This window comes from Helicobacter pullorum NCTC 12824 (assembly GCF_017979475.1).
GTDB lineage: Bacteria > Campylobacterota > Campylobacteria > Campylobacterales > Helicobacteraceae > Helicobacter_D > Helicobacter_D pullorum.
The window spans coordinates 1-115,343 of record NZ_JAERIT010000001.1 but is presented as its reverse complement, the minus strand read 5'-3'; the positions used below and the strand labels follow the sequence as shown (position 1 = coordinate 115,343).

121 protein-coding genes and 1 tRNA gene are annotated in these 115,343 nt (G+C 34.4%); 71 read left to right on the top strand and 51 right to left on the bottom strand.

Annotation, left to right across the window (positions count from 1 at the left end):
* Positions 1-146: 146 nt before the first annotated feature.
* From JJQ98_RS00605 to JJQ98_RS00585, 5 genes are all read right to left on the bottom strand, one after another.
* On the bottom strand, positions 147-1,307 hold the full coding sequence (locus JJQ98_RS00605) for an alpha/beta hydrolase (protein ID WP_247596633.1): 1,161 nt from the start codon (positions 1,305-1,307) through the stop codon (positions 147-149).
* A gap of 70 nt (positions 1,308-1,377) precedes the next feature.
* A complete protein-coding gene (locus JJQ98_RS00600) occupies positions 1,378-2,061 on the bottom strand; it encodes a flavodoxin (protein ID WP_151104980.1) in 684 nt (227 codons plus the stop codon).
* 291 nt (positions 2,062-2,352) lie between these two features.
* Positions 2,353-2,763, bottom strand: coding sequence for a cyclophilin-like fold protein (locus tag JJQ98_RS00595; protein WP_247596642.1), 411 nt, complete (start codon positions 2,761-2,763; stop codon positions 2,353-2,355).
* 5 nt (positions 2,764-2,768) lie between these two features.
* Entirely contained in the window at positions 2,769-3,938 is a 1,170-nt protein-coding gene (locus JJQ98_RS00590; protein ID WP_345719216.1) for an aldo/keto reductase, read from the bottom strand.
* Positions 3,939-4,335: 397 nt separating this feature from the next.
* Positions 4,336-5,082, bottom strand: coding sequence for a carboxymuconolactone decarboxylase family protein (locus JJQ98_RS00585; protein WP_065827336.1), 747 nt, complete (start codon positions 5,080-5,082; stop codon positions 4,336-4,338).
* 747 nt (positions 5,083-5,829) lie between these two features.
* Between JJQ98_RS00585 and JJQ98_RS08780 the strand changes: the two genes are divergently transcribed.
* The 7 genes from JJQ98_RS08780 (at position 5,830) to JJQ98_RS00550 (ending at position 11,202) form a co-directional block, all read left to right on the top strand.
* A complete protein-coding gene (locus tag JJQ98_RS08780) occupies positions 5,830-6,867 on the top strand; it encodes an alcohol dehydrogenase catalytic domain-containing protein (protein ID WP_151105023.1) in 1,038 nt (345 codons plus the stop codon).
* Between the two features lie 435 nt (positions 6,868-7,302).
* Positions 7,303-8,340 (top strand): aldo/keto reductase, encoded by a 1,038-nt coding sequence (locus JJQ98_RS00575; RefSeq protein ID WP_425591577.1) that lies wholly within the window; start codon positions 7,303-7,305, stop codon positions 8,338-8,340.
* Between the two features lie 556 nt (positions 8,341-8,896).
* Entirely contained in the window at positions 8,897-9,112 is a 216-nt protein-coding gene (locus JJQ98_RS00570; RefSeq protein WP_005021618.1) for a hypothetical protein, read from the top strand.
* Between the two features lie 21 nt (positions 9,113-9,133).
* Positions 9,134-9,406, top strand: a complete 273-nt coding sequence (locus JJQ98_RS00565; RefSeq protein ID WP_151104978.1) for a type II toxin-antitoxin system YafQ family toxin — start codon at positions 9,134-9,136, stop codon at positions 9,404-9,406.
* Positions 9,407-9,461: 55 nt separating this feature from the next.
* Entirely contained in the window at positions 9,462-9,650 is a 189-nt protein-coding gene (locus JJQ98_RS00560) for a hypothetical protein (RefSeq protein WP_151104977.1), read from the top strand.
* Positions 9,647-10,027, top strand: a complete 381-nt coding sequence (locus tag JJQ98_RS00555; RefSeq protein ID WP_134043985.1) for a type II toxin-antitoxin system death-on-curing family toxin — start codon at positions 9,647-9,649, stop codon at positions 10,025-10,027. The genes JJQ98_RS00560 and JJQ98_RS00555 overlap by 4 nt, the downstream gene beginning before the upstream one ends.
* A 113-nt stretch (positions 10,028-10,140) precedes the next feature.
* On the top strand, positions 10,141-11,202 hold the full coding sequence (locus JJQ98_RS00550; protein ID WP_151104976.1) for an aminoglycoside 6-adenylyltransferase: 1,062 nt from the start codon (positions 10,141-10,143) through the stop codon (positions 11,200-11,202).
* A 6-nt stretch (positions 11,203-11,208) separates the two neighbouring features.
* On the opposite strand, the gene JJQ98_RS00545 is transcribed toward JJQ98_RS00550, so the two are convergent.
* Positions 11,209-11,967, bottom strand: a complete 759-nt coding sequence (locus tag JJQ98_RS00545; RefSeq protein WP_151104975.1) for a tRNA (5-methylaminomethyl-2-thiouridine)(34)-methyltransferase MnmD — start codon at positions 11,965-11,967, stop codon at positions 11,209-11,211.
* A gap of 87 nt (positions 11,968-12,054) precedes the next feature.
* On the opposite strand from JJQ98_RS00545, the gene accD reads away from it, so the two are divergent.
* From accD to JJQ98_RS00525, 4 genes are read left to right on the top strand one after another with little or no spacing between them, the layout of a single operon-like run.
* A complete protein-coding gene (accD, locus tag JJQ98_RS00540) occupies positions 12,055-12,918 on the top strand; it encodes an acetyl-CoA carboxylase, carboxyltransferase subunit beta (protein WP_054195207.1) in 864 nt (287 codons plus the stop codon).
* Positions 12,911-13,375, top strand: coding sequence for a 23S rRNA (pseudouridine(1915)-N(3))-methyltransferase RlmH (locus JJQ98_RS00535; protein WP_151104974.1), 465 nt, complete (start codon positions 12,911-12,913; stop codon positions 13,373-13,375). The genes accD and JJQ98_RS00535 overlap by 8 nt, the downstream gene beginning before the upstream one ends.
* Before the next feature lie 11 nt (positions 13,376-13,386).
* Positions 13,387-13,746: an RNA polymerase-binding protein DksA gene (dksA, locus tag JJQ98_RS00530; protein WP_005021642.1), complete on the top strand. Its 360-nt coding sequence runs from the start codon at positions 13,387-13,389 to the stop codon at positions 13,744-13,746.
* Complete coding sequence (locus JJQ98_RS00525; RefSeq protein ID WP_151104973.1) at positions 13,743-14,765, top strand: hypothetical protein; 1,023 nt, start codon at positions 13,743-13,745, stop codon at positions 14,763-14,765. Before dksA ends, JJQ98_RS00525 begins: the two co-directional genes overlap by 4 nt.
* 14 nt (positions 14,766-14,779) lie before the next feature.
* On the opposite strand, the gene JJQ98_RS00520 is transcribed toward JJQ98_RS00525, so the two are convergent.
* Positions 14,780-14,856: transfer RNA gene (locus JJQ98_RS00520), tRNA-Arg, on the bottom strand.
* A gap of 55 nt (positions 14,857-14,911) precedes the next feature.
* On the opposite strand from JJQ98_RS00520, the gene JJQ98_RS00515 reads away from it, so the two are divergent.
* Positions 14,912-15,754: a metal ABC transporter solute-binding protein, Zn/Mn family gene (locus tag JJQ98_RS00515; protein WP_151104972.1), complete on the top strand. Its 843-nt coding sequence runs from the start codon at positions 14,912-14,914 to the stop codon at positions 15,752-15,754.
* A gap of 54 nt (positions 15,755-15,808) precedes the next feature.
* Here the strand turns inward: JJQ98_RS00515 and JJQ98_RS00510 are convergent, their stop codons facing one another.
* From JJQ98_RS00510 to folD, 6 genes are read right to left on the bottom strand one after another with little or no spacing between them, the layout of a single operon-like run.
* Entirely contained in the window at positions 15,809-16,363 is a 555-nt protein-coding gene (locus tag JJQ98_RS00510; RefSeq protein WP_005021649.1) for an adenine phosphoribosyltransferase, read from the bottom strand.
* A 14-nt stretch (positions 16,364-16,377) separates the two neighbouring features.
* Positions 16,378-16,716, bottom strand: coding sequence for a hypothetical protein (locus JJQ98_RS00505; protein WP_005021651.1), 339 nt, complete (start codon positions 16,714-16,716; stop codon positions 16,378-16,380).
* A 10-nt stretch (positions 16,717-16,726) separates the two neighbouring features.
* A complete protein-coding gene (gene rpiB / locus JJQ98_RS00500) occupies positions 16,727-17,152 on the bottom strand; it encodes a ribose 5-phosphate isomerase B (RefSeq protein ID WP_005021654.1) in 426 nt (141 codons plus the stop codon).
* Between the two features lie 9 nt (positions 17,153-17,161).
* Entirely contained in the window at positions 17,162-17,848 is a 687-nt protein-coding gene (locus JJQ98_RS00495) for a site-2 protease family protein (protein WP_065826734.1), read from the bottom strand.
* A complete protein-coding gene (lepB, locus tag JJQ98_RS00490) occupies positions 17,848-18,639 on the bottom strand; it encodes a signal peptidase I (RefSeq protein ID WP_005021659.1) in 792 nt (263 codons plus the stop codon). The genes JJQ98_RS00495 and lepB overlap by 1 nt, the downstream gene beginning before the upstream one ends.
* Positions 18,636-19,496: a bifunctional methylenetetrahydrofolate dehydrogenase/methenyltetrahydrofolate cyclohydrolase FolD gene (gene folD / locus JJQ98_RS00485; protein WP_054195212.1), complete on the bottom strand. Its 861-nt coding sequence runs from the start codon at positions 19,494-19,496 to the stop codon at positions 18,636-18,638. Before folD ends, lepB begins: the two co-directional genes overlap by 4 nt.
* Positions 19,497-19,589: 93 nt before the next feature.
* Here folD and JJQ98_RS00480 point away from each other — a divergent pair, with 93 nt between their 5' ends.
* The 3 genes from JJQ98_RS00480 (at position 19,590) to JJQ98_RS00470 (ending at position 21,824) form a co-directional block, all read left to right on the top strand.
* Positions 19,590-19,940: a c-type cytochrome gene (locus tag JJQ98_RS00480; RefSeq protein WP_005021665.1), complete on the top strand. Its 351-nt coding sequence runs from the start codon at positions 19,590-19,592 to the stop codon at positions 19,938-19,940.
* A complete protein-coding gene (locus tag JJQ98_RS00475; RefSeq protein WP_151104971.1) occupies positions 19,940-20,578 on the top strand; it encodes an LOG family protein in 639 nt (212 codons plus the stop codon). The genes JJQ98_RS00480 and JJQ98_RS00475 overlap by 1 nt, the downstream gene beginning before the upstream one ends.
* Positions 20,579-20,657: 79 nt before the next feature.
* Positions 20,658-21,824 (top strand): replication-associated recombination protein A, encoded by a 1,167-nt coding sequence (locus JJQ98_RS00470; protein ID WP_054195213.1) that lies wholly within the window; start codon positions 20,658-20,660, stop codon positions 21,822-21,824.
* Between the two features lie 38 nt (positions 21,825-21,862).
* Here the strand turns inward: JJQ98_RS00470 and JJQ98_RS00465 are convergent, their stop codons facing one another.
* Positions 21,863-22,147, bottom strand: coding sequence for an NADH-quinone oxidoreductase subunit I (locus tag JJQ98_RS00465; RefSeq protein ID WP_005021668.1), 285 nt, complete (start codon positions 22,145-22,147; stop codon positions 21,863-21,865).
* A 200-nt stretch (positions 22,148-22,347) separates the two neighbouring features.
* Between JJQ98_RS00465 and JJQ98_RS00460 the strand changes: the two genes are divergently transcribed.
* Together JJQ98_RS00460 and JJQ98_RS00455 are read left to right on the top strand one after the other, a co-directional pair.
* Positions 22,348-23,274, top strand: a complete 927-nt coding sequence (locus tag JJQ98_RS00460; RefSeq protein ID WP_151104970.1) for a radical SAM protein — start codon at positions 22,348-22,350, stop codon at positions 23,272-23,274.
* Positions 23,271-24,548, top strand: a complete 1,278-nt coding sequence (locus JJQ98_RS00455; RefSeq protein WP_151104969.1) for a beta-1,4-N-acetylgalactosaminyltransferase — start codon at positions 23,271-23,273, stop codon at positions 24,546-24,548. Before JJQ98_RS00460 ends, JJQ98_RS00455 begins: the two co-directional genes overlap by 4 nt.
* Positions 24,549-24,655: 107 nt before the next feature.
* Here the strand turns inward: JJQ98_RS00455 and murJ are convergent, their stop codons facing one another.
* The gene (murJ, locus tag JJQ98_RS00450; RefSeq protein ID WP_151104968.1) at positions 24,656-26,065 is read right to left on the bottom strand and encodes a murein biosynthesis integral membrane protein MurJ; all 1,410 of its coding nucleotides are present in this window, start codon (positions 26,063-26,065) and stop codon (positions 24,656-24,658) included.
* Positions 26,066-26,146: 81 nt separating this feature from the next.
* On the opposite strand from murJ, the gene JJQ98_RS00445 reads away from it, so the two are divergent.
* From JJQ98_RS00445 to JJQ98_RS00425, 5 genes are all read left to right on the top strand, one after another.
* Positions 26,147-27,937 carry a FapA family protein gene (locus JJQ98_RS00445; protein WP_060662897.1) on the top strand — a complete coding sequence of 597 codons (1,791 nt, stop codon included), beginning with the start codon at positions 26,147-26,149 and terminating at the stop codon, positions 27,935-27,937.
* A 10-nt stretch (positions 27,938-27,947) separates the two neighbouring features.
* Positions 27,948-28,526 (top strand): Holliday junction branch migration protein RuvA, encoded by a 579-nt coding sequence (gene ruvA / locus JJQ98_RS00440; protein WP_005021680.1) that lies wholly within the window; start codon positions 27,948-27,950, stop codon positions 28,524-28,526.
* Complete coding sequence (rimO, locus tag JJQ98_RS00435) at positions 28,527-29,858, top strand: 30S ribosomal protein S12 methylthiotransferase RimO (protein WP_151104967.1); 1,332 nt, start codon at positions 28,527-28,529, stop codon at positions 29,856-29,858.
* Positions 29,859-29,860: 2 nt separating this feature from the next.
* The gene (gene tilS / locus JJQ98_RS00430; RefSeq protein WP_151104966.1) at positions 29,861-30,850 is read left to right on the top strand and encodes a tRNA lysidine(34) synthetase TilS; all 990 of its coding nucleotides are present in this window, start codon (positions 29,861-29,863) and stop codon (positions 30,848-30,850) included.
* Positions 30,851-30,925: 75 nt separating this feature from the next.
* Positions 30,926-31,165, top strand: coding sequence for a DUF2443 domain-containing protein (locus tag JJQ98_RS00425; RefSeq protein WP_005021683.1), 240 nt, complete (start codon positions 30,926-30,928; stop codon positions 31,163-31,165).
* A 1-nt stretch (position 31,166) separates the two neighbouring features.
* On the opposite strand, the gene bcp is transcribed toward JJQ98_RS00425, so the two are convergent.
* The 14 genes from bcp to JJQ98_RS00355 form a co-directional block, all read right to left on the bottom strand.
* On the bottom strand, positions 31,167-31,637 hold the full coding sequence (gene bcp, locus JJQ98_RS00420) for a thioredoxin-dependent thiol peroxidase (RefSeq protein ID WP_005021684.1): 471 nt from the start codon (positions 31,635-31,637) through the stop codon (positions 31,167-31,169).
* 38 nt (positions 31,638-31,675) lie between these two features.
* The gene (locus tag JJQ98_RS00415) at positions 31,676-32,002 is read right to left on the bottom strand and encodes a dihydroneopterin aldolase (protein WP_065837876.1); all 327 of its coding nucleotides are present in this window, start codon (positions 32,000-32,002) and stop codon (positions 31,676-31,678) included.
* Positions 32,003-32,005: 3 nt separating this feature from the next.
* Positions 32,006-32,557, bottom strand: a complete 552-nt coding sequence (locus tag JJQ98_RS00410; RefSeq protein ID WP_151104965.1) for a hypothetical protein — start codon at positions 32,555-32,557, stop codon at positions 32,006-32,008.
* Positions 32,558-32,566: 9 nt separating this feature from the next.
* Positions 32,567-33,364, bottom strand: a complete 798-nt coding sequence (locus JJQ98_RS00405) for an MlaD family protein (protein ID WP_054195224.1) — start codon at positions 33,362-33,364, stop codon at positions 32,567-32,569.
* A gap of 10 nt (positions 33,365-33,374) precedes the next feature.
* A complete protein-coding gene (locus JJQ98_RS00400) occupies positions 33,375-34,115 on the bottom strand; it encodes an ABC transporter ATP-binding protein (RefSeq protein ID WP_210670761.1) in 741 nt (246 codons plus the stop codon).
* Positions 34,116-35,231, bottom strand: coding sequence for an MlaE family ABC transporter permease (locus JJQ98_RS00395; protein ID WP_151104964.1), 1,116 nt, complete (start codon positions 35,229-35,231; stop codon positions 34,116-34,118).
* 1 nt (position 35,232) lies between these two features.
* Positions 35,233-35,961, bottom strand: a complete 729-nt coding sequence (locus JJQ98_RS00390) for a thioredoxin domain-containing protein (RefSeq protein WP_005021692.1) — start codon at positions 35,959-35,961, stop codon at positions 35,233-35,235.
* A gap of 84 nt (positions 35,962-36,045) precedes the next feature.
* Positions 36,046-37,245, bottom strand: coding sequence for a type II secretion system F family protein (locus JJQ98_RS00385; RefSeq protein ID WP_151104963.1), 1,200 nt, complete (start codon positions 37,243-37,245; stop codon positions 36,046-36,048).
* Positions 37,245-38,768, bottom strand: a complete 1,524-nt coding sequence (locus JJQ98_RS00380) for a GspE/PulE family protein (RefSeq protein ID WP_210670760.1) — start codon at positions 38,766-38,768, stop codon at positions 37,245-37,247. The genes JJQ98_RS00385 and JJQ98_RS00380 overlap by 1 nt, the downstream gene beginning before the upstream one ends.
* The gene (locus JJQ98_RS00375) at positions 38,765-39,364 is read right to left on the bottom strand and encodes an SH3 domain-containing protein (RefSeq protein ID WP_151104962.1); all 600 of its coding nucleotides are present in this window, start codon (positions 39,362-39,364) and stop codon (positions 38,765-38,767) included. Before JJQ98_RS00375 ends, JJQ98_RS00380 begins: the two co-directional genes overlap by 4 nt.
* Complete coding sequence (gene mshL, locus JJQ98_RS00370; RefSeq protein ID WP_247596630.1) at positions 39,365-40,861, bottom strand: pilus (MSHA type) biogenesis protein MshL; 1,497 nt, start codon at positions 40,859-40,861, stop codon at positions 39,365-39,367.
* Between the two features lie 8 nt (positions 40,862-40,869).
* Positions 40,870-41,124 carry a hypothetical protein gene (locus JJQ98_RS00365; protein ID WP_005021705.1) on the bottom strand — a complete coding sequence of 85 codons (255 nt, stop codon included), beginning with the start codon at positions 41,122-41,124 and terminating at the stop codon, positions 40,870-40,872.
* Positions 41,121-41,672: a hypothetical protein gene (locus JJQ98_RS00360; RefSeq protein WP_151104960.1), complete on the bottom strand. Its 552-nt coding sequence runs from the start codon at positions 41,670-41,672 to the stop codon at positions 41,121-41,123. The genes JJQ98_RS00365 and JJQ98_RS00360 overlap by 4 nt, the downstream gene beginning before the upstream one ends.
* Entirely contained in the window at positions 41,669-42,742 is a 1,074-nt protein-coding gene (locus tag JJQ98_RS00355) for a hypothetical protein (protein WP_151104959.1), read from the bottom strand. Before JJQ98_RS00355 ends, JJQ98_RS00360 begins: the two co-directional genes overlap by 4 nt.
* Before the next feature lie 96 nt (positions 42,743-42,838).
* Between JJQ98_RS00355 and JJQ98_RS00350 the strand changes: the two genes are divergently transcribed.
* From JJQ98_RS00350 to JJQ98_RS00240, 23 genes are all read left to right on the top strand, one after another.
* Positions 42,839-43,075, top strand: a complete 237-nt coding sequence (locus JJQ98_RS00350; protein WP_151104958.1) for a type II secretion system protein — start codon at positions 42,839-42,841, stop codon at positions 43,073-43,075.
* Complete coding sequence (locus JJQ98_RS00345; RefSeq protein ID WP_151104957.1) at positions 43,072-43,878, top strand: type II secretion system protein; 807 nt, start codon at positions 43,072-43,074, stop codon at positions 43,876-43,878. Before JJQ98_RS00350 ends, JJQ98_RS00345 begins: the two co-directional genes overlap by 4 nt.
* The gene (locus JJQ98_RS00340) at positions 43,875-44,255 is read left to right on the top strand and encodes a hypothetical protein (protein ID WP_065827510.1); all 381 of its coding nucleotides are present in this window, start codon (positions 43,875-43,877) and stop codon (positions 44,253-44,255) included. Before JJQ98_RS00345 ends, JJQ98_RS00340 begins: the two co-directional genes overlap by 4 nt.
* A gap of 41 nt (positions 44,256-44,296) precedes the next feature.
* A complete protein-coding gene (locus JJQ98_RS00335; protein WP_151104956.1) occupies positions 44,297-45,556 on the top strand; it encodes an SLC5/6 family protein in 1,260 nt (419 codons plus the stop codon).
* Between the two features lie 2 nt (positions 45,557-45,558).
* A complete protein-coding gene (locus JJQ98_RS00330) occupies positions 45,559-46,920 on the top strand; it encodes an L-serine ammonia-lyase (protein ID WP_115057221.1) in 1,362 nt (453 codons plus the stop codon).
* A gap of 8 nt (positions 46,921-46,928) precedes the next feature.
* Entirely contained in the window at positions 46,929-47,537 is a 609-nt protein-coding gene (gene bioD / locus JJQ98_RS00325) for a dethiobiotin synthase (RefSeq protein ID WP_151104955.1), read from the top strand.
* Positions 47,538-47,615: 78 nt separating this feature from the next.
* Positions 47,616-48,167: a DUF507 family protein gene (locus JJQ98_RS00320; protein WP_054195235.1), complete on the top strand. Its 552-nt coding sequence runs from the start codon at positions 47,616-47,618 to the stop codon at positions 48,165-48,167.
* Entirely contained in the window at positions 48,167-49,309 is a 1,143-nt protein-coding gene (gene carA, locus JJQ98_RS00315; protein ID WP_134044029.1) for a glutamine-hydrolyzing carbamoyl-phosphate synthase small subunit, read from the top strand. Before JJQ98_RS00320 ends, carA begins: the two co-directional genes overlap by 1 nt.
* 8 nt (positions 49,310-49,317) lie before the next feature.
* On the top strand, positions 49,318-50,499 hold the full coding sequence (locus tag JJQ98_RS00310) for an aminotransferase class I/II-fold pyridoxal phosphate-dependent enzyme (protein ID WP_151104954.1): 1,182 nt from the start codon (positions 49,318-49,320) through the stop codon (positions 50,497-50,499).
* Positions 50,477-51,127 (top strand): pimeloyl-ACP methyl esterase BioG family protein, encoded by a 651-nt coding sequence (locus JJQ98_RS00305; RefSeq protein WP_104719572.1) that lies wholly within the window; start codon positions 50,477-50,479, stop codon positions 51,125-51,127. Before JJQ98_RS00310 ends, JJQ98_RS00305 begins: the two co-directional genes overlap by 23 nt.
* Entirely contained in the window at positions 51,114-51,845 is a 732-nt protein-coding gene (locus JJQ98_RS00300) for a methyltransferase domain-containing protein (protein ID WP_054197999.1), read from the top strand. The genes JJQ98_RS00305 and JJQ98_RS00300 overlap by 14 nt, the downstream gene beginning before the upstream one ends.
* 40 nt (positions 51,846-51,885) lie before the next feature.
* Positions 51,886-52,614, top strand: a complete 729-nt coding sequence (locus JJQ98_RS00295) for an EI24 domain-containing protein (protein WP_054198000.1) — start codon at positions 51,886-51,888, stop codon at positions 52,612-52,614.
* 3 nt (positions 52,615-52,617) lie between these two features.
* Complete coding sequence (locus JJQ98_RS00290; RefSeq protein ID WP_060662917.1) at positions 52,618-54,075, top strand: replicative DNA helicase; 1,458 nt, start codon at positions 52,618-52,620, stop codon at positions 54,073-54,075.
* A 264-nt stretch (positions 54,076-54,339) separates the two neighbouring features.
* Positions 54,340-55,524, top strand: coding sequence for a hypothetical protein (locus JJQ98_RS00285; RefSeq protein ID WP_151104953.1), 1,185 nt, complete (start codon positions 54,340-54,342; stop codon positions 55,522-55,524).
* 338 nt (positions 55,525-55,862) lie between these two features.
* Positions 55,863-58,052 (top strand): NADP-dependent isocitrate dehydrogenase, encoded by a 2,190-nt coding sequence (locus JJQ98_RS00280; protein WP_151104952.1) that lies wholly within the window; start codon positions 55,863-55,865, stop codon positions 58,050-58,052.
* 170 nt (positions 58,053-58,222) lie between these two features.
* On the top strand, positions 58,223-59,515 hold the full coding sequence (gene dnaA / locus JJQ98_RS00275) for a chromosomal replication initiator protein DnaA (RefSeq protein ID WP_151104951.1): 1,293 nt from the start codon (positions 58,223-58,225) through the stop codon (positions 59,513-59,515).
* A 173-nt stretch (positions 59,516-59,688) separates the two neighbouring features.
* Complete coding sequence (gene dnaN / locus JJQ98_RS00270; protein WP_005021734.1) at positions 59,689-60,756, top strand: DNA polymerase III subunit beta; 1,068 nt, start codon at positions 59,689-59,691, stop codon at positions 60,754-60,756.
* Positions 60,757-60,785: 29 nt separating this feature from the next.
* The gene (gene gyrB / locus JJQ98_RS00265) at positions 60,786-63,104 is read left to right on the top strand and encodes a DNA topoisomerase (ATP-hydrolyzing) subunit B (RefSeq protein WP_054195243.1); all 2,319 of its coding nucleotides are present in this window, start codon (positions 60,786-60,788) and stop codon (positions 63,102-63,104) included.
* Positions 63,105-63,112: 8 nt separating this feature from the next.
* Positions 63,113-63,760 carry a glycerol-3-phosphate 1-O-acyltransferase PlsY gene (gene plsY, locus JJQ98_RS00260; protein WP_005021737.1) on the top strand — a complete coding sequence of 216 codons (648 nt, stop codon included), beginning with the start codon at positions 63,113-63,115 and terminating at the stop codon, positions 63,758-63,760.
* 499 nt (positions 63,761-64,259) lie between these two features.
* The gene (locus tag JJQ98_RS00255; RefSeq protein WP_151104950.1) at positions 64,260-68,285 is read left to right on the top strand and encodes a filamentous hemagglutinin N-terminal domain-containing protein; all 4,026 of its coding nucleotides are present in this window, start codon (positions 64,260-64,262) and stop codon (positions 68,283-68,285) included.
* Positions 68,286-68,976: 691 nt separating this feature from the next.
* Positions 68,977-71,562: a hypothetical protein gene (locus JJQ98_RS00250; RefSeq protein WP_247596629.1), complete on the top strand. Its 2,586-nt coding sequence runs from the start codon at positions 68,977-68,979 to the stop codon at positions 71,560-71,562.
* Positions 71,563-71,628: 66 nt separating this feature from the next.
* Positions 71,629-71,967: a c-type cytochrome gene (locus tag JJQ98_RS00245; RefSeq protein ID WP_005021744.1), complete on the top strand. Its 339-nt coding sequence runs from the start codon at positions 71,629-71,631 to the stop codon at positions 71,965-71,967.
* Between the two features lie 51 nt (positions 71,968-72,018).
* Complete coding sequence (locus JJQ98_RS00240; RefSeq protein WP_151104949.1) at positions 72,019-73,824, top strand: ShlB/FhaC/HecB family hemolysin secretion/activation protein; 1,806 nt, start codon at positions 72,019-72,021, stop codon at positions 73,822-73,824.
* Between the two features lie 200 nt (positions 73,825-74,024).
* On the opposite strand, the gene JJQ98_RS00235 is transcribed toward JJQ98_RS00240, so the two are convergent.
* From JJQ98_RS00235 to JJQ98_RS00220, 4 genes are all read right to left on the bottom strand, one after another.
* Positions 74,025-75,083, bottom strand: coding sequence for an epoxyqueuosine reductase QueH (locus JJQ98_RS00235; RefSeq protein WP_345719220.1), 1,059 nt, complete (start codon positions 75,081-75,083; stop codon positions 74,025-74,027).
* A 180-nt stretch (positions 75,084-75,263) separates the two neighbouring features.
* Positions 75,264-76,304: a dual-specificity RNA methyltransferase RlmN gene (gene rlmN, locus JJQ98_RS00230; RefSeq protein ID WP_005021748.1), complete on the bottom strand. Its 1,041-nt coding sequence runs from the start codon at positions 76,302-76,304 to the stop codon at positions 75,264-75,266.
* Positions 76,297-76,839, bottom strand: coding sequence for a nucleoside phosphorylase-I family protein (locus JJQ98_RS00225; RefSeq protein ID WP_054194854.1), 543 nt, complete (start codon positions 76,837-76,839; stop codon positions 76,297-76,299). Before JJQ98_RS00225 ends, rlmN begins: the two co-directional genes overlap by 8 nt.
* A 9-nt stretch (positions 76,840-76,848) precedes the next feature.
* Positions 76,849-77,100 carry an RNA-binding S4 domain-containing protein gene (locus JJQ98_RS00220; RefSeq protein WP_005021750.1) on the bottom strand — a complete coding sequence of 84 codons (252 nt, stop codon included), beginning with the start codon at positions 77,098-77,100 and terminating at the stop codon, positions 76,849-76,851.
* Positions 77,101-77,221: 121 nt separating this feature from the next.
* Between JJQ98_RS00220 and JJQ98_RS00215 the strand changes: the two genes are divergently transcribed.
* The 8 genes from JJQ98_RS00215 to queF all read left to right on the top strand — a co-directional run bounded on the left by JJQ98_RS00215 (position 77,222) and on the right by queF (position 84,416).
* Entirely contained in the window at positions 77,222-78,445 is a 1,224-nt protein-coding gene (locus JJQ98_RS00215; RefSeq protein ID WP_060661392.1) for an argininosuccinate synthase, read from the top strand.
* 64 nt (positions 78,446-78,509) lie between these two features.
* The gene (gene ruvC / locus JJQ98_RS00210) at positions 78,510-78,986 is read left to right on the top strand and encodes a crossover junction endodeoxyribonuclease RuvC (RefSeq protein WP_054194856.1); all 477 of its coding nucleotides are present in this window, start codon (positions 78,510-78,512) and stop codon (positions 78,984-78,986) included.
* 15 nt (positions 78,987-79,001) lie between these two features.
* Positions 79,002-79,634 (top strand): FAD-dependent thymidylate synthase, encoded by a 633-nt coding sequence (gene thyX / locus JJQ98_RS00205; RefSeq protein ID WP_005021755.1) that lies wholly within the window; start codon positions 79,002-79,004, stop codon positions 79,632-79,634.
* The gene (locus JJQ98_RS00200) at positions 79,634-80,281 is read left to right on the top strand and encodes a thiol:disulfide interchange protein DsbA/DsbL (RefSeq protein WP_151104947.1); all 648 of its coding nucleotides are present in this window, start codon (positions 79,634-79,636) and stop codon (positions 80,279-80,281) included. The genes thyX and JJQ98_RS00200 overlap by 1 nt, the downstream gene beginning before the upstream one ends.
* Positions 80,282-80,412: 131 nt before the next feature.
* Positions 80,413-80,814: a DUF5666 domain-containing protein gene (locus tag JJQ98_RS00195; protein WP_040499760.1), complete on the top strand. Its 402-nt coding sequence runs from the start codon at positions 80,413-80,415 to the stop codon at positions 80,812-80,814.
* Between the two features lie 74 nt (positions 80,815-80,888).
* The gene (locus tag JJQ98_RS00190; RefSeq protein ID WP_115056546.1) at positions 80,889-82,181 is read left to right on the top strand and encodes an adenosylmethionine--8-amino-7-oxononanoate transaminase; all 1,293 of its coding nucleotides are present in this window, start codon (positions 80,889-80,891) and stop codon (positions 82,179-82,181) included.
* Between the two features lie 110 nt (positions 82,182-82,291).
* Positions 82,292-83,503 carry a sodium/glutamate symporter gene (gltS, locus tag JJQ98_RS00185; protein ID WP_172594070.1) on the top strand — a complete coding sequence of 404 codons (1,212 nt, stop codon included), beginning with the start codon at positions 82,292-82,294 and terminating at the stop codon, positions 83,501-83,503.
* 445 nt (positions 83,504-83,948) lie between these two features.
* Entirely contained in the window at positions 83,949-84,416 is a 468-nt protein-coding gene (gene queF, locus JJQ98_RS00180; RefSeq protein ID WP_054198014.1) for a preQ(1) synthase, read from the top strand.
* A gap of 2 nt (positions 84,417-84,418) precedes the next feature.
* On the opposite strand, the gene JJQ98_RS00175 is transcribed toward queF, so the two are convergent.
* The 3 genes from JJQ98_RS00175 to JJQ98_RS00165 form a co-directional block, all read right to left on the bottom strand.
* A complete protein-coding gene (locus JJQ98_RS00175) occupies positions 84,419-84,778 on the bottom strand; it encodes a YraN family protein (protein WP_151105018.1) in 360 nt (119 codons plus the stop codon).
* 1 nt (position 84,779) lies between these two features.
* Positions 84,780-86,057: a homoserine dehydrogenase gene (locus JJQ98_RS00170; protein WP_054194861.1), complete on the bottom strand. Its 1,278-nt coding sequence runs from the start codon at positions 86,055-86,057 to the stop codon at positions 84,780-84,782.
* A 78-nt stretch (positions 86,058-86,135) separates the two neighbouring features.
* Positions 86,136-86,459: a hypothetical protein gene (locus JJQ98_RS00165; protein ID WP_060661397.1), complete on the bottom strand. Its 324-nt coding sequence runs from the start codon at positions 86,457-86,459 to the stop codon at positions 86,136-86,138.
* Positions 86,460-86,616: 157 nt separating this feature from the next.
* Between JJQ98_RS00165 and JJQ98_RS00160 the strand changes: the two genes are divergently transcribed.
* Genes JJQ98_RS00160 through JJQ98_RS00145 form a run of 4 tightly spaced genes read left to right on the top strand, consistent with a single transcriptional unit; the run spans position 86,617 to position 89,745 of the window.
* On the top strand, positions 86,617-87,468 hold the full coding sequence (locus JJQ98_RS00160) for an ATP phosphoribosyltransferase regulatory subunit (protein WP_244907942.1): 852 nt from the start codon (positions 86,617-86,619) through the stop codon (positions 87,466-87,468).
* The gene (locus JJQ98_RS00155) at positions 87,465-88,715 is read left to right on the top strand and encodes an adenylosuccinate synthase (RefSeq protein WP_065826602.1); all 1,251 of its coding nucleotides are present in this window, start codon (positions 87,465-87,467) and stop codon (positions 88,713-88,715) included. The genes JJQ98_RS00160 and JJQ98_RS00155 overlap by 4 nt, the downstream gene beginning before the upstream one ends.
* On the top strand, positions 88,712-89,137 hold the full coding sequence (locus JJQ98_RS00150) for a flagellar export protein FliJ (protein WP_005021770.1): 426 nt from the start codon (positions 88,712-88,714) through the stop codon (positions 89,135-89,137). Before JJQ98_RS00155 ends, JJQ98_RS00150 begins: the two co-directional genes overlap by 4 nt.
* Entirely contained in the window at positions 89,137-89,745 is a 609-nt protein-coding gene (locus JJQ98_RS00145) for a MotE family protein (protein WP_151104946.1), read from the top strand. Before JJQ98_RS00150 ends, JJQ98_RS00145 begins: the two co-directional genes overlap by 1 nt.
* Positions 89,746-89,830: 85 nt before the next feature.
* Here JJQ98_RS00145 and JJQ98_RS00140 read toward each other — a convergent pair whose 3' ends face one another.
* Entirely contained in the window at positions 89,831-90,694 is an 864-nt protein-coding gene (locus JJQ98_RS00140) for a hypothetical protein (protein ID WP_247596640.1), read from the bottom strand.
* Positions 90,695-90,833: 139 nt separating this feature from the next.
* Between JJQ98_RS00140 and JJQ98_RS00135 the strand changes: the two genes are divergently transcribed.
* Positions 90,834-91,034: a bacteriocin gene (locus JJQ98_RS00135; protein ID WP_151104944.1), complete on the top strand. Its 201-nt coding sequence runs from the start codon at positions 90,834-90,836 to the stop codon at positions 91,032-91,034.
* 378 nt (positions 91,035-91,412) lie between these two features.
* Positions 91,413-92,381 (top strand): hypothetical protein, encoded by a 969-nt coding sequence (locus JJQ98_RS00130; RefSeq protein WP_054198019.1) that lies wholly within the window; start codon positions 91,413-91,415, stop codon positions 92,379-92,381.
* Positions 92,382-92,449: 68 nt separating this feature from the next.
* Here JJQ98_RS00130 and JJQ98_RS00125 read toward each other — a convergent pair whose 3' ends face one another.
* The 3 genes from JJQ98_RS00125 to JJQ98_RS00115 all read right to left on the bottom strand — a co-directional run bounded on the left by JJQ98_RS00125 (position 92,450) and on the right by JJQ98_RS00115 (position 94,797).
* Positions 92,450-93,019: a C39 family peptidase gene (locus JJQ98_RS00125; RefSeq protein WP_151104943.1), complete on the bottom strand. Its 570-nt coding sequence runs from the start codon at positions 93,017-93,019 to the stop codon at positions 92,450-92,452.
* Complete coding sequence (locus tag JJQ98_RS00120; RefSeq protein ID WP_115057226.1) at positions 93,019-94,224, bottom strand: hypothetical protein; 1,206 nt, start codon at positions 94,222-94,224, stop codon at positions 93,019-93,021. The genes JJQ98_RS00125 and JJQ98_RS00120 overlap by 1 nt, the downstream gene beginning before the upstream one ends.
* A gap of 63 nt (positions 94,225-94,287) precedes the next feature.
* Complete coding sequence (locus tag JJQ98_RS00115) at positions 94,288-94,797, bottom strand: hypothetical protein (RefSeq protein ID WP_060661402.1); 510 nt, start codon at positions 94,795-94,797, stop codon at positions 94,288-94,290.
* A gap of 181 nt (positions 94,798-94,978) precedes the next feature.
* Between JJQ98_RS00115 and JJQ98_RS08870 the strand changes: the two genes are divergently transcribed.
* Positions 94,979-95,455 (top strand): FkbM family methyltransferase, encoded by a 477-nt coding sequence (locus JJQ98_RS08870; RefSeq protein WP_281728916.1) that lies wholly within the window; start codon positions 94,979-94,981, stop codon positions 95,453-95,455.
* The gene (locus JJQ98_RS00110; RefSeq protein ID WP_077246999.1) at positions 95,398-95,784 is read left to right on the top strand and encodes an FkbM family methyltransferase; all 387 of its coding nucleotides are present in this window, start codon (positions 95,398-95,400) and stop codon (positions 95,782-95,784) included. Before JJQ98_RS08870 ends, JJQ98_RS00110 begins: the two co-directional genes overlap by 58 nt.
* Positions 95,785-95,806: 22 nt before the next feature.
* On the opposite strand, the gene JJQ98_RS00105 is transcribed toward JJQ98_RS00110, so the two are convergent.
* The 5 genes from JJQ98_RS00105 to JJQ98_RS00085 all read right to left on the bottom strand — a co-directional run bounded on the left by JJQ98_RS00105 (position 95,807) and on the right by JJQ98_RS00085 (position 99,586).
* A complete protein-coding gene (locus JJQ98_RS00105; RefSeq protein ID WP_005021776.1) occupies positions 95,807-96,121 on the bottom strand; it encodes a DMT family transporter in 315 nt (104 codons plus the stop codon).
* Entirely contained in the window at positions 96,118-96,549 is a 432-nt protein-coding gene (locus JJQ98_RS00100) for a DMT family transporter (RefSeq protein ID WP_005021777.1), read from the bottom strand. Before JJQ98_RS00100 ends, JJQ98_RS00105 begins: the two co-directional genes overlap by 4 nt.
* A gap of 257 nt (positions 96,550-96,806) precedes the next feature.
* Positions 96,807-97,034, bottom strand: coding sequence for a DUF2798 domain-containing protein (locus JJQ98_RS00095; RefSeq protein ID WP_005021778.1), 228 nt, complete (start codon positions 97,032-97,034; stop codon positions 96,807-96,809).
* Positions 97,035-97,294: 260 nt separating this feature from the next.
* Positions 97,295-99,235: a heavy metal translocating P-type ATPase gene (locus JJQ98_RS00090; RefSeq protein WP_151104942.1), complete on the bottom strand. Its 1,941-nt coding sequence runs from the start codon at positions 99,233-99,235 to the stop codon at positions 97,295-97,297.
* Between the two features lie 9 nt (positions 99,236-99,244).
* On the bottom strand, positions 99,245-99,586 hold the full coding sequence (locus JJQ98_RS00085; protein WP_065827031.1) for an ArsR/SmtB family transcription factor: 342 nt from the start codon (positions 99,584-99,586) through the stop codon (positions 99,245-99,247).
* Between the two features lie 167 nt (positions 99,587-99,753).
* Between JJQ98_RS00085 and JJQ98_RS00080 the strand changes: the two genes are divergently transcribed.
* Both JJQ98_RS00080 and JJQ98_RS00075 read left to right on the top strand, forming a co-directional pair.
* A complete protein-coding gene (locus JJQ98_RS00080; protein WP_054198024.1) occupies positions 99,754-100,668 on the top strand; it encodes a DUF2860 family protein in 915 nt (304 codons plus the stop codon).
* 9 nt (positions 100,669-100,677) lie between these two features.
* Positions 100,678-101,466, top strand: coding sequence for a HesA/MoeB/ThiF family protein (locus JJQ98_RS00075; protein ID WP_151104941.1), 789 nt, complete (start codon positions 100,678-100,680; stop codon positions 101,464-101,466).
* Between the two features lie 368 nt (positions 101,467-101,834).
* Here the strand turns inward: JJQ98_RS00075 and JJQ98_RS00070 are convergent, their stop codons facing one another.
* The 6 genes from JJQ98_RS00070 to rfaD all read right to left on the bottom strand — a co-directional run bounded on the left by JJQ98_RS00070 (position 101,835) and on the right by rfaD (position 108,516).
* Positions 101,835-104,051: a TonB-dependent receptor gene (locus JJQ98_RS00070; RefSeq protein WP_247596627.1), complete on the bottom strand. Its 2,217-nt coding sequence runs from the start codon at positions 104,049-104,051 to the stop codon at positions 101,835-101,837.
* Between the two features lie 84 nt (positions 104,052-104,135).
* Entirely contained in the window at positions 104,136-104,891 is a 756-nt protein-coding gene (locus JJQ98_RS00065; RefSeq protein ID WP_054198026.1) for a HugZ family heme oxygenase, read from the bottom strand.
* 94 nt (positions 104,892-104,985) lie between these two features.
* Positions 104,986-105,432, bottom strand: a complete 447-nt coding sequence (locus JJQ98_RS00060) for a hypothetical protein (protein WP_151104940.1) — start codon at positions 105,430-105,432, stop codon at positions 104,986-104,988.
* A gap of 1 nt (position 105,433) precedes the next feature.
* The gene (gene gmhA, locus JJQ98_RS00055; protein WP_054195270.1) at positions 105,434-105,991 is read right to left on the bottom strand and encodes a D-sedoheptulose 7-phosphate isomerase; all 558 of its coding nucleotides are present in this window, start codon (positions 105,989-105,991) and stop codon (positions 105,434-105,436) included.
* 2 nt (positions 105,992-105,993) lie between these two features.
* Positions 105,994-107,514, bottom strand: coding sequence for a D-glycero-beta-D-manno-heptose-7-phosphate kinase (gene rfaE1 / locus JJQ98_RS00050; protein WP_151104939.1), 1,521 nt, complete (start codon positions 107,512-107,514; stop codon positions 105,994-105,996).
* Entirely contained in the window at positions 107,515-108,516 is a 1,002-nt protein-coding gene (gene rfaD, locus JJQ98_RS00045; protein ID WP_054195272.1) for an ADP-glyceromanno-heptose 6-epimerase, read from the bottom strand. It abuts the gene before it with no gap.
* 139 nt (positions 108,517-108,655) lie between these two features.
* On the opposite strand from rfaD, the gene JJQ98_RS00040 reads away from it, so the two are divergent.
* The 8 genes from JJQ98_RS00040 to JJQ98_RS00005 all read left to right on the top strand — a co-directional run bounded on the left by JJQ98_RS00040 (position 108,656) and on the right by JJQ98_RS00005 (position 115,156).
* Positions 108,656-109,480, top strand: a complete 825-nt coding sequence (locus JJQ98_RS00040) for an HDOD domain-containing protein (protein ID WP_151104938.1) — start codon at positions 108,656-108,658, stop codon at positions 109,478-109,480.
* 1 nt (position 109,481) lies between these two features.
* Positions 109,482-111,632 (top strand): VacB/RNase II family 3'-5' exoribonuclease, encoded by a 2,151-nt coding sequence (locus JJQ98_RS00035; RefSeq protein ID WP_151104937.1) that lies wholly within the window; start codon positions 109,482-109,484, stop codon positions 111,630-111,632.
* Positions 111,625-112,629 carry a DNA polymerase III subunit delta gene (locus tag JJQ98_RS00030; protein ID WP_040499850.1) on the top strand — a complete coding sequence of 335 codons (1,005 nt, stop codon included), beginning with the start codon at positions 111,625-111,627 and terminating at the stop codon, positions 112,627-112,629. Before JJQ98_RS00035 ends, JJQ98_RS00030 begins: the two co-directional genes overlap by 8 nt.
* 80 nt (positions 112,630-112,709) lie before the next feature.
* On the top strand, positions 112,710-113,147 hold the full coding sequence (gene rpsF / locus JJQ98_RS00025; RefSeq protein WP_005021794.1) for a 30S ribosomal protein S6: 438 nt from the start codon (positions 112,710-112,712) through the stop codon (positions 113,145-113,147).
* A gap of 14 nt (positions 113,148-113,161) precedes the next feature.
* On the top strand, positions 113,162-113,653 hold the full coding sequence (locus tag JJQ98_RS00020) for a single-stranded DNA-binding protein (protein WP_054195276.1): 492 nt from the start codon (positions 113,162-113,164) through the stop codon (positions 113,651-113,653).
* Between the two features lie 10 nt (positions 113,654-113,663).
* Positions 113,664-113,921 carry a 30S ribosomal protein S18 gene (gene rpsR / locus JJQ98_RS00015; RefSeq protein ID WP_005021798.1) on the top strand — a complete coding sequence of 86 codons (258 nt, stop codon included), beginning with the start codon at positions 113,664-113,666 and terminating at the stop codon, positions 113,919-113,921.
* A gap of 129 nt (positions 113,922-114,050) precedes the next feature.
* On the top strand, positions 114,051-114,599 hold the full coding sequence (locus JJQ98_RS00010; protein WP_040499768.1) for a queuosine precursor transporter: 549 nt from the start codon (positions 114,051-114,053) through the stop codon (positions 114,597-114,599).
* A complete protein-coding gene (locus tag JJQ98_RS00005; RefSeq protein ID WP_065837645.1) occupies positions 114,596-115,156 on the top strand; it encodes a D-glycero-alpha-D-manno-heptose-1,7-bisphosphate 7-phosphatase in 561 nt (186 codons plus the stop codon). Before JJQ98_RS00010 ends, JJQ98_RS00005 begins: the two co-directional genes overlap by 4 nt.
* Positions 115,157-115,343: the final 187 nt, after the last annotated feature.

Sequence of the window (115,343 nt, the reverse complement as noted above, 5' to 3'; positions counted from 1 at the left end):
AGCGTCTGGAGAATGAATGATAGAATCTCAAGGCGTTTTAAAATTTTATTATATAACAAAAAGGTTAATTTAATATTAACCAAAACCATACGCCATTAGCCCGGTTTTTGGGCTATGGATTTGGGCATTAAATATTTTATATCCCATTACACATACTGCTTATAAAACTCCTCTAATTTGCCTAGTGCCTGTGCCACCACGTTTGGCTTAAAATATGTCTGTATGTGCGTAGAATCTTGCAACCTAAAAAGCTCCTTTGTATCTGTGCCACTTGCTCTGTTATACGCCTGCTCACTCATATACGCTGTATCTGCCTTATCGCCCACCATTAGCAAAAGTGGCTTATTTATAAGCTCGATTTGATTGAGTGCATCAAAGCTCATAAGCTCCAAAAGTGAGGCTGTGGTGTAAGCAAAGCTAGAGTTTGGGTGTGCGTGTGTGTCGCCATAATAGATTGCGCCCTCGCGGTATAAATCCGTGTCAATCTTGACTAGCTCTGGCTGGCTTAATTTCACAGGGGCAGCTCCAGTGTAGAGTATCTCTCCTAAAGCCTGCTTTGCTCTTGCCTTTGAGGCTTCCTCTAAGCGAGCTTGTATGCTTGAAATTTGAGAATCCAAAAAGCCATTGCGTCTTACTAGTCCGCTATTAAACATACTAAGCGTGGCGATTGCTTTTAGACGTTTGTCTGTTTGTGCGGCTTTAAGCGTGTAACCCCCACCGCCACAAATCCCTAAAATCCCTAGGCGATTGTTATCCACGCCCTTAAAAGTAGAGATAAAATCTATAGCCGCGTATATATCCTCTATGCGATTAGTTGGGGTATCGACATTTCGGGGGCTTCCCTCGCTTGCCCCTTGATAGAGCGCATCAAAGGCTAGTGTTACATAGCCTATTTGTGCGAGATTTTGTGCATACAACCCTGCCACTTGCTCTTTGACCCCTCCATTTGGGTGAGCTACCACGATAGCAGGATACTTGCCACTAGATGTAAAGTTTGGTGGTAGATAGACATTTGCCACTGCCTTAAGCCCTCGTGTGTCATAGGATACTTGCTTAAGATTCACCTTGCCTTTTTCGTTTTTGCTTATGGCGTTTTCATACACTAAGCCAAAGGGATTTCTAGCTACATTACGTGCGGCTTCTTGGCTTTTATTGACTGCATTAGTAATTTTTGGCTTGTGTGTTGCGTGTAGGCTTTCTTGATTTTGATCTTTAGCAAAAGCACTAGGTATAGAGCCAAGCACCAAAGCTGTACTTGCTAACTTCATAGAATCTCCTAAAAACTTTCTGCGATTTTGTTTTTTCATAGCTGTTCTCCTTAAATCAATTTACAAAAAAGATTCTAAAACCTAACACCTAGTGTTTGTCAAGTAAATTTTATAATTTTAAAGATTTCAACCAAGTAGATATTTTTGAATTATCTTGCAAGTTGCTAAAAGCTAGAGGAATGCCTTGTTGATTTTTATAATCTAATAGACTTTGATTGTAGGATTTTAAATCCCTTTTGTCTTTTTCTTTATAAGGGAATGTGAAACTTAGAGGGGAGTTTAAAGCTGTTTTGCTGATGTTTTCAATTTCTCTTAATGCACCATTTATGCTGTATCCTGCATTTGTAATCAAAGGTATTAAGATTTTATTTTCTAATTTTGTTTGACTTATAAATGTGCGTATGGGAGTGCTTAGAGACATTCCCCAAAGCGGTGAGGCAATGAAAATATGGGTGTATTTAGAGAGATTAGGCGGATTTTGAAGAGATATGAGCGTGTGCGATTCTCTCTCTTTTGCTGCGGTTTTTACCATTTCATCATAATTTTCTGGATAGTTTTGTATGGTTTCTAATCTAAAAAGGTCTGCTTTTAAAATATAAGCAAGATAGGAAGTTAAAATATGTGTGTTGAGGGTTCTTGAATAATAAACAATAGCCATTTTTGAATTTGTTTGACTCTTGGGAATAGAAAGCTTGGTTGCCCCAAATAACTTATCTGTGAAATTGATAGCTGATGCAAATATCGCCATTTTCACACTATTTTGTAAAAATTTTCTTCTGTTTAGGTTTAGCATTATTTTCCTTGCATTTTAAGTTTTATGATATTTTAAAACCTAACACCTAGTGTTTGTCAAGATAAAACATTCATTCATCAAATATTGATGATAAATACTGCATAAAGCTTGTTGCACAATCCCATTTATCTGTATGAAAATGTCATAATATCCCTTTTATATCTCGCATACTTTTTAGCTCACTTTTGTTTTGTAGATTCTATTTTTGTATCAGCAAGAGAATCCCAAATGTAAGCTTATGCAGTATGGCTTTAAAGCATATTTGGGATTCTCATCTAGCATTCACAAGCTTTACTTGCTTAGTACTACCTTGAAATTTTTTTTCTGACTTTTTAGAATCTCTAGGCTTTTAGAATCTAAAACCTTGCCAAGATAAACTAGCCCATTATAAGGAGGTTGTTTGGCATAAAAAATCCCTATATTGCCCCAAGGAGAAAAATAAAACAAATCTCCGATTTGTGGATCATAACCCGCTGTGTTTTTGACACTTAGAGGTTTTGGCAGATGAGCTATTTTTTCTTTGCCCACATAATCGCTAAATTCTAAGCTCAAAGGCAGCTGTGCCACAAACTCCCTTGAAGCCGCATTATCCTCTAGTTCTACCCTCACATATTTGCCCTCAAACTCTAGTTGTATGTGCATTGTCTGTGCCATTACCACACTCCCCAAAAATAGTATCAAGTATGCAATTTTTGCTTTCATCACTCTCAAAGCCCCACGCTTTTTGCTTGGTCTGAACCTATCGGGTATCGTTCCCCTACGATTTTTATCTCTTTTATTTTTACATCTATTTCTTGTAATTCTTGCTTAGAAAAGCTAATCTTTAAAGCCCCTAGATTTTGCTTTAAGTGTGCTAATTTAGTCGTCTCTGGGATAGGCATTATAAAGGGCTTTTGTGCTAGTAGCCACGCTAGAGCGATTTGTGCGGTTGTGGCTTCTTTGCCATCTACAACTTTGCTTTTTGCTATGTCTTTTACAAGCTTGATAAATGCTTGATTTGCCTTTAAAGCCTCAGGTGTGAAACGCGGGAAAGACGCCCTCATATCAAGTGTGGGGTGAAATCTCGTGTTTTCATTCATAAGCCCACCCAAAAATCCTCTCTCTAATGGAGAATACGCAGTAAAGCCGATGCCAAGCTCCTCACAAGTTTGCAGCACGTCATTACTCTCAACCTCTCTCATCATCATAGAATAATGACTTTGAATCGAAGTGATAGGGCAGATTCTATGGGCTTTTGCTATCGTCTTTGCCCCCGCTTCACTAAGCCCATAATGGCGGATTTTACCCATTTTTATAAGCTCACTCATCGTATCTGCCACTTCCTCAATAGGCGTGTCAGTATCCACTCTGTGCTGGGTATAGAGGTCGATATATTCGCTCCCAAGTCTTTTCAAACTCGCATCAACTGCCCTAAAAATAGACTTTTTGCTTGAATCTTGCTGCTGTTTATTAAAGGGATAATATAGCCCAAACTTCGTGCCAATCACGACTTTATCGCGTCTATCGCCAAAAGCCTTGCCAAGCAAAATCTCATTAGTATGTGGTCCATAGATTTCTGCGGTATCAAAGTATCGCACACCAAGTTCATAAGCCTCATGCAGTAGCTTTATCATAGCCTTTTCTTCCGGTGGCACGCCATGATTTGCACTCATGCCCATACACCCTAAGCCCAAGGCTGAAACCCTAAGTGTGGCAGAATCTTTGCCCAAGATTCTAAAAGGTAGTTGTGTAGTATTCATATTTTCTCCTTTTGTTTGTGATTTGATAGAATCTGCTAAGAGCATATTTGCTCCCAAACCTGCCAAAGCCACGCTACTAGCAACTTTTGCACCTAATTTTAAAAAATCCCTTCTATTTTGAAATTCGTTGTTTTGCATAGTTTGCCCCTTAAGGATTTTAGGATTCTTAGAGAATCTCAAATCTTAGAATCTAAATTTGGTTTAGAATCTATATCAAAATTAATGACTTTAGATTCTCAAATAAAAGTATAAAGAATGAGAGCTAGTCTAAGTCAAGGGGTAAATTAGAAAATTATACAAGTTTGCAAAGATATGAAAAAATAAGCCAAATAAAGCACTTTGCTCATCTTTCATGCCCTCTAGGTAGATTCTAAAACTATATGATAATCTCATCCCAACAACACTAACTCCAAGCCTTCATCGCTACCTTTTGCCCTAAAATATCACAAAAGATGCTTTTAACATAATGTGCAAATAAGCCTTAGCAAAATCTTGCCTTTAGGTTAAATTCCATAGCATAAGCCTCTGTGAATATCTACTTTGCTATCTCATCTATCGCGCTTAGGGCATTGAGACTTCTAGGATAGCCGATGTAGGGCACTAGAGCTGTAATCACTGCAGTGAGTTTAGCCCTATCATTGCCATTACGCAAATTCCCTGCGATATGCGCTCTTAGCTGCGGTTCTGCTCCACCCATAGAAGCGATATACACGAAGGTTATAAGCTCTCTAAACTGCAGCTCTAACCCTGTGCGTGTGTAATAATCCCCAAAGCAATTTGCACTTAAAAAATCGCGTATATGCCTTTGGTCGCTTGGGGCGGCAGCATTGGATTTATCTATCCCCTCACCAAAGAGCACCCTTTGTGTTTCTAAACCCTTTTGTTTGCGATTTTCCCTATTTGTCGTGCCTTGAGATTCTAAAGGTAGCTTGATACCTCTTTGCTTAAAAATTGTGTTGGTGAGGCTTAAAATCTCAGCTATTTTACCCATTCCCACATAGGGCGTGGCTTGATACACCACTTCTTTGATAGCAATAGGGCTTATCCCTAGTTTCAAAGCTGCATTAAGCATTGTCCCAAACTCCTCTTTTGCTGGGATTGCCACCAAAGAAGCAAGGATAATCAAAAGTCTTTCATGCTCTTGCAAGGGCGATTTCTCCCATACCTCATCAAAGGCGAAATTTGCGTAATTTGTGAAAAACTCTAAATCCTCTTGTGGTAGTTTGCTTGTGCCAAAAAGTCTCTCTAAATTTGCCTTAGCAGTTGGTGTTAAATCATTCATTGTTGTCTCCTTGATAGGTGAAATAGTGTTTATGGTAGCCTCTAAAGCATACAAATCATCAAATGCAACAAAAGCAAGGGAAGCTCCAGCAAGTTTTAATGAATTTCCCAAAAACTCTCGCCGATTTTTTGCCATTGTGCCTCCTTAAAAAGAATTCAATAGAATCTAAACAACACATACATTGTGCTTATTATGCGACGTGGTTAAAGCGTTTATACTTTAAAGATTCTATACAATGCAATTATAAAAGATGAGAGTTAGTCTAAGTCAAGAGTTTTTTTACAAATGCAAACATAAATTTAGAATCTATGCCTAGCTAACTTGAAAAAGTAGGAAAAATTTTTAATAATCAAAATATTTTTCTGACTTTTAATTATTTAGAAAAGACAAAATAAATTTTTCAAGCTATTTATGAAGTAGAAAAATATTGCCATGTAGAGCCAAATGAACAGGGCTGGATGATAAGACAGAAAAATTTGGAAAAATTTTGCATTTACCCCTTGACTTAGACTAACTCTCATCTTTTATAATTGCATTTTGTCAGCTTAAATCTCTCATATCAAAGCATAAGATGGATTAAGATATTTTCTAAAAGGAGCATATATGCAACAAAGACGAGCGTTTTTAAAAACAGGTGCAAAAGTCGCTGGTGGAGTGGCTTTGGCAAGTATGGGGATTAGCACACTTTTTGCGGATTCTAAGAATTCTCATAGAGTAAATGCTGGACAAGACACGCAGGGTGCAACACTGCTAGGAGATTCTAAGATACCTTTTAAAAACGGAGAGAGAATCCCCGCACGCGGCTATGCAGCCTTTGGCAAAGAATGGAAGTTTAAGCCCTATACTTTCACTCGCCACCCATTAGGGCAAGAAGATGTGCTTATTGAGATTATGTATGCTGGAATCTGCCATAGCGACTTGCACGCTGTGAGTGGCGATCATGGGAGTCCAATCTATCCTATGGTGCCCGGTCATGAGATTATGGGCAAAGTCGTGGCAGTGGGAAGCAAGGTGCGTAAGTTTAAGGTTGGCGATTATGCCGGAGTGGGCTCTATCTTGCAACAACACCTCATCACCAATCTCTTAGAAAGCCGAAAATTCAATGTGCTTGATAGAGATTCAAAGGGCTATTATGACTTAGAAAAAGCACTCATCAAAAGCCCTGATGCACAAAGTGATGAGATTTACAAACTAGGCAATGTGCTAGGAAGCGATTATTTTTTGCTCTTTGGCATACAAGGAATTGCAGGTCAAACCAAAAAAAGCAATCTCACCAACAAAGAAATCCACCAAGTCGAAATTGTCGTGGATTATCGCGTGATTTTGTTTGCCACTAGGCAAATCAAATATTCCAACACCCTAACTATGTCCCTAAATCTCAAAGACGACAACCTAAGCACCAACCAAGAAGCCCTAAAACAAGTAGCACAAAAGATTTCTGATGATATTTTAAACGCTATTTATCCTCTAAAAGTTGCCAATATCGCCAATAATGAAGCAGTATTTTCTCAAACTCTAAAAGTTGGTGATGTCTATGAATGCTTTGCCTTGGGCGAGGCGATTAAGGATTCTTACACCAAAGAAACCACCGGAAGAATCGAAACCAAAGTAGGTGAAGCAACCATCACAAGAACAAACCCTAAAATGTCCTATGGAAGCATTACGCAAGGTAGCGTTCAAAAAGGCAATCTATGCCGCCCTTTAGGAAGTTCCAATGGTGGGGGTGAAGGCAGAGATGCAAACTACTCAATTAACCCAAGCGGTGGAGTAAATCTAGGCTTTTAAGCCAAGCTCCGCCTTGTTAGAAATGTATAAACCAATTTTATAAACCTGCAAAATCTAAAATATTTTGACTGCCACAATGTCTCAAAGATAGCCCTTAATGCACTAAGATAGCAACTCCTCATAAGCCCAACCACCCTCTACAAAACCCCAAACAAGCTCCAAAATATCTTTTTCACCTAAACTCCTTACTTTGCATTCCACTCATTGTACAAAAAGATTCTAAAGCCTCATTAAGAGTTAGCCTTGATTTGTGCTAATGTATTTTAGAATCTAAAAGCCACACATACCTTGCCACACATTTTTTGAGATTAAAACTTTCATAGATTTTAGCTCATAATTTTCCTTTTTTTCTTGACAGACACTAGGTGTCAGGTTTTAGAATCTTACTTTAGAATCTTGCTAAGGCAAGATTATCAAAAAGCTTAAGGAGGCACAATGCGCGATAAAAACAAACAGCCCTTGCAATCCTGCGATTCTCCCCAGAGAGCCTCAAGGCGAGATTTTCTTAAAGAAAGTTCTAAAATGCTGGGTGCGGGGCTAGCCTTTAGCACATTAGGTGCTATAAATCCGATATTTGCGGCTACACAAGCCAAAAAACAAAATCCAAACAAAAAAGGAAACAATATGCAAACAATCACTTTAAATAATGGCGTGAAAATGCCAATTTTAGGCTATGGCGTGTATCAAATCGATAAAAAAGAATGCCAACGATGCGTGGAAGATGCGCTAAGTGTAGGGTATAGGAGTATTGATACTGCGGCTAGTTATTTCAACGAAGAAGCCGTAGGTGCTGCGATAAAGGCAAGTGGTATAAAACGCGAAGAGCTGTTTATCACTACAAAGCTTTGGATTACTAGTGCGAGTGAATCTAAGGCAAAAAGGGCGTTTGAGACTTCGCTTAAAAAGCTAGGGCTAGAGTATCTTGACCTCTATCTTATCCACCAGCCATTTAATGATGTCTATGGTGCGTGGCGGGCGATGAGCGCGCTCTATAAAGATAAACTTATACGAGCCATTGGGGTAAGCAATTTCTATCCTGATAGATTGGTGGATTTTTGCTTGAATAACGAGATAAAACCCGCTCTCAATCAAGTAGAATGCAGCCCAATGCATGCACAATTTGAGGCACAAAAGATAATGCAAGAATACAATGTCGCTATGCAGTCTTGGGCGCCTTTTGGCGAGGGCAGAAATAATATGTTTGGCAATCCAATCATCGCTACCATTGGCAAAAAACACAATAAAAGCGTGGCACAGGTGATTTTAAGGTGGCTAATACAGCGAAATATCATAGTCATTCCAAAGACCACGAGAAAAGAGCGTATGATAGAAAATTTTAGTGTCTTTGACTTTGAGTTAGATTCTAAAGATATGCAGACTATGGCGAGCCTTGATGATGCAAAAAGCCTCTTTTTTGACCACAGAGATCCTAAAATGGTGAAATGGCTTAGTGAGTATAAGGCGGATATTTAGCGATTATCAAGAGCAAAAAGCATTCTAAAGGAAAGCTCCCTTTAGAATCGCCCTAAAACATCTAAAGCAAAGCCTATATAATAAAATTTCACATTGCATAATAAAGCTTCACAATATCCCAATGTATTGCCTCCCAAGCCATAACTTCTAAAGCTTGACCAAATTTTACCAACAATTCCTTTATAGCAATCATCACAAGCAAAGAGCTTTAAGTAAGCAAATACCTTTTATACTCCTCAATTTGTAACATCACTCTTATTCTCTGTATAATCAACATCAAAGATACAAAGGCTCTCTAAGTCCAAATACCTAAGTCGCGATACAAAAGCACAGCCACCACAACTAAGCCCTCTACACTCCACAACAAACTTGCTATAATGCTAGGGTTAAAATCCATGGAATCTAAAAAGCAATCTTAAATCCTATAATGCGATGGGTTAGCTTAGATTCTGTGCTTTTGAGAAACTAGAATCTATGAGTATGGATTCTTGCTAGAGTAGAATGACTTCAATAAATCTGCTATAATGATAGGATATAAAGCTGTAAGGAGCAAACTATGACTATCACATTAAGAAATGTAGATTTTGAGACTTTGCAAGTGATTGAGAGTTTAAAGGGCTTAAAAAAAGATTTAGAGATAGAGAAAATCCCAAATGATGAGACCCTAGAGGCGATGAAGGAATGTGAGGAGATTTTAGAGAATATAAGAAAGGGCAAAAGAGTGCCATATAATTCTTATCAAGAAGCAAAAGAAGCCCTACTTAAAGACTAATTGGAGACTAAGGGCATAACGATGTATAAGATTGATTTCTCTAAAAGATTCAAAAAAGAGTATAAAAGAGCGATACGGCAGGGCAAACAAGATAAGATAGATTCTCTAATAGAAAAACTAGCAAATGATGAAGCCCTAGAGCCAAAACACAAAGACCACGCATTACAAGGTGAATACACAGGATATAGAGAATGCCACATAGAGCCAGAGTTGCTACTTATCTATAAAAAGCAAGAGGATATATTGGTGCTAGTGTGCTTTAGACTAGGCAGTCATAGTGAGTTGTTTGGTTAAGAGCAAATCAAAGATATGTGTTTAATGGCATAAATTTTAAGAAAAGGAGCAAACCATGACTGTAGTGCTTAAAAATGCGGATTACACTACTTTGGAAGCTATCAAAAATTTGCAAAAAATGCAAAAGAATTTAGAGATAGAAATACAAGAGGACAAAGACTTTGAATTTATACGACAAAAAATGCGACAAAAGTTAGACTTACCACGAAATAAAGCCGTATTTGAAAGGCTAAAAGATAAATGAAATATCTAAGCCTAGATGAGGCTATTATTTTACACAATGATATTATGGAGGCGATGAATGGGCTACAAGGCTACAACAAAAGCCAAATTAGCTACCTAGAATCTGCCCTCACACATATACAAAATGATGAGTTTTATCCTAGCTTTTTGGATAAGCTTACGCACCTAATCTTTTCTTGTGTGAAATTCCACCCCTTTTTAGATGGCAACAAACGCACTGCTATTTATATTGCCGATGCCTTTATAGAGCTAAATCACCCAGAGATTTTAAGAGAAGATTTGTATGAAAAGTTAGAAGATGTCGTGGTAGATGTGGCAAGTGGCAAGATAGATAAAGAAAATTTAAAAAAGATATTAATCGAAATATTAGGCTTATAAATGCAAAAAATCATAAAACTTGATGTGTATAATGAGAAAAACGAGTATATGGGAGAAAAGAGAATCTAGCCAAAAATAGAGCCTAGAATCTATGAGTATGGATTCTTGCTAGAGTGATCAATCCACCCAAGCAAGTCAAATCTGCTATAATGCCAACACATAAGCGATGCACCAAGCAAAACAATAATAACAGACAAAAGGACTGCGTAATGGCGGATTTGGTTATAGATTCCATTTTGGCATTTGCTTCTTTACGCAAGGATATACAACTCGTTACCCTAGAGGGCTCAAGGGCTAATGTCAATGCCAAAAAGGATAGATTCCAAGATTATGATATAAGCTTTTTTATGGAGGATATTTCATCTCTGCGTCAAGATACTTCGTGGCTTGGGCATTTTGGCAAGATTTTGATGATGCAAATGCCAGAATCTATGGAACTATTTCCACCGGATTTAAAAGAAGGGTGGGAGAGCTATCTTGTGCTGTATGAAAATGGGGTAAAGATTGATTTTACGCTGATACCGCTAAGTGATATGGAATATTATTTCACACACGAGAAACTTACACAAGTTTTGCTAGATAAAAATGATGTAGTGTCAAAGACTATGGGGCGTGAGATTGTCCCAAGTGATGAGGATTTTTGGCTCAAACCCCTCACACAAAGAAGTTTTGATGATTGCCTAAATGAGTTTTATCATCTCAAAGGCTATGTGCTAAGGGCATATCTAAGAGATGAGGCTATGAGTATGAATGCTTATATAGATTCTATGCGGGAGGCATTGTTAATTTTGCTGTGCTGGGAGAGGGCATTAGAGGCTTTGAGGGGTGGAGATTCTAAAAGGGCGTTGTTAGCACCCACAAAGCCTAGCAAAGACAAGGATTTAGATTGTGATGAGAGGACGCAAGAGCTAAAGATTCACACCAAGAGATTTCAGCATAACTTTAGCTTTGGAAAGCACTGCAAATACCTCCCTGACTTTCTTTCTAAGGGGACTTATAAGACTTTGTTAAAGACTTATAAACTAGGCGATATTACACAAAGCTATAAAGCTTTGAAAGCTTTGCAAAGGCTTTGTGATGAGACAGCTAGCAAAATAGCTAAACACACGGGCTTTGTGATTCCAAACTACAAAAAAGCTATCCATACATACTACAAAGCCCTAAAAAAGCTATAAGCAAATCTAATCCTCATCATACAATCCTACAAGATTTTTGTTTGTTGCTATTTTGTGAGATATATCCACTTTCAAAACCTCAAGAATATTGCTTGATTCCAAACAAGGAATCTCTTGGGTTTTTGTCAAAACAATAGAATCTCTTGTGTTTGCTTGTTTGAGAGTATAGCTTTTAAATCCAGCCAAAAACGCACTATAAAGCATTGAAGAATTTTGACTATAAGTAGTAATAATGCAATCCTTTGAAGTGAGCAAAAAAAGCGTTTTAAAATATTCATAAGTCCATAATAGCTTATTTTTGTTGGGGCTAAAGGCATCTTGAAAAACTATATCAAAAACCATTTGCTTCTTTTGAAAACCCTTCAATATCTCCCTTGCATCTCCCAAATGCAAAAAAACTTTAAAATCGCCCTTTTGATAAAAATGCTTTTGTGTTAATTCTGATAATATCTCTGTATCTAGCTCTTTAGGGTAAGAATATTGTAACAAAGTTTGAATCAAATTTCTATCCATTTCAGGAGAATGAATCTCTAAAGCTTTAATTCCATTTTGATAAGCATAGTTAATCGCACAAAGCGTGTTGTATCCAAGCCCAAAACAAATATCAAGAATCTTGAGATTGCGCTTATTTTTGTGGAAATAGAAACTTGGCAAAATATGTTTGTGCAAAGTTTCTTGCAATGCCCCATCTTGCGTAGAATGATAATGCTCTTGGAAAACCTGACTAAAAAGAGTGAAACTTTTATCGCTAGTTTGAATATTCATTTTGACAATCTTTAGTATAAATTAACACATTATTTTATACAATTCCATTATTTTTTTGCAAATTGTTGCACTTTATAAGGATTGATAGTGGGATTTGTAGATTTTTTTAAAACTTTCAAAAAAGACAATCAAGAAAGAGCGACCCCAAAAGAAGCTCCTAGTCATTGGATAAAATGCCCTAGCTGCAATGCCTTGATGTATTACAAAGAAGTCATTGCACAATACCACACATGCCCAAAATGCAATTTCCATATGCGTATTGGGCTAAAAGATAGAATCTCTCTAATCTGCGATGAAGGCAGCTTTGTAGAATTTGACAAAGAACTAGCCCCCACAGATCCTTTGAATTTTGTGGATAAAAAAAGCTACAAAAAACGCATTGAAGAATACGAGAAAAAATGCGGACGCCCAAGCTCCATTGTCAGCGGAGAATGCACAATCAATGGCATTTCTGCACAAATTGTCTTATTTGATTTTAACTTCATGGGAGGTTCTTTGGCTTCTGTGGAGGGAGAAAAAATTACAAGAGCTATCCATAGGGCTATTGCCAACAAACAAGGGCTTATTATCGTCAGTGCAAGCGGAGGAGCTAGAATGCAAGAATCCACCTATTCGCTAATGCAAATGGCAAAAACCTCTGCTGCACTCAATGCACTTAGCAATGCCAAATTGCCCTTTATCTCTATTTTAAGCGATCCAACAATGGGAGGCGTTAGTGCTTCATTTGCGTTTCTTGGAGATATTATTATGGCAGAACCGGGTGCAATGATTGGATTTGCCGGAGCTAGAGTTATCAAACAAACTATTGGTGCAGATTTGCCACAAGGATTCCAAACAGCAGAATTTTTGCTTGAACATGGCTTGATTGATATGATTGTCCAAAGAAAAGAAATGAAAGAAAAAATCGCACAAATCTTGGAATATTTCAAAGCAGAATCCATCAATGGTTAAAATTATGGTGTATTACATTGCCAAAAACAAAGATATGAGCGATACTCTATGTGAAGAATTCAAAGCCTTAAGCCTTGGATTTGGTGTCAAACTTGATTTTATTAATCTTTTTTCAAAGTCAATCAAAGAGGGGCAAAAACAAGATTCACAAGAAGCCCAAAAATCTTATACCAAAGAATTTTTAAAGGTTTTCAAAAATCAACAATGCAAAATCGCTCTCTCCCCTAATGGAAAAAGTATCGATTCTTTTGCGTTTTCTAAGCTCTTAGAAAATAAAGGAGAAATCGCCTTTTTTATCGGGGGTGCTTATGGATTAGAAGAATCTTTTATCCAAAAATGCCATTATTCGCTTTCACTCTCAAATTTAACCTTTAGCCATAAAGTAGCTAAAGTTGTCGTAAGTGAGCAAATTTATAGGGCTTTTTGCCTCATCAACAATCACCCCTATCACAAATAATGGAGGACTTTGTGCAACAAACAGAAATAGAAGCTTTAAAAAAAATCTTAGAAACCAAAAAAAAGGCGATATTAGATAACAATTTTGACCACCAAAAAAGCATGGAAAATCTACGCGGAATCTCTTTGGACGAAGCCGATGAAGCAGCAATGAGCATGAAAAACACCCTTGATGGACTAATCTTTGAACATCATCATAAAGAGCTAGAATACATAGAAAGGGCATTAGAAAAAATTGAAAATGGAGAATATGGGATTTGCGAAATGTGCGATGAACCAATTAGTATTCAAAGACTAAAAGCAAAACCTCATGCGAGATTCTGTATTATATGCAGAGAAATAGTTGAAAAAGATTTAAAGGGTAGAAAATGAAATTTAAATATTATCTTGGAGCTTTATTTGTTTTTATTGTGTTGCTTGGATTGTATGTTTATAGCCTAAGTGGCTTTAGCTATACTTATCATATTCCTTTTACGCCACAAACCATTACATTGCCTATAGCTATATGGTTTATTATCCCTGTAATTATGTTTTTTGTTATTGTGATTTTCTTAGAAGTGGGCGGTGCTTATCGTATGTGGTATAAACGAACTAAATACAAAAATGACTACAAACTTCTTCTTACGCAAATTGAAAATCAGCTTTTATGCAAAGAAGTTCCCTATAAAGAGCCTTCTATGAATCGCTACAAAAAACTCTCCATTTTGCTAAGCAATCTAACCTTTGATATCAAAGAAGGCACTCCAATTAAAAGCGGTGAAGTGAGATTAGATGAGATGATAGAAACACTAGGAAATCTAAAAAGGGGCGAATATGTCAATCTCAAGAAATTTAATCCGGGTGAAAAATGCCCCTTTTTGAAATTGAATATTTTAAATGAGATTCACAATGATAAAAAATTTGCCGCAGAAGTGCTAAAAAAGCAAAATTACGATGAAGAATATAAACAAGAGGCTTTCAAAAAGCTTTTAGAAGCTGGCGATTTAAAAGATATTAAACGCTTTGTTGGCGAAATAAAATTCAACAAAGATTTGGCTAATAAAGTGCTTGGAATGTGTTATGCACAAAAAATGGATTTTAGCGATGAAGAAGTGGCAAAATTATGTGCAGAGGTTGGCTACAACAAAGAAGATTATCTTGCTTTAGCACAAAAAACAAAAGAATGCTATGAGCCTTCTAGTTGGGTAAGATTATTTGAATCTTTAGCCAACAAAGATGAAAATGCAGAATTAGCCTATTTTTATGTATTATTAGAACTTGAAATGATTGATGAAGCCAAAGAAAGATTAAACTCACACCCGCAAAATGAACTTCTAAAAATACGCGCTTATTTAGATTTAAAAAATTTGGGGAAAAACTATCCATTAGAACTTTTTTTGCTAGATAAATAAGAAAGGTTGTGAAGTGGTACGCCCAGAGGGAGTCGAACCCCCAACCCTCAGATCCGAAGTCTGATGCTCTATCCAATTGAGCTATGGACGCAAAAAAGAGATAGAATCATATCTTAATTAATTTTAATAAATACTAAAGGCACATTATGAAAAAACTTTTAATTTTATTTTTACTTACTCTTCAAAGTCTAGTTTCAAAACCCATCTTAGCCGTCAGCATTCCCATGCAAGAAGAATTTATACAAAAGATTGCTGGTATGGAATATGAAATTATCTCTCTTGTGGAAAAAGGGGTGAATCCTCATGATTTTGAGCCAAAATTTTCGAGTATCAAGAAAGTCAATGAGGCGATTGCATACTTTTCAATAGGAATAGAATTTGAAGATTCTTGGCTAAAGAGATTTAAACAGCAAAATCCGCAAATGCAAATTTTCCCTTCTAATGCTGGGATTGATTTTATCAATTTTGCTCAAAATACGCATCATCATGAGAATCATAGCCACGACAATGGAGATAAGCACATTTGGCTCTCTACCTCTAATGCCAAACAAATCGCTACTAATCTTTACAAAGCCCTCTCCACTCTTAACCCCCAAAAAGACTATTCTAAAGCCTATGAAGCACTTATAATAGAAATAAAAAATACCGACAAAATCATCAAAGAAAATCTAAAAAACCTACCCAAAGGACAAAAATTCGTCGTCTTTCACCCTATGCTTGGATATTTCGCAAAAGATTATAATTTAGAAGAAATTTCTATTGAAGTAGAAGGCAAAAGCCCCAAAATGAAAGAAATGATGAAAGTAATCAACACCATAAAAAAAGAAAATCTTAAAATTATTTTTGCTCAACCAGAATTTTCTACCAAAGCCGCTGAATTCATCGCACAAGAATCAGGGGCTAAACTTGGCTATTTTTCGCCTCTACAAACTCCTTGGGCAGAGAATCTTATAGATTTTTCCAAAACCCTAAAAGCTATGCAAGAGTGAAGATTTAAACAATCTCACTCTACTAAAATTAATCGACTTTAGAATCAATCTTTCTTATATTTCCAAAACCGAATAAACCGGGGTAATTTTCTTCAATTCTTCAGCCCCCTTTAGCTCTTGTAGATTGATAATAAAACAAGATTCTACGCACTCTGCACCAGCTTTTTTGATAAGATTTGCCGCTGCATAAGCTGTCCCCCCTGTGGCGATTAAATCATCAATCAATAAAACTTTTGGGGCATGTTCCAAAGAATGATTTTTAAACGCATCAATATGGATTTCAATCTCGCTAAACCCATACTCCAAAGAATATTTTTCAGAAATCGTTGTATAGGGGAGTTTTCCTTTTTTGCGAATAGGCACAAACCCAATCCCCAAAGAATACGCCAACGCCGCCCCAAAGATAAATCCGCGACTTTCAATTCCAGCCACATAATCCAAATGATAATCCCTATACCGCCTACTTAAAGAATCCATAAGAAAACTATAAGCCTCTTTATTGTTAAGAAGCGTGGTGATATCTCTAAATACGATTCCGGGTTGTGGAAAGTCCTTTATCTCTCGGATAGAATCCAAAAGCATATTTTTTTCTTGTTGTGTTAGCTCCATATCCTTCCTTTATTTTAGAGTAAAGCTTCTATTTTTTGCTCTAAATCTTTGATTTTACTTTTGTATTTTTCAGTTTCCACGCGATATTGCGAGTTTCTTTGCTTTAAAGTTTTGACTTCATTCCTCAATGCCGTAATTTCATCAGTTAAAATATCAATATTTCCCAAAGCCCTTTGGAGCTGCAATTGATGTTTTCGTATAAGAATCTCTGCCTCTTGTAGAGTTAGCTTCATCACTGCACTATTTTTCTCTTCCTTTTGCGCAACACTTTTATAAAAAAAAGTTTTCACTATCATAAATAAAACAAACAAAATAAATGCTGTCAAAAACAACCATTGTGCAAATTGAGCCATAAATCTATCCTTATTGTAACTTTTCTACTCTAATAGCGTGCCTTCCACCTTCAAACTTCCCTGAAATAAAACTTTGCAAAATTATTTCTGCCATTCCAATGCCAATCACCCTAGCCCCAAGACAAAGCACATTGGCATCATTGTGCGCCCTTGCCATCATTGCTCCATAAGGCTCATTACAAAGTGCAGCTCGAATCCCTTTATGGCGATTAGCAGCAATACTCATTCCAATCCCGCTTCCACAAACCAAAACTCCCAAGCTCCCCTCTTCTTTCAAAACTTCACCACAAAGCAAATTAGCAAAATCAGGATAATCCACGCGATTATTATCATAAGGTCCCAAATTAACCACTTGATGCCCCATTGACTTCAAAATCTCTGCCACACTCTCTTTAAGCTCAAAACCCGCATGATCACTTGCAACAAAAATTTTCATTATATCCTCCTATGATAAAAGCCATTGCAAAACAAAATCCACAGGTGCTGATAAAATAACCGAAAGCGGGGTGCTCAAAATCAAAATCAAAACCACCATTCCAACTACCGGATGAATTTTGTTGAATGCCCTTGCAAAAAAATCATTTTTAAACATCAATCCCAAATATGCCAAAGCATTTGAACCATCTAAAGGCGGTATGGGCAAAAGATTAAAAATTGCCAAAATTACATTATAAATTATAAGCTGCAAAAAGAAAAAAATAACTAAAATAAATAAAAATTGTGGATTTTCAAAGTATCCAAAAACACCGCTTAAGATTCCCCCATTTAATCCATAAAGCAACAAACTTGCCAAGATTGCCAATACCAAGTTATAACCAATCCCAGCCAAAGATACCAAAAAAGCTGCGAAATATCCACCATTATAAATCACTCTATCCATTCTTACAGGCACGGGTTTAGCCCAACCAAACAAGAAAGGTGCATTTGCCAAAAACAAAGTAGCAGGGACAAGAATAGAACCAATCAAATCAATATGGACAATAGGATTTAAACTAAGCCTTCCAGAATCCTTTGCTGTGCTATCTCCATAACGATAAGCGACATACCCATGCATAATTTCATGCCCAATAATAGCAATAAGAAGTGCTACTACCATTAATGGGATTTTATACGCCAAAGACAATTCAGACATTACAACTTCTCTCTCATTTTATCCTCTAAAGATTCAATGCTCTTACCCATTCTCTCCCAGCGAATATTAAAATCATCATCCCAGCTAAAATAAACAAACCAAGGCTTACCAATCACATATCTATAATGCACACTTCCCCAGAATCTTGAATCACTTGAATTGTTGCGATTATCCCCCATCATAAAAAATTCATCTTCAGCAATTTTGGCATAAAATGCCAATTCCCCATTTTCTAAATACACAGGCTTCATAGCAATATTAGGAGTATTTTGCAAAAGCACAAAAGAATCAATATCACTCTTTTGATAATGAACTCCGGGATGCTTTGTCGCATAAGGATCATAAATAAAGGTTTTGCCTCCAAACTGCAATGTTTTGGTAGGATTTTGGCTATATGGATTTTCTTCTTTGAAATGCACCCAAAGCCCCTCTTTGGTATAAAGCACTTCATCGCCACCTATGGCAACATTGCGTTTGACAAAATGGATTTTGGGCTCTAGCGGATAGCGAAATACCACAATATCGCCTCTCTTTGGTCGCTCGCCCTCAATTAAATGCCCATTATTATTAAAATCTGGCAAAACCTTAAATTCAATCCAAGGAATAGTGGGTGTAGGGATTCCATAGGCATATTTTTTGACAAATAAATTATCCCCAATCAACATTGTATTTAACATACTTCCACTGGGAATCACAAAAGCTTGTGCAATAAAAAAAATAATAGCCAAAACAATAATAATTGTGCCAACCCAACTATTGATAAAATTATAAATTTTACTTAAAATCTTCATTCTTTTCCTTGTATTTCTGCCCTTAATTTTGCCGCTTTAATAGTGTTTTGCAATAACGATGCAATTGTCATGGGACCTACTCCACCAGGAACAGGAGTGATATAGCTACAAAGAGGGGCAACATTTTCATAATCTACATCCCCTACGATTCTGCCATTATCTAGGCGAGTAATTCCAATATCCACAACCACCGCACCTTCTTTTACCATATCTTTGGTAATGAGATTTGGTTTGCCCACACCTACACACAAAATATCTGCCTTTTTGGTATGCTCTATAAGGTTTTGGGTGTAAATATGGCAAAGCGTAATGGTGGCATTTTCGTTTAAAAATAACGCTCCAAGTGGTTTGCCAACAATATTGCTTGCACCCACAATCACGACATTTTTACCTTTGATTGGAATTTGATAATGCTTTAAAAGCGTGATTACACCCATAGGCGTTGCAGGGATAAACCCCTCAAGATTGCAAAAGATTCTTCCCATATTAAAAGGATGAAAACCATCAACATCTTTCTTTGGAGAGATAGCCTCCAACACAGAAGTTGCATCAATATGTTTTGGTAGAGGGAGTTGCACCAAAATACCATCGATATTTGGATTTTGATTAAGCATCAAAATAGTTTGCAAAAGCGCATCTTGCGTGATACTCTCTGGCATTTCGTGCGTGGTAGAATAAATCCCCGTTTGACTGCATGCCTTAGCTTTCATATTAACATAGCTTTGTGAAGCAGGATCGTTTCCCACCAAAATAACTGCCAACCCCGGAGTAATTTTTCGTTGGTTTAGCATTTGAACTTCTTGCTTAATTTGCTCTTGAATCTCTAAAGCTAATGACTTTCCATCTAAAATCTGCATTAATGCCCTTTAAAAAGTTATTGTGATATTATAATAAAAAAAGTTTTTTTAATACTTTAAACTCTAGTTGTTTTTAAGCGAGGTTAATTAAGATTGCACAGAGTTATTTTAATTTGCATTATATTCATCAATCTCTATGGTGAAGACAGCTTTATCACGCCTATTGAATATGGGCAAATGCTTTATGAAAACCCTAGGGGAATTGGTTGTGTAAATTGCCATGGAGAAAGAGGGGAAGGAAAACTTATTGCAGATTATTCTCACAAACAAAAAGAAAAAAGATTAAAAGGTCCTCAAATCAATAATCTATCTTTCAAAAAGTTTCTTCAAGCCCTACAAGAACCCACAAAAGTAATGCCAAAATATTATCTCACACAAAGCGAGATTCAAGCAATCTATAAATACCTAGAATCCAAAAATACAAAAAACCATAAGGAACCCTAATGAAAAAAATCCTAAAAGATTACGAAGAAATTACCGAGAGCTTCAAAATCTTAAACCAATACCAAAATGTTGTAACTATCTTTGGGGGCGCACGAATCTCAAAAGAAAATAAAAATTATAAAAAAATCCAAAAACTAGCCTATGAACTCGCAAAAGAAGGATATTCTATTATGACGGGCGGAGGACCGGGAATTATGGAAGCTGCTAATTTTGGAGCATTCAAAGCCAAAAGCAAAAACCCAAACATTGTCTCTATTGGATTAAATATCCAACTCCCCCACGAACAAGAAATGAATCCCTATGTAGAAATTCCACTAAAATTTCAAAACTTTTTTAGTCGTAAATTAGTTTTCAATCACAATTCTACGGCTTTTATTGTTGCAATAGGGGGATTTGGGACGCTTGATGAGTTAAGTGAAGTTTTGGTGCAAATTGCCACAGGAAAGCACAAAAAGATTCCTATTATTTTATATGGAAAAGAATATTGGAGAGGCTTTATTAAGTGGCTAAAAAAACAAATGCTAAAAGAAAATCTCATCACCAAACAAGAATTAGCCCTGCTAAGTCTTGCAGATTCTCCAAAAGAAGTTTTAAAGATTCTAAAAAATGGGATTCCCAACCCCATACATCATAAATAAAACCATAAAAGCTGCAAACAATGCCAAAATAATAGGAGCAAATCGTGCCATATCAAATCCCTCACAGCAAAGAAAGTAAATGAAAGATTTAGCATACAATAAAAGACCTAAAAATTTCCAACAATTCATTGGACAAAAGCACATTTTTGGAGAAAATGCCCCTTTTATGCAACTTCTAAAAAGCGGAAAAATTCCTCATAGTTTTTTCTTTGGACCCCCTGGAAGTGGCAAAACAACCGCAGCAACTTTGATTGCTAATGAGCTTGGATACCCTTTTTATAATCTTAATGCCACAAGCTTTAAAAGTGAGGATTTACGCAATATTTTAAAAAACCACCAAAACACACTCCAAAAACCTTTGATTTTTATTGATGAAGTGCATCGCCTAAACAAAGCACAACAAGAATTATTGCTACCCATTATGGAAAATCATCAAGCCTTGATTTTGGGAGCTTCGACAGAAAATCCCTTTTTTGCACTCACTAATGCAATTCGCTCACGCTCTTTTGTTTTTGAATTTCACTTACTAAAACAAGAAGAATTAGCAGAAATCTTAAAAGAATATGATTTAAAAGATGAAATTAGAGAATTTCTCATTAGCACTAGCGGGGGAGATGCAAGGGCAATGCTAAACCTCTTAGATTGTGCATTAAGTAGCAACAAGCCTTTAAGCATTGAACTTCTTAAAAACTTCCGCACCCATTCACTCAATAGTGGCACAAATGATTCTAATACACACTATAATCTTATTTCTGCGATGATTAAAAGCATACGAGGAAGTGATGAAAATGCGGCTATTTATTATCTTGCAAGATTAATTGAAGGCGGCGAGAATCCAGAATTTATTGCAAGACGATTAGTGATTTTGGCTAGCGAAGATATAGGCAATGCAAATCCAAATGCTTTGAATCTTGCCACCTCCACTATGCAAAGCGTTGCTAAAATCGGCTATCCAGAAGCTAGAATCATTTTAAGCCAGTGCGTTATTTACCTAAGTGCTTCACCCAAATCAAACACTTCCTATGAAGCCATCAATGCTGCTTTAGATTACATAAAAGCCCACCCCAATGAGCCTATCCCAAAACATATTCAACAATTCCACAAAGACTATCTATATCCCCACGATTTTGGAGGTTGGGTAGAACAAAGCTATTTACCCAAAAAATTAGAATTTGTTAAATGGCTTCCTAAGGGATTTGAAAAAACATTAAAAGAATGGTTAGATAAAATCAAGAAGAAAATATAAGCTTGAAAATCAAATTTGGCACTAGCCAAAAAGGCTAGTTACTCAACAACTGGAGTGTGAGCAGATCTTTTATCTTCTCCAATATCTTCTCTATGTGGTTGAGAGCCTACAACCTCATCCCACACGATACAGCCATCAGTTGGACAGGCAGAAGCACAGGCAGGTTCATCATTATGTCCTACGCATTCTACGCATTTATTGTTATAAACAAAGTAGCAACCATCATTGTTTGGATTATCATCATCATCTACAATTGCTTCAACTGGACATTCATCAATGCAAGCACCACAGGCGATGCAAATATCAGTAATTTTAACAGACATATTTATCTCCTTAAAATTGAATTAAACTTTAGAGTATATAGAAAACCTGCTAAAACTAATCTTTAAAAATCATTTTTTACGCAATTTTTAGCAAAGCCAACGAAAAAATAGAAAAATTTTGCCCAATTTTGCAGCATTAAAATGTGCTATAATCCCAAAACTTTTAGGATTTTCAAAATGAAACTTTAAGAGAGTAATCAATGGATATTATTTTTGGACCGGTACAATCAAGAAGGTTTGGCGAATCTCTAGGGATAGACTTATCCCCCAAAACCAAACAATGCAATTATGATTGCTTGTATTGTGAATTAAAAGGCAAGAAAGCACAAGATTCTATGCAAGAGATTTTAGAGGTTGAAGAGATTTTAGAGGCAATCAAAAAAGGGCTAAAACAATTTAAAAATATCCAATCTCTCACAATTACCGCCAATGGAGAACCCACCCTTTATCCTTATTTATACGAATTGATGTTGCGTTTAGAGGACATTAAAGGCGGAGTGCAAACTTTGCTTCTAACCAATGGCTCACTTTTGTGGGATTTAAGTGTTTCTAGGGCTTGTTTGCTTTTTGATAAGGTAAAATTTTCATTGGATGCTATTTCACCAGAAGTGTTTAAAAAAATCGATAGACCCACAAAAAATATTTCTTTGGAGCAAATTTTGCAAGGAATCTACCAATTTAGTGCGGACTTTAGCGGGGAACTTTATGCAGAAATTCTTTTTGTCAAAAATATCAATGATAGCCTAGATGAAATAAAAAAAATGGCAAGATTCTTAGCGCCTATGAGGCTAAAAAGGCTAGATATTAGCAGCATTGACAGACCCCCTGCTTATAAGGTTTCCCCAATCCCTCAAGAGCAATTAGAAATCTTTGCAAGAATTTTTAGAGACTTTAAAATCCCAACCTTTCTACCAACAAGAACCCCAAACACAAAAAAAGAAAATTTAAATCTAAGTCAAGATGAAATCCTAAAAACCCTCGCCTTGCGTCCTATGAGCAAAGAAGACATAGAAAGCCTTTGGAATAAAGAAAGCATAAATAGGCTAGAGATTCTGCACCAAGAAAAAAAAGTAAGTATAAACAATGTAAATGGAATAAATTTTTTTATCACAAAAGGAAATTTATGAGATTACTTTTAGACTGGAATATTTTATTAGGCATCTCAAGGCGATTTACTGCTCATCTTTGGGTGCAAATTACAAAAGACAAACAAAAACGCAAGAAAATAAGAAATTTTATAGAAAGACGCACTCTAATTTTCAATGCAGGCGATTCAGATAAAAAGATTCCCAAACAGACAATAGAAAAAATTAACCATTTTGATAATGACGATTTTTTGGCTTTAAATTTCTTAAACAACAAAGATAAACACAAAACATTAACAAAAACAACAAAAATATCTAGCAATTCTCAAATTTCCAAAAAATATTTCATTCATTCTAATCAATTAGAAAATCTCTACAATCTCTTGCAACAAAACATTGATATGCAGGAGGAGAGAAAGGGGAGGAGGCATTATGGCTTCTTTGATTTTGATTCAAATTCTAAAAATCCAAAATCCCCTTTAAATCCATGGGCTTATGTGCGTGTAAAAAATGAAGCAAAAACACTAAGGGCAAGTTTAGATTCTATTCTCCCAGCAATCCAGCGAGGGGTCATTGGATATAATGATTGTGATGATGGAAGTGAAGAGATTATTTTAGAATTTTGCAAACAATACCCTAGCTTTATCCCCGTCAAATACCCTTACAAAGTCATTATAGAAAATCCCACAAAAGAAGAAAACAAACTTTATAGCTATTATAACTATATATTAAACTTTATCCCCAAAAATGAATGGTTTATTAAAATTGATGTGGATCATATCTATGATGCCAAAAGGCTTTATAAGAGTTTTTATTTGCCAAGAAACAAATGGGATATGGTAGATTATCCAAGAATCAACCTACAAGTCAAAAATGCCGACATTCTAATAGCAAAAAATGGTAAAAATGGGTATCTACTAGACATTGGAGATCAAAAGCTGTGTTGCAATATTGCTTGTGGATTCGTCGAGAGAGTTGGCAAAAAACGCTTTTACACTCCTCCAACCAAGGAAGACATAAAATTGCTCCCCAATTATCGAAGTTATGAAGCCTTTATTATGGGTTTTTTCAAAAGAAATAATAAAATACTAGACAGATTCCTTTTTATTGAATTTTGCAGAAGGCATTTCAAAGCAGAACTAACAAACTACCATTTTCCTTTTATCAAACAAAGCAGGTGCCATTTAAGCTTCAAAGAATACCTAACCATAAAAGACTATCAAAACTCACAAGATTCAAACATTGGCACAAGAATTGATAAAAAAATGCTACTTGAAGATAGAATCTTGGAACTTTATACAAGATTTAACCTCTAAACTGCAATGTTTTACCTCTAAAAATAATTTTAAGCAACCATTAAAATCAAAAATGATGATATCTTTTACCATCCATTTCAAATTACCATTATTGCCAGCAAAGTCTCCTAAAGCGCAAACACATATTGCTTAAACAGCCAAATCAACGCAGATTCTAAAGCCAAAAAAACAAAGGTATAGAAAATCCACCTAGGTTGGTTTAAAATCTGCAAAAATCTCTTCCATCCAAAGTAATGCAAGGTTAGAAAAAATACAAAAAACCCGCTAATACTCCCAGCCAAAGCCAATCCCACCGCACCCAAAAACTGCATTAAAACCAAAGAAAAAATCGTCCCAACCCCCAAAGAAAAGGCTGTAATTTTTGCCGCCAAAGCCTGTTTATTTTGCGAATAAAGCCACAAAGAAAAAATACGCGATAGCCCAAAGGGCAAAAGCCCTATCATATATGCACTAAATACCGCTGCTGTCTGCAAAGTATCTTCACGCCCAAACTGCCCCCGCTCAAACAAAAGCCAAATAATCTCTTTTTGCAACAAAATTCCACCAATCACGCACGCCCCAAGCAAAACACACAAAAGCCAAAAAGAACGCACAAGCTCCCTTAAAGCCTTTTGCTCTTGCTTTTCTTTGAGATATTTTGCCACTAATGGAAAAAGCGCTGTGGAGGTTGCGATTGCAAAAATCGCCAAAGGAAGTTGAAAAATACGATTTGCATAATACAAATAAGAAATCGCCCCACTTGCCAAAAATGACGCCAAAAGCGTATCAATAAAAGAAGCTAGTTGTGCGCTAGAACTCCCAATCATAGCTGGGAAAAACTGCTTGCCAAAGGACTTTACGCTCGCATTTACCAAATCTTTTTTTGCTCTTATTTCTTTAAAGCCCACACAAAGCAATTTAAAAAAACCCAATCTCCACATCGGATAAAAATGCAACAAAATTTGTGCCACCCCACCGGCTAAAACACCATAACTAAGCAACAAAACACTCTCATAAGCATCGCTATTTTGTGCCAAAAGCAAAGCAACAATCATCGCAAGATTCAAAAGTGCGGGGGAATACGCCCATGCAGTGAAATTCCGCCTATATTGCAACATCGCTCCAAAAAAAGTTACAATAAAAACCAGCAATAAATACCAAAAATTAATCGCCACCAAAGGTGCTGCAAGTGCGATATTTTCATCACTAAACCCATAGGCTAGTATCTTTGTAACTTCAATTTGAAAAATCCATACAAGCAAAGACAAAATCACTAAGATTCCGCAAAATATTAATAAAATCTTTAATGCAAACCCGCCTTTAAACCTTGCTTGAAAAAAGCTCGGCAAAAAGGATTGATTAAAAGCACCCTCCCCAAAGATTCTACGAAAAAGATTAGGCAGCTTAAAAGCAACAAAAAAAATATCGCTATAAACCCCAGCACCAAGAGTTGTAGCTGTGAGTAAATCTCTAATAAACCCCAAGATTCTTGAAGTCAAAATCCCACTACTATTAGTCAAAAAAGCTTTCAAAAACATTAATCTAATCTCTTTGTAATATTTTTCTTATTGTGAATTTGATAAAATCAAAAAATATTTTTGCATAAAAGATTTTAGAATATGGTAAAAAAAGATTCTCAAACCTCATTTCGCCCCTATTATGTCAATGAATGTGAAGATATTAAATTCACTATCAAGCAAATTGCTTCTCAGTTCAACAAAGATCCAGATACCCTAGACTTTATACTCCAAGCCATTACAACTTACAAAAAAAATCTTCATGATTACGCTCCAGAACCACTCAAAGAAAATGAAGTCAATGAGTTTTTAGAAAATCTCAACAACCTTTTAGAGCCAAGCCTTACAATCACACAATACTATTCTATCCTAATTGTAGAAAAAGAAAAAAATGAAAACAAATTTCACTTTATCTCCAACAAATCCTTTAGCGAAGCATATCTTATATTGCGTGCGGGATTTGTTTTCAACCAAGAAGAGTTTGAGAATCTCTACCTACAAATCCGCAAAATCAAAGCATGGAACAAAATCTTATTCATCAATGAAAAAGCAGAAAAGCTCGCATTAAAAGAATTTTTGCAATCTCTAAAGTATCCCCTAAAGCAAGAAGTGCGATATCTTTTGTGCCAAAGTTTCAATTTCATTCCCCCAGCTGAATCACATTTGGAATTCAAAAAAGAAATCACAGGACAATTTCAAACCATACTCAAAGATGAAGTTATCTGCATCTTTCACAAAGCCCTAAAGGGCAAACCCGGAAGAAATATCCGCGGGCAATACATTATCCCAGAAGACCCCAAAAGCCTCAATCAACCCTGCTTATTAAAATTTGATACTACCAGCATTCAAACCAAAGATTACCCCACAAAAGTAGAATATCTCGCCGCTATTGGCGGAATCTTAAAATACAAAGAAGACATATTATCCATTGAAGACACATTAGAAACCAAAGAAGTGAGCCTAAAAACTACCGGTTCCCTTATAGGCGAAATCGAAAGTGGCACAGAAATCAATATCACAGAAGCGGATTCTCTCAAAGAAGCTTTGGGGCAAGGAATGGAGATTCAAGCCTCCAAAGTCAATATCCAAGGCAATGTTGGTGCCAACGCACAAATACACGCCAAAGAAGTCTATATCGGTGGTTTCACACACCAAGATTCCAAAATCTTTGCCACCGATGCAGAAATCCAAACCCACAAAGGCTATCTCAAAGCACAAAACATCAAAATACACACCCTAGAAGCCGGGATTATCGAAGGCAAAAGAGTCGAAGTAGAAAAAATGTATGGAGGCAAAATCTATGCAGAAGAGATTTTTATTCAACACCTACATTCCAATGCCTTCTTATACGCCACAAAACAAATTCAAGTTATCACAATGCAAAAGGGAGAAAATCGATTTTATATCGCTGCAAACTATAGTCTTGACACCAAAGAACTCTACAACACCCTATTGCACAAAAAAAATACCTCCATTAAAGAAGCTATCCAGCTCACCAAAGAATTAAAAGTGGAAAGCCTAGAGCTCAAAAAACTCAAAAATACAGCCGATGAAATGCGTCAGATTCTAATCCAATACAAAAAAACCAAAACAACACCGCCAAGCTATTTATTATCCAAATTTGAAGAATATCACGCACGCGTAGTAGCCCTAAAAGAAAAACGACAAAAAATCAATGCTTTAAGTGCCGCATTCAAGGAAGCTAGAGATGCTCTAAATCAACTAGATTCTAATACAAAAAATGGGATAATTGAAGTCCAAAGCGGTTGGATAGGCTACAATGAAATCCATTATATTTTTCATTCCCCCCAAAAAGAATTTATGCTAATCCCAAGAGCTGGGGAACCCTCCAAAGCCATTTTTCAAAATGGACAAATTCATCTCATCTTATAGGAGTATATCCATGATTATTGCACTGCAAGGGGAAATATTTTTCAAAGAACCTACAAGAATTGCCATTAAATGTGCTGGAGTGATTTATGAAGTTTTCATTTCTTTGCAAACAAGCAATCAAATCACACAAACAAAAGGTGAGAATCTCACGCTACTAACAACACATATTATCCGAGAAGATGCACAAATTTTATTTGGCTTTTTAGAAAACAACGAAAAAAAACTTTTTGATACACTTATCAAAATTAATGGCGTAGGACCCAAAGTTGCAATGGCAATTCTCTCCACTTACACACCCCAAACTTTTGCAAAAGTTGTCGAAAGCAACGATATCAAATCCATGCAAAGAGTCCCGGGGATTGGTCCAAAAAGTGCAGGCAGAATCTTAGTAGAACTCTCAGGCTGGTCGCTAGAGCTTAGCCAAACCAACCAAACAATCAAAGAAGATTCTACACTTCATCAAGTAGTTTTAGCCTTAGAATCTTTAGGCTACAAAAATGACATTATCCAAAAAGCCATTAAAGGCTTAGAAAAAGATGAGGTAGGGCAAATGGTAAAAGCCGCATTAAAAAAAATACAAGGTTTATAAATGAGCAAAAAATTACATTTAATTTCTCTTGGTTGCACAAAAAATCTCGTAGATAGCGAGGTAATGCTTGGAAAATTAAGCGAATATGAAAATACACAAGAAATCAAAGAAGCCGATGTAGTAATAGTCAATACTTGCGGATTTATTGAAGCTGCAAAAACAGAAAGTATTCAAACTATCCTAGAAGCACTGAATAATAAAAAAGAAAATGCCATTTTGGTGGCAAGTGGCTGTTTGAGTGAGCGTTATGCAAAAGAACTCAAAGAAGAGATTCCAGAAATTGATATCATTACAGGGGTTGGGGATTATGACAAAATTGACTTAATGATAGAAAAACGCAAAAAGGGCGAGAAAATCCTATCTAATGCTAATGGAGTGTTTTTGGCAAATGAAAACGACAAACGCATTATTAGTGGCTCAAAAATCCATGCTTATATCAAGCTCTCTGAAGGTTGCAATCAAAAATGTAGCTTTTGTGCTATCCCTAGCTTCAAAGGCAAATTGCACTCAAGGACACTAGAATCCACGCTCAAAGAAGTGCAAAATCTCGCACAAAAAGGCTTTAGCGATTTTACTTTCATTTCCCAAGATTCTAGCTCTTATCTACGAGATTTGGGCATAAAAGATGGGCTTGTTGATTTGGTTAAAGGCATAGATAAATTAGCAAAAGAAGGTATAGGCATCAAAAGCGCAAGGATTTTATATCTCTATCCTGCTACTACCTCCAAAAAGCTTATCCAAACCATCATTGATTCGCCAATTTTTCACAACTATTTTGATATGCCCTTGCAACACATCTCACAAAAAGTCTTAAAACAAATGGGCAGAGGCGGGGAATTTAAAGAATTGCTAGAAACGATGAGGCAAGCCCCAAATAGCTTTGTGCGGACAAGTTTCATCATCGGGCATCCAGGTGAGGAAGAATCTGATTTTGTTGAACTTTGTGAATTTGTAGAAAAATTCCACTTTGATAGAATTAATTTCTTTGCCTACTCCAAAGAAGAAGGCACCAAAAGTGCAAAAATGGAGCAAATCCCAAACAAAACTATTAATGCTAGGCTAAAAAAAATCAACCAAATCTTCCAAAAACAATACCGACAAAGCCTAAAGAATCTCAAAAACAAAGAATTACTTTGCATTGTTGAGGGCAACTCTAGCGAACATGAGTTTTTTTATGCAGCACGCGACATACGATTTGCACCACAAATTGATGGCGAGATTCTCATTAATGATAAAACCATTGATGAACCTATCCAAAATGGCTATTACAAAGTGAAAATTACAGAAATTTTAGGGGAAGATATAATAGGCTGCATAGTCAAAAAAGGCTAGAAATGAGATTGCCACTAGAATTTTTAGATGAATTAAAAAACGCCAAGAATCTTTTGGCATTTTCTAGTGGAACAGATTCTACGGCACTTTATTTTTTATTAAAAGAATATGAAATTTCTTTTGATATAGCCATTGTTGATTATGGCACAAGAAAGCAATCTAAACTAGAAGTCTCAAGGGCAAAAAGTCTTTGTTTTTGGGATAATAAAAAATGCTATACACTCACCACAAAGCCCATTACCAAAAATTTTGAAGCAGAGGCAAGGAAGATTCGCTATGATTTTTTCTACACACTAACCCTCCAAGAATCATACCAAAACCTCATCTTAGCTCATCAGCTCAATGATAATTTTGAATGGTTTTTGATGCAGTTTTGCAAAGGCTCTAGTATAGAAAATATGCAGATTCCCAAAAAAAGTCTCTTTTGGGAAGAAAGCCAAAGAAAATGCCATATCCTTCGCCCAATGATTTCTATTTCAAAAAATCAAATCAAATCCTATTTGCAAAAAAGAAATATTTTTTATTTTGAAGATTCTAGCAATCTTGATATTGCATTTACTAGAAATTATTTTAGGCAAAATTTCGCAAATCCATTAATAGAAAATTTCACAAAAGGCATTCACTTCAGCTTAGAAAATCTAGCCAAACAAATGCCCTTAGATAATTTAAAAGATTTGGGAGGATATTTTATTTTTAAATCCAGCCCACTTGATTTATACAAAATTGATAAAGCCACCAAAAAACTAGGCTATTGTCTAAGTCAAGCACAAAAAAAGGAATGCCAACTAAAACTCACACAAGATTGTTTTTCTATTGTCTTTGGAGGAAAAATAGCACTAGAAAAATCCCAAAACAACCTCTTTATTTTCCCCTACACTTCTTGCACACTCACCAAAACACAAAAGGAACTCTTCAGAAAGCATAAAATCCCAAAAAAATTCCGCTTTTTTATGGCAAAAAACTCCCTTGCACTCTCCATTATCCCACAATAAATTAGCTCTATAAAAGATTCCATAAACCAAAAAATGCTAAAATAATCCTAATTAATCCAAAGATTGAGGTAAGCAATGTTTGAACGAATCGACTCTATTTTGCAAAACATCGAAGAAGCACAAGCAGAAATTAAACTACTATTAGGAATGGCGAAAATTTCATTTGTAGATTATATTATGATAAAACGCGGCTCACAAGATATGCCAGAAGAATTAGGAGCTTGGAATCTCCAACAAATCGACAATGAAGTCTCCAAACTCAAAGAAGCCATAGATAGCCTTAATAAAATCAAAAAAGAAGTGCTAACTTGGTAAGTTAGCCTTGCAATTCTTGCAATTTCTCTTTGATGGCATCAATATGCCCTTTAACCTTAACATTTTTCCACAAAAAGGCAATTTTGCCTTGAGGATCAATCACAAAAGTAGAACGAATCACACCCTCATATTCTTTGCCATAAAGCTTTTTTAGCCCCCAAGCACCATAAGCTTTAAGTGCCTTTTTGTCTGTATCGCTAAGAAGCGTAAAATTCAAAGATTCTTTATCAATGAAGCTTTGATGAGTTTTCACACTATCTGGACTTACCCCCAAAACTACCGCATTAAGCCCTGATAAATTTGCTAAATTATCACGAAAATCACAAGCCTCTTGAGTGCAACCGGGCGTTTTATCTTTGGGGTAGAAATATAAAACTACCCAACTTCCCCTAAAATCCTGCAAAGAAATCTCGGCATTATCCTGATTTGGCAAACTAAAATTTGGTGCTTTATCTCCAATTTGCAATTCCATCTTATATCCTTGTTAAGTTTTTTATGATTCTAGCAAATTTATTGACTAATCTCCAATGCCACTTGACAATCCCCAAAAATCTCCAACTTTGTAACTTTAAGTCTATACTTTTTAATTTGCGGAAAATTCTTTGGAATCTCTTTGGCAAAAAATTCTAATGCCTCTTCTAACAATCCAAATTCTCGCATAAATGCTCCGCTCAAAAACTCCCTTAAATCCCTATAATCCAAAAATTCATCTTCATTATTTTTAAAATAAACAAATTCTCCATCAATCCGTATTTTCTGCCGCTTCTCTCTCTCAAAAGGCAAAATCCCAATCACCACTTCAAGCAATAAATTCTCTAAAAAAATCTTATACCACATAAACTACTTTATCCTTGTAAAAACCTTAGAAATCCCCTCCAACACACTCTCATTCATAGCCCTAATAATCTCCTCAAACCCACCTTTTGACACCTCTTTAGTCTCCAAAATCCAAAATTGCTCTATTTGCTCTCCTTTAGTTTGCTCCAACAATGCCTCAAATACCGCGGAATTCAAATTTTCATCATAATGCAAATCCAAAATATAAAGCCTCAAAGTATCAGTCAAAAATTGCTTATCTTTTGCCAACACTATACAATTTTCTCTTGCTACTTTCAACACCAACACATCAAGCAAATTTGGCAAATTATCTATCCAGCGATTTTTGGCAAAATATTCAACCTTATTTGGCTCTTTGATATAGGCGATTTTTGAAGTATCAATCTTAGCTTCAGCCTCTATTCCAAGCCACCCATATAGCCCCGTTTTATTACATTTTGCTTCTTTGTGTTCCATCTCAAATTGATAATGATTAATAGGTGCTATCTCTTTGCCCACACAACCACTTAACAATACGCCCATAATCACGCTTATTAACCACATTATTGCTTTCATTTTTATCCTTTATTCGCGAGGTCCTAATTTAACCTTTGTGCTATCAAACAAAAAGCCGCTTGGAGAGTCCCTAAAATCATCTAAAATACCATTGCCCTTTTGCAATATATGCTGCAAAGCTTTAGAATTTTGCTGCAACTCAAAAAGCAATGGCGTTAGAATAAGCCTCAAATTATAATCTCCTGCTTTTAAACTTTGCTCAAAACTATCCCTGACCTTACCGATTTGAAAAATCTCCCCTCTAGCTTCTTTTAGCAATCCATAAAATTCTCCAGAAGACTTAGAAAAATTATCTAATCCCATCTCTATATTATTAAGATTCTGCTCACTAAGAAGCCTATTAAATCTCTCTAGGCTTACTTCCAATTGCCCCATTACTTTTTCAGCTTTCGTCCCCACTTGCTCTATCCAATTTTCCTTGAATCCCAAAATAGCTTTTTGTGAATCTCCAAAGGGAGCACCCTCTCCTTGTATCAAAGCAAAAAATCCTCCTCCCGTTATCCCTTGCCTCTCTACAACCACCTTGCTCCCTTCATTTAATACAATTTCCTTTTTAACCCATATGATAATCTCTACTTTATCCCCGCTTAATTCATATTGTTTGACAAATCCCACAGGCAAGCCAAGATACTTTACTGGCGTTTCTATCCTAATGCCCGCTGGAAGTTCTTTATTATAAATATAATATTCTCTATATTCGCTAAGATTTCTATCATATTTGCCCATCCACAAAATAAATCCCGCCAAAGCAAACAAAACTATCACGAAAAAACTTCCTAATAAAACATAATTTAATCGTGCTTCCATTCCCCTCTCCTTAAATCTGATACAAAAATAAATCCAAAGAATCTGTGATTTGACTTAACTCCTCCAAACTCCCTTGAAAAAATATTTGCCTATCTCTTAAAACAATCATTCTATCAACCACTCCCTTTACGCTATCCATATCATGCGTTACCATTACTATGCTAATTCCAAGCAAGTCTCTAAGCTCTTTAATTAATTCATCAAAATGCCTTGCGCCTTTTGGATCTAAACCGCTTGTTGGCTCATCTAAAAACAATATCTTTGGACTAAGGCACAATGCTCTAGCCAAACCCACTCGCTTTACCATTCCGCCACTTAACTCACTAGGATAGAGCTTTGCAACCTTAGAATCTAGCCCCACTCTTGTTAGCCAAAAATAAGCGATATTTTCACTTTCATTAGAATTAAAATTCGAATACTCTCTTAAGGGCAAAAGCAAATTATCCAAAACATTTAAAGAACTAAACAAAGCCCCAAACTGAAAAAGGACGCCAAATTTTAATTTCATCTCCAAAATTTCTTGAAAATCTAAACGCCAAATATCTTTACCCAAGATTCTAACTTCGCCCTCTAAAGGCTTTTTTAAAAAAATCATTGTATTTAAAAGCGTGCTTTTCCCACTTCCACTTCCCCCAAGAATCGCAAAAATATCGCCCTTATGCACCTCAAAGCTAATCTGATTGTGGATAATATTTCCCCCATAACCTGTAATGAGATTTTTTACTTCTATAATATTTTGGATATTTTGCATTTACCAACCCATTTCTGTAAAAATCACCGAACAAACCGCATCAAATGCAATAACAAAAAAAATCGATTCTACGACACTTTTAGTTGTATGCACACCAATGCTTCTAGTATCTTTTGCCACGCTAAATCCATGAAAACAGCCAATAAAAGAAATAATCAGCCCAAAAAATGGTGCTTTTGCTATTCCCACCCAAAAATGCCTCATATCTACCATTTGCAAAAATCTCTCCAAAAACTGCTCTGTGCTTATATCTAATTGAATTTGACACACAAACATAGAGCCCACAAGCCCAAATAAATCGGCAATAAAAACAACAAGAGGCAAAACACAACAAAGTGCCAACATTCTAGGCACAACCAAAAATGTCATCGGATTAAACCCCATAACACGCATTGCATCAATCTCTTGAGTAGCACGCATCATTCCAATCTCCGCACTAAAGGCTGATGCACTTCTCCCTGCAATAATAATTGCAGTAATAATCGGCGCCATTTCACGCAAAGTTAGCATAGAACTCATCTCTACAATCAAAATACTTGCCCCAAATTGCCTAAGCTGGATTGAACCCTGATAGGCAATGACAATCCCAATCAAAAAGCACGCCAAAGCCACAATACCAACGGCTTTAATAAGAGATTCTTGAATAAAATAAAAAGTAGCTTTTAATCGAATGCTTTTGAAATTAATAAAGCTCGCTAAAAAGGTATAAAGAATCTCCCCCAAAAACCCCAAGGACAAAATCAAAGTTTTAATGTTATTTTTAATAATTATAAAACTATCTGAATGGATTTTAATAATATTTTGCGTTAGATTCGTGCTAGATGGAATTTCTTTGGTGCTAAGTATTTTGAAAATTTTTTGGCTTTTAGGATTTTGTTGCAATTGATTTTCAAGGATTCTTTGCTGACTTTCTAATTCCGTTACAAACTCCAACAAAACCCCACCACCGCAAAAATCCAAATCAAAATGCTCTCCCAATACAATATTAATCTTAACATTTGTTAATTTAATGGCTTTTAGCTGGGACAAAATGGATTTTGAGATTCTATAATCCCAAATTCCATCAAGCCTAAGAGTGGCGTTTTCCTTTTTTGTCAATACAAGTGAAGCGTTCATTTTATTCTTCAAAAATAAATGGGACTCCCTTGATTACACCGGTTTGAAAAATTTTATCTGTATTTTTGGTAATTTGTGAATAATCTGTTTTTAACTGCCCTGCATCAAGAGTAATGTCTCTATAATATTTTTCAAGAACTTTAATTTTCCCCTTCGTATCCCCTGCATCAAGTTTGGCAACTTCATTCATGATTAATTGTGCTTTAATAAACGCTTCTTTTTGGTGAATGGGCGCAAAAATAAGCTTGAGATTTGCCTCTTTTAGCTCTGCATCAACATTCTTTAAATGCTCTCTACAATAAGGACAATCCGGATCTGTTACCACTATTTTGGTAGGAAGATTCTTACCATCTCCCTTTAGATAGACAAAATCGCTCTCCAAAAACCCATCAAAAAGCTGACTTAAAACCTTAGAATCTTTTTGCTCTTTTTCTTTTTGTGCCTTCTCTAAGGCATCTCTCATCATTTGCGTATCTACATTGCTCAATTTTAAAACATTACTAAGCCCGATAAAATACTCTCCATCTTTACTCACAATTACAGGAAAAATATCTCCCCCTTGTGTTTTTCCAATCACAAAAAACATCGAAGGAAAGCTAACCAACTCTTTTTTGAACTCTACTTCTACCTCAACATCTGCGATATTTTTAATACTTTTTTTAAAATTATCTTCCAAACCTGCATTGACAAAAGTCAAGCTACAAGCCAAAATAGCGATTATTTTTTTCATTACAATCCTTAGAATATAAATTTACCTTAGAAATGAAATATTTTATAATATTCTTGATAAAAAACCAAATAATTTCTTTATCATTCACTGCTTAATATGCATAGGCAATTCCCAAAGAGGCAAAAATATCCCCAATGCCAACCACAAAACAAGCACCCCCAATACAAGTATCATTGCTGGCTCCATCATAGAAAGCAAATTTTCACTTTTGCTTTGCAATTCCTCTTGATGAAGAGACAAAATCACCTCCAAAGCTTCCAAAAATCCCTCTTGATCTTTGGCTCCATGCAAAAGCTGCAAACTCAAAGAATCCCAAACTCCACTCCCCTCAAAACTATCGGCTATCAACATTCCTCTTGCAATGCCTGTATAAATCCCTTGCAATTTTTGATTCAAATAAACATTTGTTACAGATTTAATAGCAATCTCCAAAACTTCTTTTAATTCCAAATTATTCTTATAAAGCCAATAAAATCCTAATAAAAATTGCGAAGTTTGATAAAAATAAAACACTTTCCCCAAAAAAGGTATTTGCAGCAAGAAAAAAGAAAATTTTGTTTTAAAAGCCAAACTTTTATTATACAAATTAACGCACAAAACCAAAAATACCACCACAGCCACCAAAATAAAAAATCCATAATCCAACACCACACTTCGCATAAAAAGCAAACTTTTACTCGCCAAAGGCAAATTAGTATCAAACCCCAAAAACAAACTTTCAAATTGCGGCAAAACAAAAAGAGTAATCCCCAAAAACACTGCCACCATTACCAAAGAAACAAAAAGAGGATACAGCAATATTTTTTTAAGAATCTTATGATTTTTTTGCGTATTTTTAAGCTCTATGATGATAAATTCTACCACCTCAATTAACCTGCCACTTTTTTGCCCCACACTAATCATTGCACAAATAAAGTCAGAAAAACCCGCTTCTTTAAAGCACAATGAAAGCTCTTTACCCTTATAAAGTGCTTGACAAGTTTTTGAAAACTGCTTTTGGAGCATTTTATTTTTGGTATGCCGCTGGATACTCTCTAGATTCTCCCTCAATGCCAAATTTGCCTTTAAGCCCATTTTAAACTGATAAAACGCACTCAAAACCTCACTAATTTTTGGTTTTTGAAAAATCATTATTTTTTCTAACCAATCCTCTTTGGGCTCAATACTCAAAACAAATATTTTTTGATTACGCAAATTGATTTCAAGCTCTTTTTGGCTTTTGGCATTAAATTTCTGATGATAAATTTTCCCTTGTTTTTTAAACTTTACCCAAAAAGTCGCCATTATTTTACTACCCTATACACCTCTTTTAAATCTGTAATTCCGCATTCTGCTTTATTGAAAGCCTTTTTTATCAAAGTGAAATTTGGGTTTACCTGCTCTAGCCTTGAGAGCATTTGTGTTTTTTCTATTTTTTTGAAAATAAAATCCTCCAAATCCTGATTCATCACAAGAATCTCCGCAATAGCTTCCCTTGTATTATAGCCCGTATAATTGCATGCTTCACAGCCCCTAGACACATAACCTTCATTTTGCTTTTCTCTGCAATAAATGCATAGTTTTCTCAATAACCTTTGGGCGATGATTCCACTCAATGATTGTGCGATAAAATAAGGCTCAAGCCCCATATCCAAAAGCCTCACAATGGTATCTAGCGAATCATTTGTATGCAATGTAGCAAACACCAAATGCCCTGTAAATGCTGCTTGAATAGCAATTTGCAATGTTTCTTTATCCCTCACTTCGCCTAGAATAATCACATCTGGATCTTGCCTCAAAACATTCCTCAAAGCCCCAGCAAAGCTAATTTTATCACTCATTGCCACTTGGGAAATATGCTTCAAACGATATTCCACCGGATCTTCTAGCGTAATAATTTTTAGATTTCTCTCTTTTAAGATATTTAAAATACCATACATTGTGGTGCTTTTTCCGCTGCCTGTTGGACCTGTGATAAACACCAAACCATAGGGCAAATTAAATAGCTCAACAATGCTCTCTAGCTCACTAGATGAGAACCCCAAATGCTCCAAAGGAATAAGAGTTTTTTGCTTATCTAAGATTCTAAGCACGATAGATTCTCCTTCTATTAGGGGAAGTGTAGAAACACGAAAATCAAAGATTCTTTGCTCTCCTCCTCTTATTTCCAACCCCAAAGAAAATCTCCCATCTTGTGGGATTTTCGTCTCTGTAATGTTTAGATGCGATAAAAGCTTAATGCAAGAGCTAAGCGGATTTAAAAGCCAATCTTCCAAACACAAATATTCCACCAAAACCCCATCTATGCGGAAGCGGATTCTCAAACTTTCAAAATCCTTTTCAAAATGCACATCACTTGCCCCTTTATACACAGCCTCTTGCAAAACAAGCTTCACTAGCTCCAAAATACTTGAATGCTCTCCCTTAGAATCTTTAGTTATCTCATAGGGAATTTGCTCCAAAATCTCCTTAAGCCTCTCTTGCCCTTTAAGCCACAAAATCGCCTCTTTGAAATCTTCTTTTGCTATCAATCCAAACTCTATCAAAAAATCCCTAAACAACATTCTTAATGTATCTTGATGGGTTTTATCCAAGGGATTCTTCAAGGCTATAGCAAGCTTATTTTCCTTGTTTTCAACCACAATTGCCCCAAAATGCAACATTTGCTCCACGCTCAACAAAAGTGCAGTTTCTTTGTGAATATCTCTTAATTTAAACAAAGGCACTTTGAGTTTATTTGCCGCTTCTTCAAAAAACTCTTTTTGTTCTGCAAGGCTAATAGAATCCAGCTTGAATTCTCCATTAAAATAATCATAGATTTGCTTCAAATCTTATCTCCTTGCATTTTTTCTAGCAAATTAAATAAATTTTCATCATATTGTGTTTGCAAAAATTTCTCTAAAATGCTAATGGCTTCTTGCTTCTTGCCCTCTAAATACAAGCTTTTTGTGAAAATTTCCCAACTCTCCGGATTCTTAGGATTCTCATAATTAGCCCTCAAAGCTAAATTTTTAGCCGCTCTGTAATCTGAATTAGCAAAATATTCTCTTGCTTCTTTTAATGAATCTTTATTCTCTTCTTTAAGATGACTTCTAAGCACTATTTTTTTATTTTCAAAAGCTAATTTTTCTTGAATTTTAGGATGAGGAATCGGATTAGAAGATAAATAATCCATTGCCACCCAGCCCCTTGATATTTGCAAAAACCCATTTTGCACGCCCCCATACTCACAAATTTTAGTATTCTTTTGCAAAACACCCCAAATAGCAGATTCTAAGCTAGGCTTTTCTCGGATATTAAGCGTCTTAGCACTCACATACCAACAAGCCTTAGGGGGAGTTTCTTTTGTTTTTGGCATCCCCAAAAATCCAACCCCAATCAAAAATCCCCCAACAACAATAAACAACATTGCAATCCTCAACATTTATTCTCCTTGCATTAGCTGATAGCCCAAAGATTTCAAACTAAGATTTTCTTGTATCTCTTGAGAAATGATTTTTGGCTCAATAATAAAAACAATCTCCTCTGTTCTTTCTATATCTTGCGAATAAGAAAAAAGAGGCTTAATAAGCGGAATACTTCCCAAAACCGGAATCTTATTTTCTATTGAAGAAATATTTTTAGAAATCAAGCCACCCAAAACAATTTTTTGATTGTTTTTTACACTCACAATTGAAGAAAGTTGATTAGTGGTTAAGTTTGGGGGAGATTCAAAAGCAGTGGCTGGAATCTCTGTGCGATTCTCTTTGGTTTTGGTGATTGAAGGATTGATTTTTAGCATAATTTCATCGCCAAAAATTACCGGAGTAATATCCAACAAAACTCCCGCAAAAATACTTGGATATTCATTATCTGTATTAGTTAGCGTAGTTTGTGCGTTTGTATTTTGATAAATCGAGCTTTTTTGATAACGCAAAATATCTCCCACACTAATCATTGCAGGTTGATTGTTGAGCGTCAGCACTTTGGGATTTGAGATTGATTCAACCTTACCATAAGTTTTTAAAAACTCTATAATACGATTAAGACTTAGTCCTTGTGAAAAAATATTAATCCCGTATTGCAAGGCATTTGAACCATTTTGACCGACAATATTTATCCCACTCACATTACCAACCTCTCCACCTCCTCCAAAACTCGCCCCTTCGCTAAAAGCAGGAATCATAATATTTTGTATATTGTATAACCCATCCCAATTAATCCCCGTAGTATCAGAGTGCGTGTGCGTAATACTTAGGATATGCACATCAATAAGCACTTGCTGTTGAAGTCTTTGATGGAGTTTTTGGATATAAGCTTCCACCCTCTCCAAACCCTCCTTATCCCCTCTAACACTCACCAAACCCGCCCCCTTATTAATCACCACATAAGATTCTTGAGAATCTTCTTGCACTCCTAATATTCCCAAAATTTCAAGCTTAATTGTCTCCCAAAAATTAAACCCATCTTCACTTGTAATATTAATCCCTGATTTGCTCGGTGTCTGTGAGGAATTTTCGCTCCCCACATAAGCATAATTTGGAAACTTTGAAAAATTATCCTCATTATTAATAGACACAGAAGTATTGCTGCTACCTTGTCGATTAGTGCTAACATAATTGATTTTAAAAACTTTTGTGTCTTTTGTTTTGAGCGTCAAAATATGATTTGCATAAGAATAATGCAAGTTGGCTTGGCTAAAAAGCAAATCAAAAACAAACTCCAAATCTTTTTGTTTAAAATTAACCATAGTTAAGTTTTTATCCAAATGTTCTTTTACCTCATCATCTCCATAAACAACGCTAAAAGAGCAAGTGTTGGCAAACTCGCTTAACACCTCATAAATCTTAACTTCAAAATCCTGCAAAGTCAAATCAAAAACACGATTTTCACAAGCAAAAGAAACACCCACACACAAAATCCACCCATATATTATTCGCATAAAAATTCTCAAAAAAATCTCCTAGTTTTTTCCAAACAAATCGTTTTGATTTCTTGGTTTTCATTTTCTAAAATTACACATTTCTCTTGGATTTGCATTACTTTAAATCCCTCTATTTCATCTCCCAAAATCAACCATTTTCCATTAATTTTTGCCCTATCTTGCATCACTCCAAAAAGCCTCATTTCACTCTCTTCATAGAAAAAAGGATCATATCCAAACACAAACCCCGCCAAAATCAACAAACCTCCAATCTTTTTCATTGCAAAATCCCATAAAGTGCCTCAAGATTCATAAAAAACTCCAAATTCTTCTTTTTGGGATAAATTGAAGCACCCTTAATATCCAGCATTTGCAAATTTTCTAATTCTTCCAAAAACAAAAAGGCTTCTTTGAAATTTCCCTCCCCATACAACAAAAACCCCTCGCCTTCTTGCTGGATTACAAAAGTGTTCAAAAAATACTTTTTCCCCAAATAGTTTAGTGCCAAAAAGTGATTAAAATTGCCTTGCAATCTCTCTTTTTGCTTTTCTTGTAGCACAATAGAATCTTCCAATTTTTGAATTTCGCTCTTTAGCTCTTTATCTCCATAAACTTTTGGGATAGGGGGCTGCTCTTGCAAAGATAAAAGTTGTCGTTCTAAATCCAATTTAGTTTGCTTTATAGTCAAAAAATAATTCCAAGCTCTATCATAAATTAACATAAATGTTAAGGTAAAAAAACACAAAAAAGCAAGCACAAAAATCAAAATCATCTCTCTTTTGCTTTTGGTTTCCAAAAAAGATTCAATTTTCTTTAGAATTTCTTTCACACCGCAATCCTTACAAAATAAAAAGAATCGATTGCTTGAATAACCTCTAATTTCCCCAATTTTTCTTGCTCTAAGATTCTCAAAAATTCCGCACTCCCCTCACCAACTAGCAAAAATTCAAAAATATTTTTATTTGCGTGAAAATAGGCGATTTTTACATCTTGAATCTGCAAATACGAACTAATCTGCTCAAAAAACGATGATATTCTAGGACTAGTGGGCAAAAATCGCTGCAAGAATGCTTCATTTTGTGCAAAAACTTCTTGTAGTTTTTGATGCTTCTGCTCCAAAGCCAAAATTTCTTTTTGAAGGGCAGAATAGTTTTGCACTTGCAATTGTTGAGTGTCTTTTTGTTTTTTGATTTGTTCTTGTAGATTCTTGCAATTTTCGCCCTCCCACAAAGCCCAAGCAAACAGCAACAAAGGATAAAATACTCCACAAATTCCTCCAACTGCCATAAACGACAAAAGCTTGCCCACTCTTTGTTTTCTAAGAGGAATTTCCTTTTGTATGGGATTAAAATTAAATTGTTCCTCCAAAGTCAAACTTTCCCAACTTTGCTCTAAAATCTCTATTTTAGAAGAATATTTTTGAAATTCTTTCTCATTGCTCTTATCAAGAGACCAAAAATAAAAAGTCGCATTAGGGTAATTTTGGCTAAATTCCATCATTCTAGCCATTGCATCTTCCAAAGCATTAAACTGCTGCAAATAAATCATCTTATCTTTAAAATAACCAACAAGCATAAACTCCGTGCCACAAAATGTATTTTCTACAATAAAAAATTGATACTCTTTGTTGGCATTTAACATTTGCGAAGTAAAAAATACAGGGTGGGTTAAAAAATCTTCAGAATCTTGAGTGTAGCCTTGCAATGCTTCTTTGTTTAGCAACAAACAATAAAAATTATTTTGGATTTCAAAATATCTTAAAAAATATTCACAATCCATTTTAAGATTGAGAATCTTGCAAATTTTCTCTTCTAAAAAATCCTCCAAATTCTCCCTATCACATTCTTTGGCAGGCAAAAAATAAAAAACTATCTCTTTCCCAGAAAAAAATCTAATCACCCCTCCCCTTTCATTGATTTTATTCCAAATTTTTATAATAATACTACTTAAAAAAGTTTAAAATTATTTAACTATTTTAAAATATCAGAGGACATTATGCCCACAAAAAAAGCCTTTAGCCTAATAGAAATTATCATTTTTATTGCTGTTTTAAGCATTCTTATGACTACGCTTCTACAAAGTGTTGCATTAAATTTATCCGCAGATAATCATCAATCCCAAGAATTGATATTACAAAAAGTTACTATTTGCGACAAAATCAACTCTCAATGTGTCTATTTTTCAAATATTCAAGAAATTTTATATCCTTATGAAGTTAATGCTACACAATGAAACAAGCTTTTAGTCTAATAGAAATCACAATTGTGCTTGGAATATTAGGAATTATCGGAGTAATTAGCGGTTTTTCTTTGCTTAAAATCTACCAACATCACACCCCTATACAAGAGAATATAAAACACCAACTGCAAACCCAAAATGCCCTTTTGCAAGTCAAAAAGATTCTACAAAACTCTATACAACCAAGCCTAATGCTTGACACTCAAGAATCCCTTAGTAGCTCTCCATTAAACCTCAAAAACAAAACATTGATTTTTTATCCCAAAATCCGAGAAAAAATCTCTATTGGAAGCTACTCAATACCTTGTTTGCATGGATTTTTTGACCCTAAAACACTCCAAATTAATGCCCATCTTTCTTTAGAGTTTTTAACCATTCACAGAGATTCTACTGCCTCATTAAACCAAAAATGCACTTCCTATACCCATTCTCTTGAAGCACTTTTTATGTTACAAAATTTCACAGCCCCAAAAGATTTCTACTCCCAAGAATACAAAGCCAAAATTCTACATCTAAATGCCACCTCTATGCAAAGCACCATCCCTATCTTTTTGCAAACACATAAAAATGCCAACCTTTCTTTATTGCCCAAAATATATTTTCTCTCCCAACCCTCTATGCTTCATTTTAATGATTCTCTTTCTTTGGTAACAAAAGACAAAACCTATCTCTTAGCCAAAAATCTTGATTCCTTTTATCTCTCTCAAAATGATTTAGGCATTATCCTAAAACTCTGCACAAATCACCAAAACCAAAAAATCTGCATAGAAGATTTCATCGCAAAAGAAACTTTATGAGAGCTTTTGTGTTATTGCCTTTGATACTTTTTGTTATCCTTGGTGCAATGGTTTTATGGATTTCCCTAAAGCAAGAATCCCTCACTCAAGAAATCTCCACCCAACACACTCACACCAAATGGCTTTCTTTGTATATGGTTTCTTTTAAAGAAGCATTAAAAGATGAGATTGCCAATAAAAACTTAGAATCTCAAGGCTTTCAAACCTTTTCTATGACCATAGATAACCACTTTCATTATACTGCCATTATCAAAAAATTCGATTCTAGCTTGACAAAAAATAATCTTTATTTTGTTGATATTTTTGGAATCTATCAAGATGATTTTCAAACCTTTTCTCTACAAAAAGATTTTATTTTAGTTTTAGATGATTTTTAATAAAGTTATTTGCTTTAAATTAACTTTGATAAGGTGTTTTTATGAAATGGACGAAATTTGACACGCGTTGGATGCTTTCACTTTTTGGAACAGCAGTTGGAGCAGGGATTTTGTTTTTGCCCATTAGAGCAGGGACGGGGGGATTTTGGCCTGTTGTTGTAATGACAATTTTAATTTTCCCTATGGTGTGGCTTTCTCACAGAGCCTTAAGCCGCTTTGTCAATGAATCCCAAAGCGTTGAACACGACATTACTCACGCAGCTGAAGAGTATTGGGGTAGAAATACAAGCTTTTTTATTACCATTTTGTATTTCTTTGCAATCTATCCAATTTGTCTAGCCTATGGTGTTGGCATTACTAACACTTTTGCAAGCTTTTTTATCAACCAACTGCAACTAACTAGCCTTTATGATTCACAAACTATGCAGCTTTATCCAAGTGTTAGAGCGATTTTGGCTTTTGTTTTGGTAAGTTCGATGATGTCTATTATGCTTCTCAAAGAAGAAACTATTACCAAAGCCTGTAACATTTTAGTTTATCCACTTTGTTTAGTGCTTTTTGCTTTTTCTTTTTATCTCATTCCACATTGGAAGCTAGAAATTATCCAAACTGCACCGAGTGCAAAAGATTTCATTGAAGTTGTTTGGCTAACTTTGCCTGTGCTTGTTTTTTCTTTTAATCACTCTCCAGCAATTTCTACTTTTACTTTAAGTGTGCGTAGAGAATATGGGGAAGCCTCTAGCCAAAAGGCAAATCAAATTCTTTTTAGAACCGCTGTTATGCTTTTAATTTTTGTTATGTTTTTTGTTTTTTCTTGTATTTTATGCCTAGATTCTACGGATTTCCAAGCAGCTAGAGAGGCTAATATACCTATTCTTTCTTATTTTGCCAACAAACTAAATGTCCCATTTATCGCTTATGGTGCGCCACTGGTTGCTTTTTTGGCTATTGTTACTTCTTTCTTTGGGCATTATTTTGGTGCTTATGAGGGCTTAAATGGAATTTTACGCAAAGCCATTAAAATGTCTGGCAACGAAAACCCAAATATCAAAGGCATTAAAATCTTTAGCACAATCTTTATGTATGTTACAATCATTGTTGTAGCCTATTTAAATCCTAGCATTTTGGGCTTTATTGAAGATTTAGGCGGTCCTATTATTGCAATGATTTTGTTTATTATGCCAATGATAGCTATTTGGGGAGTGAGTAAGCTCAAAAAATACAAAAATCCCGCATTAGATATTTTTGTCATTATCACAGGGATTCTTACAATCACAAGCGTAGTTTATAAACTCTTATAATTATGAGCAATCTTAGTATTTTCAAAATCGGTGTTGGACCTTCATCCTCTCACACTCTAGGTCCAATCATCGCTGCTAACACTTTTTGTAAGCTATTAGAAAACAAGAATCTACTTGAAAAAACACACCAAATAAACTGCACACTCTTTGGTTCTTTAAGCCTTACAGGCAAAGGGCATTTAAGCGACAAGGCTTTGCTTTGGGGGTTAAGCGGTATAACCCCCAAAGAAATCACTGCTTCTGTGCAAGAAAAAATACTCAAAGGCGTTTTTGAAAATAAAACCCTAAATCTCTTTGGCAAAAAAGAAATTTCTTTTGTCTATGAAAAAAACATTCATTTTTGCAATGATTTCTTACCACTTCATGAAAATGCGATGGAATTTTGTGCTTATGGAGATGACAAAAAACTCTTGCTCCAAGAGAGATATTATTCCATAGGTGGTGGATTTATAAAAGATCAAATGCAAATGCAACAAGATAATGCCACACAAGCCACAAACCAACCACTGCAAATCAATAATGCAAAAGAACTCATACAAGCCGCCAAAAAACACAAAAAAAATCTCTCGGGAATCTCTTTGCTTTATGAAAAGCAGTTTCACTCTCTAAAAGAAATTAAATCCTATTGTTTGGAAATTTGGGAAGTTATGCAAGATTCTTACCACCAAGGTTGTCACCCAAAAAATCTTACCCTCCCAGGACCCCTTAACCTCCACAGGCGCGCAAAAGGACTTTATGAAAGAATCCACCCCACCACAGACCCATTTGGAATCTTAGATTATATTAGTCTTTATGCTATTGCCATTGCAGAAGAAAATGCAGGGGGAGGCAAGGTAGTAACAGCACCGACAAATGGGGCTTGTGCAGTAATTCCTAGCGTAATGCTTTATCTAAAAAATCATAGTGTTGGCTTCAATGATTCTTTGGCAATAGATTTTTTGCTTGCTGCAATGATGATAGGCTCTCTTTATAAAAAAAATGCAAGCATTAGCGGAGCTGAAGCAGGTTGTCAAGCCGAAATTGGCTCGGCTAGCTCTATGGCAGCAGCTGCTATGGTAACCATACTTGGAGGCAATATAGAACAAGCTTGCAATGCCGCAGAAATTGCTATGGAACACCACTTAGGACTAACTTGCGATCCTGCTTTTGGATTAGTGCAAATTCCTTGTATAGAGCGAAATGCTTTTGGAGCCATTAAGGCAATTAGTGCTGCTAGAATGGCAATGACCCGCAAAAGTCGCCCGGTAGTTAGCCTTGATAATGTTATTGCAACCATGTATCAAACAGGTAAAGATATGAATGCAAAATACAGAGAAACCGCTCTTGGTGGGCTTGCAAAAACACTAAGCAAGAGTGTGTGCTAAGGAAACAAATGCAAATTTTCATTTGTGGAAGTCATACCGATGTTGGAAAAACCTCAGTAAGTGCAGCATTGTGCTATGCTTATGGATTTGAATATTTTAAACTCATTCAAGCAGGAATCCCAACAGATAGCCAAAAGATTCAAGAACTTAGCCCAAAAACCAAAATCCATCCTCAAGGAATTTTGCTCAAAACTCCAGCAAGCCCACATATTGGCATGCAAAGAGAAAATATCAAATACAATGGCTTAGAAATCCCTTTGCCTCACTCTAATCATCTTTTAATAGAAAGTGCAGGCGGGCTTTTTACTCCTTTGGATTCTAAAATGTGCATGATTGATTATTTGGAAAAATATCGTTTGCCTACATTGTTGGTAGGTAGCTACTATCTTGGTGGAATCAATCACATTTTGCTAAGTATTGAGGCACTCAAACAAAGAAATATAGAAATTTTAGGGCTCATTATATCCAAAGAACAAAATCCGCAAATGGACGATTTTATCCAAAACTACACCCAAATCAAAATAGCCCATTTCCATACTTATACGAAGGATTTTCAAATTCAAGCCCAAAACTTAAAACAAGAACTAGAAGAAAATCAAATTTTAATTTCAAAATAACATTCCTCATAAATTTACAAGCAATATTTTAAGAGATAAAACGCTAAAATAGCAAAAAAATTATTTAAGGTTATAACAATGAAGCTTAGACTCCCACATGCACCTTATATCGGTAACAAAATAGCACTTGATCTATCAAACTGCGGATTTGTCAATGTCTTACACGGAATTGAGCCTATTAGCAAAATTGCACAAAAATTTATTGAAGAAGATATCAAAGAAGAAATGCGAATTGAAGAAAAAGCAAGAGAAATTTTAGAAGAAAATTTAGATGAAATCGAGTTTATGCAAGCTGATGAACACCAACTTTTTTGGAAAATCAAACATAAACTTGCCGAGAATCAAAACTTTATTTTAAATTGGGAAGATCGTTATAATAATCTTGCACATAAAATCCTAGATGAACTCTATGATGAAGATTTGATTGAATTTTCAACTTCTGAAACACGCGTCAAGAATATTATATTCAAAGCCATTGATAGCTATACAAAAATTTATAATGAAATTGAAGAAATTGTGAATGAAAAAATTAGCAATTACAAACGCAAAATTATTTTTGGCTCTGAAGAATACGACTTGATTTTTGATAGACTTTATCAAGAAGAACTAAAAAAGAAAGGATTCTTATAATGGAGACTTTAGAAAATGCTTGGATTTATTTAGAAAATGGAATGTTTTTTGAGGCTAAAAGTTTTGGAGCAAGCAAAACATCTGTTGGCGAACTTGTTTTTAATACTTCAATGACAGGCTATCAAGAAATCACGACAGACCCTAGCTATGCAGGGCAATTTATCTGTTTTACAATGCCAGAAATCGGGATTGTAGGGACAAACCCACAAGATATGGAAAGCAAAGGCGTTTTTGCAAAGGGTATTTTATGCCACCATTATAATTCTTTTTATTCTAATTTTAGAGCCGATGAAAGCTTAAGCAGTTTTCTCAAAAAGCATGATGTAATGGGGCTTTGTGAAATAGATACAAGAGGCATCACACAAACCCTAAGAAAACAAGGGGCGATGATGATGGTTGCCTCCACAGAAATTTCTGACAAAGAAGAACTAAAAAAGATTTTAGAATCTTCCCCTAGAATCGAAGAAATCAATTATATCCAAGAAGTAAGCACCAAAGAATCCTATCCACACAATGAAGGAAGATTTGACTTCTCTACAATGGACTTTTCACGCCCCAAAACCGACCAAACAATCCTAGCCATTGACTTTGGTATCAAAAAAAGCATCTTAAGAGAGCTAGTTAATGCCGGTTTTAATGTAAAAGTAATTCCACATAATTTTGACGCTAAAGCCTTGATTGCACAATACCAAAACAAAGAGTTTGATGGAATCTTTTTGTCCAATGGTCCCGGAGATCCCCAAGTTTTGACAAAAGAAATCGCAGAAATCAAAAAACTCATTGAAGCAAAAATACCACTTTTTGCAATCTGCCTAGGACATCAATTGTTATCCCTAGCGCAAGGTTATCCGACCTACAAACTCAAATTTGGACACCATGGTGGCAATCACCCTGTAAAAAACCTATTCACCCAACAAATTGAAATCACCGCTCAAAATCACAACTATTCAATTCCAGAATCCATTCAAGAAATTGCAGAAGTTACCCATAGGAATCTTTTTGATGGAACTATCGAGGGAGTGAGATACAAAAATGCCCTTATTTGCTCACTTCAACATCACCCAGAAGCTGGACCCGGACCGCTAGAATCCACCGCACTTTTCAAGGAATTTGCACAACTTTTGCAAACTTCAAAAGCCTAGGGGACTTTTTGAAAAATCCCCTCCAAACAATTTTGCAAGAACTCAAAGATTCTTCAAATTTTCGCACACTTTTTGCCCAAAAACACCAAGATTTAGAAATCCAAAAAAATGGAAAATGGCTTTTTAATCTTGCTAGTAATGATTATTTAAATCTTGCTAGCAACCAAGAATTTATTCATGAATTTTTAGATTCTGAACTTTTCAAAAAAAATTGCTTTTTTAGTAGCTCTTCCTCGCGAAGTTTAAGCGGAAATTTTGAAATTTATGAGGCTTTTGAAAGCCATTTGGAATCCATTTATCACAAAAAAGCTCTACTTTTTAATAGTGGTTATCACGCAAATGTTGGGATTTTGAATGCTCTCTCTAGGCTTAAGAATGTCTTATTTTTGGCTGATAGAAGTATTCATGCAAGCCATATTGATGGACTAAAATCCTTTAGCAAAATATCTTTAAAACGCTTTTTGCATAATGATATGCAAGATTTAGAGAAAATTTTAGAAAAAAATGCCAACAATTTTGAATTGATTTTTATTTTAAGTGAAGGGCTTTTTAGCATGGAGGGAGATTTTGCGAAAATAGAATCTCTCATTGCCCTAAAAAATCGCTTTAAAAATGTTTATCTTTATATCGATGAAGCCCATAGTATAGGTAGTTTTGGGGAAAATGGTTTAGGAATTTGTTATCCCTATTTGAAGGACATTGATTTTATTATTCTCACCTTTGGCAAGGCTCTAGCCTCTATGGGTGCTTGTATGCTATGCAATCAAGATTTCAAAGATTATTTTATCAACTTCGCAAGAAGTCTTATTTATTCCACTGCATTACCGCCTGTTAATATAGCTATGAGCTATTTTGCTTTTTTGCATTTGCCAAAACTTCATCAAGAAAGAAAAAACCTTGCCAAACTTAGTTTTGACTTCAAAAGCTCTTTACAAGAAGCTACAAACTATGAAATTATGGGGGATTACAATATCTTAAGCCTTGTCCTAAAAGAAAATCAAAAAGCGGTATTTTTCCAAAAAGAATTAGAAAAAAGAGGGTTTTTTGCTCCCGCCATAAAACCGCCAACAATTCCAAATAATCGTGCTTGCTTGAGGTTTTCACTCACACAAAAAATGCCCTTTAGCAAACTCCAATCACTCCATCACATTTTAAAAGAAATTGATAATGAATATATATCAAGAGCTTAATAATAATAAAAATATTTTATTAATTTTTGGAGGTTTTGCATCTCATCCTACGCATTTCAAAAACTTTATCCCCAAAAATTATGACTGGATTTTGGTTTTTAACTACCAACATTTGAAATTTGAAATATTAAACAATCTACTCCCATCCCTCCAAGATAAAACATTTCATCTTTTTGCTTTTTCTATGGGAGTTTGGGCGGCAAATTTATTTTTAAATTCTACACAATGCCCTTTAAAATTCGCTTCAAAAACTGCTATAAATGGCACAGAATATGGGATTGATGAAACCTATGGAATCCACCCAAAGCTTTTTGCTCTAACCCAAAAAAGATTCAATTTAGAATCCTTTAAAAACAATCTTTTTGGAGAACACCTACCCAAAACGCAAAATTTTACCTTTTTAGAAGAATCTTTGCTAAAAAAAGAATTACAATTTTTCTTAGATCATAGGAAAATCATTGAAAATCAATTCCCGTGGGATAGGGTTATTATTTCTCTCAAAGATGAGGTATTTTTCACAGAGATTCAAGAAAACTTTTGGCACTACAAAGGCTATCAAAACCAGATTTTTAAAATTCAAGCTCCGCATTTTGTCTTTTTTGATTGGGAATTTTATGCTAAAATCTAAGCTCCAAAAAACCTTTTTAAAAGCCCAAAATACCTATACTTCAGCCGCTATAATTCAAGAAAAAATGCAAAATACTCTGCTTGAAATTTTAATGAAACACAAACAAAAAATCCATTTTCAAAATATTTTAGAACTTGGTTGTGGCAATGGTAGCTTCTCAAAAAAAATTTGCAACCTTTTGACATTCGAACATTTTTTGGCATTAGATATTGTAGATTTTTCCAAAGAATTTGTGGGAGAAAAAATTCAATTTTTGCAATTTGATATGGAAAATATAAAAATGATAAAAAATTTTTATCAAAATTTACCATTTGATTTTATCGCCTCTAATGCTGCATTGCAATGGTGCAATCAAAACATTCTTCTTCCCAAACTCTCTTCACTTGCTTGCAAAAATGCGTATTTACTCTTAGGTATTTTTGGCACAAAGAATCTCTTTGAAATCAAAAAGTTTCTAGGCGTTGGCTTAGAATATTTGGATATCCATCAATATTATGATATTTTGAAAAAAGATTGGGATATTTTAGAATGCTTTAGCACTTTAGAAACTCTGCATTTTCACACACCAATTGAAGTATTTAGACATCTAAAAAACACGGGTGTAAATGTTTATGGAGATTCTTTTATTCTTACAAAAAAGCGACTTTTAGCCTATCAAGAATATTTCAACAATCAACTAACTTATGAGCCTATTTATCTTTTAGCACAAAAAAGGTAGAATCTATCAAACAATATCAACTATAAATTTGAGGCAAAAAATGGGAAATATAATTATCCAAACCAAACAACATTTGCAAAATGCAAAAAATGATTTTTTCACGCCTTTTATGCTAAAACTTGCTATTTTGCCTTTGGTGATTTCTTTGCTTTTTTGGGCAATTATCTTTTATTTTTTTGGTGATAATTTATTCTTAGAATTATATGATTTTATCCGCCCAGATTTAGCCATTGAAACTTCTTGGTTATCTTGGATTCAAAGCATATTAGATTTTATCATCAAAGCCACTCTTTTTATCGTGCTTTTTGTTAGTTTTTTGGTATTAAGTCTTCTTAGCAATCTTATCATTTGTTCATTTTTGACTCCATTAGTGGTGAATTTCATCCATAAGCGGCATTACCAAAATATCCAAATTGCACCTGATACTAGCTTATTTTCTTCAATCTTGTCGCTTGTATGGATTTATTTGGTATATGGATTTTTCTTGCTTATTTTAATTCCTTTTTATTTTATTCCTTTTGTGGGGACGCTTTTTGTCTTACTTCCAAACTATTGGCTATTTTCAAAAACACTCTCTCAAGATGTCGGAGAAAATATTTTCAAAAAAACAGAATTTAAAACCATAAAAAAAACCTACAAAACTTCTATAAGAAGCTTAATTTTGCCACTTTATGGATTAAGCCTCATTCCTTTTCTAAATTTTTTCATTCCCTTTTTTGCTCTTGCGGCTTTAACACATTTATTTTTTACTATCAAACAAGGAGACTAATCTATGGAAGTGCAAATTGAAAGAGCTGTTTTAAGTTCTATTTTTTTTGACCCCGAACAACTTGATAATGTAGCAGAGATTCTTAGCCCAGAGGATTTTTTATACACTCCAAATCAAAATATTTTTGCTGCTATGCTTGAATTACGAAAACTAGATATGCCCATTGATGAAGAATTTATCCTCAAAAAATCCACCAAATCTCGCCCTATCTCACAAGAAGAAATTTTAAATATTCTAGCAACTAATCCCATTAGCGACCTTAATTCTTATATCAATGAAATCAAAGAAGATTCTACCAAACGCAAATTGCATTCTTTGGCAATGAAAATCAATGAAGCAAGCAATGAAGCAGACCACCCCGTTAAAGATATAATAGACTATCTCCAAAGCGAGCTTTATAAGATTACAAATGTGCATGAAAATAGAGAATTTAAAGATTCCAAAGAAGTTACAATCTCTACTTTAAAATATATTGAAGAAATGAAACAAAAAGGAAACTCCGTCCTTATTGGCGTGGATACTGGCTTTCATTCTCTCAATGAAAAAACCACCGGTTTTGGCAAAGGTGATTTAATCATCGTAGCAGCTCGTCCAGCAATGGGAAAAACTACACTTGTTTTAAATATGGCACAAAAGGCACTTGACACAGGAAGAGGAGTGGCGTTTTTTAGCCTTGAAATGCCAGCAGAACAATTGATGTTAAGAATGCTTTCTGCCAAAACTTCTATCGCCTTGCAACACCTAAGAGTAGGGAATTTGCAAGATGATGAATGGCAAAGACTAACTCACGCTGCTGATGTTATGTCAAATGCACCGCTTTTTATTGATGATAATAGTTTATTAACCATTCATCAATTTCGCACAAAAATGCGTAAAATCAAATCCAAACACCCAGAAATCGGACTTGCAGTAATTGATTATTTGCAGCTTATGAGCAGTGCTGATGGCAAAAAAGATAGACATCAAGAAGTAAGTGAAATAAGTCGCGGATTAAAAATGATTGCAAGAGAACTTGAGATTCCTATCATTGCTTTATCACAACTCAACCGAAGTCTTGAATCAAGAAGTGATAGACGCCCTATGCTTTCAGATTTACGAGAATCTGGCTCCATAGAACAAGATGCGGATATTATTCTTTTTGTTTATCGCGATGCGGTTTATAAACAAAAAGATGAAAAAGAAAAAGAAGAAGCCGCAAAAAAAGAAGGCAAAGAATACAAATCAAACTTCACTCCCAAAAATGAAGAAGAGGCAGAAATTATCATTGGCAAACAAAGAAATGGTCCAACAGGAATGGTAAAACTTACTTTCCATAAACATTGCACGCGTTTTGTAGATAGCACAGATTCTAGAAACACATTAGAAATTATCTATGAATCCGCAGCACAAAACACGCAAACGCAATTTACACCGCCCCCTAATGACAAAGATAATATGAATATAGAAGCTCCAATTATTTAACTTTAGGATAGAGACGCAAAAATGGCTAAATTATCTACAAGCCTTAGATGACTATCCAAACGCCATTTTAAGCCTTGTTTGAAAAACTTCCTATCCTTGCAACATAGATTGTTTATTTTGCACTTATTATCCAAATTTGCAAGATTATGCGTTTTGATGAAATAAATGGCATTTTAGGGATTATAATCAATATTTTGCAAATAATGGAACACCTTTTGCTTACTTTTTCTTAATTTTTTTATCATTTTTAGAAAAGGTAGGCAAATGGCTAGTATATCTAATACCTACAACAATTATATGGGAGCTTACACAAGCCTATATAGTAATTCTAATAAAACTTCTAATACTCAAGATAGCCTTTCACCTTTACAAGATAATACAGAACAAACAAATTTAAGCGATAGTGAGATTTTAGACAAGATAAGTAATCAAACACATTTTTATCAAGAGAGCTGGAGGGACTCTAGAAATATAGTTATAGTTCGTGGATTATGTGATGTTGAAACATTGCGTTTAAGTGCAGGAACTTTCTACGATGAGGACAAAGGCTTTATTAGCAAGATTGACACTAAACTACAAGAAAAAGCTACTAAAAACATTACTCTACAAGAAGTAGAGGAAGCACAAGAATTTCTAAATAAGCAAATGGATAATGTTATGCTAGAGCTTTACAAAAAGAATCCTGAGCTTATGGAAAGCACTATGAAAAGAAGCTATGATTTTTACGCTAATGATGGCTTAAAAGATAATTATAAACCTAGTGAGGAAATAGCTAATCTACAATTTGATAGAAAAATATCTAATTTATTATTGGAATATGGCATAAGAACAGAAGCTCAAGAATTGGATAAAAGATTTGAAAATTTTTTAGTAGAGATAAAGAGAGATGTTCAAAATGGGAATGCGGATGAAATTACCTCTTCAACTTTAGCTATGGGAGTTGGCACATATAGAAGAGAAAAAATGCTAATGAGTGGTTATTCTTTTTTTTCTCAAGTTACAGATATGCTCTCTCCTGCACAACAAGAAAAGATTGCAGATGCAATCTCTAGTGTATTATCTTTTTATTCTCGCTCTAACTCAATAGATATTAATGGCACTAAAGTATCTTGGGAAACACAAGGGGAAGATGTTTATAGTATTTATGGCTATGGCTCTGATATTACTATGGGAGTAGCTTGTATCGATGTAAAAATAGAATATAATACCTCTAATGATGATTTTTTACTTCCTTTGAATGCTAAAAATTATAACTTTGATACTACCCAAAGTATTTTTGATATACTCAACCAAAAAGAAAAATTAGAAAAGGAAAATCAAGACTTGAAAAACAAACAAGCAATAGAAGCATATAGTTATGGCAATGGATATTCTAGCACTTTAACTTCTAAAACTTCTAAAGAAATAGATAGTTTCATTAATCAAATGATCAAGGAAGCAAAAGCATAATGCAAAAAATGCTTTTATTGCGCATTTTTTTGCTTGTTTTTATAACAAATTTTGCTTTTGCTTTTAGTGTTAAATCTCTACAAGAACTCCACAATCAAAATGTTATAAGGCAGCAATGAGCATTTATTGCTATTTTTGGATTGCTAGAATCTCATTTGTTCTTGATAGAATCTTGGGGTTAATTCCATAGCAAATTTTAAGACAAACAAAAAAGAATCTTCATTCAATGCAACAGAATTTCACGCTTCTTAAAAAGTAAAAAGATTCTTATCTAAAATTATTCTATTCTATGAAATTCTTTGCTATACTCTAGCAAAACTTCTTACAAAAGGATTCTTATGAAAATTACCTACACACTTACCGATGAATCTCCAGCACTAGCAACTTATTCGTTTTTGCCTATTGTCAAAGCATTCTTAAAAAAAGCAAATATTGAAGTTGAAACTTCAGATATTTCACTTGCTGCTAGAATCTTGGCACAATTCCCAGAAAATGGCTACAAAGATGAACTAACCTTGCTTGGTAATTTAGTAGAAATGCCTGATGCAAACCTCATCAAAACCCCTAATATTTCTGCTTCTATACCTCAACTAAAAGCAGCGATTAAAGAATTGCAGCAAAAAGGTTTTAAAATCCCTGATTTTCCTGATGAACCGCAAAATGATGAACAAAAAACGATTAAAGAAAAATATCAAAAAGTGCTTGGCTCTGCTGTAAATCCTGTTTTGCGTCAAGGAAATTCTGATAGACGCTGCACAAAAGCCGTAAAAGAATATGCCAAAAAAAATCCTTACAAAGTAATTCCTTTTGATAAAAACTCAAAAAGTCGAGTTTCTTATATGCAAAAGGGAGATTTCTTTGATAATGAAAAAGCAATTTTAATCCAAAATCCAACCACTGCAAAAATTGAATTTATCGATAACAATGGCAAAAGTATCGTATTAAAAGAAGGATTAAAATTAGAAAAAAATGAAATTTTAGATGCAACTTTTATGAGTGTGGCGGATTTAAGTGCGTTTTATGATGAACAAATCCAAGTTTGCAAAAAAGAAAATATTTTACTTTCTTTGCATTTAAAAGCCACAATGATGAAAGTAAGCGATCCAATCATCTTTGGCTATGCCCTAAAAGCTTATTTCAAAGAACTATTCAAAGAATTTAGCGAAGAATTTACAAAACTCGGAATCAATCCAAATAATGGAATTTCTGAACTTCTTAGCAAAATAGAGCATTCTCCCAAAAAGGTAGAGATTCTAGCAAAATATAATGAAATTTTAGCCAATAATGCTCCACTTTCTATGGTAAATTCTGACAAAGGGATTACAAATCTTCATATACCTAGTGATGTAATTGTCGATGCTTCAATGCCTGCGATGCTCAAAAATGGTGCGAAGCTTTGGGATAAAGAGGGCAAAGAATGCGATACTAATGCACTCATTCCAGATAAAACCTATGCAACCATTTATGAAGCTGTAATTGAAGATTTACACCAAAATGGCACACTTGATCCTAGAAGTTTGGGAAGTGTTTCTAATGTAGGTTTAATGGCTAAAAAAGCACAAGAATATGGCTCACATGACAAGACTTTTGTCGCTCCAGATGAAGGGGTTTTTAGAATCATTGATGAAAAAGGAAATACTCTTTTAGAACATAAAGTGCAAAAAGGTGATATTTATAGAGCAAATCAAGCAAAATATGATGCGGTGATTAATTGGATTGATTTAGGCATACAAAGAGCTGAAATTAGCGGAGATGAAGCGATTTTTTGGCTAGATTCTAAACGCCCTAGCAATAAAATTATGATAGATTTAGTGCAAACTAGACTAAAAGAAAAAGGCAAAGATATCAAGATTCTAGCTCCAAAAGAAGCTTGTTTAGAATCTCTAAAACTTATCCGTGCAGGGAAAAATTGCATTTCTATTACAGGCAATGTTTTACGCGATTATCTTACAGATTTATTCCCGATTTTAGAACTTGGAACTAGTGCAAAAATGCTTTCTGTTGTGCCTATGCTAAATGGTGGAGCGATGTTTGAAACAGGGGCTGGTGGAAGTGCGCCAAAACAAGTTGAACAACTTGTAGAAGAGAACCATTTGCGTTGGGATAGTTTGGGAGAATTCCTAGCACTACAAGCAAGTTTAGAATTTTTTGCACAAAAAATGAATAATACTCAAGCACAGATTCTAGCAAATTGCCTTGATGAAGCGATTGCACAATGGTTGGATAATAACAAAGCACCTTCAAGAAAAGTCAAAGAAGATGACAACCGCACAAGCCATTTTTATCTAGCAATGTATTTTGCCAAAGCACTAGCTATGCAAGATAAAGATACAAATTTACGAGATTTCTTTAAACCTATTGCAGAAGAATTAGAAAATAAACAAGACATTATAAGAGCAGAATACATTAACACTCAAGGCAACAAAGTAGATTTGGGTGGTTATTATAAATTTGATGATTTTAAATGCAATGCTATTATGCGTCCAAGCACAACATTCAATGCAATTTTAGATAAAATCTCTCAATAATTTACTCAAATAAAAAAGGATTAGAATATCAATCCTTTTTTATCACACCTGATGATAAAAATACAGATTATTAAATTTTTAGCAACTCTTAGATAAAATCTAAAAACAAAAGTTTTTCACATAATATTCACAGAATGTGAATAACTAAATTTATAAATATTGAGGTTATTTTGCACCCTATTTTATTGCAACTTAAAAAAGAAATTACACCTTTTGAATTTGATAATTATATCAATCAGCTTCATTTTAATGAAAAATATTCACGCGATGATAGAATTATTTTTAATGCTCCAAATACAATTATTGCTAGCTGGATAAAAACCAAATACGCTAGCAAAATTGCACAACTTTTTGAAATACAAAATGGCTTTAAACCCGAAATTATTATTGAAGTTTTTAACCCCAACAAAAAAAAAGACAACAAACACAATACAAAAAAAATTCAAAATGCTACAAATCTCAATCCTTCTTTGACTTTTAATTCTTTTATTGTAGGAAATTCTAATAGTTTTGCTTTCAATGTTGCAAAAGCAGTGGCACAAAATCAAAGCACAATCTATAATCCTCTAATGATTTATGGAAATACCGGGCTTGGCAAAACACATTTGCTAAATGCCATTGGGAATGCTAATGTCAATGTTGGAAAATCTGTAATTTACACAACAAGCGAACAATTTTTAAATGATTATTTACTCCATATTCGCAACAACACTATGGATAGATTCCGTGAAAAATATCGTGCTTGTGATTATTTGCTTATTGATGATATACAATTTTTGAGTGGCAAGAATCAAATTCAAGAAGAATTTTTTCACACCTTCAATGAACTCAAAAAAAATAATAAACAAATTGTTTTGACTTCTGATAGACCTCCAAAAAATATGGATGGTTTGGAAGAAAGATTAAAAACTCGTTTCACTTCAGGACTTCTAGCAGATATACAACCTCCAGAATTAGAAACCAAAATCAATATTATTAATGCTAAATGTGAATTAGATGGGATTCATTTGACGCCCCAAGTTATTGACTTTATTGCTGCAAATATCAATGATAATATCCGAGAGATTGAAGGGGTTTTGGTAAAACTTAACTTCTCAATTAATGTCACTAATGTCCAAGAAGTAACTATTGACTTTGTAAGAGATATTCTCAAAGAATATATCAAAGAAACAAAAGAAAACATTGATATGGACGAAATCATTGAAATAGTTTCTAAATATTATAATATCAAACCATCAGATATTCGTAGCAAAAGTCGCTCTAAAAATATCGTAACTGCTAGAAAAATCGTTATTTACCTAGCTCGCACTCTCACGCCAAATTCTATGCCTTCTTTGGCAAATTACTTTGGAATGAAAGATCATAGCACAGTAAGCAAAGCAATGAAAAGTATTCAAGAAGAAATCAACAAAAATCCAAACTTCAAAACAATTATTGAAGAACTAAAAAATAAAATCAAGTAACCATAATTTGAAACTTTTAAACAAACTTTTGCTAAAATAGTGAAATTATGTGAAAAACAAATAACAAAAAATTCACACAAAAAACAACCAAAATTTAGGAATTCTTAGTAGTTATTCAACTTTTCAACCTCTCTACTAATACTTCTAAATTTTAAAATAAAAGGAGCTTTACTATGAACATTACCTTACAAAACAGCGTTTTAGACAATATATTCACTGCTTTACAACCTTTCTTGGACAAAAAAGATTCTAGTCAAATCACTTCTCATATTTATTTAGAAACACGAGATAATCAACTAATTTGCAAAGCAACTGATTTTGAAATGGGGTTATGCAGTATGACAGATTCTCTTACTATCAATGAACAAGGAATCGCAACTGTCAATGGAAAACAAATCCTAGATATTATCAAAAGATTAAAAGAAGGTGAGGTTAATCTCTATACTAACAACGAAAATTTACACATTAAACAAAACAAAAGCTCCTTTAAATTACCAATGTTTAATGCACAAGAATTCCCAACTTTCCCAGAATATGAAACCTTACCCAAATTAGAAATCAATTCCTTAGAGCTCATTTCTTCAATGAAAAAAATATTCCCTGTTATTGATATTAACAATCAAAAAAGAGAGCTTAATGGAGCTTTGTTAGATATCAAAGAATATTCTTATAATTTTGTTGCAACAGATACTAAACGCTTAGCAATGGTAAAATTCGATAATGCTTCAGGAAATAATTTAGCATTAATTTTCCCCAAAAAAGCTATCACAGAAATCCAAAGATTGTTTTTTGATAATATTGAATTATTTTATAACGAAAGAAATATCATCATCAAATCACAAAATTATATTTTCTTTTCTCATCTTATTAATGGTAAATTCCCAGATTATGAGAAAATCTTGCCAAAAGAGATTCAAACAGAATTAGTCCTCCAAAAATCTAGTATCATTGAAGGAATCAAAGTAATCAATTCTGTAACTAATGATGTGAAATTAACCTTTAGACCTAATGAAATTCTTTTTGAATCTTTAAGTCAAGACAATTCAGAAGCACAAACTCAAATTGAAATCAATTTACCTATCACAGAAGAAATTGAAATCGGTATCAATTCTCGCCATGTATTAGACTTTTTAAGTCAAATTGATTCAGTAGAATTTATTTGGGGATTAAATGGCAAAAATGCACCTTTTGTCCTAAAAAATGGAAACTTTTCAACCGTAGTTATGCCAATTATTCTTTAAAATATCTGTAATTTTAGCTAAGGAAATGAATGGAAAATAAACAATATTCAGGTAGTAGTATTAAAGTATTAAAGGGTTTAGAGGCTGTTAGAAAAAGACCGGGAATGTATATTGGGGATACCAATATTAATGGATTGCATCATCTTATTTATGAAGTTGTAGATAATTCTATTGATGAGGCAATGGCAGGGTATTGTAATGAAATTTCTATCACTCTAACCAAAGAAGGAAGTGCGATTATCAAAGATAATGGACGCGGAATCCCAGTGGATATTCACCCTACTGAAAATATTCCTGCTGCAACAGTGGTTTTAACAGTGCTTCATGCAGGTGGGAAGTTTGACCAAGATTCTTATAAAGTTTCTGGTGGTTTGCATGGAGTTGGAGTTTCTGTTGTTAATGCTCTTTCAAAATCTTTGCAAATGACTATTTACAAAAATGGACAGATTTATCGCCAAAATTTTGCACAAGGGATTCCACAAGATGAATTAACAATCATTGGTGAATGCAAAGAAAACGGAACAACTATTGAATTTATTCCTGATGGAACAATTTTTGAAGTTACAGAATTCCAAAGAGAAATCTTAGCCAAACGCTTCAAAGAATTAGCCTATCTTAACAAACAAATTACAATCCATTTTAAAGATGAACGAGATAATTTCGAGGAAACTTATCATTTTGAAGGAGGTTTAAATCAATTTGTAAGTGATTTAAATAAAAAGCCTCTTATTTCTACAATTATTAGTTTTGAAGGGCTAGAAAATGATGTAGAAATGCAAATTGCTTTAGCTTATAATGATGGCTTTGATGAAAAAGTTTTGAGTTTTGTTAATAATATTCGAACCATAGATGGTGGAACTCACGAATCAGGTTTTAGAATGGGTTTAACCCGCGTAATTACAAATTATATTGAAGCTAATGCAAATGCAAGGGAAAAAGATTCTAAAATCACAGGTGAAGATATCCGAGAGGGATTAGTAGCGATTGTTTCTGTCAAAGTCGTAGATCCTCAATTTGAAGGGCAAACAAAAGGAAAATTAGGAAGTTCTTTCGTGCGTCCAATCGTGCAAAAACTTACCTTTGAGAAACTCACAAAATTCTTTGAAGAAAATCCAAATGAAGCAAAAGCGATTATGCAAAAAGCACTTTTGGCAGCAAGAGGAAGGGAAGCAGCCAAAAAAGCAAGGGAACTCACACGCAAAAAAGAAACTTTTAGTGTAGGAACGCTGCCTGGGAAACTTGCTGATTGCCAAAGCAAAGATCCTAGCATTTCAGAGATTTATTTGGTAGAGGGAGATTCTGCGGGAGGTAGTGCAAAGCAAGGGCGAGATAGGGTTTATCAAGCAATCTTGCCTTTAAGAGGGAAAATTTTGAATGTTGAAAAAAGTCGCCTTGATAAGATTTTAAAAAGTGAAGAAATTAAAAATCTTATTACTGCTCTTGGTTGTGGGATTGGGGAAGATTTTGATATTAGTAAAATTCGCTATAACAAAATCATTATTATGACCGATGCTGATGTCGATGGTAGCCATATTCAAACTCTTTTGATGACATTTTTCTTCCGTTATTTACGAGGCATTATTGAATCAGGTTATTTGTATATTGCACAACCACCTTTGTATCGTTTCAAAAAAGGCAAAAAAGAAATTTATCTCAAAGATGAGAAAGCTTTGAGTGAATATTTAATCGAAAATGGCATTGAAAATTTTGAATTTCAAGGGATTGGGACAAAGGATTTAATAGAATTTTTCAAAATTGTAGCTCATTATCGCTCTACACTTAATGAATTAGAAAAACGATTCCAGCTCATTGAAATTGTGCGGCATTTTATTGAAAATCCAGATTTGATTGGTATGAAAAATCAAGAATTGTATGAACAAATCAAACAAAAAATCCAAAGTTTGAATTTTAATATCCTAAATGAAATGTTAGATGAGCAAAGGATTCATCTCTATGTGCAAACAGATTCAGGATTGGTAGATATTAAAATTGATGATGAATTATTTACTCATCCGCTTTTTGAAGAAGCACATTTTGTTTATGGCAAATTAAAAGAACGCAATTTAGAGTTTTTGCAGGGCAATGATCCAGTAGAAATGCTAGAAAAAATAGAAGAAAGCAGCAAAAAAGGCGCGGATATCCAAAGGTATAAAGGTTTGGGAGAAATGAATCCAGAGCAACTTTGGGAAACTACGATGACTCCAGAAAATCGCCGTTTGATTCGTGTAGAAATCAAAGATGTGGAAGAAGCAAGCGATGTCTTTTCACTCTTTATGGGAGATGAGGTTGAGCCAAGACGCGAATATATCCAAGCTCATGCAAAAGATGTAAAACATTTAGATGTATAGGGAAATAAATGGTTTTATTATCAGGAATTATTGATTTTTTTACAAGTATTAATGGGATTTTCTATCTTATTGCTTATTTAGTAGGTGGGATTCCTTTTGGGCTTATTTATGCTAAAGTTTTTGGTGGAGTTAATATCCGTGAAGTAGGAAGTGGTAGTATTGGAGCGACAAATGTTTTGCGTTCTTTAAAAGAAATTAATCCAAAACTTGCAAAAAAACTTGCGATTTTAACGATTATTAGTGATGCGTTAAAGGGAATCATTGTTATTTTAGCTGCAAAGTTTTTTGGTCTTACTTATGAAGCACAATGGATGATTGCATTTTTGGCAGTGGTTGGACATTGTTTTAGCCCATTTTTGAAGTTTGAAGGGGGCAAAGGTGTTGCTACAAGTGTAGGGGCAATTGGTGTATTTTTACCCATAGAAGCTATTTTGGGATTAGTGGTTTGGTTTTTGGTAGGGAAGTTTTTGAAAATCTCATCTTTAGCTTCTTTGTTTGGAGTTTTGTTTGGGGTGATTATGAGTTTTGTTTTGCATCCAGATATTCCACATATACATAGCCATGCTCCACTTGTCTTAGTAGCGGTGATTATTTTTTATAAGCATATTCCAAATATTATACGGCTATTCCAAAATAAAGAACAAAAAGTTCTTTAACTTTTGTTTTTTATTAGGAATTATTTTAATTTACCTACGATTTTTCTTTTTATTTTTTCCAAAATTAATTTAAAATATATTATAATGTTCTCAATTTGTAAGATGATTTTACAAATAATTTTTCAAAAAGGACCCAAAATGTCAAACAATCCTAATTCTGTTGTAGTATGGGGGGGGGGGGGCAAATCAGCCTTTAATTAACTCTTTAAATACTCTCAATACTCTTAAAAACTCAAACTCTAAAGAACTTGCAAAGAATCTAAATAAGATTCAATCTTCTAATCTTTCTAAAGAATCTAATTCTAAGATTCAAGATTCAATTAAATTAGAATCAATCAAAGATTCTAATTCTATTCAATCCAAACAATCTAAAACAACAATCACTAAAATAGGAATCTCTATTGTAGCTAGTATTGTTTTATCTCAATCCTTAGTAGCTTTACCTAGTGGAGGTAAATTCACTCATGGTAGTGGAAGTATTAAAGTTAATGGTAAAGAAATGAATATCACAGGGAATAATACAAACCATATTATTGCTTGGGGTGGTGGATTTAATATTAATAAAGGAGAAAGTGTTAATTTTAATACAAGCCATAAACAACAAGCTTCTTTTTTAAATCTTGATTATTCTAACAAGGCTTCACAAATATTAGGTAATCTTAATGGCAATGGCAATAATATCTATTTAGTTAATCCAAGTGGTGTATTAATAGGACAAAATGCAAATATTAATGCAAATAAATTCATTGCTTCTACTTCTGCTTTAAGTGAATTAGAATTAAATCAATTTAAAGCAAATGGAACAACCAATGGAGCTTCTTTCTCCCCTGTGTATAAACCTAATAAAGGCAATGTAGTGAATCTAGGGCATATAAAGGCAAATGAGGGAATTACACTAATTGGTAACACCGTGGATATAAGAGGAGGAAAGCTAGAGAATAAGGGAGGAAATTCAAATACGAGCATAGATAATTCTATTCAAATAACTGGAGATAAAGTTTATATTGATATGTCTGCTATTGATTCTGGTGGAAAAGATATTTATGCTACTGCCTTTAAAGAAGGTTATATTCAAATGCAAATGAATAAATATTATGAGAATGGTTATAACTTCATAAGCGATAGTGGAAAACTCCAAACCAATGGAAAGATATTCAAAAAGGCCATTACTATAGGTAATATGGGAAATTCTAAAGCTAATGTAGAAGAATGGTTTTATTTTGCAAACGCTCTGAATACAGGAGTATTTGACCCAAATGGTGGTAATCCTAATTTTGATTTTGGTGGTGGTTATGATGAGTTTAGGCTTGTAGGGGATATTGATTTTAGTGATGTGAAAAATTATGCAAATCATACTATTGTAAATAGTCAAGGTAAAACATTGATTGGAAGTATGATAGTGGGTGGTGAACATTTTATTAATGGCAAAAATATAGCGACTCAATTATGGGCAAATTTTGATGGCAATGGACACACTCTAAGCAATGTTACAATGAAAACAGATTCTACAAATAGGGGTTATACTGGTATTTTTGGATGGGTAAATAGTGGGTATTTTGGAAATTTCAATGTTAATGGGGTTACAATTGATACTGAAGGAAGTGTTGGTGGAGTTATAGCTCATGTAGAGAATCAAACTTCAATTTCAGATATTGTTGTTTCTGATATGAATATAAATGCTGTTAATAATGGAATTGACAGAGTTGCTGGATTTGTCGCTTCAGATGGTGGAGGTGCCACATATAATAATATATCTTTGGATAAGGTAACAATAAAAGCTAATGGTGGTCATTATTATATTGGTGGTTTTGCTACTAATATTTCTAGTGCCAAAAGCTTTAATAATATATCCATAAAAGATATTAAAATAGATGTTATTAATACAAGTTCCTATTCAAGCATGGAAATAGGTGGTTTTGGAAATATTAAAGGCGGCGGAGGAACGTTTTCTAATATTATTTTGGAAGGATATATAGATATTGCTGTTAAAAGATCTAATTCGTCTGGAGGCAATGACTATATTAAGATTGGAGGTTTTGCTGGAATTGTTGGAGGTAGTTATCAAAAAAATCTAACATTAGACAAAATAGATTTAAAAAACTCCAATATAACAATAATGGTTTCAGGTAGCACTGGAGATATTGCAGTGGGTGGATTTGTAGGACATATTGGTTCTAGCTCAAGTTCGGGAAATATTTCAAATATTGCTTTAGGGAATATTGAATCGATAAAAATTGCAAATGAAAATGGGACCAGCTATGCCGGCGGTTTTGTTGGGTTTATCAATGGCTCTCAAAAAGGAAGTATTGATATTTCAAATATTGTTTTAGAAGATATTGGAGAAATAAAAATTACAGGTGGAAATGCAAAAAATGCTAATTATGCAGGTGGATTTGTAGGACATATTGGCGTGCAAACAAACAATCAAAATTTAGGTTCAGTAAAAATCTCTAATGTTGTTGTAAAAAATATTGGAATAATAGAAACTGCCATAAGTGGAAACACATCAACTTTATCTTCAATGAATAATGTTTATGCTGGCGGTTTTGCTGGGTATATCAATGGCACAAATGGAAGTATTGATGTTTCAAATATTGTTTTAGAGGATATTGTAAAAATAGCATCTAGTAGTTTTGATAAAGACCCAATGTATTCTCTTGAAGTTATGGCAGGAGGATTTGCAGGATATATTAATAATGGGACTTTCTCCAATATTACTTTAAGCAATATTGGAGAAGTGGTTGTTGATGCGAGTATAAAGAATGGTAACCAAGTTGGGCATGGAACGAATAGAATTTTTGCTGGTGGATTTGTTGGGGGGATAGAAAATAGTACGATTGATAGTGTAGTTTTAAATGATATAAGCAAAATAAGTACCAATGGAGTAAATAATGTGCGGATGAATGTTACTCAGCATTTAAATGATATTGCTTCAGGAGGTTTTGCTGGGAGCATAAATAAAAGCAATATTGGTAATGTGGTTTTAAATAATATAAAAGAAGTAGTCTCTACTGGAAAGAAAGAAAGCAATGCTTATATTAATGCTTATAGTGGCGGATTTGTAGGGGATAGTGCAGATAGTACCTTTAATAACATTTACCTCTACTTTAATCCTGATGCAACTATTATTGCAAATGGAACTAATCTAGCAAATGTATCAGTAGGCAAATTCTACGGAAACATTAATAACGGTATAGCCTTTAACAATGTCCATATTTACTACAATGCCAATCCTGATTCAAGCTTGGCTAATCCCATAAAAGATGCAGATAGTAGTAATAGTGCTTTCTACAATCAAACTATTAATCCAACTACTCCAGAAACCAATAAAATCAACCTTTATACTTACACTGATTCCACTCAAGGCATTAAAGACTTCCAAACAGCCTTAGAACAACAAAACAATTTAGGCGGTGCTTTTGAATCTAATAATATCAAATACACTCAAGACTCTAGTGGAAATTATTATTACTATTTCACTAACACCACAGGGGCAAATGTAACCCCTCCCTCTATTATTCCACCTTCAATAGATACAGACCCAAGTCTTCCAAACATTGATTTGGGTAATGTTGTCTTAGAGGGCAGTGATTTTAGTGTTTCAATCTTGCAAGAGATTATCAATGATATTTTAAATGGAAAATATGGCATAAACATTGATAATAGAGAAGTGCTAAGCAATTTAGCAGAATCTCTTAATAATGCAAACACTCTCCAAGATTATTTTAATGCAATAAATAGCTATCTTATATCTTCTTCTTTGGATGAATCTACAAAAGAATCTATTAGACAATCAATGGATTTCTTAGTTGCCTTTTATGGAGAAAATGGATTAGGGAATAAATTTAAAGGGGATACAAATTATAAAGATTTTTATGATAAATCTTTTTATATCTCTACTTCTCTTAAAGATTTAGGTAATTTTATTAGTGGAGATTTAAATGGTAGATTGGATTCTATGATTAAAAATATCCAAATCCTAGAATCTCTAAAACAAAGAATTAAAGCAGCTCAAAAATATTATCAAGAAGCATTAGAAGCTAAATTGCCTTATGAGACCTTAGAGGGTATTTATAATGGAATGGTAAAAACTATTAATGAATCTTATATTCAAGCTCTTGGTGTTTTAGAAACACTAAAGGGAGAGGATAGAGATTATCTTACTCGTCTTTATAAAGAATATTCTATTAAAGAGGATAGTGGCTTTGATGATATTAGAGGAACTTTTAGCTTTAGTGGGAATGATATTCTCTCAAAAATAGATAGCATTATTTTAGAAGACAAACCAGCTCTTACTCCACCAACAAAAGAAGAAGTGGGAGATGACCCAACAAAAGAGAATAATCCAGATGTTCCAAATAATTTACAAAAAATAGCAGACTTAGCCTCTAAAGAAGCAATACTAATCCTCCCAGCACAAGAAAAACAAGAAGCCATTGTAGAAGATGGAAAAGAAAGAGGTAGATTATGTATTGTAAGTGATAATGCTAAGACAAATAATCCTTGTATGGCGATTACTTATTAATTAATTAATTAATCCTATTAGCTTAGGTTAATCCTAAGCTAAATAGATACTAATAATAAAAATATTGAAGAGATTTTAAAAAGATTCAAAATAAACAATGCAATAAAAACTTCTTTTTATTCTTGTTTGATTATTTTATAAACTCTAATACAAAATAAACATTTAAACTTTGAATCTTTTTAGAATCTTAAAAGAGATTCAATACTTTTAAATAATTGAATGATATTTCTAAGATTAAATTGAATTGTATTTTAAGATTCTAAAGTATTAAGATATAGGAGGTGGAGAGAGGCTACAAGATAAATATATTTTTCAAGTGTGTAAAGTAGATATTGCAAATATAGTATATTATGAATATTATATATCTTTATAAAAGGATATTATAATAAAAGAAATTATCACTATTTTGCAATATCATAATAAGTTTAATTAGTGTATTAGATATTTTTAAGATAAATAGCTAAATTATTTAATTTCTTTAAATACGATATATTAAAGAAAATATTTAATATTATCTATATTATTAAAGATAAATAAAGTAAATAGTAGTATTAGTTATATATATTTTAAGTTAAATTAAAATATATAAATTAAAGATAAATATATTAATCAAATAAAGTATATTTTTAATTTATTTTTAATATATTTTGAATTATGATTTACTATTTACAAATTTGATAATCAAGGAGGAATGATGAGAGGCTATCCTTTGTCAAAAAATGGGATTTTGGGGATATTTGTTTGTGTAAGTCTGACAACAAGCAATGTTTTGTTTGCAGCTGAACAAGCAAATAAAATCGGGGCAAAAAGCTATCAAACTCCCAAAAATGTCTTTTTGGATTCGCAAGTGTGGGATTCTAAAGAGAGTATTTTCAAAAAAGTTAATGGCAAAAATTATTATGGAATATTTCAAAAAGGGGCTGTAGATGGGGTAAGTTTGGAATTTTATAATCCTAAAAATCCAAACTCTTCTAATCAAGAACGAGCAATGCAGATTCTCACTCCTAATATCTCTCAAAAAGAAATTATTTCCATACAAGGCACCCATGCCGCAGTTTCATCTAATAGGGAATTGCATCCTATCTATGTTGTGCCATTTTTGGTAGCTGGGTATTCTTCTATGGGAAGTGCTACTAATAATAAATTAGTGCTTAAAGAAGGGGAGTTGAGTTCTGTAAATTTTATTAAGCCAAGTGTGATTAAAAATAACAATAAACCCCCAAAAAAGAAAAAAGAGGATAATTTTAATTATCTCATCACAGCAGCAATTGCCAACAAAGGAAATGCAAACTTTAATATTGTAGAGCTAAGAGAGGGAAGTTATATCAATATGGGAGTTGATGATACTTATAGTTTGCAATTAAATGGCGCTCCTTATGTCGCAGGTGGAGTTACAATAGGTGGTGAAGTTAGAGGCAATAAGGTTGTTGCTTTTGGTGGTGCAGAGATGGATTTTCATATTACGCCTTATGGTATGACAGAAACTAATGAATTTGTTTTTGATGAGAGAATCACACATATCATCGGAGGTTTGGCACAAAATGGAAGTGCTAGAGACAATCAAGTGCATTTGAATGGAACACGCTTTATTATGCATGGTCCAAGTGGAGTGTATTCTTCTTATTCAGCTGCACATATTGCTGGGGCATTCATTGATGTAGATGATGGTAAAAATCATAATGCAATCAATAATACTTTATTGATTGATTCTTTTAATTTGGGGTTAAAAGTCGATGAATCAAAGCTATTTTTTTATGATTCAATTTTCTTTGGCGAATTTTTTGGCGGGAAAACTGCGAAAGGAAACGCAAATGGGAATAAAATTATCTTAAATAATGTGCCATCTCTAAGTAGAGTTAGCAAAGGGGTAAAAGTCCAAGGCATTTATGAGTTTTTTGGAGGATATGCTTTAGAGGGCAAAGCAGAGGATAATGTTTTGGATGTAGCATTAAAATCACCATTGCAAATTACAGCAACTTATCTAAGACAAAATAGCTTTGGATTTTATGGTGCGTATGCAAGTGATGGTGCCAGCAATAATACAATTAAGATTCGCAATAATTTAACAGTTATTGATGGGACAGATAATATCAATGATAGAGTGAATATCATAGCAGGTAGAACTTTGGCTGGTAAAGCAAATAATAATATAGTAGATTTTAAAGATTCTCAAGTGGCATTGCCTTTGTATGTATATGCTACTTGGAGCGAGGATTTTGAAGGCTCTATCCATTATCCTGAAGAGGCAAAAGGAAATAAAGTCAGCCTTGATAATGTTTTTGGTAGGAAAAATATAAAATCTGGATTAACTGCAATCAATGTTTATGATAATACTATAAGCTATCATAATGTAGAGGCACAATCTTCTGGTGAAAGTCAAGATAAAGAAAGCAGTGTGTATATCAAAGCAGTTAATGTAGCAAAAGGGAATGTTTTTAGGGCGAGTAATTATTGGGCGACTTCTAGGCTGAATATTTATGGAATTCGTGGAGAAGTAGAGGCTTATGACAATCAAGTGATTTTTAATAATGTCAGTTTTAATGCTGATAGAGAAAATTCTGGACTTGTATTAGTTGGCGGGGTAGGTGCAAGCACATACCATAATGTTTTAAGTATCGAAAATATACAAATTGGAGAATATAATCCTGATGAAGATTATATTTATATTGCTGCGAGTGCTTTACCAAATGCAGAGAGTAATTTAGCATTGTCTTATGCAAATACTTTGTATATTGGCGGAGATGTGGAAATGCATAGAAATACGATTCTTAGTGCATTAAGTGGCAGTATCATTAGAGTTCCAAGCTATTCTAAGAGCAATGCAGATATTATCACAGTTCCTGCACCTTCTTTGGGGCAACTTACAGATGATAATCATTTGATTTTAGAAAAACATATGCACGCAAAGGTAATTAATAATTTTGAACATTATAGTTTTATCTATCACAAGGATAATAAAACAAGCTTTGCTGTTAGTTTAGAATCACCTATCAATCTTTCATCAGAAGCAATCATCTCTCTTTTGTTGAGGAAGGGGGATAATGCGCCCAAAAAAGGAAGCAAAATACCTCTTATTACAAGTATGGGAGGTTTTAGCGATATAGATGGCAATAACCTTACTTCCGCAGAAGTAAGTAATCTTTTAGAAACAATATCCAAAAACAAAAATACTTTCAAATATAGCGAGATTCCACAACTGCAAAAAGCTGGATTGAAAGTAATTCCTATCAAGCTTTCATTGGGCGATGATGGAAGAACAATTTATGCAGAAATCTAAAATAAGGAGGTTAATAAAATAACAAGTGTTTAATATTCAGAAAAAATCAAATAAAGGAGACAATCAATGAAAAAATTAGTAGCATTAATGGTTATATCAGGCTTTTGTTTTGCAGCAGAAAATGCATTGGTGTATCAAGAAGGTGCAGAGATCTATAAAAAGTGTATTGCTTGTCATGGACAAAATGGAGAAAAAGTAGCACCGGGCAGTAAAAGAGGAATTACAATTGGCGGAATGGATAAGGATTATCTTGTCGAGCAATTAAAGGGATATGTTGCTGGAACTGCAGATAATGGAGGAGCTAAGGTAATTATGTATGCTAATATGAAAAATTGGCGTTTTACAAATGCCGAAATTGAAGCAGTTAGCACTTATATTTCACATTTGCCAAAAGTAAAAAATTAGATGCTAATGTATTTGGCATAAGTTACTTTGAAATTATAAAAAAGGTTTTTTATGAAAAAATATCCGATTTTAATAAGCTCTACACTTGCAGCTTTATTATCTTGCAATGCTTTTGCAGTAAGTCAATCAGATGCTAAAGCAATCGAAGAAATGATAGAGATTTCACCTTATAGAGATATTCCACAAAACAAGAATATTCAAAATACTTTGAAAAATAGACAATCTCCCTTAAAGATAGAGCAGCAAAATAAGCAAGAAACTACGCAACCTCAAGATTCAAACAAAGAATCTGGCAAAAAAGAGATACAAAACAAACAAGATGAGCAAATGGGCAAAGATGGATTGGTAATGCGCCAAGACCAAGATTTTCGGTTTAAATATGAATTTTCTATTGACACTAAAGATGGGGATAAAACAATCACTTTAGAGGATTTAGGAATCAATGAACAATGGCTTAGCGAATCGATTGTGGCATTGAAAGTTTCTGATTTAAATGTTTCAACTTTGCAAGAGATTGCTAATATTGTTTCTTATTATTTTCAATATAATGGCTATCCATCAGCAACAGCTTATATTCCTCAACAAGAAATTACAGACACTATTCATATTAATATTATGATAGGGAAATTGGGTGAATATCAAGTGAGAAATTACTCACAAGCTAGGGATTGGGCGATTACTTCTAAGCTTAGAGATTCTCTAAAGGGTAAAATTTTAAGAACAAGAGAATTAGAAGATGTGATTTATAGAATCAATGAAATGTATGGCGTGCAAGCTAAAGGAACGCTAACCGCTGGAAAAGAGTATGGGACAACAGATGTTGTCATTGATGTAGAAGATTCTACCAAGGCTAGTGCAATGTTGTTTTTTGATAACTACGGGACAGAAGGAGCCGGAGTTTATCGTATGGGGGTTAGCGGACAATTAAATAATGTGCTGGGGTTTGGAGATTCTTTGAATCTTTTTGCACAATTGAGCGATGAAATCCAAAAAAATTATGGTGCAACTTATACTACATTTTTGGGAAATCTCAAAATATCTCCTAGAATCAGCCGTGGAAACTATGAGCTAGGAGGACCATATAGTAGTCTTAATGCTTATGGAACTTCCCTTGATATTGGTGTGGATTTGTCTTATCCTGTGTTTATCAATACTGTGAATTCTCTTTATCTAATTGGAGGATATACCCATAGAAAACTAGAAGATATTTATGGCGATTTTGGCGTAAATTTCAATAAACATAGCGATTCTGGATATATTGGTGTAGAAGGGACTTTTGGAGAGATTCCTAATAATATTTTTAGTTATAATCTAAGATTGACTTATGGAGATGTTGTCTCAGATAGTGAGCTTTTGACTTTTAGTAAAGCAATGGATGAGTTTTGGAAATTCAATGCTTATTTGAGCAATTCTTATTATTTTAATGAGAAGCTTACACACATCATTAATGTAAGCTATCAACAAGATATTGGTGGCTTTGAGCTTGATTCTAGTGAAACAGCATCTTTGGGTGGTCCTTATGGAGTAAGAGCTTATACTAATGGATTTGGTGAAGTTGATAATATGGTATTAGCAACTTTTGGATTGAGGGCAAATGTGGTGAATCCAAACTTTTATGTAACGCCATTTTATGAGTTTGCATATGGCTGGAATGACAATTATCCAAACAATGCTATTGGCGTGGCAGGCAGAGGTGATAAAAATGACTTGTTTATCGATGCTGCTGGGCTTGAACTGCTTTATATGAAACCAAATATGTTTTATGTGAAATTAGACTTGGCAAAGGCGGTTACTAAACTTGCTAATGATGGCAGAAGAAGAGATAGACTTTATGCGAGTGTGGGGGTTTATTTCTAACTCTTGCTTAGCTTGATTTGCATTTGTCTAGATTAGGGCTTTACTGTCCATCTCTTGTTTTGGTAATGATAAATCGTGATTTACAAAATACAAAGGTAATAACTATTGCTTTTGGGCTTTGGGAGGATTTGTTTGGGGTAAGTTGCTTTTGGCAAAAGTTTGGTTTGTAGGTGGTACAAATTTGTGTTTATAAACCAAAGCTAAGAAATAAAATCCTCTATCATTTCTTCTTGTAAAATGTATTGAATCTCTAGTGTAAAATCTCCGTAAATTTTGTTTTTGATAATCAAGATAGGCGAGATTAAAAAGCCCTGTGGATAGAGTTTTTGACGCAATGCGAGTTGAATGGATTCATCTAGTCCTTCTTTGATGAGAGATTCAAAATCTTTTTTATCAAGAAATTCTTTAAAAACTTCAAATTCTAAGAACAAAATTCCTTCTTTGGAGGCATAACCTACGCCATTTTCCCAAAATTCTATTTTTGCTTTAGTGGGTTTGTTGAGCATAGAATGGCTACAAATAAAACTAGGAATGCTTTGAGAATCTTGGACTAAAATGCCTTTTAGTAATCGATAACATTGAATCTTTCTTTTGATAAGATGATAGGGCTTATTGGAGTTTTCTAGCTCTTCTCTTGTTTGAAAATTCTTGAGACGCAAACTTGGTATATTGCGTGAATCTTTTGGAAGTGTGAGAGTAGAAACAAGCTCTAATGGAGTTTTGTGAGATTTTTCTCTTTGTTTAGTTAGCGCAAAAAAGCAACCACAATAATTTTGGCGATAAAGATTTGCCTCTTTTGCAAGCTCATTTTGAATCTTGGTTCCACCATTGCTACGCACATCAATGGGCAAAAATGCTAATTGATGCCTTTGGGCTATGGTTTTGCCTTGTGCAAATAGTTCATTTTGTGATTTCATAGGGCTTGCAAGAAGTGTTGTAGTAAATTCAATGCAATTCGTTTCTTTGGCGATTTTTGCGCTTTTTTCTAAGCGATAATCAAAACAATATGAGCAACGCTCCCCTTTCTCTGGAGCATCTTCTAAGCCTTTTGTCCCACAAAGCCAAGAATCTAAATCATATTCGCCAACAATAAGTGGGATTCCGAGCATTTCACAGCTTCTTTGGACATCTTTTAGGCGCATTTGATATTCTTCATAAGGGTGGATATTGGGATTATAGAAAAATCCACAAAAAGATTTTTGGGGGTAAAGTTTTTGCAATTGTATCAAAAAATGGTGGCTATCCACGCTACAACAAATATGGACTAAAGTGGTATTTTTATCTCTAAAATCATAAGGAATCTGTGATATTTTGTGCCTTTTAGAATAATTTTATTGACATAGATTTGGGATTAATTGTTTTTGTAGGCATAATATAAGAACGCTCCCATTCCCACGACAAAAACCACCACCAAAAACACGAGCAAAACAATATCTAAGTTACTCACTAGCCAACTCCTTTTCTCTTAGCTGCCCACAAGCTGCACTAATATCTAAGCCCTTAGATTCGCGTATGGTGCATAAAAGCCCTTTTTTGAGCAGAAATTCCCTAAAGGCTTCTACTTTCTCTTTATTAGGTCTTTTGTATGGACTTCCTTCGTGGGGATTGAAATAGATAAGATTGACTTTTGCTTTGATTTTGTTAAGCAATGCTACGAGTTTTTTAGCACATTCCAAACTATCATTCACTTCATCAATCATAAGGTATTCAAACATTACTCTTTTGCGTGTATCAATAGGGAAAATAGCCACTTCATCAATAACGCTTTGAATGTTATAGGCTTTGTTAATAGGCATTAGTTTGGTTCTTAGCTCATCATCGACGGCATGTAGAGAAATTGCTAATTGCACACCTAGATTCAAAGCACCTAGTTTTTTGATTTTGGGAGCGATTCCGCTTGTAGAGATGGTTTGTCTGCGTCTTGAAATGCTCAAACCATCAAGTTCTGATAGAATTTGAATACACTTTGATACATTTTCTAAATTGTCTAATGGCTCTCCCATTCCCATATAAACAATATTTACAGCTTTGTTGCTAGGGATATTTTGGTCTTTTTTGATTGCGAAAACTTGATAAACCATTTCTCCCGCACTTAGATTCCGCACAAATCCACCTTTAGCCGTGAGGCAAAAGCTACAACCAACTTTGCAACCGATTTGGGAAGAAAGACAAAGTGTGAATTTATCTTCTTTCATTTTCAAAAAAACTGCTTCATAGGTAAGATTATCCGCGGTTCTAAAGAGATATTTCACACTCCCATCACTGCTTTGTTCCTTTTTTGCGATGCTTACTAAATCGCCTGTAAAATCTTGCTTGAGAAATTCCCGTAAATTTTTGGGAAGATTTTCCATTTTGTCGAAGTTGTTTTCATAACGCACATAAAGCCAATGATAGATTTGCTTAGCACGGAATTTTGGAAACCCATTTAATGATTGCGTTAATTCTTCTAATGTTAATCCAAAAATATTTTTTTTATCCATTTTTCTTGTCTCTAATATATTCTTCTAGCTTATTCATAGCAATTTTATGGTTGCTAAAAAATTCTTTTTGAGCCTCTTTGTGAATATGATTTGTGCTGCAAAAAACTCCCAAAGCTGGAATCTGATAAGTTTTAGCTACCTGTAAAACGCTAAAAAATTCCATATTTTCATATAAGATTCCAAGTTTGATAAATTTCTGTGCAAGTTCTTTATTTGTGGTGATATAATTGCTGGAATTGACAATATTTTTTGTTAATGTTTCATGTGAAACATTTTCTAAACTAATGCAATTATCCAAAGGGGTGTAAGAATTGTTTTGCAAAAAAGAAAGTTCAATGTTAGTTGCACTTTGGGATTCAAAGATTTCCAACAAAGGTTTAGAATCATCATAACAACCACAAGTCCCTACAAACACAATCTCGCTGGGCTTTTCATAAAATATACATTGAGTAAGGTTTATCGCACTTTCTATCAATCCAACCCCTATGCTTTTGGCAAAAGAAAAATTTTCAATTTTACCTGCACAACAAATCACAATTCGCCTTTATTTTATAATTTCTTTATAATACAAATGCGATTCGTTTTTTTTGATTGTTTTTTGTGTGGGAATTTGCAATACTTCAAAGAATCTCGGCTTTTCTAAGAAGGCAATTTCAATCACATCGCCCACTTTTACATCTCTACTTGCTTTGACGCTTATTCCAGAGATTTTTACAACCCCATTTTCAATCATATCTTGAGCGATAGTTCGCCTTTTTGTAATATTAACTGCATTCAAAAATTTATCAATTCTCATTTCTCAAAGCTCAAAAATTTTTGCAACATTATATCCAAAGCTATATTAATTTAGCATAGATTCTAAGCAAATAGTATATAATTATTAGGATTTAAATCTTCAAAAAACAAAAGGAATAGTAATGTCTCAAGAAAACACAAAAAACATCAAAAAAGTCGTGTTAGCTTATAGTGGTGGGCTTGATACGAGCGTGATTTTAAAATGGCTTGGGGATACTTATGGGTGTGAGGTGGTTACCTTCACCGCAGATATTGGGCAGGGCGAGGAGGTCGAGCCTGCACGAGAAAAAGCCCTCAAGCTTGGCATAAAGCCTCAAAATATCTTTATCGAGGATTTACGCGAGGAGTTTATACGCGATTTTGTATTCCCTATGTTTCGGGCAAACACCATTTATGAGGGTGAATACCTGCTAGGCACAAGTATCGCGCGTCCATTAATCGCTAAGAGACTTGTAGAAATCGCTAAAGAAGTGGGAGCGGACGCTATCGCACATGGTGCGACAGGCAAGGGTAATGATCAAGTGCGCTTTGAAATCGGGGCGTATGCACTCAATCCAGATATAAAAGTCATCGCCCCTTGGAGGGAATGGGAGCTAAATAGCCGTGAAAAACTTCTATCTTATGCAGAATCTGCAGGTATCGCGATAGAAAAAAAGCAAAACAAATCCCCCTATTCAATGGACGCAAACCTCCTACATATCAGCTATGAAGGGCAGATTTTAGAGGATCCAAATGTCGCACCAGAAGAGGATATGTGGCGGTGGAGTGTGAGTCCTAAGAATGCCCCCGATACACCCACTATCATCACTATCACTTTTGAAAAGGGCGATGGCGTAGCGATAAATGGAGAGAATCTAAGCCCAGCGGCATTTTGGGCTAAACTCAATGAGCTAGGCGGGGCAAATGGTATCGGACGCTTAGATTTGGTGGAAAATCGCTATGTGGGTATGAAATCACGCGGCTGCTATGAGACACCCGGTGGGACAATCTACCTCAAAGCCCATCGTGCGATAGAATCTTTATGCCTTGATAGAGAAGAGGCACATCTCAAAGATTCTCTAATGCCAAAGTATGCCGAGCTTATCTATAATGGCTATTGGTTTAGCCCAGAGCGAGAGGCATTGCAGGCGTTAATCGATAAGACACAAGAGAAAGTAAGCGGGAATGTGCGACTAGAGCTGTATAAAGGCAATGTAACCGTGCTAGGTAGAGAATCTAAAAACTCCCTCTTTAATGCCGCATACAGCACTTTTGAGGAAGATTCTGTCTATAACCAAAAAGACGCTGCAGGATTTATTAAGCTTAATGCCCTAAGGTTTATCATCGCCGGGAAGGCAAAGAGATAAAAGAAAACTAAGAAGCAAGACAATAAGGCTATTTAAGGCTTTAAATTTTATAATAAAGATTGATATGAATATTTTGGGGATTGATCCGGGAAGTCGGAATTGTGGCTATGCAATTGTGCAAATTGAAAATAATTCACTAAAGTTGCTAGAGGCAGGTTTGATAAAGATTCATGAGAGGATATTGCAATATCAAATTTTAGAATTTGTAGAAGGAATCGATTTGGTGCTAAAAAGCCATAAAATTGATTCTGTGGCAATAGAGGATATTTTTTATGCGTATAATCCTAAAACTGTGATAAAACTGGCACAATTTCGAGGGGCTTTGAGTTTGAAGATTCTCCAAGAATTAGGAAATTTTACAGAATACACGCCTTTGCAAGTCAAGAAGGCTTTAACCGGAAATGGAAAAGCGCAAAAAGAGCAGGTGGCTTTTATGGTAAAGCGGCTTTTGGGAATCAAAGGCGAGATTAAGCCTTTGGATATCACGGATGCCATAGCCATAGCCATTACACACGCACAGCGATTAAAATTACAAAAATAAGGGGTTTTAGGGTTTATGCAAATTACACTACTACATTATACAGATTTAAAGATTTGTTCTCATGCCATTAGGACTTGTTGGCAGAGTTTTGAAAAGGGCGATAATGGCGGAGAAAAAGATAAAGAACTCATCGATAGAGTGGGCAATAAATATAAACACGCCTCAACCCTAGAACATCTTAATTATACTTTTTATATTCAGGGTATTTCAAGGGCTTGTTTGCAAGAATTAGCTAGACATCGTATAGCTTCTTTAAGTGTCAAGAGTAGTCGCTATACACTAAAAGAGCTAAAAAACACAGAGAGTTTTTTGCCTCTTGATGAAAAAAACCTCAAAAGAGCTGAAGAATTTTTGGTTTTTACTGAAAATAGGTTAGTCAATGAGGCGTCTATTAGAGCATTAGAGAATCTAAGATTGCTTTTGCAAGAAAATATCAGTAATGATTTGGCAAAATTTGCAATGCCAGAATCTTACAAAACAGAGCTTACTTGGAGCATTAATGCAAGAAATTTGCAAAACTTTTTGCACCTAAGAAGCTCTAAAAGTGCGCTTTGGGAGATTAGGAATCTTGCTTTGGCAATTTTTGATGCAATTCCCAAAGAACACCAATTTATTTTTGTTGATTTGATTTCTAAGGAGAAAATGTAATGAAATTTTTAAAACTTTGTTTGATAGGATTTTGTTTAGTGGTTACGCAATTAGTTGCAAATGGATTACAAGAAGGGAAAGATTATATTCTTTTGGATAAGCCAATTGCAAATATGGATAACACAGTGCTTGAAATCTACAATATCGGTTGCCCTCATTGTGCTTATTATAACGAAAATTTTTTGCCAAACCTTTTGGAGTTTTTGCCAGAAAATGTAGAGTTTCTACCCTATCATATTGCAGCACCCATAGAGATTCATCAAGAAATGTCTAAAATTTTGGTAGTTGCCCTAAGTAAAGATAAGCAAAATAAAACTAGCACAAAATCACCAAATGCCCTTTATAAGAAAGTCTTAAATTATTATTTTGATGCTATTCACAAAGAAAAGAGAAATTGGAAGAATCCACAAGATTTTGCTAGCAAAGGATTAGAGATCATAGGCATTGATGAAGTGGAATATCAAAAGATTTTAGAAACCAAAGAAGCTAAAGAAATGTTGCAAAAGTGGCAAAACTTGATTGAATATGCTAATATACAAGGTGTGCCGAGTTTTATTGTCAATGGTAAATATATGGTATCATCTCAGAATTTAAAAGGGACAGAAGATTTCATTTATAAGATTGATTATTTGCTAGAAAAAAAGTAATTTCTAAGAATAAATGCTCTTGATATAAATTTGGCAATATCTTCACACTTTCTTGATAAATGGGTTTTATAATTCTACTCACAGATGAAGGGAAACTGGAATCTAAAATTAAAATGCTTAAAGGAGCAAATATGAAAACTTTAAAATTACTCGGAGCTTTAAGTTTGGCGGCATTATTTTCTACAGCAGCGATGGCAGATTATGATTTTGATGTGCAAGGGCAAATTTCAGCAGTGAATGACAAAGATAAAACTATCACATTAGCAGGACCGGGCGGACAACTTGTTATTAAAGTTTTGCCTTATACAGAAATCAAAGGTGATGATTGTGGAGCGTTCGGACAAGATGTGTATGGAAGCTTTAAAGATTTAACTCCCGGAAAATATGTTAAAGTAGAAGCAGTGCCTTATGGTGGTTATAATGCTTATAATGCAAACAACACTCAAGCAATCGACCCAGCAACAGGATTGCCAAAAGATGGGCAACTTACTGCAAAAGAAATTGAATGGAAGTGCTTCCCTAAAGCATATTAAAATTTATTCCCCCTAAAACTTCAATAAACCTTTAGATTTTGCGGTAAAATACCAAAAAATTCTAAAGGTTTTTTATGGACTTACAAACCCTCATACAACAAGATTTAAAATACATTTGGCACCCTTGCACACAAATGCAAGATCATGAAAAAAACATTCCTCTAATTCCCATAAAATCCGCAAAAGGCATTTATCTCTATGATTTTGACAATAAGAAGTATATCGATTGTGTTTCTAGCTGGTGGGTGAATCTCTTTGGGCATTGTAATCCTTATATCAATCAAAAACTAAAAGAGCAATTAGAGAGCCTAGAGCATATTATTTTTGCAGGTTTTACGCATAAGCCCATTGTAGAGTTATCCAAGCGTTTGGTGGGGCTTTTGGATTCTAGGCTTTGTAAATGCTTTTATGCCGATAATGGTTCTAGTGCGATTGAAGTGGCGTTGAAAATGGCATTCCATGCTAATGTGATAAAGGGCAAAAAGAAAAATAAATTTTTGTGTTTAGAAAATGCTTACCATGGCGAGACAATAGGGGCTTTGAGCGTGGGAGATGTGGGGATTTATACAGAAGTTTATCAACCAATCTTGCTTGAAACTCTAAAGGTTAAAGCCCCTTGTGGAGAAGACATCGAAGAATCTTTGCAAGAGTTAAAGAAAATTATCGCATCAAAAAAAGATGAAATTGCAGCTTTTGTGCTAGAGCCTTTGATACAATGTGCGGGAAATATGAATATGTATTCTAGTGAGTTTGTCAAAGAGGCAACGAAAGTTTGTCAAGAGAATGGAATCTATGTGATTTTTGATGAAATTGCAGTGGGGTTTGGGCGAAGTGGGAGTATGTTTGCTTATCAGCAATGCGGAGTAGTGCCAGATTTCTTGTGCTTAAGCAAGGGGATTACAGGGGGTTATTTGCCCTTATCAGTGGTGGTAACCAAAGAGGAAATTTATCAGCTTTTTTATGCGCCCTATTATGAAAATAAATCGTTTTTGCATTCTCATTCTTATACGGGAAATGCCCTTGCTTGTGCTTGTGCAAATGCGGTTTTGGATATTTTTGAAACAGAAAATGTGTGTGAGAAAAACAAGATTCTATCAGAATTTATTTGGAAGAAAATGCAGATTTTAGGGGAATTTGCTTTTGTGAAGAATCTTAGGCATTGCGGTATGGTTTTTGCCTTTGATTTGGTAGGGTTTGAAGGGCAAAGAAAAGGGCTAGAAGTGTTTAATGCAGGGCTAAAAAAGGGCTTGTTGCTAAGACCTCTTGGGAATACTATTTATTTTATGCCTCCTTATATCATCACACAAGAGCAGGTTTGTTTTGTGATAGATAGCTTAAAAGAGATTTTGGAGCAATTTAGAGTGTAAAAGAGTAATATCCAGAGTTTAAAAAAGTTAAATTTTTATTAATTTATAGAGGTATAATAATTTTTATAATAAAATATTAAGGATAGTTTTATTTTATAAGGTAAAGGATTATTATGGAAATTTCATTAAATTTTTATGCAACTTTAACGGCTTTGGTCGGAGTTTTGTTGCTTGGAAGATGGATAATATCTCGTAGTAATTTTTTAAAAGATTATAATATTCCAGAGCCGGTTGTAGGCGGGATTATTGCAGCAATTGTAATCTTTTGTCTTTTGAAATGGGGAGGAATCAAGTTTCAATTTGATAACTCACTAAAAGATCCTTTAATGCTCGCTTTTTATGCAAGTATTGGGCTAAGTGCAGATTTTGCTTCTTTCAAAAAGGGTGGAAAGATTTTATTTGGATTTTTGTTTATTGTAACAGGGCTTTTGATTTTGCAAAATATCGCTGGAATCATAGCCGCTAAAATCATGGGTGTAAATCCGCTTATAGGGCTTTTGGGCGGTTCTATTACTATGAGTGGAGGGCATGGGACAGGAGCTGCTTGGGCAGATGTTTTCAAGGAAGCACCTTATAATTTCACAGCGGCAATGGAAGTGGCTATGGCGTGTGCAACTTTTGGTTTGATTGCAGGAGGTATTATCGGCGGACCTGTGGCACATTATTTGGTAAAAAAATACAAACTAAAGCTTCCTAATGCACATTTGCAAGATGATACAGAGGTGGCATTTGAAAAGCCAGAAAAGGAGCGTTTAATCACGGCAACTTCTTTTATAGAATCTTTGGCGCTGATTGCGATTTCATTGCTAATAGGGACAATGGTTGCTAAACTCTTTCAAGGCTCTTCTTTTACGATGCCTACATTTGTGTGGTGTTTGCTTGTGGGTGCAATTTTGAGAAATATTTTGCAAGCGACGAAAATCCATCAAGTTTTTGATAGAGAAGTGGCAGTTTTAGGGAATGTTTCGCTTTCATTATTCCTTGCTTTTTCGTTGATGGCAATTAACCTTGTGGAGCTTGTTTCTTTGGCTTTGCCGATGGTGATTATTTTGCTTATTCAAGTGATTATTATGATTTTTTATGCAATTTTTGTTACCTTTAGATTCTGTGGCAAAGATTATGATGCGGCAGTTTTGGCAGCAGGGCATTGTGGGTTTGGACTTGGGGCAACACCAACAGCAATGGTAAATATGCAAACAGTAACTCAACATTATGGACCAAGCCATATGGCGTTTATTGTTGTGCCTTTGGTGGGAGCGTTTTTTATTGATTTGATTAATGCTTTTGTGATTAGCGGGATAATCAAACTTCCATTTTTTTAGGATTTTAGAATCACTAGGGCTTTTGGCTTTGGTGATTCTAGCAATCTTTGCCCTTTGGAGTATTGTTGTAAATCAGGCAAAATACAGCATATCTATATTTGAAGCGATGATTTTGCAAAATCAATCAAAGGGCTTGGCGTAGTGCTTTTAGCCTAATTGAAACTTATAACTAAAAGAGAATCAAGAAGGTTTTGAAGGGGAGATAGGATAAATATTGCAAAAGGCGTTGCAAAAAGTAAATGAGATTATCTCATTAGCAGAATAAGGACTATCCAAACTCCACTAAAAAGTAAAGGTTTGGGAGCAATGGCGATTTATACACAGAGGGGCGAAATGGAAGGCTTGATTGTTGATATAGAAATATCAAAATAGAGCCTAGAAATAGCATAAAACCAAAGCAAGTGAATTTTAAAGAGCCAAAATCTGGCTATAAATAAGGATAAATATGGAACTAAAACAGCTAGGAAAGCAGATAGAATATACTTTTGACTACAATAAAAAGTTATTAGAAACTTTTGAAAACAAGCATTCTAATCGGGATTATTTTGTGAAGTTTAATTGTCCAGAATTCACAAGTCTTTGCCCTATCACAGGGCAACCAGATTTTGCGACAATTTATATTTCTTATATTCCAAATATCAAAATGGTAGAATCTAAATCTTTGAAACTTTATTTGTTTAGCTTTAGAAATCATGGCGGCTTCCATGAGGATTGTGTCAATACAATTTTGAATGATTTAGTGGAGCTAATGGAGCCTAGATACATTGAGGTTTGGGGGAAATTTACCCCAAGAGGTGGAATTAGTATTGATCCTTATGTAAATTATGGAATCCCAAATACAAAATATGAGGAAATGGCACGATATAGGCTTTTAAATCATGACTTATATCCAGAAAAAATTGACAATCGTTAAGTTTAAGAAAAAAGCGTAAGATTCTCTAGCCATTGCACATTGAAAGTAGAATCTTGAGTGTTTTGTTTGGAGAGTATCAATGCACTTAAACAATAAGAATCTTTGCTGCCCTCAAGCTTTAAATACATTTCTACACTTTTGATAATTCTCTCTAGTTTTGTTTTTGTGATGTTAAAAACCGGTTCAAATCCAATACCGCTTTTGACTTCAATAAAGTGAAGTATTTTGTCTTTTTTGGCAATAATATCAATCTCACCAAAAGGCGTGAAGTAATTGCGTTGGATAATTCCAAAACCATTTTGCACAAGAAATTCACACGCAAAAGTTTCAGCCTCTTTGCCCTTTTGCGTTGTGTTTTTCATCTTAGTTTTTTTCAATTCGTATCATTATGGGTTTTTCTTGTGTGATTTCAAGATTGTTGATTTTCTCCAGTGCAGTTTGGATTTTGGATTCTGTGCAAATATGAGTAGAAAGCAGCAATACAGAGCAGTTTTTGTTGTTGGATTTGCGTTGTAAAAAAGTATCAATAGAAATTTCCTCTTCTCCCAGAATCGTCGTAATTTGAGCTAAAACTCCCGGTTTGTCAAGCACAATGATTCGCAGATAATACGCACTTTGAATCTCAGCTATTGGCTTTAGTTTGAGGTTTTTTTCAATGGAGGTTTTAAAGCCTAGCATTGGAGAACTTTTGGTGCGAGCAATCTCAATAATATCAGAAATCACTGCACTTGCTGTCGCATCTCCGCCAGCCCCAGCTCCATAGAAAAGTGTTTCGCCTACACTATCACCTACCACGCTAATAGCATTCATTACACCATCTACTTTGCCAATCATTGCTTGTTGGGGTAAAAAAGTTGGGTGGATTCGCAATTCTACACTTTCTTTGTCTTTTTTTGCAATTCCCAAAAGTTTGAGGTTGTAGCCAAATTCTTTGGCAAATTCAATGTCTTCTTGTGTGATGTCAGTAATGCCCTCTATCAAAATATCTTCGGGCTTTGCGTCAATCCCATAGGCAATACTTGCTAGAATTAAGAGTTTGTGTGCTGCATCAAAACCACCAATATCAAAACTAGGATCACTTTCTGCATAGCCAAGTTTTTGGGCTTCCTTTAGTGCTTCTTCAAAGCTCACGCCGCATTCTTTCATTTGGGTTAAAATATAATTACAAGTCCCATTGATAATTCCACAAATGCTTAAAATGTGATTTGCTCCAAGTCCATCACGCAAAGCCTTGATGATAGGTATTCCACCTGCAACGCTTGCTTCAAAGCCAATAGGCAAATCCCCGGCAATTTTTTGTAAATCATAGCGATGATAGGCAAGCATTGCTTTGTTGGCAGTAATAAAGGCTTTGGAATTATAGAGCGCCTTTTTTGCAATTTCAAATGGCTCTTTAATGCCTCCAGCAAGTTCTACAACAATATCAATTTCAGGGTCTTCTAAAATGCTTTCTACTTCATTAGTGATAGGAAAATCAAAAATATCTCTTACTTTGGAAATATTTCTCACCACGCCTTTTTTGATAATAATATTGCAACCAGCTCTAGCAGCAATTAGTTCTTGATTGTTTTTTAGGATTCTTGCTACACTGCTCCCAACGACGCCCAAGCCGATGATACCGATATTTAATTGTTTTTTCATAAAGATGCCTTTTGCATAAAGCTAGAATTATACCATTTTGGATAACAATTTTTTGAAAAATTATTTCTATAAAATGTTTTAAATTTTTTTAAAATTCCACAAAAAATCCGCCAAATAGCGTTCTTGCCTGCTCTCTTCTAAGAGATCTTGGATTTCTCCAAAAGTTTCTTCATTGATTCCAAATTCTTTGTCTAGCCATTCTTTTTGGGAGAGGAAAAGCGAGCTAAAAGCACTATTTGAGCTTGGCGGAAGTGTGGAGGATAAGTTTCCTATCGGAGATTTTGTCGGAGTTTGTGTGTTGGGCATAGAAGTTGGAGTTTGGGGAGGAGTAGATTCTTGTGGCTTTGGTTTTGATGGAGTGGGCGGATTGAGTGTTGCTTGTGTGTTGATTTTAAAAGCCATTTCTTCCCCTTTCTATATTTTGTATTTTATCTTTCAAATTAGATTCTAGCACAAAAAGTTAAGATTCTTGTTGATTTTGATAATAGATTTTTGATAAGTCTAATATTAAACTTATGCTATAATGCAATCTTTAGAGAATTTTTCAAGGATTAATATTTTGATTTTAAGCCACGAAATACCACAGGATTCAAAGCTTTATTTTGGAAAAAGTGCAAAAATTAAAAGAGATTTTGAAAATTTGGTAAGCAAAACATTTTATGAAAATGGTTATGAAGAAATACTTACCCCTTCATTTACTTATTTGCAACATCAAAGAGATACGCAAAGCAGAGAGTTTGTGAGGATAAGCAATCCCTCTAATCATCAAATTGCCTTGCGTAATGATTCTACAATTGATGCAATTAGGCTTTTGGCACCACATCTCAAAGAAAACGCTATCAAAAAGAAGTGGTTTTATATCCAGCCCATTTTTGTTTATCCAACCAAAGAGATTCATCAAATTGGTGCAGAGAATCTAGAAGAACGCGATATTTTGCCTTTTATTGAAATGTCTTTGAGTGTTTTGTGTGAGATTCAAATCAAGCCTCTTTTGCAGCTTTCTAATGTGAAGATTCCAAAGATTTGTGCTAAAGAATTTGGAATCCCTTTGGAAGTGTTTGAGAAAAATGAGGTTGGGACTATCCAGAGTGCAAATGCTTTTTTGTCAGAACTTTTGGAAGTGCAAGATGAGCAATCCCTTAAGGCGGTGCTTGAAAAATCTCCAAAATGTTTGCAAGAAGAGCTAGAAAAATTATTGGATTTGGCAAAGCAAATTAATTATCAAAACAAGATTCTAGCGCCGTTTTTTTATTCGCCTATGTCTTATTATAGTGGTATGCTTTTTAGGTTTTTTTTGGAGAATCAAACGATGATTTTGGGCGGTGAATATGAAATTTTAGAGCAGAAAGCTTGTGGTTTTGGATTTTATACAGATGCTATAATTTTGCATTTAATGAAGGAGGGCAAATGAATACAAAAGCAGATTTGATTGTTGGGATTCAGTGGGGAGATGAAGGCAAAGGTAAAATGGTTGATTTATTGGCGCAAAATTATGATTATGTTGTGCGTTATCAAGGTGGGCATAATGCCGGACATACAATTGTCGTAGAAGGAAAAAAATACGCTTTGCATTTGATTCCTTCAGGGATTTTGTATCCTAAGTGTAAAAATATCATTGGTAATGGGGTGGTGATTAGCCCTAGTGCATTGATTGAAGAAATGCAGCAATTTTCAGAGTTGGAAGGGAGGCTATTTATTAGCACAAAAGCTCATTTGATTTTGCCTTATCATGAGTTTTTGGACAAATTAAGCGAAAAGAGGGCTAAAAAAGCCATCGGAACGACAGGCAAGGGAATAGGACCAGCTTATACTGATAAAATCGCAAGAAAAGGTTTTAGGGTCGGTGATTTGAGAGATACGCAATCATTGTGTGAAAAAATATTAGAGCTTATGGAGGAGAAGGATATTATTAATCTTGGTGGAGAGATTCCAACCAAAGAAGCATTGAAAGCCACGCTTGATTCTTATGCGCAAGCACTTTTGCCCTTTATAGCTAATACAACAGATATGCTATGGAAGGCTATGGATAGAGGGGAGAAGATCCTTTGTGAGGGTGCGCAAGGGAGTATGTTGGATATTGACCATGGAACCTATCCTTTTGTTACTAGCTCTACTACCACAGCTTCAGGGGCGTGTAGCGGGACAGGAATCTCCCCTAGAGAATTGGGGGATGTGATTGGGATTACCAAAGCATATTGCACAAGGGTAGGGAATGGACCTTTTGTGACAGAGGAAGAGGGCGAAATTGGTGAGACTTTGCGTCAAAAAGGTGGAGAGTTTGGGGTAACTACCGGACGCGCTAGAAGATGTGGTTGGCTTGATGCAGTGGCAGTCAAGTATGCTTGTCGATTAAATGGAGTCAATGCTTTGGCAATGATGAAATTAGATGTGCTAGATGGTTTTGATGAGGTAAAAGTGTGCGTGCAATATCAAGATAAAAATGGCAATGTTTTGGAATCTTTCCCTTTTGATTTTGAGGGAATATGCCCTATTTATAAGACTTTCAAAGGCTGGGATAAAACAGCTGGAATTAGGGAATTTGATGCGTTGCCCAAAGAAGCACAAGAGTATATTTTGGAATTAGAAAAGTTCATTGGAGTGAAATTTACGATGATTTCGACAAGCCCTGATAGGAATGATACGATTTTTAGGGCATGAAAACAAAATTCACTCAACTTGTGGTATTGCGTAAAAAAAAGGTTGATGAAGCAGAATTAATGCTCCAAAAAAACGCACAAAAGATTATAGATAAACAAGCTGAAATAGACGCTCTAATCCGAGAATTTGCGACATTAGAGGAGCCAAAAAATGGCGTTTATCAAGCTTTTTTGACTTTTGTCCATCACAAAAATGAATACCGAGAAACCATTGATTTTAAAATGGGAGAATTGGCGTTATTAAAAAAACAAAAACAGGAATTGCAAGAATATTTTAAAATGCAAAATGTTGAATATGAAAAAGCAAAATATTTAGATGGGCTAGAGGTTAAAAAGATTTTGGATAAAATTAGAAGACAAGAAAGCAAGGATTTAGATGAAATTTCTGTAATGCTTTATGCCAACCATCACAAGGAACAATAATGAAAAAAATATTATTTTTGAGCTTTTGTTTTTCGGGTTTTTTATTGTTTGCACAAGAGAGGCAGATTGTTGATTGTAATATTATTTTTGAACAGAGAAAACAAGAGATTTTGAAAGAAATTGAAAAAATTGATGAACAACAACAAGCTTTACAGGCTTTGCAGCAAGCAACGCAAAGTGTTTTAGATCAAAAAGATGCAGATTTGAAAAAAAGAGAAGCTGCATTGAATGAAGAAAAAAAAGCAATAGAACAAAAAGAGGCTAATATTCAAGCGCTCTTGAAAAAAAACGAAGAGATTCTCAAAGAGATTAAAGACGTCACACAAAGCAAATTGGGTGCAACTTATGCGAGTATGAAAGATTCTAAATCCGCAGCGATTTTGGAGAATCTACCAGAATCAGAGGCAGCAAGAATTTTGTTTTCGCTTGATACTAAGGTTGTCAGTAAAATTTTGGCAAAAATGGATCCGCAAAAAGCAGCAAGCCTTACGCAGATTATCCAAAAGGGACCTCCTTTTGAAACGCAAGAAATCATACAAACAAATATGCAGAATAATCCCCAAAATATCCCGGTAAATGCAGATTCTAATTCAACAAGTTCTATGTAAAATTATGTGATACAAAGCATTTAGATGATTTTTGAAAATTATTGAGCAGCATGCAGCGAAGATAAGGAAAAATCCTCATCTATGATTAAAATTTTTTCCATAAACTAATTGTAAAAACACTATCAGGAGCCGATGAGCTTCCCCCAGCTGTGCCAGATACAGAAATAGCAGTATCAGAATTTAAACTATAAGTAGCCCCCAAAGAAAATGTAGGGATAGAATAAGAATTAGAAGTTTTTCGCCCTTCAAATTTAGAGCCACTTTGATATCTTTGTTCTAATCCCACATCTAAAGAGATTTTAGGACTTAAAATAATGGACATATCAAACCCAAAATAAAAGCTATTGCCATATTCTAATTTCCCATAGTTAAAGTTTCTATCCATATTATAAACACCGCCAATATAAAGCGATGAGATAACAGGGTCGGAATAATTTTTGAGTGCAAATTGAGCGGAAAAAGATTTGAAAATAAAGTTTTTTGCTTCATCGAAATGCTCCTCTCTTTGAATAACTCCACCTTGTAAGGTAACTTGTGGGACAAAAATACCTCCGATAGTATCTCCTGTATAAATTCCACCAATCCATAAAGAATCAAAATCAAAACTTCTCTCGCTTTCAAAAGAAAAACCAAAATTGCTTACATATTCATTTTGTTTATAGCTTCCATTACCAGCTACAAGAATATCAAATTTAGGTGTAAGAGTGTAAATAAAAGTTTGACTAATAGAGACTTGTTTTGTATCTGTCCAAGTTTTTGTGTCAGGCTGTGCCACAAGTGTGGGATACATATTGTAAATGTAGGCATTACCGCTACTTAGATAACTTACGCTTGTAATACTTCTTAAGCCAATTTGTTTTTTAAAAAGCGAATCCAAAGTAATGGGGTCAGAAGCAAAACAACTAATGCTTAAAAGTGCAAAAAAAATCAAAAATGCAATCTTTCTCAACATAAAAATCCTTTTTGTAAAATTTAAAACTTAATGTTATAGCAAAAACAATTCCATATTTTATTTTTTTAAATCCCTATTGACTTATAACTTATATATGTTGCAATAAAAACCAATATTTCATAAGAAAGGATTTAAAATGAAAAAGCTATTACTAACTTTATCTGTAATTGCTGGTCTTTTAAGCAATGCTTTTGCTATTGATTTAATTTCTGTAGCTACTAATGGAAAATCTAATGAAAATTCTTTAGGTATTAAAACACTCAATAATCAAGAGATGAGTGAGATTGTGGGCGGTATGACTTTAAAACACAATTTTTTAAGCAATATGGAGTTGTAGATAATTCAGGACGCAATATTTATTATACTGCATATTATCAAATTACTCCGGATAATTATATGGATAAAGTTTATCTAAACTTATTGTCTAATGAAATAGCAGCCGTTCAAACAACTTACAATTTTCAAACAAATAAGATTACGACTACTATTGTGGCAGTTAATCAAAATGATACCACGAGAATGAGGGTTTTAACTAATGGTGACTTTATAAAATCTAAAATAGATAATTTTAATAATTTGATAAACTCTCAAATAAATGCAGATAAAGTTAATATTAAATATTTTAGATAGCAAGTGAGTGGTTAAAATCTCCACTTGGAACACCTTTTGCTTACTTTTTCTTAATTATTTTATAATTTTTAGAAAAGGTAGGCAAATGGCTAGTATATCTAATACCTACAACAATTATATGGGTGCTTACACGAGCCTATATAGTAATTCTAATAAAACTTCTAATACTCAAGAAACAATAAATACAAACACAAACGATAAAATACAGGAAATGGAAGATATTTTACTGATAGAGCCACAAAAGCATGATTTTACTGATGAACTTTTCGCTTTACATACAGATACTAATACAGCATTCTTGGAATTTATGGACTTAAAACAATATTTATTAGAAAATGTCCCTTTGCCCACAGAACAGAATTTTGAAGATTCAAAAAATATATTATCTCAAGAAATGAAAAATATTCTAAATAATGCTTATGAAAACAAAGGGGAAAGTAGTAAGGAGTTTCAAGGTTTGTTGCATTATGCACAATGGTTTATCAAGAATGATAAAGAAGTCCCCAAAACAACACAACACGCCATTAGTTTAATGCAACAAATCAATAGTAATATGGACTATGATACTGCCAAAGAAATGGACATATCTTTAGCATTTTATAAAACATATACGACAAGTGAGGCGGATTGCCTTAGTGATTTTTTTGCATTAGCGGATTTATATGAATTGATTCCACAAGAAAGTAAAAATAAAATTTCAGAAAATCTACAAATATCCCAAAGATACCTTTATCATCAAGGTGGATATTTGGATAAATATTTTCAATTAGGGGATTTTGTTATTTCGTGGGAAAGTGATTATTTTGATGGCAAAAATTATACTATTTCTAACAATCAAAATAATCTTTCTAACAATCTCTTAACCTCTCTTGCCTCTAACTTTGACACTACCCAAAGTATTTTTGATATACTCAATCAAAAAGAAAAATTAGAAAAGGAAAATCAAGACTTGAAAAACAAACAAGCAATAGAGGCTTATGGAATAAATGCAATCACTAACTCTTATACAAAAACCCAAAGAGATAACCTCTTAAAAAAAATAATAAAAGGATAAAGATGGTAAAGATATAAAATAGAGTCTTTGCCCCCAATCAACCAAACTCTATTCATAGAAAATCTATTTCATTTGAAAAATGCTTCGTTAGGAAATTCTAAATCTTTTATCATAGGTTTGGAGTTTTCATTTTTAGCAATTACAAGAGCAAATCCGCCTGTATGATTCCTATCCCATACAGAATAAAACTCTTTTTTGGTTGCTTTATATTGTCCAAAATTAGGGTCAAAAACTTGAATAAAATCGCCTTTGTGATTGATAATCACAACAAAATGAGGGAATCTAGGGTCATTTTCTATTCTTACAAGCAAAGGATAAGAAGTTTGCTCTAATATTTCTCTTTGGAGTTGAAAGCCTTTAGTTGCATAACCTAGAGTATTTGCCACTTCTTGCAATTCTTTGAAGCTTAACATATCGGTTTTTTGATTTAAAAAAGCAAGTATATCTTGTTCGCTATATTGTCTAAATTCAAAGAAATTAAGTAAAGTAGCTAAAGCAGAAGCCCCACAAGATTCCTCATATTGCTGTCTTATAACATTTTGATTGTGGAGTTCTTGTAGAGATTTAACACTAAAAGCAAAAGCAAAGTTTGCTATAAAAACAAGCAAAAAAATGCGCAATAAGAGCATTTTTTGCATTATGCTTTTGCTTCCTTGATCATTTGATTAATGAAACTATCTATTTCTTTAGAAGTTTTAGAAGTTAAAGTGCTAGAATATCCATTGCCATAACTATATGCTTCTATTGCTTGTTTGTTTTTCAAGTCTTGATTTTCCTTTTCTAGTTTTTCTTTTTGATTGAGTATATCAAAAATACTTTGGGTAGTATCAAAGTTAGAGGCAAGAGAGGTTAAGAGATTGTTATGAGGGCTTGTAAGGTTGTTTGATTGCGGATAATCTACTTTAAAACTCATTAATCCAATTTTATTGTGAAGGGAGTATATATCATTTACAGAATAATTTGTATTTTGCGGTTCCCAAGATACTTTAATGCCATTGATTTCTATTGAATTTGATTGTGAGTAAAACCCTATAACTTTAGCAATGGAATCTGTAATTTTTTCTTGCTCTATGGGGGATAACATATTTGAAAGAGCAGAAAATAATTCATACCCTGTCGCAGCAATTTTGCTTGCATTATACTCAAATAATCCACTTTCTATTTCCCACAATATTTTTTCATCAATTTCATCTAATTTTTCAGTATTACCAAGATATTCTTTTGCTTTATTGAGAAACTTTTCATATTCATTATTTGTTCTATCTGCTTCTATTCTAGCCCCATAAGCAAATAAAATAGCAGAAACCTTTTTATCATATTTTAGCTCTGGATAGTCTCTTGATATTTCTATATCATCAACATTCATTGTTCTATTTAAGCCACCTTCAGAATAAAAGATAAAATCTCCCTTTAGTGTATCCTCTACTATTTCAGGATTAGCCTTATAGAATTTTAGCATTAGATTATCCATTTGCTTATTTAGGAAATCTTGTGCTTCTTGCATTTCTTGTTGAGTAATTTTTTGTCCAGAATAATCATTAACCTTATTTAGTACTTGACCATGAAAGTGCAAATCTTGTGTATCTATTGTCATATAACTAGAAAATCCACTTTTATTTTTGTTTAATGATTTTTCAATATCAGTATCACAAATAGATTGCATAAAAGTTGCCGTAAAGAATCCGACATTCTTTTGAACTTTACTTAATATTTCCTCATCACTTTGAGTTTCTATCTGTGTATTTGATTCTTGTATCTCTTTATAGCTTGTAGAATTAGCGGAGTTTGGACTGCTATAAATATTTAAATAGTTAGAATAAAAAGAATTTGATATACTAGCCATTTGCCTACCTTTTCTAAAAATTATAAAAAAATTAAGAAAAAGTAAGCAAAAGGTGTTCCTTATTTACCAATATTTAACAGCATCGTTTCTAATTCTATTATTGATTCTATCCGCAATTTTACTTTTATATTTTGATAGCAATTGATTTGCATAATTTCTATCTGCTGGACGCGTATAGACAGGGTTATATTGATTCATACCAATAATTGAAATATTAACTTTATTAGTAGAGTAGTTTAATGTAGCTTGAACAACAGGTTTATACTTTCCGCTACCATCATCAACATTTAATGGAAGAAGCTCATTGCTTACCTCCTCTATTAAATTATAATAAGCAGTATATGAAATCTTAGCACCAGAATTATTCTTAACGCCATACTGATAAGCAACTTTTTCTGTACTGCTTATATAAGCCCCACCTACAATCTCACTCATCTCTTGATTATTGAGTGTTTTAACACCTAAAGAATTTTCACTAGATTTTCCATTAGTAGCCACAGAAATTAAATCAATAGCAAAAGCATTGCTTAAAAGACCAGCAATTACAGATAAAGTTAATAATAACTTTTTCATTAAAAAACTCCTTTAAAAATTTTTCAATACCATTATACTAATTTTTTATTTAGTTTTTTATTATATTCCTTGCTTTAACAAAATTTATTTATGGATTGAATATTTTGTATGAATCAGTAACATAGTAATTATTTAAGGTTTTTAGCATTAAAATTCTTAATTATTTCCTAAAGGAGTTTTTATGATACATATTCAAAGACCTTTGCCTTTTATCCTCGCTTCAACAAATATTGGAACAATGATTGTGAATCATTTGGATAAATGTGAAACTCCTAATGGTGCCTATGGAGTAGGTTACCAGTTTTTGCAAACAGGTTCTTTTGATTTTTATGAAGTGGAGAGTGTGGTTGCCTTATTGAATCTTAGGCGGCAATATTTTGGTGATGGCGTGGTTGCTTTGGATTGTGGTGCAAATATTGGAGCCCATAGCGTAACTTGGGGCATTGCTATGACGCATTTTGGGCGTGTAATTGCTTTTGAGGCACAAGAGAGAATCTATTATGCTCTAGCAGGAAATATCGCAATTAATAATTGTTTTAATGTTAAGGCAATTTTTGCTGCTTTGGGTAATCCTTCTAACAAGCGGGGGGGGGGGGCTTTTTGGATATTCCTCAAGTGGATTATACTAAGCCTGCTTCTTTTGGAAGTTTGGAGTTAAAAGCAAACATAAATAATGAATTTATAGGGCAAAATATCGATTATCAAAAAACGCAAAAAGTTCCCTTAATGAGCATTGATTCTTTGGAATTAGAGCGGGTAGATTTTGTAAAAATTGATGTGGAAAGAATGGAAGTAGAAGTGCTAAATGGAGCTATGAAAACACTTAAAAAGTATAAGCCTATTTTATTAATTGAAGTCCTAAAAAGCCCGCAACAAGAAATTTTTGATTTGATTAAGCCTCTTGGCTATGAAATTTTTCCTATGGGTATGAATATTCTTGCTGTTTTTAAAGATGATCCTGTTTTGAAGCATATCAATCAAAAATAGGGGCACAAAAGCCCCTTGTGGATTAATTTAACGCCTTTAAGCCGACACTGCATACCACGATAGAGGCAACAAAGAAAAGCTTCCAAAAGGATTTTGATTCTTTGTAGATGAAAATGCCTACTAGCACGCCCCCAGCTGTTCCAATACCTGTCCAAATCGCATAGCCAATTCCCATAGGAATCTCGCGTAATGCCAAAGAAAGCAAGCTTAAGCTTAATACAAATAATGCCGCACTTCCAAGTAAGTAGATTTTTTGGTTGCTAAGAGCAAATTTTTTCATACATATTACGCCAAAGATTTCCATAATTCCAGCTAATATTAAGTATATCCAGCTCATTTGCTATCCTTTTTTGTTTGCGTGGATTCTAGTGTTTCAAGTTTTTGGGCAATCGTATCAATACCCAAATCGTGAGAAAATTCTTGAATGACTTTTAGCTCTTGTTTGTCGTTTTCTTTGCTTGCAAGTTTTAGTCCAATCACGCTAAGGATTAAAAGCGCAATAAATGTGAGTTGCAAAGGGCTTGTAGAAGCACCAAAAACTACAATTTCGCTCAACGCCACACCAGCAGCACCTATCCCTACAAATACCGCATAAGCAATACTAACCTCGATTTTTTTAGTTGCTATAATCATCAAGCTAAATGAGCAAAACACAAGGATTCCAGTAATTATATAAGCCAAAAGGCTTGTGGAATATTTAAGCCCACTTACCCAAAAAATCTCCAAAATCCCGCCCAAAATGACACAAAACCAGCCTAGTTTCATAGTTTTCCTTAAAGTTAATGTAAATTTTAGTTTGATTGTATAAGTGATTTAAGTAAATTGCAGATTAATAAAGAGTTTGTAGAGCCATAATATTAAAAAGAAGCTTAAAGGCTTTAAGCGTTTTTATCGGTTTAATAAAAATTCTATATCGCATTAAGATTCCCTTGTGATTTTTAGGAGTGGAATTGTAGCAGAAGTTTCTTAAGTAAATTTTAATAAAAGGGCAAAAGGGAGGGGAATGGAGGTGTGAGAATATGCTATTTTTTCATCAAAGATTCTGCGAGTTTTGCAGCACGAGGGGCGACAAAAAACACGATAGGAAATGCAGCTACCCAAGCTTTTGGAAAAGCCTCTAAAAGCCATTGTGCAAAGAAAGAAGGAATAAATCCTAGGTTTAAAAAAGTGATGATTCCAGACATAATAAAGCTCATAAAAAGGGACATTATCCCTGCAAAAACTAAACGATAAAATCTTTTGGGTATCATTATAATTTTCCTTATATTTGATATTTTTGGTGGTATATTACAATAAAATTGTTGAGATAATCAATTTGTGATTGATTGATTTATTTTGTTTTTGCTATCCCAAAGGTGTGTTTGGAGTATAACTATCAAGATTATTTTTAGAATGCCATTATCTAAAATTTAAGATTTTATCAATAGGGTTGCAAAGCATAGATTTTCATAGCCTTTTTTAGTAAAGCCTTCTTTGTATTGCAGGGCTTATTCTAGGCTATAGAGTTTGCTTATCTAATAGCCCTAATGGCATTTAGCAAGGCTAAAATTGCTACTCCCACATCGCCAAAGAGTGCAATCCAGAGATTTGTAGCCCCAAAAGCTCCAAGTATCATAATTCCCGCTTTCACCCCTAGTGCAAAAATGATATTCTGCCACAAAATCGCACGAGTTTTTTTGGCTATTTGCAAAACCTTTGGGATTTTATTTAAATCATCATTCATAATTACAATATCCGCACCTTCCAAAGCAACATCGCTTCCGGCTTTTCCCATAGCAATTCCAATATCACAAAGGGCAAGTGATGGAGCATCATTGATACCATCGCCCACAAAAATCACCTTTTTTCTCTGTGCTTTTTGTGAAGCCAAAATTTCTTTTAAGTGAGTTACTTTGTCCTTTGGCATAAGCTCTGCAAAAAAGTGAGTAATGCCAATGGTGTTTGCAACTTGCTCCACTACTGACTTTTTGTCCCCACTTAGAATATAAAGTTCTTCTAAATGCTCTTTTTTTAGAGTGTTTATAACTTCTTTTGCTTCCTCTTTGATTGCGTCCTCTAAGATGATATTTCCGATTATTTCACCATCAAAAGCAATGAAAATTTGACATTTTGCAATAGAATCTTCTTGGATGGGTTTTTGGGTAATAGATTCAATGAAGCGTGCATTTCCTAAAGCAATGGTTTTGTTTTCAAAAGTCGCACTAATTCCACCACCAGCACTTTCTTTGAGATTTTCTAAATGGAGTTTTTGCAAATTTTGCTCATTGGTTTGCTGGATAATAGCTTTTGCAATAGGGTGATTAGAATGAGATTCTAATGATTTTGCTATTTTTAATATAAAATCTTTATCATAATTTTTATAAGCATTAATTTCTTTTATGATTAATTCGCCTTTGGTGAGAGTGCCTGTTTTGTCAAATATAATGGCATTTGCGTCTTTTAGAGATTCAATGTAGCTTGAACCTTTGATTAATATGCCTTCTTTTGATGCTCTGCCTAGTGCTGCAAAAAAAGTCAGCGGGATAGAGATTACAAGCGCACAAGGACAAGAAACTACCAAAAAGATAATTCCTCTATAAAGCCAAGTTTTAAAAGATTCTACAAAATCTGCTCCCATAGCCCAAAAATAAAGTGTTGGAAAAATCACAACACTAATGGCAAGTAGCGTTACAATGGGCGTGTAGTAACGGGCAAATTTGGTGATAAATTCCTCGCTTTTGCTTTTTTGTGCATTGCCCTCTTCAATGAGTTTGATAATTTTGCTAAAAGCGGAGTTTTCGTAGCTTTTGGTTGCCTTTAGGTGCAAGATTCCATCAAGGTTGATTCCACCAGAGAGCAAAGAATCGCCAACTTTTACATTTTGTGGGATTGATTCTCCATTGAGTGCAGAATTATCTATACTTCCTTCTCCCTTTATTACAATCCCATCAGCAGGGATTCTTTCTCCAGCAAAAATCACCAAAATATCATCTTTTTGGATAGTTTTTGGGTCAATATTTTCTGTTTTGTCTCCCTTTAATAAGTGGGCTTGTTCTATTTTGATAGAGGCAAGCGTGCGGATAGATTTTTTTGATTTTTCAACAATAAGGGATTCTAAGGCTTCACCAATGCGATAAAAAAGCAAAATAGCAACCGCTTCAGCACCTTCTCCAATAGCCCAAGCTCCAACGCTAGCTAGAGCCATTAAGCTATTCTCATTAAAAAATTCTTTTTTATAAAATCCAACAAGGGCTTCTTTTAGGATTTCATAGCCCAAAACAAAGTAGCAAAAGAGATAGAGGCTATTAAGCATAAAGGTTTCTAAATGCTTGCCAAAAATTTCAAAATCTTCTGTGAGTGCAAAAAGATAAATAATGATGCTAAGATAAAAAATCCCTTGAGTTAATTTCTCATTTGTGGGAGTTTGTGTGTTGTTTTGTCCATTTGAACAAGTGCTGCAACAATTTGCCATAAGATTCCTTTACATTTCTTGGATATGCTCTAAACCTTGCTCGAAAATCTTTTCGATATGGTCATCATCAAGTTCATAAAACACTTCTTTGCCTATTTTTTTGTATCGCACAAGTCTTGCTTGTCGCAGGATTCTAAGTTGGTGTGAGATGGCTGATTGTGAGAGATTGAGAAGAGTGGAGATTTCACTCACGCAAAGCTTTTCTTTTTGCAGTAGCGAGAGAATGCGGATTCGTGAAGAATCTCCAAAAATCTTAAAAAGCTCTGCTAATTCATACAGCAACTCTTCTTTGGGAAGTTTTTTGAGAATCTCTTCAAGAGTTTTAGAGCGTTTTTCATCAAATTCTGCCATTTTTTACTCCGTTATTTTGGTGAAATATTAATCATATATGAATATATATTCATATATTTAAACTTTGGAATGGTAGTCTCTTTTTTCTTAAATCAAAATTAATCAGTGGATATTAAGCGAAAATTGCTACAATTCAGCCTTTTAAAAGATTATAAAAAAGGTTTTAAATGATAAAAATAGCATTAACTTTGGCGATGTGCGGAAGTCTTGTATTAGCAGCAGAATCTGGATTTAGCGGAAATATTAGTTTGGGTGGCGGATTTAAAAAGGGAGAGAGCAATATTGATCCCTCATTAGATGAGAATCGCCTTAATAGTTTGAATGATAAAAATAACTCCACAGAGGCTATTCCGTTTCTTGGGATTGAGCTTTCTTATAAGGGGTTATTGAGCGATGATGAGGTGTATCTAAAAAACTATAATGGACGAGATGTTAGTGGTCTTAGTGTCGGATATGGATTGAATTATGGGAATAATAAGAGTGATATTGCTTTTATTAGCTCTTTGCGTCAAGAAGCCTATGCAAATCCTTACCAAATCGGCGATAGAGAGGTAGTTGATAGGAATCAATATGGGCTTAAAATAGAGCAAACTTATCATTTTAATGAAAAATTAGATGTTTTTGGTCGCTATGTCTATGCACAAGATAACTATGATAAAGAAAATTTGGAGCAATCTTTGCGTAGAGAGGGAGATATACATGAATTTGAGGTAGGATTTAAATATTATGGTATAGAAATTGGTGCATACTATGATATGAAAAATGCCGATGGTAGCGCAGAAAGTTACGATGGTTTTGGGATTAAGATAGATGGAAATTTGCCTATTTTGGATAATGAAACTTTTGCAAATTTTGGGTTAGTTTATGGCAATAGAAGCTATGATTCTAAGAATATTATCTTTGATAAAACTAGGGAAAGTGATATTTGGAAAGCAAAGTTGGGAATCTCTAGACACAATATTTTTGGATATAAGGGCGTGTATGCTTTTGCTACTTATCTTTATAGCAATGTGAGTGATGATATTGGATTTTTTGATGAAAGATACCATATTGGATTAGTAGGCTTAGGGTATAGATTTTAAAGGGATAAAATGGGGCTTGATAAAGAAGAGCTGGAGCGTTATAACCGCAATATCTTGCTAAGTGGAATTGGAGAAGAAGGGCAGCAAAAGCTAAAAAATGCAAAAGTGCTTGTCGTAGGTGCTGGTGGGCTTGGTTCGCCGGTGTTGTTTTATCTAACAGCAGCTGGAGTTGGAGAGATTGGGATTTGTGATGGGGATAGTGTAGATTTGAGCAATCTCCAAAGGCAGATTCTGCATAGAACGCAGGATATAGGGATTAACAAGGCAGAATCCGCTAAAGCAAAGCTAGAAGCACTTAATCCAAATATTTGCATTAAAATCTTTAAAGAGCGTCTTAATGCGACTAATGCTTTGAAGATTATAGGGGATTATGATTTGGTTGTAGAATCTACAGATGCCTTTGCCTCAAAGTTTCTTGTTAATGATGCGTGTGTGCTTGGTGGGAAGATTTTAGTTAGAGCGAGTGCATTGCATTTTTGTGGGCAAGCTATGAGTATCAAGCCCAAAGAAAGTGCTTGTTATGCTTGTTTGTTTGATTCTCCCCCACAAGAAGAAATGCCAACGGGAGCCAGTGTTGGAATCTTGGGGGCAGTAGCAGGGCTTTTTGGCTGTATTCAAGCAAATGAGGCAATAAAGATAATTACAGGCGTTGGAGAGCCTTTGTTTGATAAGTTTTTGAGCTGCGATATTCGGGATATGGAATTTCGCAAAATCTCTATTAGACGGAATCCTAAATGCAAAATATGCGGAGAAAATGGCATTACAAGCTTGGAGGAAACTAGATATAAAAGTGTCTAAAAGTAGCTAAAGTCTTCAATTCAAAACTACTTTAAGATTTTAGCCCAAAACTCTATAAATTGGGCAATAATGATTATCTAGGATTTTAAACTATTTTATAATCACTCTAACTGCCCTTGTTAGGTTTCTAATCTAAAATTTAGATTGAGTAGCAATATAAAGCAATTCTTTTATTAAGGGCGAGTGATTTTAATTTATAATTCTAGCCTTTGCCCCTATCTAAGTGTGATTTTGTTTTTATGCTTTTTGCAATCTACCAAAGCACTTTAGCCCAAAAAAGATATTCACTAGCAAAGATTAATGTTTGGAAGCATAAGAGGTTTAGCAGAATCCCACCGCCAAAGCAAGTGGGGATTCTACTTAAATGACTAAAAAGAATATTTTGCAGAGATAAAGAATGTCCTTCCTTGCCCTATAAGATAGCTATATCCAGTGATAGTATCACTAGAATCTGAATTATAAAAGCTATAATAAAATTTATCAAAAAGGTTTTTTACTCCAGCACTGATAAGAAATTCTTTGTATTTTGCGGTAATTCCTATGTCTGTTAGAGAGTAAGATTGAATTTTGCTTTGTATGGTATCTACTTGGTTGCCATAAAAGGTGTTATTAATCCACAAAGTGTAATCTTTGAGGAATTTATAATTAAGTCCCAAAGTGGCTTTGTATTTGCTTACATAAGGGATTCTTTGGCTGGTGCTTTGCCCATTTTGTTTTTTTATTTTCGCATCGGTGTAGGAGAGGCTTTCTGTAAGGGTAAGGGTATTGTCCAAAAAGTATTGTTCCAAAAATAGCTCAAATCCCATCCTTTCGGTTTTATCATAGTTTCCGTATTCTACACCCGATATAGAATGTGCTGTGCCAATGGTGTAAAACTCATCGTTGGTAAGTGTGTAGTAACCTGTAAGAGAGAATAAAAAGGTATCCCACCAAAAATCCCTAATACCAATTTCAAAAGTGTTGTAAGTTTCATCTTTGATGTTGGTTGTTTGATAAGTGGTTCCTTGTCTTTGCAAAAGGGAGTTGGGCGAAGGAGAGATGAAGCCTCTTTCGTATTTGGCATAGATATTGCCATAAGTTGAATATTTGTAGTTTGGATTAATTTCAAAGGCAAAATTGTGGGAATCTTCATTTAAAGAGCCTTGTGCGTAGGTTGGACTAACAAAGGGCATCCGAGTTCCGCCTACAAAAATATCATGAGTGTGCATATTGTAATCCACATCAACATCGTATTTGTCGTATTCATAGCGGATTCCACCCATAAGTGAGAATCTATCGGTAAAGTCGTATTTTTCTATTGCATAGAGGGAATTACTCCATTTATTGCCCTCAAAAGGAATTAGCATACCATTAATGTATTGAAGTCCGCTTAAAGTACCCATAGAATAATTTGGATCATAGGCATCAATATAATTATCCATCGTGCGTTTGCTGATATTGTAAGTAGATTGCGCACCTAGAATCAGCAAACCATTGTTGTGTTTTTGGTCATATTTGATATCTAGTCCGATTTTTTGGTCATCAAAAAACGAGCCGCTTTGGTCTGCTAGAGTATTTGGAAAAGAAAATGCTATAGGCATACCACTCATTTGTAAAGTATAATTGCTAATGTAGGTTTTGGTGTCTAAATAATCAATTTTGTTATAGTGATAAAAGATTTTAGCGATTAGGTTTGCTGTGGGGCTTAGTTCATTTTGGTATCCCAAACTTGCATCAAAGCGAAGTTGCCTATTGTGAAAGTCGCCATTACCGGGGGTTTTTCTATCATTTTTAGAAGGATTTGGATTATCCAAAAAAGAGTTATTGGGCGAAGAATCAATATCGCCTCTAAAAATATCAAAATCAAAAAATACGCTCTGTGATTGTCCGATATCTTTTGTAAGGCTTAAATTTGCCCCTACTCCCTCTATCTTGTCTCCATATCGCGGTCCGCCCTTATTTTGATAATTTGCCCCAAATGAATAATAGAGATTTTCATTGGTTTTATTTCCATATTTGAAATCCACATTATAGCTATTTCCATTGCCCTCTAAAACATTGCTATATCCGATATTAGCGTTAAAAGTTGGTTTTTCATAGCGTCTTTGTGTGATGATATTGACTACTCCTCCCCTTGTGCCATTTCCATACATAACAGCCCCTCCGCCGGGTAGGATTTCTATCCTTTCTATGGAGTTAATATCAATGGTATTGAGTGGAGTTACACCATGGCTAGAATCAAGCATATTTTGTGGGATTCCATTAACCAAAACTTGAACGCTAATATTGGCTTTATCCCCTTGTCCTCTTAAGTCAATATTCTTTCCAAGCCCGATATCTGTGAGATTTACAAAGGGTAGAGTGCGAAAAACATCTTCTAAATTTTTGTAACCCTTATCGTTGATTGCTTCTTTGTCAATAATAACCATATTTCTATTAAGCTCATCAAGACTAAAACGCATAATAGGTGCAGAAACAACGGCGGTTTCTAAGAGGACTTTTTCGTCTTGTTTTTTGGATTCTTGTTGAATGTTTTGTGTCTCTTGTGCATTAAGCAATGCCAAAGATAGAGTAAATAATCCTGTTAGAGTTGGTAAATTTTTCATCGAGTATCCTTTTTAATATTAAAAGTGATAATTTTTATTATTATAAAACAACATAAAACCATCAAGAAAAAATCTTGATAGCTTTTAGTGGTTGTGCGGGGATTTGGTGTGAGGGTTATTCTCTGTTAATGGAATAATTTCACCATCAATGATATCATAAGCCTGTCCGAATCCTTTGACAAAGCGTCCGGTTTTTAGATGCAGTTCAATCAAATGAAAATCAAGCATTTTGCGTATGGTTTTCAAAGGTCCATTGTGTTCATTTTGTGCTTCAAAAGCATCATAGATTCTATCAAACTCTTCTCCCCTTGGGATAAAAGTCGCCTCACTTTTGAATCTTGCTCTTTTTCTTAAAATAATCAAAGGTGCTTCTTTTTCGTCCTGCAAAAACATAATTTCAATCTTGTTTGGATTGGTGTGAATGCTAGAAAAATGCTCAGAAACCTCGCTAATATAAATGTAGTATTTGCCATTGGTTTGGATTAAAGGTGCATAAGAGCAAACCGCAGTGCCATTAGGGGCAATAGAGGCTATGCAAATAGATTTGAAGCCACGCATAAACTCTTCTAATTCCTCTTTGATGGCTTGTGTATCAAGGCTGCTTTTGACGCTTAAACAAAGTTGGACAATCGTGTCTTTGAGCGTTTTTTCATCGGCTTTCTTCTCAAAGTCGATTTTCAATGTCTTATTTTCATTGTAACAAAGCGTGATTCCTTCAAAATCCACTTTTGTAGCTTGGACATTTGAAATAGTACTTGCATTGCCAAATTTTTTGCACAAATCTTTCAAATTATCTTGGTGATGATTATTAAGATGTTCTAAAATTTTGGAAAAATCCATAATTTGTCCTTTCATTTTTGAAATACATTAAAATGATAACGATAATTATCTTAAATTGAAATAAACGCAAAAATTGTTTTTTGAAAGTTTTAAATTACAAAGAATAATCCAAAAATAATTCTAAATTTTTATCAAATAAATCCCCTAGATTATAAAGGCATTCTGGGCAAATATCAAGAGGTTTTTCATTGAAAAATCTTGTTTGGATTTTGTGGGAATAAATGCTTATAAAAAACTGCATATTAGGGCGAATGATTGCTAAAAATTCAGGGTTATTATAGTGTTTTAAGCTTTCTTTGCAAGCACACAAATGCACCAAAGGATCCCCTTGAGTGCGAAAAAGAGATTCTTGAATTTTTGCTTGATAGAGCATTACTTTGGTAGAGGTTTTGTCAGGGAGAGTGAAGTAAATCCCCTCTTTTGTGGGATTTAAATCCGCTAGATTTGCACTAATCCCGCTAGTTTTTAGTGTGTCTAAAAGGGTTGATTTTAGGTTAAAGTGAAATTGCTGGCAGGATTCTATGGTTTTTTGAAAAAACAAATTATGCTTCTTTTTCGATTAAATCACAAATAATATGTGCCATTAAAATGTGCATTTCTTGGATTCTTGGAGTATCTTCACTTGGGGAGATTAATAAAATATCGCACCATTCTTTCATTTCCCCTCCATTTCTGCCACTAAAGCCAAGCGTGTTACATTCCATTTTTTTGGCTAATTTTAAAGCATTTAAGACATTTGTGCTATTGCCACTTGTGGAGATTCCCCATAGCAAATCCCCCTTTTGTGCTAATGCTTCAAATTGACGAGAAAAAACAAAATCATAGCCATAATCATTGCCTATGGCAGTTAATGCACTTGTATCGGTGGTAAGGGCTATGGCACTTAAACCTCTTCTTTCTCTTTTGTAGCGTCCTGTTAATTCTGCTGCGATATGTTGTGCATCAGCTGCACTTCCTCCATTTCCGCAAATTAGAATCTTATTGCCATTTTTGAGAGTTTGTATTGCCAAAAGTGCCGCTTTTTGTATAGTTTGTGCGAGTGCTGGCATTTTTTGTGCGGTTTGAATGTGAGCGTTAATTTCATCTAAAATGTGTTGCATGGTTATCCTTTTTTGATTTTTTGAATAGTATTTGTAGTGCTTTTGCCCTCTACAAAGTCAATCAAGCATAGTTTTTTGGCAAATTCACTCCCTGCAACTTTTTTGCCTTGATAATCTGCCCCTTTAGCCAAAAAGTGAGGTTGAATGGCTTTGATAAGCTCTAGGGGAGTATCCTCATCAAAAATAATCACAAAATCCACGCATTCTAAAGCACATAATAAAGCCGCTCTATCCTCTTGAGAATTGATGGGGCGATCTTTGCCTTTAAGTCTTTTGATGGAATTATCGCTATTTAATCCAACAATGAGTAAATCCCCTAATGCTCTTGCTTGATTAAGGTAGCTAATATGCCCAAAATGCAAAATATCAAAGCAGCCATTAGTAAAAACGATTTTGAAATCTTGTTGCTTGAGTGTTCCTAAAAATTCCAAAAAAGATGAAAAGGTATTTTGATTAATTAGTTTGGAGCTAGGTGCAATGGGTTTTTGTTTTTGGGAGATTCGTTGCAGGTGTGGTAAAAATCGTGTGTTTGGATTTTCTTTAAAAACTTTGAAAAACCCTAAAGAAAGCGTATCAAGAAGATGATTGTCTTGTAAATAAGCAAAAATTTCTTGTTTGGTTGCAACTGCAGAGCCAATTTTCCCCACCACCACAGCAGCAGCGGCATTTGCAAATTGTATGCTAGAGAGAATGTCTTCATTTTGTGCAAGCATAAAAGCAAGTGCAGCAATAACCGTGTCTCCAGCACCGGTTACATCAAAAACTTCTTTGGCTATGGTTGGGAGCTTGTGAAGTTTGTCATCTAAAATCCCAATGCCATCTTCACTAAGTGTGATGAGGGAGTATTCAAGATTGCAAGATTTTTTTAGGTTTTGGAGTGCAAGAAGTAGTGTAGAATCATCGAGGATTTGAATGCCTGTTGCTTCTTTGGCTTCTTTTTTGTTGGGTGTTAGGAGGGTTGCACCTTTGTATTTGGAATAATCTTTGCCTTTGGGGTCAATGAGGATTTTTAGCTTAGAATCTTTGGCAATTTTGATGAGGTTTTGGGTGAGATTCTCGCTTAATACGCCTTTTTGATAATCAGAGAGGATTATACAATCTATTTTGTGGCTTTCTATTAGCGTTTTGGCAAAATTTAAAATAAACTCTTCGCCCTCTTGTGAAATAGGGCTTTTATCCTCTCTATCTACGCGGATAACTTGTTGGTGTGCGGCGATGATTCTTGATTTTTGTGTGGTTGGGCGGTTTAGATTATAATAAATGCCTTGTGTGTGAATGTGTAGGGATTCTAATGTTTCTTTGAGTTTTGTGCCTGCTTCATCTTTGCCCACCATTCCACAAATAAACACTTCGCATTCTAATGCGACAAGGTTATTTGCTACATTGCAAGCACCTCCCAAATTCAGCGTTTCTTTGGCGACTTCGATGACTTGCACGGGGGCTTCTGGAGAGATTCTCTCACATTGTCCCCAAATATAATGGTCTAAAATCAAATCCCCAATAACTAGAATGCTAGGCTTCAATTAATAACTCCCTTTTGTGTGGATTTCTTTGATTTGTTTGAGATAGTTTTTGATACCGATTTCTAAAGAAAATCTAGGCGTGTAATCTAAAAATTCTTGCGTTAAGATAATGTTTGCTTGAGTGTGTGTTTGGAAAAATGGATAAGGATTATCAAAGTATTCTACTTCAAAGTTTCCTAATTCTTGTTTGAGGCAAGATACAATATCATTATAACTTCTAGCAACCCCACTTCCCACATTATATACGCCACTTTTTTTGGCAAACATTGCTTTGATATTAGCTTGAATCACATCTTGAATATAGACAAAATCACGCTTTTGTTCCCCCATTTTAAAAAGCCTTACTTTTTTGTTTTGGAGCGCTTGTAATCCTAGCTGCAAAATCATAGAAGCAGTTTTGCCTTTATAAAATTCATTTTCCCCATAAACATTAAAATAACGCAATCCAACGCTATGTAAGTTGGGGTATTTTTGCAAATATTGATAATTGAGATTATCCATCATTAATTTAGAGAATCCATAAACATTCTCAGGAATCTCTCCGCTACCAATGCTATTTGGTGCAGGAGTATTGCCATATACGCCTGCACTTGAGGCATAAATCATCTTAGCACCACTCTCTAAACATAAATCTAATAAATCTTTAAAAGCATTGAGATTGCTTCGCAAAACCATTTCTTGATTCATAACCGTGGTATCTGAAATTGCAGCTTGATGAAAAATGTAATCAAATTTTTGTTTTCTTAATCTTTCTAAATCATTTTTGTTGTTAATATCGCCTGTAATCACTTCTCCCTTGAATCCCAAAAGATTCTTAAAATGCCCTAGAGATTTTAAGTTGCCATTGCTAAAAGTTTCTTCATTTCTAAAGCAGTCAAAAATGACAACTTCGGCATCTACATGGTATTTTTGAAAATAATGGGCAAGGTTAGAACCAATAAACCCAGCACCTCCTGTGATTAAAATACGTTTTTTTGCAAGCGTATCATCAATGTATTGCATAAGATTCCTTTGCATTGTGTTAAGAATGTTGCATTATAACAAAATAGTTTTAAATAATTAGAATTTTAAAGTCTTATTATGATATTATTTTTGCTCCATAATAATGAATTATAATTCAAAATAGACAGGCTGTTATTGAATGAAAGAATTAATCATTGCAAACATAGAATCTCTCCCGCCTCTATCGCAAACCATCGTTGAATTACAAAGAATCTGTGCGCGTGATGATGTGAGTGTAAAAGAAGTTGCAGAGGTTATTCAAACAGATCCTTTTTTGACTGCAAGCATTATAAAAAGTGCAAATGCACCTTTGTATGGCTATACAAGAACCGTGAATTCTGTCGCACAAGCAGTTGCGATATTTGGAGTTTATACTGCCAAAGGACTTGCGATTGTGAGTGTTGTAAAGGCTCAATTAGTAATTAATCTCACACCTTATGGATTAAGTGTATCAAATTTCACTGAAGCAGCTAATCAAAAAGGTATGTTTGTTAGCAAATGGTATAAAGGGTCTAAATTGCTTTCTATTTTGGTAACTTGTGCTCTTATTATGCACATTGGTATGGCGATTTTATCGGATTGCTTGATTAAATCCAAAAAAGGTAAAAAGTTTAGCGAGCGGCTAAAAACAACCCCTTGTATAGCTTTGGAAAAAGAAATGTTGGGAGTCAATCAATTTGAGATTTTAGAAATGCTTTGTGAGCATTGGCATTTTGAACCTACAATAATAAAAGTTATTCACAGCTTGCAAGAAGAGAGATTGCCACAAGAGATTCAAAGATATGTTTATCCTTTGCGTGTTTTAAATGCCTTGATTAATCCCTTTAGCATTGCTGCTAAAGAGCAAATAAAAAATGCAAGGAATTTGGCAATAAATTATGGATTAGATATTCAAGGTTTTGATGAGACATTGCTTGCAATGGGCTTTGTAAAAAGCCTAAGAGAATTAGAAAATTATAATTAGCATGATTGAATTTGTTAAGATTTTAGAAGAGGGAATACCTCTTGATGCAAAACTCGCTCCAGCCTTCCAAAAATATTTAGAATTATTAGCCCATTTGAATGTGCTTAAAATCAAAAAAAATAAATATTATCTTTTGGAAAAATTCCGCATTGGTAAAGTAGAGCTAACAAAAGCAGGGTATGGATTTGTAAGGGCATTTGACAATACAGGCAAAGATTGGCTTGTTGAAAAGAATCTCCTAAAAGGCGCACAAAAAGGCGATATAGTTTTGGCAAAATCCTTGATTAAGCACCAGCATAGTGCAAAAATCAAAGCAAAAGTCCTTGTAGTTTTGCAAGAAAAAGTTTCTAGTGTTATTTGCTATTTGGAAAAATACAAATTAGATTGTATAGCGGTATCTATCCCTAATGAAGTGGTGTATAAAATCAATGCGTCCCAAAAATCCCTCAAAACTCTTCCTTCTAAAACTATTTTGAAAATTAACCCTAGAAATGGGGAGATTTTAGAGATTTTAGGGACACTAGAAGACCCCAAAATCGATGAAATTATTTCCCTAAACCTCTATGATAAGCACGAATCATTTAGCCTCCAAGCAGAAATCCAAGCCCAGAGTTTCAAAGAGGTTAAAATTAAAGATTTTAAAGAGCGTATCAACCTTACTAATTTACCCTTTTGTGCTATTGATCCAGTGAGTGCAAAGGACCATGATGACGCGGTTTTTTATGATGAAGAAAGTTCTATACTTTATGTGGCTATTGCCGATGTTAGTCATTATGTAACGCCTAATTCACCTTTGGATATTGACGCTAAAAGTCGTGGATTTAGTATTTATTTTCCACACAAATCTATCCCTATGCTACCACGCATTTTAAGCGAGAATCTTTGTTCTTTGCAAGAAGGCAAAATGCGTTTGGCAATGGTTTGGAAGATTCGCCTCCATAAACGCACAAAAGTAGTTTTGAGCAGTGAGCTTTTTGCTGCGGTTATTAAAGTTAAACAAAAATTAACTTATGAGGAGGTGGATATTCTTTTTGAGACCCAAAAGAGCAAAACAATCAAAAAATCTCTCCATTCTATGCTTTTTGCTCTCCAAGAATTGACTCAAAAACTCCGCAAAAAGCGTTTGCAAAAGGGATTTGACTTTTTGGGCGATGAAGTGGAGTTGGAGTTGGATAAGAATTTGGAGCTAAAATCACTCCACTTCCAACCTCAAAGCTCTTCTCATCAGTTAATAGAAGAATGTATGTTGCTTGCAAATATCCAAAGTGCCAAACTTCTTGAACAAAAAAATTCCAAAAATGATGAAAATTTAAAATTAGGCATTTATCGTGTGCATCAAAAACCCAAGCAAGAAAAACTTTCAGAGTTATTTGGGGAATTAAGAATGCTCGGTATTTGGAGGGGCAAAGCTATCCCCAAAACACAAGAATCTTTACATAAGGCGATTATTGAAATTCAAAATAATGCCAAAAAGGCAAAAATGCAAAGAGAGGTTGATAAACTAATCATCAAATCAATGCAGCAAGCTAACTATGCAAGCCATAATCTAGGGCATTTTGGTTTGGGGTTTGAAGCATATAGTCATTTTACTTCCCCCATAAGGCGTTATAGTGATCTTATTTTGCACCGAATCTTAAAATCCAAAATCACACTCCAAGAAGACATTGATTATAAAGAATCTTTGCCTATGCTTTGTGATAATCTAAACACTCAAGAAAGAGAGATTATGCAGATTGAATGGGATTTCCAAGATAGAAAATTTGCGCGTTATCTCTCAAAGCATTTGGGGCAAACCTATCAAGGAATTATCATCAATGAAAGCCATCCTATTTTGATTTCATTGACAGATTATCCGCTAATGGGTGCTAGAGTAGTAGGACTAAATGGAAGCGGGGTAAAATACCAAAAAGCTTTGGTGCAAATTATAGAAGTCAATCTTGCAACCACAAAGGTTTATGGTATGGTGGTCAAAGTTTATAATGAGGGATTTGATTCTAATAATGAAGCGATTTCTCAATACATTGTTGCCAAAAAACAAAACCAAGCAAAAATCAAAAAACAGCACGCAAAAGAGGAAGCAAGAAGGATTGCTTCAAGAGCCAAAAGACACAAAAAGCAAAAATTCCACAAAAGGCGAAAGAGAAATGTATAAAAAAGAGCTAGATACCAAACTTGCCAACAATACAGAAATGCGTGCAATTTTGCTTTATGGCGAAGATTCTTTTTTGATAGGGTATTATGGAGATAAAATCGCACAAAAAATCTTAGCAAAAGGTTGTGAAAAAAACAGCTTTTATTTTGGCGAATTTGATTTTGAAGCAGCCTTATCTTGTTTTTCTCAAGGCTCACTTTTTGGCGATGAAGCATTAGTGTGGATAAAAGTCGATAAAAAGATTCCCAAAAAGCAATTAGATTCTTTAATAGAGGCAATAGAGAAAAATCAAAGCGGTTATCTTATTTTGGAATTTTATCAAGCAGAAAATAAAAGTGTGAGTGAGTATGGGCTAGATTGCAAGGCTTTAGCAGGAAGTTTTAGGGGCAAAAATATTTATGAGGTGCGATTTTTCTTTGCTAATCAAGGGGAGGCAATGGCGATTTTGAGGGAATATGCTAACGCTCTTTGTATTAAGATTTCTGATTATGCACTCAAAAAAATCCTAGAACAACAAAATTATGATTTGGGGCTTAGCGTCGCAGAATTGCGTAAATATAGTATTTTTGATGAGGAAATCAATGTAGAGAGTATCGAAAGTTTGGGGTATGGGCTAGGAAGCGTAGAGTATGAGGAAATTTTGGAACTTTTGTTGGATAAAAAGCCCTTTTTTAAAGAGCTTGATAGATTTTTAGAACAGGGTTTTGAAGAAGTCCAACTAATCGCAGAAGTGCAACGATATTTTTTTCAACTCTTTTTATTTTCAAGCCATATTAGAATCTATGGCAATGCTTCATCAGAAGAGATTTTGGGATACAAACTTCCTCCCATAATTTTAGAAAAAAAAAGAAAAAGAGCCATACAAATTAACACCCAAGAAAGATTCCAAAAAATTTTTTATGTATTGAACAAATGGCGTGAAGAAGCAATCAAAGGAAATACCAAGGGAAATGGTTTTTTTAGTGCCTTAATAAAAATTCAAGCAATTTTAGAATAAAATCACGCCTTTACATATTTTAAATTGTAAAAATCCTTGCTCTTTTTAGCAAAAAAGGGCGAAATCTATAAGGAGATAAAATGCGTTTTTATGAAACTATGTTTGTGGTAAAACCCACTTTGACACAAGAAGAGATAGTGCAGAAAATCGATTTTTATAAAACTGCAATCCTCAATAATGGTGGTGAGATTAGTGCAACTTTGGATATGGGTATGCGAAATCTTGCTTATGAAATCAAAAAAAACAAGCGTGGATATTATTTTGTTATTTATTTCAAGGCTGAACCAAAGCTTGTTTTGGAGCTAGAGCGTCTTTATCGCATCAATGAAGATATTTTGCGTTTTATCGTGATTAAATATGATAGCAAAAAAGAACAAAAAGCTTGGGAAACTCTTGTAGATAGAGCAATTAACAACAAAAAGGCAACTCCTCTAAAAGAGCCAAAAGAAAAAGCCGTAGAGAAAGAAGCTCCAAAAGCACAAGAAGCTTCCGAAGTTTCAGAGACACAAGAGGATTAATTTAAGGATTTTAGATGTTTAATAAAGTCATTTTGGTGGGGAATTTGACGCGAGATGTTGAATTGCGTTATTTACCAAGTGGAGCAGCATTAGCAAGGTTGAATCTGGCAACCAATCGCCGCTATAAAAAACAAGATGGGACACAAGCTGAGGAGGTGTGTTTTATTGATGTGAATCTTTTTGGTAGAACTGCTGAAGTGGCAAATCAATACCTTAAAAAAGGTTCTCAAGTTTTGATTGAAGGGCGTTTGGTGCTAGAGAGTTGGACAGATAATACAGGAGCAAAGAGGACAAAGCATTCTATCACTGCTGAATCTATGCAAATGCTAGGACAACGACAAAGCACTCAAGAAGAAAATCACGATTATGGGGCAGGGGATTATAATAATTACCAAGAGTATGAGAAGCCTGCTTATACAGCACCTGCTGCACCAAAGGCACAACCGGTGCAAAAAGAGCCCGAACTCCCAGTGATTGATATTAATGATGATGAAATACCATTTTAAAGGATAAATTATGGCAGAAAAAAAGAGATATTCCAAAAGATATTGCAGATACACAGAATCAAAAATCGAATTTATTGATTATAAAGATATTGATATGCTTAAGCATTCATTGTCAGAGCGTTACAAGATTATGCCTCGCCGTTTGACAGGAAATTCCAAAAAATGGCAAGAGCGTGTAGAAGTAGCTATCAAAAGAGCTAGACAAATGGCATTGATTCCTTACATTGTAGATAGGAAAAATGTCGTAGAAAATCCTTTCAAAATCTAGTCCAATTCAAAAGATTCCAAAATTTCCATTTAGAAGTTTCTAAGTGGTTTTTTGGTTTTCTAAAAAGTGCTTTGGTGCTAAAAACACAAAGCCTTTTTTAGAGGATAAATTTAGAATGCGGGAGTGCAAATGTCGTTTGGTATAAAATTTATCTCCGTGGCGATTTTTATGTTTCTTATCGTCGCTTCTAACTATCTTGTGCAATTTCCAATCAATGACTTTTTTACTTATGGTGCGATTCTTTATCCCTTTACTTTTTTGCTTGCAGATATTCTAGCAGAAAAGCACAGCAAAGAAGAGGTGCTAAAAGTCGTTAGGATTGGGATTTTTTGTGCTTTTATCCCTTCAATGTTTTTGGCAGAATTCCGCATAGCACTTGCGAGTGTGAGCGCATTTTTTGTTTCACAGCAAGCCGATATTTATGTGTTTTATTGGCTAAAGTCCAAATTCCCAAAACTCTGGTGGCTAAGAAATGTCGGTAGCACAGCCTTTTCTCAATTTGTTGATACGGTGGTGTTTTTCCATATTGCATTTTTGTTTGTGATGCCGTGGCAAAATATCCTTATGCTAATTGCTGGAGATTATCTCATTAAGTTTATTTTGGCATTTTTAAATACTCCACTTTTTTATCTTTTTGCGATTCGTATGCAAAATTTCTTAGGAATCTGTGCCAAATGAAACGAAAAGTTGTGTTTTTTGATAGAGATGATGTCGTCAATCTCGAGGACGCACCCTATGGATACAAAATAGAGACTTTCTACTTCGCCCCTTATTTTATGGAACTTTTTTTGGAGCTAAAAAAGCTAGATTCTTTGTGCTTTTTGGTAACTAATCAATCAGGCATTAATCGTGGAATTTTTACACAAAAGGATTTTGAAGTTTTGAGTGCTTTTATGCAAAATTGCATTGTTTCTTGCTTGACTATTCCTCTAAGGCAGAGCGGTTTTGTCCCCAAAAATATAGCTTTTGATGGCATTTATTTTTGCCCCCATACCAAAGAAGAAAATTGCGCTTGTCGCAAACCTAAAAGCCAAATGCTACTTCAGGCGTGCAAGGATTTTGGTTTGGATTTGTCTTTGTATGAAAGTTATATTTTGGGGGATAAAGATACCGATATGATTGCTGGGTTAAATGCAGGTGTGCAAACTCGCATTATCGTAGGCAAAGGCGAATCGCAAAACGCCACACACAGGGTAAAGAATCTCAAAGAGGCTTTAGAAATACTCATTGATTGATTAAAAATTTTAAAAATTGATTTTGGGTATGTTTAGATTTTGTATAAAATCTTTATTGATAAAATAAATAAAATACCCCCTAGTAATTTATTTTTTAATGATTACCAATACCCCATATAAACACATTTTGCCCCCCCCCCCCCCATTATAAAAGTGATTTTAATAAAATATAAATATTTTATTTATT

Excerpts from the sequence above, each read along its gene's own strand:
- JJQ98_RS00605 (WP_247596633.1), bottom strand. The coding sequence starts at position 1,307 with ATGAAAAAACAAAATCGCAGAAAGTTTTTAGGAGATTCTATGAAGTTA.
- JJQ98_RS00600 (WP_151104980.1), bottom strand. The coding sequence starts at position 2,061 with ATGCTAAACCTAAACAGAAGAAAATTTTTACAAAATAGTGTGAAAATG.
- JJQ98_RS00595 (WP_247596642.1), bottom strand. The coding sequence starts at position 2,763 with ATGAAAGCAAAAATTGCATACTTGATACTATTTTTGGGGAGTGTGGTA.
- JJQ98_RS00590 (WP_345719216.1), bottom strand. The coding sequence starts at position 3,938 with ATGCAAAACAACGAATTTCAAAATAGAAGGGATTTTTTAAAATTAGGT.
- JJQ98_RS00585 (WP_065827336.1), bottom strand. The coding sequence starts at position 5,082 with ATGAATGATTTAACACCAACTGCTAAGGCAAATTTAGAGAGACTTTTT.
- JJQ98_RS00575 (WP_425591577.1), top strand. The coding sequence starts at position 7,303 with ATGCGCGATAAAAACAAACAGCCCTTGCAATCCTGCGATTCTCCCCAG.
- JJQ98_RS00570 (WP_005021618.1), top strand. The coding sequence starts at position 8,897 with ATGACTATCACATTAAGAAATGTAGATTTTGAGACTTTGCAAGTGATT.
- JJQ98_RS00565 (WP_151104978.1), top strand. The coding sequence starts at position 9,134 with ATGTATAAGATTGATTTCTCTAAAAGATTCAAAAAAGAGTATAAAAGA.
- JJQ98_RS00560 (WP_151104977.1), top strand. The coding sequence starts at position 9,462 with ATGACTGTAGTGCTTAAAAATGCGGATTACACTACTTTGGAAGCTATC.
- JJQ98_RS00555 (WP_134043985.1), top strand. The coding sequence starts at position 9,647 with ATGAAATATCTAAGCCTAGATGAGGCTATTATTTTACACAATGATATT.
- JJQ98_RS00545 (WP_151104975.1), bottom strand. The coding sequence starts at position 11,967 with ATGAATATTCAAACTAGCGATAAAAGTTTCACTCTTTTTAGTCAGGTT.
- JJQ98_RS00535 (WP_151104974.1), top strand. The coding sequence starts at position 12,911 with ATGGTTAAAATTATGGTGTATTACATTGCCAAAAACAAAGATATGAGC.
- JJQ98_RS00525 (WP_151104973.1), top strand. The coding sequence starts at position 13,743 with ATGAAATTTAAATATTATCTTGGAGCTTTATTTGTTTTTATTGTGTTG.
- JJQ98_RS00515 (WP_151104972.1), top strand. The coding sequence starts at position 14,912 with ATGAAAAAACTTTTAATTTTATTTTTACTTACTCTTCAAAGTCTAGTT.
- JJQ98_RS00510 (WP_005021649.1), bottom strand. The coding sequence starts at position 16,363 with ATGGAGCTAACACAACAAGAAAAAAATATGCTTTTGGATTCTATCCGA.
- JJQ98_RS00505 (WP_005021651.1), bottom strand. The coding sequence starts at position 16,716 with ATGGCTCAATTTGCACAATGGTTGTTTTTGACAGCATTTATTTTGTTT.
- rpiB (WP_005021654.1), bottom strand. The coding sequence starts at position 17,152 with ATGAAAATTTTTGTTGCAAGTGATCATGCGGGTTTTGAGCTTAAAGAG.
- JJQ98_RS00495 (WP_065826734.1), bottom strand. The coding sequence starts at position 17,848 with ATGTCTGAATTGTCTTTGGCGTATAAAATCCCATTAATGGTAGTAGCA.
- lepB (WP_005021659.1), bottom strand. The coding sequence starts at position 18,639 with ATGAAGATTTTAAGTAAAATTTATAATTTTATCAATAGTTGGGTTGGC.
- folD (WP_054195212.1), bottom strand. The coding sequence starts at position 19,496 with ATGCAGATTTTAGATGGAAAGTCATTAGCTTTAGAGATTCAAGAGCAA.
- JJQ98_RS00475 (WP_151104971.1), top strand. The coding sequence starts at position 19,940 with ATGAAAAAAATCCTAAAAGATTACGAAGAAATTACCGAGAGCTTCAAA.
- JJQ98_RS00470 (WP_054195213.1), top strand. The coding sequence starts at position 20,658 with ATGAAAGATTTAGCATACAATAAAAGACCTAAAAATTTCCAACAATTC.
- JJQ98_RS00465 (WP_005021668.1), bottom strand. The coding sequence starts at position 22,147 with ATGTCTGTTAAAATTACTGATATTTGCATCGCCTGTGGTGCTTGCATT.
- JJQ98_RS00460 (WP_151104970.1), top strand. The coding sequence starts at position 22,348 with ATGGATATTATTTTTGGACCGGTACAATCAAGAAGGTTTGGCGAATCT.
- JJQ98_RS00455 (WP_151104969.1), top strand. The coding sequence starts at position 23,271 with ATGAGATTACTTTTAGACTGGAATATTTTATTAGGCATCTCAAGGCGA.
- murJ (WP_151104968.1), bottom strand. The coding sequence starts at position 26,065 with ATGTTTTTGAAAGCTTTTTTGACTAATAGTAGTGGGATTTTGACTTCA.
- JJQ98_RS00445 (WP_060662897.1), top strand. The coding sequence starts at position 26,147 with ATGGTAAAAAAAGATTCTCAAACCTCATTTCGCCCCTATTATGTCAAT.
- ruvA (WP_005021680.1), top strand. The coding sequence starts at position 27,948 with ATGATTATTGCACTGCAAGGGGAAATATTTTTCAAAGAACCTACAAGA.
- rimO (WP_151104967.1), top strand. The coding sequence starts at position 28,527 with ATGAGCAAAAAATTACATTTAATTTCTCTTGGTTGCACAAAAAATCTC.
- tilS (WP_151104966.1), top strand. The coding sequence starts at position 29,861 with ATGAGATTGCCACTAGAATTTTTAGATGAATTAAAAAACGCCAAGAAT.
- JJQ98_RS00425 (WP_005021683.1), top strand. The coding sequence starts at position 30,926 with ATGTTTGAACGAATCGACTCTATTTTGCAAAACATCGAAGAAGCACAA.
- bcp (WP_005021684.1), bottom strand. The coding sequence starts at position 31,637 with ATGGAATTGCAAATTGGAGATAAAGCACCAAATTTTAGTTTGCCAAAT.
- JJQ98_RS00415 (WP_065837876.1), bottom strand. The coding sequence starts at position 32,002 with ATGTGGTATAAGATTTTTTTAGAGAATTTATTGCTTGAAGTGGTGATT.
- JJQ98_RS00410 (WP_151104965.1), bottom strand. The coding sequence starts at position 32,557 with ATGAAAGCAATAATGTGGTTAATAAGCGTGATTATGGGCGTATTGTTA.
- JJQ98_RS00405 (WP_054195224.1), bottom strand. The coding sequence starts at position 33,364 with ATGGAAGCACGATTAAATTATGTTTTATTAGGAAGTTTTTTCGTGATA.
- JJQ98_RS00400 (WP_210670761.1), bottom strand. The coding sequence starts at position 34,115 with ATGCAAAATATCCAAAATATTATAGAAGTAAAAAATCTCATTACAGGT.
- JJQ98_RS00395 (WP_151104964.1), bottom strand. The coding sequence starts at position 35,231 with ATGAACGCTTCACTTGTATTGACAAAAAAGGAAAACGCCACTCTTAGG.
- JJQ98_RS00390 (WP_005021692.1), bottom strand. The coding sequence starts at position 35,961 with ATGAAAAAAATAATCGCTATTTTGGCTTGTAGCTTGACTTTTGTCAAT.
- JJQ98_RS00385 (WP_151104963.1), bottom strand. The coding sequence starts at position 37,245 with ATGGCGACTTTTTGGGTAAAGTTTAAAAAACAAGGGAAAATTTATCAT.
- JJQ98_RS00375 (WP_151104962.1), bottom strand. The coding sequence starts at position 39,364 with ATGTTGAGGATTGCAATGTTGTTTATTGTTGTTGGGGGATTTTTGATT.
- mshL (WP_247596630.1), bottom strand. The coding sequence starts at position 40,861 with ATGCGAATAATATATGGGTGGATTTTGTGTGTGGGTGTTTCTTTTGCT.
- JJQ98_RS00365 (WP_005021705.1), bottom strand. The coding sequence starts at position 41,124 with ATGAAAAAGATTGGAGGTTTGTTGATTTTGGCGGGGTTTGTGTTTGGA.
- JJQ98_RS00350 (WP_151104958.1), top strand. The coding sequence starts at position 42,839 with ATGCCCACAAAAAAAGCCTTTAGCCTAATAGAAATTATCATTTTTATT.
- JJQ98_RS00345 (WP_151104957.1), top strand. The coding sequence starts at position 43,072 with ATGAAACAAGCTTTTAGTCTAATAGAAATCACAATTGTGCTTGGAATA.
- JJQ98_RS00340 (WP_065827510.1), top strand. The coding sequence starts at position 43,875 with ATGAGAGCTTTTGTGTTATTGCCTTTGATACTTTTTGTTATCCTTGGT.
- JJQ98_RS00335 (WP_151104956.1), top strand. The coding sequence starts at position 44,297 with ATGAAATGGACGAAATTTGACACGCGTTGGATGCTTTCACTTTTTGGA.
- JJQ98_RS00330 (WP_115057221.1), top strand. The coding sequence starts at position 45,559 with ATGAGCAATCTTAGTATTTTCAAAATCGGTGTTGGACCTTCATCCTCT.
- bioD (WP_151104955.1), top strand. The coding sequence starts at position 46,929 with ATGCAAATTTTCATTTGTGGAAGTCATACCGATGTTGGAAAAACCTCA.
- JJQ98_RS00320 (WP_054195235.1), top strand. The coding sequence starts at position 47,616 with ATGAAGCTTAGACTCCCACATGCACCTTATATCGGTAACAAAATAGCA.
- carA (WP_134044029.1), top strand. The coding sequence starts at position 48,167 with ATGGAGACTTTAGAAAATGCTTGGATTTATTTAGAAAATGGAATGTTT.
- JJQ98_RS00305 (WP_104719572.1), top strand. The coding sequence starts at position 50,477 with ATGAATATATATCAAGAGCTTAATAATAATAAAAATATTTTATTAATT.
- JJQ98_RS00300 (WP_054197999.1), top strand. The coding sequence starts at position 51,114 with ATGCTAAAATCTAAGCTCCAAAAAACCTTTTTAAAAGCCCAAAATACC.
- JJQ98_RS00295 (WP_054198000.1), top strand. The coding sequence starts at position 51,886 with ATGGGAAATATAATTATCCAAACCAAACAACATTTGCAAAATGCAAAA.
- JJQ98_RS00290 (WP_060662917.1), top strand. The coding sequence starts at position 52,618 with ATGGAAGTGCAAATTGAAAGAGCTGTTTTAAGTTCTATTTTTTTTGAC.
- JJQ98_RS00285 (WP_151104953.1), top strand. The coding sequence starts at position 54,340 with ATGGCTAGTATATCTAATACCTACAACAATTATATGGGAGCTTACACA.
- JJQ98_RS00280 (WP_151104952.1), top strand. The coding sequence starts at position 55,863 with ATGAAAATTACCTACACACTTACCGATGAATCTCCAGCACTAGCAACT.
- dnaN (WP_005021734.1), top strand. The coding sequence starts at position 59,689 with ATGAACATTACCTTACAAAACAGCGTTTTAGACAATATATTCACTGCT.
- gyrB (WP_054195243.1), top strand. The coding sequence starts at position 60,786 with ATGGAAAATAAACAATATTCAGGTAGTAGTATTAAAGTATTAAAGGGT.
- plsY (WP_005021737.1), top strand. The coding sequence starts at position 63,113 with ATGGTTTTATTATCAGGAATTATTGATTTTTTTACAAGTATTAATGGG.
- JJQ98_RS00255 (WP_151104950.1), top strand. The coding sequence starts at position 64,260 with ATGAATATCACAGGGAATAATACAAACCATATTATTGCTTGGGGTGGT.
- JJQ98_RS00250 (WP_247596629.1), top strand. The coding sequence starts at position 68,977 with ATGATGAGAGGCTATCCTTTGTCAAAAAATGGGATTTTGGGGATATTT.
- JJQ98_RS00245 (WP_005021744.1), top strand. The coding sequence starts at position 71,629 with ATGAAAAAATTAGTAGCATTAATGGTTATATCAGGCTTTTGTTTTGCA.
- JJQ98_RS00240 (WP_151104949.1), top strand. The coding sequence starts at position 72,019 with ATGAAAAAATATCCGATTTTAATAAGCTCTACACTTGCAGCTTTATTA.
- rlmN (WP_005021748.1), bottom strand. The coding sequence starts at position 76,304 with ATGGATAAAAAAAATATTTTTGGATTAACATTAGAAGAATTAACGCAA.
- JJQ98_RS00220 (WP_005021750.1), bottom strand. The coding sequence starts at position 77,100 with ATGAGAATTGATAAATTTTTGAATGCAGTTAATATTACAAAAAGGCGA.
- JJQ98_RS00215 (WP_060661392.1), top strand. The coding sequence starts at position 77,222 with ATGTCTCAAGAAAACACAAAAAACATCAAAAAAGTCGTGTTAGCTTAT.
- ruvC (WP_054194856.1), top strand. The coding sequence starts at position 78,510 with ATGAATATTTTGGGGATTGATCCGGGAAGTCGGAATTGTGGCTATGCA.
- thyX (WP_005021755.1), top strand. The coding sequence starts at position 79,002 with ATGCAAATTACACTACTACATTATACAGATTTAAAGATTTGTTCTCAT.
- JJQ98_RS00200 (WP_151104947.1), top strand. The coding sequence starts at position 79,634 with ATGAAATTTTTAAAACTTTGTTTGATAGGATTTTGTTTAGTGGTTACG.
- JJQ98_RS00195 (WP_040499760.1), top strand. The coding sequence starts at position 80,413 with ATGAAAACTTTAAAATTACTCGGAGCTTTAAGTTTGGCGGCATTATTT.
- JJQ98_RS00190 (WP_115056546.1), top strand. The coding sequence starts at position 80,889 with ATGGACTTACAAACCCTCATACAACAAGATTTAAAATACATTTGGCAC.
- queF (WP_054198014.1), top strand. The coding sequence starts at position 83,949 with ATGGAACTAAAACAGCTAGGAAAGCAGATAGAATATACTTTTGACTAC.
- JJQ98_RS00175 (WP_151105018.1), bottom strand. The coding sequence starts at position 84,778 with ATGAAAAACACAACGCAAAAGGGCAAAGAGGCTGAAACTTTTGCGTGT.
- JJQ98_RS00170 (WP_054194861.1), bottom strand. The coding sequence starts at position 86,057 with ATGAAAAAACAATTAAATATCGGTATCATCGGCTTGGGCGTCGTTGGG.
- JJQ98_RS00165 (WP_060661397.1), bottom strand. The coding sequence starts at position 86,459 with ATGGCTTTTAAAATCAACACACAAGCAACACTCAATCCGCCCACTCCA.
- JJQ98_RS00155 (WP_065826602.1), top strand. The coding sequence starts at position 87,465 with ATGAATACAAAAGCAGATTTGATTGTTGGGATTCAGTGGGGAGATGAA.
- JJQ98_RS00150 (WP_005021770.1), top strand. The coding sequence starts at position 88,712 with ATGAAAACAAAATTCACTCAACTTGTGGTATTGCGTAAAAAAAAGGTT.
- JJQ98_RS00145 (WP_151104946.1), top strand. The coding sequence starts at position 89,137 with ATGAAAAAAATATTATTTTTGAGCTTTTGTTTTTCGGGTTTTTTATTG.
- JJQ98_RS00135 (WP_151104944.1), top strand. The coding sequence starts at position 90,834 with ATGAAAAAGCTATTACTAACTTTATCTGTAATTGCTGGTCTTTTAAGC.
- JJQ98_RS00130 (WP_054198019.1), top strand. The coding sequence starts at position 91,413 with ATGGCTAGTATATCTAATACCTACAACAATTATATGGGTGCTTACACG.
- JJQ98_RS00125 (WP_151104943.1), bottom strand. The coding sequence starts at position 93,019 with ATGCAAAAAATGCTCTTATTGCGCATTTTTTTGCTTGTTTTTATAGCA.
- JJQ98_RS00120 (WP_115057226.1), bottom strand. The coding sequence starts at position 94,224 with ATGGCTAGTATATCAAATTCTTTTTATTCTAACTATTTAAATATTTAT.
- JJQ98_RS00115 (WP_060661402.1), bottom strand. The coding sequence starts at position 94,797 with ATGAAAAAGTTATTATTAACTTTATCTGTAATTGCTGGTCTTTTAAGC.
- JJQ98_RS08870 (WP_281728916.1), top strand. The coding sequence starts at position 94,979 with ATGATACATATTCAAAGACCTTTGCCTTTTATCCTCGCTTCAACAAAT.
- JJQ98_RS00105 (WP_005021776.1), bottom strand. The coding sequence starts at position 96,121 with ATGAGCTGGATATACTTAATATTAGCTGGAATTATGGAAATCTTTGGC.
- JJQ98_RS00100 (WP_005021777.1), bottom strand. The coding sequence starts at position 96,549 with ATGAAACTAGGCTGGTTTTGTGTCATTTTGGGCGGGATTTTGGAGATT.
- JJQ98_RS00095 (WP_005021778.1), bottom strand. The coding sequence starts at position 97,034 with ATGATACCCAAAAGATTTTATCGTTTAGTTTTTGCAGGGATAATGTCC.
- JJQ98_RS00090 (WP_151104942.1), bottom strand. The coding sequence starts at position 99,235 with ATGGCAAATTGTTGCAGCACTTGTTCAAATGGACAAAACAACACACAA.
- JJQ98_RS00085 (WP_065827031.1), bottom strand. The coding sequence starts at position 99,586 with ATGGCAGAATTTGATGAAAAACGCTCTAAAACTCTTGAAGAGATTCTC.
- JJQ98_RS00080 (WP_054198024.1), top strand. The coding sequence starts at position 99,754 with ATGATAAAAATAGCATTAACTTTGGCGATGTGCGGAAGTCTTGTATTA.
- JJQ98_RS00075 (WP_151104941.1), top strand. The coding sequence starts at position 100,678 with ATGGGGCTTGATAAAGAAGAGCTGGAGCGTTATAACCGCAATATCTTG.
- JJQ98_RS00070 (WP_247596627.1), bottom strand. The coding sequence starts at position 104,051 with ATGAAAAATTTACCAACTCTAACAGGATTATTTACTCTATCTTTGGCA.
- JJQ98_RS00065 (WP_054198026.1), bottom strand. The coding sequence starts at position 104,891 with ATGGATTTTTCCAAAATTTTAGAACATCTTAATAATCATCACCAAGAT.
- gmhA (WP_054195270.1), bottom strand. The coding sequence starts at position 105,991 with ATGCAACACATTTTAGATGAAATTAACGCTCACATTCAAACCGCACAA.
- rfaD (WP_054195272.1), bottom strand. The coding sequence starts at position 108,516 with ATGCAATACATTGATGATACGCTTGCAAAAAAACGTATTTTAATCACA.
- JJQ98_RS00040 (WP_151104938.1), top strand. The coding sequence starts at position 108,656 with ATGAAAGAATTAATCATTGCAAACATAGAATCTCTCCCGCCTCTATCG.
- JJQ98_RS00035 (WP_151104937.1), top strand. The coding sequence starts at position 109,482 with ATGATTGAATTTGTTAAGATTTTAGAAGAGGGAATACCTCTTGATGCA.
- JJQ98_RS00030 (WP_040499850.1), top strand. The coding sequence starts at position 111,625 with ATGTATAAAAAAGAGCTAGATACCAAACTTGCCAACAATACAGAAATG.
- rpsF (WP_005021794.1), top strand. The coding sequence starts at position 112,710 with ATGCGTTTTTATGAAACTATGTTTGTGGTAAAACCCACTTTGACACAA.
- JJQ98_RS00020 (WP_054195276.1), top strand. The coding sequence starts at position 113,162 with ATGTTTAATAAAGTCATTTTGGTGGGGAATTTGACGCGAGATGTTGAA.
- rpsR (WP_005021798.1), top strand. The coding sequence starts at position 113,664 with ATGGCAGAAAAAAAGAGATATTCCAAAAGATATTGCAGATACACAGAA.
- JJQ98_RS00010 (WP_040499768.1), top strand. The coding sequence starts at position 114,051 with ATGTCGTTTGGTATAAAATTTATCTCCGTGGCGATTTTTATGTTTCTT.
- JJQ98_RS00005 (WP_065837645.1), top strand. The coding sequence starts at position 114,596 with ATGAAACGAAAAGTTGTGTTTTTTGATAGAGATGATGTCGTCAATCTC.